The 112,974-nt window shown below is 63.9% G+C and carries 102 protein-coding genes and 1 pseudogene (2 of these 103 cut by a window edge); 56 read left to right on the forward strand and 47 right to left on the reverse strand.

Annotated elements, in window-relative coordinates:
* The 3 genes from ACVDHI_RS01355 to ACVDHI_RS01365 all read left to right on the forward strand — a co-directional run.
* Positions 1 to 128, forward strand: the final stretch of a protein-coding gene (locus ACVDHI_RS01355; RefSeq protein ID WP_081396122.1) for a hypothetical protein. The gene continues 160 nt to the left of window position 1, outside the view; the window shows 128 of its 288 coding nt (coding positions 161-288); its start codon lies beyond the left edge, outside the window; it ends in the stop codon at positions 126 to 128.
* A gap of 178 nt (positions 129 to 306) precedes the next feature.
* Positions 307 to 486 (forward strand): hypothetical protein, encoded by a 180-nt coding sequence (locus tag ACVDHI_RS01360; protein WP_048208021.1) that lies wholly within the window; start codon positions 307 to 309, stop codon positions 484 to 486.
* 102 nt (positions 487 to 588) lie between these two features.
* Positions 589 to 831, forward strand: a complete 243-nt coding sequence (locus tag ACVDHI_RS01365) for a DUF3297 family protein (protein WP_324062228.1) — start codon at positions 589 to 591, stop codon at positions 829 to 831.
* Between the two features lie 267 nt (positions 832 to 1,098).
* Here the strand turns inward: ACVDHI_RS01365 and ACVDHI_RS01370 are convergent, their stop codons facing one another.
* Together ACVDHI_RS01370 and ACVDHI_RS01375 are read right to left on the reverse strand one after the other, a co-directional pair.
* Positions 1,099 to 1,533, reverse strand: coding sequence for a DMT family transporter (locus ACVDHI_RS01370; RefSeq protein WP_045524056.1), 435 nt, complete (start codon positions 1,531 to 1,533; stop codon positions 1,099 to 1,101).
* Between the two features lie 10 nt (positions 1,534 to 1,543).
* On the reverse strand, positions 1,544 to 2,032 hold the full coding sequence (locus ACVDHI_RS01375; RefSeq protein ID WP_324062230.1) for a DMT family transporter: 489 nt from the start codon (positions 2,030 to 2,032) through the stop codon (positions 1,544 to 1,546).
* 100 nt (positions 2,033 to 2,132) lie between these two features.
* On the opposite strand from ACVDHI_RS01375, the gene ACVDHI_RS01380 reads away from it, so the two are divergent.
* From ACVDHI_RS01380 to tauD, 6 genes are all read left to right on the forward strand, one after another.
* Entirely contained in the window at positions 2,133 to 3,026 is an 894-nt protein-coding gene (locus ACVDHI_RS01380; protein ID WP_201888436.1) for a LysR family transcriptional regulator, read from the forward strand.
* 149 nt (positions 3,027 to 3,175) lie between these two features.
* Entirely contained in the window at positions 3,176 to 4,279 is a 1,104-nt protein-coding gene (locus ACVDHI_RS01385) for a YdcF family protein (protein ID WP_316286700.1), read from the forward strand.
* A gap of 287 nt (positions 4,280 to 4,566) precedes the next feature.
* Entirely contained in the window at positions 4,567 to 5,541 is a 975-nt protein-coding gene (gene tauA / locus ACVDHI_RS01390; RefSeq protein WP_042014206.1) for a taurine ABC transporter substrate-binding protein, read from the forward strand.
* Positions 5,542 to 5,557: 16 nt separating this feature from the next.
* Positions 5,558 to 6,325 carry a taurine ABC transporter ATP-binding subunit gene (gene tauB / locus ACVDHI_RS01395; RefSeq protein WP_042014207.1) on the forward strand — a complete coding sequence of 256 codons (768 nt, stop codon included), beginning with the start codon at positions 5,558 to 5,560 and terminating at the stop codon, positions 6,323 to 6,325.
* A complete protein-coding gene (tauC, locus tag ACVDHI_RS01400) occupies positions 6,322 to 7,152 on the forward strand; it encodes a taurine ABC transporter permease TauC (protein WP_447211597.1) in 831 nt (276 codons plus the stop codon). The genes tauB and tauC overlap by 4 nt, the downstream gene beginning before the upstream one ends.
* Positions 7,153 to 7,231: 79 nt before the next feature.
* The gene (tauD, locus tag ACVDHI_RS01405) at positions 7,232 to 8,083 is read left to right on the forward strand and encodes a taurine dioxygenase (RefSeq protein ID WP_043155533.1); all 852 of its coding nucleotides are present in this window, start codon (positions 7,232 to 7,234) and stop codon (positions 8,081 to 8,083) included.
* A gap of 139 nt (positions 8,084 to 8,222) precedes the next feature.
* Here the strand turns inward: tauD and ACVDHI_RS01410 are convergent, their stop codons facing one another.
* The 8 genes and pseudogenes from ACVDHI_RS01410 to ACVDHI_RS01445 all read right to left on the reverse strand — a co-directional run bounded on the left by ACVDHI_RS01410 (position 8,223) and on the right by ACVDHI_RS01445 (position 16,058).
* On the reverse strand, positions 8,223 to 8,591 hold the full coding sequence (locus ACVDHI_RS01410) for a DUF1428 domain-containing protein (RefSeq protein WP_128344457.1): 369 nt from the start codon (positions 8,589 to 8,591) through the stop codon (positions 8,223 to 8,225).
* A gap of 73 nt (positions 8,592 to 8,664) precedes the next feature.
* Positions 8,665 to 10,026 (reverse strand): MFS transporter, encoded by a 1,362-nt coding sequence (locus ACVDHI_RS01415; protein ID WP_447211598.1) that lies wholly within the window; start codon positions 10,024 to 10,026, stop codon positions 8,665 to 8,667.
* Between the two features lie 165 nt (positions 10,027 to 10,191).
* A complete protein-coding gene (gene cyoE, locus ACVDHI_RS01420; protein ID WP_010673685.1) occupies positions 10,192 to 11,085 on the reverse strand; it encodes a heme o synthase in 894 nt (297 codons plus the stop codon).
* 8 nt (positions 11,086 to 11,093) lie between these two features.
* Positions 11,094 to 11,423 (reverse strand): cytochrome o ubiquinol oxidase subunit IV, encoded by a 330-nt coding sequence (locus tag ACVDHI_RS01425; protein WP_010673684.1) that lies wholly within the window; start codon positions 11,421 to 11,423, stop codon positions 11,094 to 11,096.
* A pseudogene (locus ACVDHI_RS01430) lies at positions 11,424 to 12,071 on the reverse strand (cytochrome o ubiquinol oxidase subunit III); the annotation flags it as partial.
* Positions 12,040 to 14,016 (reverse strand): cytochrome o ubiquinol oxidase subunit I, encoded by a 1,977-nt coding sequence (cyoB, locus tag ACVDHI_RS01435; RefSeq protein WP_041211612.1) that lies wholly within the window; start codon positions 14,014 to 14,016, stop codon positions 12,040 to 12,042. The gene cyoB and the pseudogene ACVDHI_RS01430, both read right to left, overlap by 32 nt.
* A gap of 3 nt (positions 14,017 to 14,019) precedes the next feature.
* Positions 14,020 to 15,108 carry a cytochrome o ubiquinol oxidase subunit II gene (cyoA, locus tag ACVDHI_RS01440; RefSeq protein ID WP_080767819.1) on the reverse strand — a complete coding sequence of 363 codons (1,089 nt, stop codon included), beginning with the start codon at positions 15,106 to 15,108 and terminating at the stop codon, positions 14,020 to 14,022.
* A gap of 506 nt (positions 15,109 to 15,614) precedes the next feature.
* Positions 15,615 to 16,058 (reverse strand): carboxymuconolactone decarboxylase family protein, encoded by a 444-nt coding sequence (locus tag ACVDHI_RS01445; protein WP_010673680.1) that lies wholly within the window; start codon positions 16,056 to 16,058, stop codon positions 15,615 to 15,617.
* 119 nt (positions 16,059 to 16,177) lie between these two features.
* Here ACVDHI_RS01445 and ACVDHI_RS01450 point away from each other — a divergent pair, with 119 nt between their 5' ends.
* On the forward strand, positions 16,178 to 17,086 hold the full coding sequence (locus tag ACVDHI_RS01450) for a LysR family transcriptional regulator (RefSeq protein WP_039039206.1): 909 nt from the start codon (positions 16,178 to 16,180) through the stop codon (positions 17,084 to 17,086).
* A gap of 90 nt (positions 17,087 to 17,176) precedes the next feature.
* Here ACVDHI_RS01450 and ACVDHI_RS01455 read toward each other — a convergent pair whose 3' ends face one another.
* The 3 genes from ACVDHI_RS01455 to ACVDHI_RS01465 all read right to left on the reverse strand — a co-directional run bounded on the left by ACVDHI_RS01455 (position 17,177) and on the right by ACVDHI_RS01465 (position 19,006).
* Positions 17,177 to 17,506, reverse strand: coding sequence for a DUF3634 family protein (locus tag ACVDHI_RS01455; protein ID WP_039039207.1), 330 nt, complete (start codon positions 17,504 to 17,506; stop codon positions 17,177 to 17,179).
* A 95-nt stretch (positions 17,507 to 17,601) separates the two neighbouring features.
* Positions 17,602 to 18,573: a nucleoside hydrolase gene (locus tag ACVDHI_RS01460; protein ID WP_039039208.1), complete on the reverse strand. Its 972-nt coding sequence runs from the start codon at positions 18,571 to 18,573 to the stop codon at positions 17,602 to 17,604.
* Positions 18,574 to 18,706: 133 nt separating this feature from the next.
* On the reverse strand, positions 18,707 to 19,006 hold the full coding sequence (locus ACVDHI_RS01465) for a DUF3861 domain-containing protein (RefSeq protein WP_045524039.1): 300 nt from the start codon (positions 19,004 to 19,006) through the stop codon (positions 18,707 to 18,709).
* A gap of 81 nt (positions 19,007 to 19,087) precedes the next feature.
* Here ACVDHI_RS01465 and ACVDHI_RS01470 point away from each other — a divergent pair, with 81 nt between their 5' ends.
* Together ACVDHI_RS01470 and ACVDHI_RS01475 are read left to right on the forward strand one after the other, a co-directional pair.
* Positions 19,088 to 19,510 carry a MarR family winged helix-turn-helix transcriptional regulator gene (locus tag ACVDHI_RS01470; protein ID WP_050498310.1) on the forward strand — a complete coding sequence of 141 codons (423 nt, stop codon included), beginning with the start codon at positions 19,088 to 19,090 and terminating at the stop codon, positions 19,508 to 19,510.
* A 129-nt stretch (positions 19,511 to 19,639) separates the two neighbouring features.
* Positions 19,640 to 20,209: a HutD family protein gene (locus ACVDHI_RS01475; protein ID WP_042865347.1), complete on the forward strand. Its 570-nt coding sequence runs from the start codon at positions 19,640 to 19,642 to the stop codon at positions 20,207 to 20,209.
* On the opposite strand, the gene ACVDHI_RS01480 is transcribed toward ACVDHI_RS01475, so the two are convergent.
* Both ACVDHI_RS01480 and azu read right to left on the reverse strand, forming a co-directional pair.
* The gene (locus ACVDHI_RS01480; RefSeq protein WP_039039209.1) at positions 20,206 to 20,409 is read right to left on the reverse strand and encodes a hypothetical protein; all 204 of its coding nucleotides are present in this window, start codon (positions 20,407 to 20,409) and stop codon (positions 20,206 to 20,208) included. The two genes, ACVDHI_RS01475 and ACVDHI_RS01480, sit on opposite strands and share 4 nt — an antisense overlap.
* A gap of 181 nt (positions 20,410 to 20,590) precedes the next feature.
* Entirely contained in the window at positions 20,591 to 21,031 is a 441-nt protein-coding gene (gene azu, locus ACVDHI_RS01485) for an azurin (RefSeq protein WP_201925766.1), read from the reverse strand.
* A gap of 299 nt (positions 21,032 to 21,330) precedes the next feature.
* Between azu and ACVDHI_RS01490 the strand changes: the two genes are divergently transcribed.
* Positions 21,331 to 22,374 (forward strand): FAD:protein FMN transferase, encoded by a 1,044-nt coding sequence (locus ACVDHI_RS01490; protein WP_323931639.1) that lies wholly within the window; start codon positions 21,331 to 21,333, stop codon positions 22,372 to 22,374.
* Positions 22,375 to 22,415: 41 nt separating this feature from the next.
* On the opposite strand, the gene ACVDHI_RS01495 is transcribed toward ACVDHI_RS01490, so the two are convergent.
* Positions 22,416 to 22,841 carry an Hsp20/alpha crystallin family protein gene (locus ACVDHI_RS01495; RefSeq protein WP_039039212.1) on the reverse strand — a complete coding sequence of 142 codons (426 nt, stop codon included), beginning with the start codon at positions 22,839 to 22,841 and terminating at the stop codon, positions 22,416 to 22,418.
* 270 nt (positions 22,842 to 23,111) lie between these two features.
* Between ACVDHI_RS01495 and ACVDHI_RS01500 the strand changes: the two genes are divergently transcribed.
* The 7 genes from ACVDHI_RS01500 to ACVDHI_RS01530 all read left to right on the forward strand — a co-directional run bounded on the left by ACVDHI_RS01500 (position 23,112) and on the right by ACVDHI_RS01530 (position 32,952).
* Positions 23,112 to 24,758: a tetratricopeptide repeat protein gene (locus ACVDHI_RS01500; RefSeq protein WP_447211599.1), complete on the forward strand. Its 1,647-nt coding sequence runs from the start codon at positions 23,112 to 23,114 to the stop codon at positions 24,756 to 24,758.
* 60 nt (positions 24,759 to 24,818) lie between these two features.
* Positions 24,819 to 25,781 (forward strand): ion channel, encoded by a 963-nt coding sequence (locus ACVDHI_RS01505; protein ID WP_029314056.1) that lies wholly within the window; start codon positions 24,819 to 24,821, stop codon positions 25,779 to 25,781.
* Between the two features lie 252 nt (positions 25,782 to 26,033).
* Positions 26,034 to 26,840, forward strand: a complete 807-nt coding sequence (gene xthA, locus ACVDHI_RS01510; RefSeq protein ID WP_010673667.1) for an exodeoxyribonuclease III — start codon at positions 26,034 to 26,036, stop codon at positions 26,838 to 26,840.
* A gap of 183 nt (positions 26,841 to 27,023) precedes the next feature.
* Entirely contained in the window at positions 27,024 to 27,512 is a 489-nt protein-coding gene (locus tag ACVDHI_RS01515) for a hypothetical protein (RefSeq protein WP_447211600.1), read from the forward strand.
* Between the two features lie 283 nt (positions 27,513 to 27,795).
* Positions 27,796 to 29,328, forward strand: a complete 1,533-nt coding sequence (locus tag ACVDHI_RS01520) for an efflux RND transporter periplasmic adaptor subunit (protein WP_447211601.1) — start codon at positions 27,796 to 27,798, stop codon at positions 29,326 to 29,328.
* 73 nt (positions 29,329 to 29,401) lie between these two features.
* Positions 29,402 to 32,530, forward strand: coding sequence for an efflux RND transporter permease subunit (locus ACVDHI_RS01525; RefSeq protein ID WP_447211602.1), 3,129 nt, complete (start codon positions 29,402 to 29,404; stop codon positions 32,528 to 32,530).
* A 44-nt stretch (positions 32,531 to 32,574) separates the two neighbouring features.
* Positions 32,575 to 32,952 carry a copper-binding protein gene (locus ACVDHI_RS01530; RefSeq protein ID WP_447211603.1) on the forward strand — a complete coding sequence of 126 codons (378 nt, stop codon included), beginning with the start codon at positions 32,575 to 32,577 and terminating at the stop codon, positions 32,950 to 32,952.
* Positions 32,953 to 33,025: 73 nt separating this feature from the next.
* Here the strand turns inward: ACVDHI_RS01530 and ACVDHI_RS01535 are convergent, their stop codons facing one another.
* The gene (locus ACVDHI_RS01535; protein ID WP_301481925.1) at positions 33,026 to 34,720 is read right to left on the reverse strand and encodes a pyridoxal phosphate-dependent decarboxylase family protein; all 1,695 of its coding nucleotides are present in this window, start codon (positions 34,718 to 34,720) and stop codon (positions 33,026 to 33,028) included.
* Between the two features lie 176 nt (positions 34,721 to 34,896).
* Positions 34,897 to 35,910, reverse strand: a complete 1,014-nt coding sequence (locus tag ACVDHI_RS01540) for a lipoate--protein ligase (protein WP_447211604.1) — start codon at positions 35,908 to 35,910, stop codon at positions 34,897 to 34,899.
* 468 nt (positions 35,911 to 36,378) lie between these two features.
* Here ACVDHI_RS01540 and ACVDHI_RS01545 point away from each other — a divergent pair, with 468 nt between their 5' ends.
* The gene (locus ACVDHI_RS01545) at positions 36,379 to 38,766 is read left to right on the forward strand and encodes a diguanylate cyclase domain-containing protein (protein ID WP_447211693.1); all 2,388 of its coding nucleotides are present in this window, start codon (positions 36,379 to 36,381) and stop codon (positions 38,764 to 38,766) included.
* Between the two features lie 33 nt (positions 38,767 to 38,799).
* On the opposite strand, the gene ACVDHI_RS01550 is transcribed toward ACVDHI_RS01545, so the two are convergent.
* Genes ACVDHI_RS01550 through ACVDHI_RS01570 form a run of 5 tightly spaced genes read right to left on the reverse strand, consistent with a single transcriptional unit; the run spans position 38,800 to position 44,194 of the window.
* Positions 38,800 to 41,958 (reverse strand): efflux RND transporter permease subunit, encoded by a 3,159-nt coding sequence (locus ACVDHI_RS01550; protein WP_447211605.1) that lies wholly within the window; start codon positions 41,956 to 41,958, stop codon positions 38,800 to 38,802.
* On the reverse strand, positions 41,951 to 42,970 hold the full coding sequence (locus tag ACVDHI_RS01555) for an efflux RND transporter periplasmic adaptor subunit (protein WP_043154738.1): 1,020 nt from the start codon (positions 42,968 to 42,970) through the stop codon (positions 41,951 to 41,953). The genes ACVDHI_RS01550 and ACVDHI_RS01555 overlap by 8 nt, the downstream gene beginning before the upstream one ends.
* A gap of 39 nt (positions 42,971 to 43,009) precedes the next feature.
* Positions 43,010 to 43,456 (reverse strand): DUF6691 family protein, encoded by a 447-nt coding sequence (locus tag ACVDHI_RS01560; protein WP_447211606.1) that lies wholly within the window; start codon positions 43,454 to 43,456, stop codon positions 43,010 to 43,012.
* A gap of 13 nt (positions 43,457 to 43,469) precedes the next feature.
* On the reverse strand, positions 43,470 to 43,883 hold the full coding sequence (locus ACVDHI_RS01565; protein ID WP_042881673.1) for a YeeE/YedE family protein: 414 nt from the start codon (positions 43,881 to 43,883) through the stop codon (positions 43,470 to 43,472).
* Positions 43,880 to 44,194 carry an ArsR/SmtB family transcription factor gene (locus tag ACVDHI_RS01570; protein ID WP_041214807.1) on the reverse strand — a complete coding sequence of 105 codons (315 nt, stop codon included), beginning with the start codon at positions 44,192 to 44,194 and terminating at the stop codon, positions 43,880 to 43,882. The genes ACVDHI_RS01565 and ACVDHI_RS01570 overlap by 4 nt, the downstream gene beginning before the upstream one ends.
* 87 nt (positions 44,195 to 44,281) lie before the next feature.
* Here ACVDHI_RS01570 and ACVDHI_RS01575 point away from each other — a divergent pair, with 87 nt between their 5' ends.
* The 4 genes from ACVDHI_RS01575 (at position 44,282) to ACVDHI_RS01590 (ending at position 47,451) form a co-directional block, all read left to right on the forward strand.
* Positions 44,282 to 44,467, forward strand: coding sequence for a YgaP family membrane protein (locus ACVDHI_RS01575; RefSeq protein ID WP_039039226.1), 186 nt, complete (start codon positions 44,282 to 44,284; stop codon positions 44,465 to 44,467).
* Between the two features lie 52 nt (positions 44,468 to 44,519).
* Complete coding sequence (locus tag ACVDHI_RS01580) at positions 44,520 to 45,791, forward strand: NAD(P)/FAD-dependent oxidoreductase (protein ID WP_039039227.1); 1,272 nt, start codon at positions 44,520 to 44,522, stop codon at positions 45,789 to 45,791.
* A gap of 371 nt (positions 45,792 to 46,162) precedes the next feature.
* On the forward strand, positions 46,163 to 46,540 hold the full coding sequence (locus tag ACVDHI_RS01585; protein ID WP_039039228.1) for a hypothetical protein: 378 nt from the start codon (positions 46,163 to 46,165) through the stop codon (positions 46,538 to 46,540).
* 182 nt (positions 46,541 to 46,722) lie between these two features.
* A complete protein-coding gene (locus tag ACVDHI_RS01590; protein WP_203764636.1) occupies positions 46,723 to 47,451 on the forward strand; it encodes an MgtC/SapB family protein in 729 nt (242 codons plus the stop codon).
* A 78-nt stretch (positions 47,452 to 47,529) separates the two neighbouring features.
* Here the strand turns inward: ACVDHI_RS01590 and ACVDHI_RS01595 are convergent, their stop codons facing one another.
* The 8 genes from ACVDHI_RS01595 to grpE all read right to left on the reverse strand — a co-directional run bounded on the left by ACVDHI_RS01595 (position 47,530) and on the right by grpE (position 58,433).
* Positions 47,530 to 48,540, reverse strand: a complete 1,011-nt coding sequence (locus ACVDHI_RS01595) for a substrate-binding domain-containing protein (RefSeq protein WP_041213247.1) — start codon at positions 48,538 to 48,540, stop codon at positions 47,530 to 47,532.
* Positions 48,541 to 48,567: 27 nt separating this feature from the next.
* Positions 48,568 to 49,983: a glycoside hydrolase family 32 protein gene (locus ACVDHI_RS01600; RefSeq protein WP_447211607.1), complete on the reverse strand. Its 1,416-nt coding sequence runs from the start codon at positions 49,981 to 49,983 to the stop codon at positions 48,568 to 48,570.
* A complete protein-coding gene (locus ACVDHI_RS01605) occupies positions 49,983 to 51,347 on the reverse strand; it encodes a sucrose-specific PTS transporter subunit IIBC (RefSeq protein ID WP_447211608.1) in 1,365 nt (454 codons plus the stop codon). Before ACVDHI_RS01605 ends, ACVDHI_RS01600 begins: the two co-directional genes overlap by 1 nt.
* 81 nt (positions 51,348 to 51,428) lie before the next feature.
* Entirely contained in the window at positions 51,429 to 52,388 is a 960-nt protein-coding gene (locus tag ACVDHI_RS01610; protein WP_447211694.1) for an aminoimidazole riboside kinase, read from the reverse strand.
* Positions 52,389 to 52,499: 111 nt separating this feature from the next.
* Positions 52,500 to 53,990, reverse strand: coding sequence for a carbohydrate porin (locus ACVDHI_RS01615; RefSeq protein WP_324049860.1), 1,491 nt, complete (start codon positions 53,988 to 53,990; stop codon positions 52,500 to 52,502).
* Positions 53,991 to 54,254: 264 nt separating this feature from the next.
* The gene (gene dnaJ / locus ACVDHI_RS01620) at positions 54,255 to 55,391 is read right to left on the reverse strand and encodes a molecular chaperone DnaJ (protein ID WP_045524008.1); all 1,137 of its coding nucleotides are present in this window, start codon (positions 55,389 to 55,391) and stop codon (positions 54,255 to 54,257) included.
* Positions 55,392 to 55,645: 254 nt separating this feature from the next.
* A complete protein-coding gene (dnaK, locus tag ACVDHI_RS01625; protein WP_010673646.1) occupies positions 55,646 to 57,574 on the reverse strand; it encodes a molecular chaperone DnaK in 1,929 nt (642 codons plus the stop codon).
* Between the two features lie 283 nt (positions 57,575 to 57,857).
* Entirely contained in the window at positions 57,858 to 58,433 is a 576-nt protein-coding gene (gene grpE / locus ACVDHI_RS01630; protein WP_029314044.1) for a nucleotide exchange factor GrpE, read from the reverse strand.
* A gap of 263 nt (positions 58,434 to 58,696) precedes the next feature.
* On the opposite strand from grpE, the gene nadK reads away from it, so the two are divergent.
* Positions 58,697 to 59,581, forward strand: a complete 885-nt coding sequence (nadK, locus tag ACVDHI_RS01635; protein ID WP_010673644.1) for an NAD(+) kinase — start codon at positions 58,697 to 58,699, stop codon at positions 59,579 to 59,581.
* Between the two features lie 24 nt (positions 59,582 to 59,605).
* Here the strand turns inward: nadK and ACVDHI_RS01640 are convergent, their stop codons facing one another.
* Positions 59,606 to 60,763: a GGDEF domain-containing protein gene (locus ACVDHI_RS01640; RefSeq protein ID WP_323879024.1), complete on the reverse strand. Its 1,158-nt coding sequence runs from the start codon at positions 60,761 to 60,763 to the stop codon at positions 59,606 to 59,608.
* Between the two features lie 306 nt (positions 60,764 to 61,069).
* Here ACVDHI_RS01640 and recN point away from each other — a divergent pair, with 306 nt between their 5' ends.
* The 7 genes from recN (at position 61,070) to ACVDHI_RS01675 (ending at position 70,696) form a co-directional block, all read left to right on the forward strand.
* The gene (gene recN / locus ACVDHI_RS01645; protein ID WP_447211609.1) at positions 61,070 to 62,734 is read left to right on the forward strand and encodes a DNA repair protein RecN; all 1,665 of its coding nucleotides are present in this window, start codon (positions 61,070 to 61,072) and stop codon (positions 62,732 to 62,734) included.
* A gap of 476 nt (positions 62,735 to 63,210) precedes the next feature.
* The gene (locus ACVDHI_RS01650; RefSeq protein ID WP_049636816.1) at positions 63,211 to 63,651 is read left to right on the forward strand and encodes a universal stress protein; all 441 of its coding nucleotides are present in this window, start codon (positions 63,211 to 63,213) and stop codon (positions 63,649 to 63,651) included.
* A gap of 194 nt (positions 63,652 to 63,845) precedes the next feature.
* Positions 63,846 to 65,009, forward strand: a complete 1,164-nt coding sequence (gene macA / locus ACVDHI_RS01655) for a macrolide transporter subunit MacA (RefSeq protein WP_183149680.1) — start codon at positions 63,846 to 63,848, stop codon at positions 65,007 to 65,009.
* A complete protein-coding gene (locus tag ACVDHI_RS01660; protein WP_041213255.1) occupies positions 65,006 to 67,030 on the forward strand; it encodes a MacB family efflux pump subunit in 2,025 nt (674 codons plus the stop codon). Before macA ends, ACVDHI_RS01660 begins: the two co-directional genes overlap by 4 nt.
* Complete coding sequence (locus ACVDHI_RS01665; protein WP_201890223.1) at positions 67,027 to 68,400, forward strand: efflux transporter outer membrane subunit; 1,374 nt, start codon at positions 67,027 to 67,029, stop codon at positions 68,398 to 68,400. Before ACVDHI_RS01660 ends, ACVDHI_RS01665 begins: the two co-directional genes overlap by 4 nt.
* Positions 68,401 to 68,532: 132 nt before the next feature.
* A complete protein-coding gene (locus tag ACVDHI_RS01670) occupies positions 68,533 to 69,339 on the forward strand; it encodes a siderophore-interacting protein (RefSeq protein ID WP_042014253.1) in 807 nt (268 codons plus the stop codon).
* Positions 69,340 to 69,589: 250 nt separating this feature from the next.
* Positions 69,590 to 70,696, forward strand: a complete 1,107-nt coding sequence (locus ACVDHI_RS01675; RefSeq protein ID WP_324062266.1) for a 3-deoxy-7-phosphoheptulonate synthase — start codon at positions 69,590 to 69,592, stop codon at positions 70,694 to 70,696.
* 470 nt (positions 70,697 to 71,166) lie between these two features.
* On the opposite strand, the gene ACVDHI_RS01680 is transcribed toward ACVDHI_RS01675, so the two are convergent.
* Positions 71,167 to 71,574 (reverse strand): H-NS family histone-like protein, encoded by a 408-nt coding sequence (locus tag ACVDHI_RS01680; RefSeq protein WP_010673634.1) that lies wholly within the window; start codon positions 71,572 to 71,574, stop codon positions 71,167 to 71,169.
* A gap of 349 nt (positions 71,575 to 71,923) precedes the next feature.
* Complete coding sequence (gene dsdC, locus ACVDHI_RS01685; RefSeq protein ID WP_324062268.1) at positions 71,924 to 72,868, reverse strand: DNA-binding transcriptional regulator DsdC; 945 nt, start codon at positions 72,866 to 72,868, stop codon at positions 71,924 to 71,926.
* 215 nt (positions 72,869 to 73,083) lie between these two features.
* Here dsdC and ACVDHI_RS01690 point away from each other — a divergent pair, with 215 nt between their 5' ends.
* Entirely contained in the window at positions 73,084 to 74,415 is a 1,332-nt protein-coding gene (locus ACVDHI_RS01690; protein WP_324062270.1) for a D-serine ammonia-lyase, read from the forward strand.
* Positions 74,416 to 74,754: 339 nt separating this feature from the next.
* Positions 74,755 to 74,931: a hypothetical protein gene (locus ACVDHI_RS01695; RefSeq protein ID WP_010673631.1), complete on the forward strand. Its 177-nt coding sequence runs from the start codon at positions 74,755 to 74,757 to the stop codon at positions 74,929 to 74,931.
* Between the two features lie 66 nt (positions 74,932 to 74,997).
* On the opposite strand, the gene icd is transcribed toward ACVDHI_RS01695, so the two are convergent.
* The gene (icd, locus tag ACVDHI_RS01700; protein ID WP_010673630.1) at positions 74,998 to 76,251 is read right to left on the reverse strand and encodes an NADP-dependent isocitrate dehydrogenase; all 1,254 of its coding nucleotides are present in this window, start codon (positions 76,249 to 76,251) and stop codon (positions 74,998 to 75,000) included.
* 410 nt (positions 76,252 to 76,661) lie between these two features.
* On the opposite strand from icd, the gene ACVDHI_RS01705 reads away from it, so the two are divergent.
* Positions 76,662 to 77,753 carry an alpha/beta hydrolase gene (locus tag ACVDHI_RS01705; protein WP_039039248.1) on the forward strand — a complete coding sequence of 364 codons (1,092 nt, stop codon included), beginning with the start codon at positions 76,662 to 76,664 and terminating at the stop codon, positions 77,751 to 77,753.
* Between the two features lie 85 nt (positions 77,754 to 77,838).
* Here ACVDHI_RS01705 and ACVDHI_RS01710 read toward each other — a convergent pair whose 3' ends face one another.
* Positions 77,839 to 77,988 carry a hypothetical protein gene (locus tag ACVDHI_RS01710; RefSeq protein WP_010673628.1) on the reverse strand — a complete coding sequence of 50 codons (150 nt, stop codon included), beginning with the start codon at positions 77,986 to 77,988 and terminating at the stop codon, positions 77,839 to 77,841.
* A gap of 558 nt (positions 77,989 to 78,546) precedes the next feature.
* On the opposite strand from ACVDHI_RS01710, the gene ACVDHI_RS01715 reads away from it, so the two are divergent.
* The 15 genes from ACVDHI_RS01715 to pgl all read left to right on the forward strand — a co-directional run bounded on the left by ACVDHI_RS01715 (position 78,547) and on the right by pgl (position 96,136).
* The gene (locus ACVDHI_RS01715; protein ID WP_113069941.1) at positions 78,547 to 78,840 is read left to right on the forward strand and encodes a hypothetical protein; all 294 of its coding nucleotides are present in this window, start codon (positions 78,547 to 78,549) and stop codon (positions 78,838 to 78,840) included.
* Between the two features lie 245 nt (positions 78,841 to 79,085).
* A complete protein-coding gene (locus ACVDHI_RS01720) occupies positions 79,086 to 81,206 on the forward strand; it encodes a hypothetical protein (RefSeq protein ID WP_447211610.1) in 2,121 nt (706 codons plus the stop codon).
* Between the two features lie 3 nt (positions 81,207 to 81,209).
* Positions 81,210 to 81,971: a DUF3142 domain-containing protein gene (locus tag ACVDHI_RS01725; protein ID WP_323582451.1), complete on the forward strand. Its 762-nt coding sequence runs from the start codon at positions 81,210 to 81,212 to the stop codon at positions 81,969 to 81,971.
* Between the two features lie 7 nt (positions 81,972 to 81,978).
* Complete coding sequence (locus ACVDHI_RS01730; RefSeq protein ID WP_447211611.1) at positions 81,979 to 82,167, forward strand: hypothetical protein; 189 nt, start codon at positions 81,979 to 81,981, stop codon at positions 82,165 to 82,167.
* 2 nt (positions 82,168 to 82,169) lie between these two features.
* Positions 82,170 to 82,637, forward strand: coding sequence for a GNAT family N-acetyltransferase (locus tag ACVDHI_RS01735; protein ID WP_447211612.1), 468 nt, complete (start codon positions 82,170 to 82,172; stop codon positions 82,635 to 82,637).
* Between the two features lie 82 nt (positions 82,638 to 82,719).
* Positions 82,720 to 83,628 (forward strand): pseudouridine synthase, encoded by a 909-nt coding sequence (locus ACVDHI_RS01740; RefSeq protein ID WP_447211613.1) that lies wholly within the window; start codon positions 82,720 to 82,722, stop codon positions 83,626 to 83,628.
* Between the two features lie 64 nt (positions 83,629 to 83,692).
* Entirely contained in the window at positions 83,693 to 84,160 is a 468-nt protein-coding gene (locus ACVDHI_RS01745; RefSeq protein ID WP_042014263.1) for an NUDIX hydrolase, read from the forward strand.
* 158 nt (positions 84,161 to 84,318) lie between these two features.
* A complete protein-coding gene (mnmA, locus tag ACVDHI_RS01750) occupies positions 84,319 to 85,425 on the forward strand; it encodes a tRNA 2-thiouridine(34) synthase MnmA (RefSeq protein WP_010673619.1) in 1,107 nt (368 codons plus the stop codon).
* 346 nt (positions 85,426 to 85,771) lie between these two features.
* Entirely contained in the window at positions 85,772 to 86,383 is a 612-nt protein-coding gene (hflD, locus tag ACVDHI_RS01755; RefSeq protein WP_010673618.1) for a high frequency lysogenization protein HflD, read from the forward strand.
* 30 nt (positions 86,384 to 86,413) lie between these two features.
* Complete coding sequence (purB, locus tag ACVDHI_RS01760) at positions 86,414 to 87,784, forward strand: adenylosuccinate lyase (protein ID WP_041214787.1); 1,371 nt, start codon at positions 86,414 to 86,416, stop codon at positions 87,782 to 87,784.
* 152 nt (positions 87,785 to 87,936) lie between these two features.
* Positions 87,937 to 89,067: a ribosomal protein uL16 3-hydroxylase gene (locus tag ACVDHI_RS01765; RefSeq protein ID WP_323893505.1), complete on the forward strand. Its 1,131-nt coding sequence runs from the start codon at positions 87,937 to 87,939 to the stop codon at positions 89,065 to 89,067.
* Positions 89,068 to 89,471: 404 nt separating this feature from the next.
* Positions 89,472 to 90,884, forward strand: coding sequence for a pyruvate kinase PykF (gene pykF, locus ACVDHI_RS01770; RefSeq protein ID WP_010673615.1), 1,413 nt, complete (start codon positions 89,472 to 89,474; stop codon positions 90,882 to 90,884).
* A gap of 149 nt (positions 90,885 to 91,033) precedes the next feature.
* Positions 91,034 to 94,351 (forward strand): mechanosensitive channel MscK, encoded by a 3,318-nt coding sequence (mscK, locus tag ACVDHI_RS01775; protein ID WP_202016665.1) that lies wholly within the window; start codon positions 91,034 to 91,036, stop codon positions 94,349 to 94,351.
* Between the two features lie 120 nt (positions 94,352 to 94,471).
* A complete protein-coding gene (locus ACVDHI_RS01780) occupies positions 94,472 to 95,080 on the forward strand; it encodes a LysE family translocator (RefSeq protein ID WP_128297278.1) in 609 nt (202 codons plus the stop codon).
* A gap of 57 nt (positions 95,081 to 95,137) precedes the next feature.
* Positions 95,138 to 96,136, forward strand: coding sequence for a 6-phosphogluconolactonase (gene pgl / locus ACVDHI_RS01785; RefSeq protein ID WP_447211614.1), 999 nt, complete (start codon positions 95,138 to 95,140; stop codon positions 96,134 to 96,136).
* 63 nt (positions 96,137 to 96,199) lie between these two features.
* On the opposite strand, the gene ACVDHI_RS01790 is transcribed toward pgl, so the two are convergent.
* Both ACVDHI_RS01790 and ACVDHI_RS01795 read right to left on the reverse strand, forming a co-directional pair.
* Positions 96,200 to 96,940: a dienelactone hydrolase family protein gene (locus ACVDHI_RS01790; protein WP_447211615.1), complete on the reverse strand. Its 741-nt coding sequence runs from the start codon at positions 96,938 to 96,940 to the stop codon at positions 96,200 to 96,202.
* A gap of 145 nt (positions 96,941 to 97,085) precedes the next feature.
* Positions 97,086 to 98,324, reverse strand: a complete 1,239-nt coding sequence (locus ACVDHI_RS01795; protein WP_041213272.1) for a uracil-xanthine permease family protein — start codon at positions 98,322 to 98,324, stop codon at positions 97,086 to 97,088.
* Positions 98,325 to 98,641: 317 nt separating this feature from the next.
* On the opposite strand from ACVDHI_RS01795, the gene ACVDHI_RS01800 reads away from it, so the two are divergent.
* Entirely contained in the window at positions 98,642 to 99,958 is a 1,317-nt protein-coding gene (locus ACVDHI_RS01800; RefSeq protein WP_447211616.1) for a Hint domain-containing protein, read from the forward strand.
* A 117-nt stretch (positions 99,959 to 100,075) separates the two neighbouring features.
* Here the strand turns inward: ACVDHI_RS01800 and ACVDHI_RS01805 are convergent, their stop codons facing one another.
* Positions 100,076 to 101,785 (reverse strand): NAD-dependent malic enzyme, encoded by a 1,710-nt coding sequence (locus tag ACVDHI_RS01805; RefSeq protein ID WP_201901368.1) that lies wholly within the window; start codon positions 101,783 to 101,785, stop codon positions 100,076 to 100,078.
* Positions 101,786 to 102,006: 221 nt separating this feature from the next.
* Here ACVDHI_RS01805 and mobA point away from each other — a divergent pair, with 221 nt between their 5' ends.
* From mobA to ACVDHI_RS01820, 3 genes are all read left to right on the forward strand, one after another.
* Positions 102,007 to 102,621: a molybdenum cofactor guanylyltransferase MobA gene (mobA, locus tag ACVDHI_RS01810; protein WP_274799203.1), complete on the forward strand. Its 615-nt coding sequence runs from the start codon at positions 102,007 to 102,009 to the stop codon at positions 102,619 to 102,621.
* Positions 102,618 to 103,367, forward strand: coding sequence for a molybdopterin-guanine dinucleotide biosynthesis protein B (gene mobB / locus ACVDHI_RS01815; RefSeq protein WP_447211617.1), 750 nt, complete (start codon positions 102,618 to 102,620; stop codon positions 103,365 to 103,367). Before mobA ends, mobB begins: the two co-directional genes overlap by 4 nt.
* An 81-nt stretch (positions 103,368 to 103,448) precedes the next feature.
* Positions 103,449 to 104,528, forward strand: a complete 1,080-nt coding sequence (locus ACVDHI_RS01820) for an FUSC family protein (protein ID WP_447211618.1) — start codon at positions 103,449 to 103,451, stop codon at positions 104,526 to 104,528.
* 69 nt (positions 104,529 to 104,597) lie between these two features.
* Here the strand turns inward: ACVDHI_RS01820 and ACVDHI_RS01825 are convergent, their stop codons facing one another.
* The 8 genes from ACVDHI_RS01825 to ACVDHI_RS01860 all read right to left on the reverse strand — a co-directional run bounded on the left by ACVDHI_RS01825 (position 104,598) and on the right by ACVDHI_RS01860 (position 111,204).
* A complete protein-coding gene (locus ACVDHI_RS01825; protein WP_447211619.1) occupies positions 104,598 to 105,971 on the reverse strand; it encodes an HD-GYP domain-containing protein in 1,374 nt (457 codons plus the stop codon).
* An 84-nt stretch (positions 105,972 to 106,055) separates the two neighbouring features.
* Positions 106,056 to 106,613 (reverse strand): DUF3332 domain-containing protein, encoded by a 558-nt coding sequence (locus ACVDHI_RS01830; RefSeq protein WP_301481853.1) that lies wholly within the window; start codon positions 106,611 to 106,613, stop codon positions 106,056 to 106,058.
* 144 nt (positions 106,614 to 106,757) lie between these two features.
* Complete coding sequence (locus ACVDHI_RS01835) at positions 106,758 to 108,053, reverse strand: methyl-accepting chemotaxis protein (protein WP_447211620.1); 1,296 nt, start codon at positions 108,051 to 108,053, stop codon at positions 106,758 to 106,760.
* 202 nt (positions 108,054 to 108,255) lie between these two features.
* Entirely contained in the window at positions 108,256 to 108,720 is a 465-nt protein-coding gene (locus tag ACVDHI_RS01840; protein ID WP_041214775.1) for a GNAT family N-acetyltransferase, read from the reverse strand.
* A 60-nt stretch (positions 108,721 to 108,780) separates the two neighbouring features.
* Positions 108,781 to 109,236 (reverse strand): DoxX family protein, encoded by a 456-nt coding sequence (locus ACVDHI_RS01845; protein WP_319888251.1) that lies wholly within the window; start codon positions 109,234 to 109,236, stop codon positions 108,781 to 108,783.
* Positions 109,233 to 109,985 carry a DNA-binding domain-containing protein gene (locus ACVDHI_RS01850; RefSeq protein ID WP_339581080.1) on the reverse strand — a complete coding sequence of 251 codons (753 nt, stop codon included), beginning with the start codon at positions 109,983 to 109,985 and terminating at the stop codon, positions 109,233 to 109,235. The genes ACVDHI_RS01845 and ACVDHI_RS01850 overlap by 4 nt, the downstream gene beginning before the upstream one ends.
* A 53-nt stretch (positions 109,986 to 110,038) precedes the next feature.
* Complete coding sequence (bufB, locus tag ACVDHI_RS01855; protein WP_324050265.1) at positions 110,039 to 110,881, reverse strand: MNIO family bufferin maturase; 843 nt, start codon at positions 110,879 to 110,881, stop codon at positions 110,039 to 110,041.
* 59 nt (positions 110,882 to 110,940) lie between these two features.
* Complete coding sequence (locus ACVDHI_RS01860) at positions 110,941 to 111,204, reverse strand: BufA1 family periplasmic bufferin-type metallophore (protein ID WP_010673595.1); 264 nt, start codon at positions 111,202 to 111,204, stop codon at positions 110,941 to 110,943.
* Between the two features lie 298 nt (positions 111,205 to 111,502).
* Between ACVDHI_RS01860 and ACVDHI_RS01865 the strand changes: the two genes are divergently transcribed.
* A protein-coding gene (locus ACVDHI_RS01865; RefSeq protein ID WP_201925694.1) for a BCCT family transporter crosses the window boundary here: on the forward strand, positions 111,503 to 112,974 show its 5' portion. 553 nt of this gene lie beyond the right edge of the window; 1,472 of the gene's 2,025 nt are visible here — the first part of the coding sequence; its start codon is at positions 111,503 to 111,505; its stop codon lies beyond the right edge, outside the window.

A 112,974-nucleotide genomic window follows, 5' to 3' on the forward strand; every position in this document is an offset into this window, starting at 1 on the left:
TTGATGCCGTGATGCCCATACTCGCGGAGGTAGAAACGAACTGGGATATCCACGTTGCGTTGAATAAAGAGTCTGCCTCCATGCCTGCTGAATGGTTTGTCGCATGGTTATCTCAACTACCGGAGTGACAAGGCAACTCCCCGTCAGGCCGGAATCGCAAAATAGCACGCACGTGACAAAATAGAGTGCCGGAAGAAGATGACCCATCGTTGAATCACACCAACTGGCATGGCTGATTAACGCAGCGAAAGGCTAGCGACAAGCGCCTGATCCTCCATATTTCGCATCCAATAAGTGAATCGCCCCATGACAAGAACACTTATCCAGCTTCTGTTGACACCGCTTCTGGCGGTTGCCTTCCTCTATCTTTGCAGCCTGCCGGAGGATCTCTATTTCGACCCGCCGCTCTTAAGCTATGTCGTCATGTTTCTTGTCACTCTGGCTGGCACCACCTATGGCAGGATCAAGGCCTGGCGCGCCTCCTGACCGACCTCATCACAGATTCTCAAGGCTGCGCAGACGCTGCCTTGAGCCCGGCGGGGCCATTGTCTACAATGGCGCACTTTGCATCCACAACAGGTAATGACCATGAGCGACAACAAACCTGCCCTGCCCGACCGTCTGGCGGCCAACCCGCGCAGCCCGCACCATGTGGCAGAGTGCTTCGAGCACGAGATCGGCATTCGCGTGAACGGCAAGGAGCGCACCAATGTCGAGGAGTACTGCATCAGCGAAGGTTGGGTGAAGATCCCCTCCCCCAAGGCCAAGGATCGCTACGGCAACCCCATGCAGATCACCGTCAAGGGTACCGTCGAGGCTTTCTACGCCTAAGCGGCCCTGACCGCGCGCCCCGCCGGGCCCGCCGCCATGCTGTTCAGAACACCGGCCTTGCGCCGGTGTTCTGCTTTTGGGCTGGCCTAGGGTTACAGGCAGCCTCTCTTTCTTTGCTCTCTGTTGCCTTCCTGTTTCTTCCTTCCCTTTCTTTCGCCTTTTCCTTTTCATCTGGGCCCTGATCCGGCTGGCAGGCCGCCTTTGGCATCCAGGCAGGGCGATGCTCTTGTCATCCCTGCCGGTTTACCCAGGCCATCACCGCATCACTCACCCTCGGGAGCGCGACTTGCCGCCCTGCCAGCGTTGCAGCGCAGCCCCCGCCAGCACCAGCAGGATGCCGAGCAGATCGCTCGCGGCCAGCCGTCCGGCCAGGGCATCGAGCAGGGCGCCCCCCGCCAGCTGGCCCGTGACGATGAGCAGGGCGCAGGCCAGGGCGCCGATCCGGCCGATGGCCCAACTGCTGATGGCGACGAACAGCGCCCCCAGCACCCCGCCGAGCAGCAGCCAGGGATCGAGCCCGGCGAGCCGCTCCCAGGGTGCCCCTTTGAGGATGAGCAGGGCGCCGAGCAGCCCGAAGCCGAGCAGATGGTTGGCAAGGGACGCCGTCATGGCGCCCCGGGCGCTGGCGAGGCGGCCATTGAGGGTGCGCGACAGGCTCACCGCCACGCCGTTCAGCAGTCCCAGCAGGATCAAGAGGGTCATGGTGTATCTCCTAATGCAGCACGATAAGCAGGGCGCCGGCCAGCACCAGCAGGGCGGCGAGCGCGTCCTTTCCCGAGGGGCGGCGGCGGGCCAGTCCGAGCCAGCCGAGGCCATCGCACAGGGCCCCAAACAGCAGCTGGCCGAGCAGCAGCAGGGCCAGGGTGCCCGCCATGCCGAGGGGCGAGTTGAGGCAGAGGGCCGCCAGCACCACGGTGAGCGCCCCCGGCAGACCGCCGAGCCAGGCCCAGGGCGGGGCCGCCTCCGGCGTCGTGGGCCCTGGGGAGAGCCACCACAGGAGCCCGGCCACCAGGGTGCCGACCCCGTGGGCCAGCCAGCTCGCGAGCCAGGGGTCGGTGGCGCGGGACAGGGCGCCGTTCTGGGCGATCATCAGCGCCAGCAGCAGGCCGGCAGCGAAGGCGGCCAGGGCGCCCAGGGTCTGGCCAAGTGTCTGGCCGAGGGCGGGGCGGCCGGGGCCGCGGTCAACAAGCGGGGGGATCATGGGGTTGCTCCTTGGTTGAACTGACGAGCAGGGTAAATTGTTTTTGATTTGAGGATAATCTACCCTCCTGGAACAACATTGTTTCCATAACGAGAACAACATGAACCAGGAAGCCTTCGCCCTGCTCCCCGCCTTCGTCGCCGTGGTGGAGTCGGGCACCTTCTCCGGCGCCGCCCGTCAGCTCGGCCTCAGCAAGTCGGTGCTGAGCAAGAAGGTGAGCCAGCTCGAGCAGGCCCTCGGCTGCCAGCTCCTCTATCGCACCACCCGTTCCCTCACCCTCACCGAGGCGGGGGAGCGTTACTTCGAGACGGTGCGCCATGCAGTGCGCCTGGCCAGCGACGGGGAAGATGCCATCGGCGCCCTGCAATCGGCCCCCCGCGGCCTGCTGCGGGTGACGGTGCCCATGGTCTATGGCCGGCGCCACATCGCCCCCCTTGTCCCCGAGTTTCTCGCCCTTCACCCCGAGGTGCAGTTGCAGCTGGAGATGAGCGACGCCCGGCAGGATCTGGTGGCCGAGGGGTTCGACGTGGCGGTGCGCATCGGCGAGCTGGAGGATTCGAGCCTGGTCGCCCGCCGCCTCGCCCCCTGTCTCAGCACCCTGTGCGCCGCCCCCGCCTACCTGGCGCAGGCCGGCACGCCCCGCATCCCGGCGGATCTCGAGCGCCACAACTGCCTCTTCTACTCCCTGTTTCGCGGCGGCACCCAGTGGCGGCTGCACGGGCCCGAAGGAGAGGTGGCCATCACCCCCAGGGGCAATTTCGAGGTCAACAACAGCGATGCCATCCACACCGCGCTGCTGGCGGGGCTTGGCATCGGCAACATGCCGGACTTCATCGTGGCGCGGGATCTCGCCATCGGGCGGCTGGTGCCCGTCCTGCCAGACCATGCCCTGCCCGAGCACGGCATCTGGTGCGTCTATCCCAAGCGCCGCCACCTGCCCGCCAAGGTGGAGGCCTGGCTGGCCTTCCTGCAGGAACGTCTGGGGCTGCGCTGAGGGGGGCATCGGGATAACCGGAACGGTTCACGTTTTTTTCATCGGGAAGGGAGTAGAGTAGGCAGCAAACCAAGCATCTGTTTTTATTGGAAAAGCATTCAGGGGACGAGCCACGGCATCGCGCCCCGCACCCCACAGGGAGCCCCATGATGAAGAAAACCGCGATTGCCCTGACCCTCACCAGCCTGCTGACGCTGCCGCTCGTTGTCTCATCCGATGCCTGGGCCGCCCCGGTGCGCTCCCTGCAAAAGGAGCAGAATTACGAGCAGTTCATCAGCAAGCGCCAGGTGGTGGATCAGCTGCTGGCAGACGCCGCCCGCATCTTCCACTCCCCTGCCCGGGTCTCCGATGCGGGCTTTACCGCCAAGATGCCGAGCAACATGGAGCAGGTGACTACCCTGCTGCTGGAGGCCCACCAGCTCGAGCCCTATCGCACCGATCTGCTCATCTCGGCGGCCAACGCCCAGATCTACAACGGCAACGTGGACAGGGCCATCGCCCTGTTCGAGCAGGCCCTCACCGCCGCCCCGGACGATCTGGACATCAACACCTATCTGGCCACCTGGCAGCGCTTCAAGGGCAACCAGGCCAAATCCGATGGCTACCTCAAGCGGGTCGGCGAGCTCAATGCCGGTCGCGCCGCCGACTTGCAGCGGCTGTTTGATACCGTGGATCGGGTAGTCGCCACCCCCCTCAAGGAGCGTCAGGGACGGGGCGAGAAGAAGGGGCGCCGCGCCATCGTCACCCTGGGCTATGCCCTCAATCCCGATGGCTCCATGCACGACATCCTGCTGGGACGCCTCGAGACCACCCGCGCCCTGGCCCAGGCCGATCCGGCGGCCCTCGTCATCCTCACCGGCGGCGTACCCCAGAACCGCCAGACCGAGGGCAAGCTGATGGCGGACTGGCTGGCGAAAAAGGGCATCGACCGCTCCCGTATCATCGAGGAGAACTACGCCACCAGCACGGTGGAGAACGCCCTCTACAGCGGCTATGCCCTCGCCCGCCACGAGATTGAGTTCGCCACCCTGGTGAGCTCGGCGAGCCATGTGCGCCGGGGCCAGACCCTGCTGGAAATCGCCTGCTGGCAGAGCGGCCCGGCGAACATCCGCATCGACAGCGTCGCCTACCCGGACAAGCCCCTCTCGGCCCTGGCCAAGGCGAGCCCGGAGGAGCTGCTTGGCATCTACCGGGACGCCCTGCGCACCTATGGCCTGTGGAGCTACCGCTCGGCCCCGCTGGTGGAGCGCTGATCCCCCGGCCCCGCCACCCTGGCGAGGCCTTTTCCTCTCTTCCCCCTGCCAGTCACTGCCCCCCTGGTGGCTGGCCCCTGCACGCACCTGCTGGCCCCTTGCGCCAGCCACCCGATAGACGGCGGGTGAGCAAGCTATCCACTTTCTGGCATATCTTAATCAGATCATTGATTTACCGTTCTTTTTCTAAGAACCAAACGGCATGAGAACACCCTTCTCGTTCCTTCGCCCCCGGGGATGTTCAGATAAAGATGTGGCTTCCAACACCCCCAACAAGGAAGTGCATCATGACAGCAAAAGGCATCTCTCTGTGGCTCGCGGCCTCCATGCTGCTCGGCCAGTCCGCCCAGGCCCTCGACGTCACCGTGGCCTACCAGACCTCCGCCGAACCCGCCAAGGTGGCCCAGGCCGACAACAGCTTCGCCAGGGAGAGCGGCGCCACCGTGGATTGGCGCAAGTTTGACAGCGGCGCCAGCGTGGTACGGGCGCTCGCCTCCGGCGACGTGCAGATAGGCAACATCGGCTCCAGCCCCCTGGCGGTGGCGGCGAGCCAGAATCTGCCCATCGAGGTGTTCCTGCTCGCCTCCAAGCTCGGGGAGTCCGAGGCCCTGGTGGTGAAGCAGGGGCTCGCAAAACCCGAGGATCTCGCGGGCAAGCGTATCGCCGTGCCCTATACCTCCACCACTCACTACAGCCTGCTGGCGGCCCTCAAGCACTGGAACGTCGACCCCGCGACGCTGCAGATCGTCAACCTGCAACCACCGGCCATCATCGCCGCCTGGCAGCGGGGCGACATCGACGGCGCCTATGTCTGGGCCCCCGCCCTCAACCAGCTCACCAAGGAGGGCAAGGTGCTGACCGACTCCGCCCAGGTGGGTGACTGGGGAGCCCCAACCCTGGACGTCTGGGTAGTGCGCAAGGACTTTGCCAAGGCCCACCCCGAGGTGGTGCAGGCCTTCGTGAACAGCACCCTGGCCGCCCAGCGCGACTACCTGGCCAACCCCGACGGCTGGCTCACCAAGCCGGACAACCTCGCCAAGCTGGCCAAGCTGAGCGGCGTTCCCGAGGCGGACGTTCCCGCGCTGGTGAAGGGCAACACCTACCTCGATGCGAAGGCCCAGAGCGCCGAGCTCGGGCGCCTCGTCAACCAGACCATCATCGACACCGCCCGCTTCCTCGAGAGCCAGGGCAAGGTCGCGAACGCCGCCTCGGACTACCGCCAGTTCGTGACCGATCGCTTCGTGAAAGCCGTGGCCCAGTAAATCCAAGGAGACGACCATGCTGCAGCTCTCTCATGTGTCCGCCGAGTACGCCGGCAGGCGGGTGCTCGACAACATCAACCTCTCCCTGTCCGAGGGGGAGCTGATGGTGGTGCTGGGGCCCTCGGGCTCGGGCAAGACGACCCTCCTCAACCTGGTGGCGGGCTTCGAGCCTTGCCACCACGGCCAGATAAGCCTTGAGGGCAAGCCGGTCACCGGCCCCGGCGCCGAGCGCGGCGTGGTGTTCCAGAGCGAGGGGCTGCTGCCCTGGCGCAACGTGCGAGACAACGTGGCCCTCGGCCTGCAGCTGGCGGGCGTGCCCAGTGCCGAGCGCACCGAACAGGCCCAGGCACTGCTGCGTCAGGTGGGGCTGGAGGGGGCCGGCGATCGCGCCATCTGGCAGCTCTCCGGCGGCCAGCGCCAGCGGGTCGGCATCGCCCGGGCCCTGGCCACCCAGCCCCGCCTGCTCCTGCTGGACGAGCCCTTCGGCGCCCTGGACGCCTTCACCCGGGAGCAGATGCAGACTCTGCTGCTGCGCCTGTGGCACGAGCACCGGCGTCAGGTGCTGCTCATTACCCACGACATCGAGGAGGCCATCTTCATGGCCACCGATCTGGTGCTGCTCTCCCCCTCCCCCGGGCGGGTGACGGAGCGGCTGACCCTGGATTTCGGTCGCCGCTTCGCCGCCGGGGAGCCCTGCCGCAGCATCAAGTCCGATCCGGCCTTCATCGAGCGCCGTGAATACGTGCTGGAACGGGTGTTCGCAGAGCGGGAGGCCTTCGCATGACTCTCGCCCTCACCCGGCAACGGGCTCTCACCCACGCACGGGCAGCGGGCTGGCCCCTGCCCCGCCGTCTGACCCTGAGCCTCGCCACCCTGCTCGTGCTGCTGGCCCTCTGGTGGCTGGTGGCCCATTTCGGCTGGGTCGATCCCCTGTTCCTGCCGCCCCCACAGCGGGTGCTGGCACAGCTCATCACCATCGCAGGCCAAACGGGCTTTATGGATGCCACCCTGTGGCAACACCTGGGGGCCAGCTTGGGGCGCATCCTGGTGGCGCTCGCTGCCGCGGCGTTCTTTGGCATCACGGTGGGCATCGCCATGGGGCTCTCCCCCACGGTGCGCGGCGTGCTCGATCCCCTCATCGAGCTCTACCGCCCGGTGCCGCCGCTCGCCTACCTGCCACTCATGGTGATCTGGTTCGGCATCGGTGAAACATCGAAGATGCTGCTCATCTATCTGGCCATCTTCGCCCCCGTGGCCCTGGCGACCCTGGCGGGGGTGCAGAGCGCCAACGCGGTGCGAGTGCGGGCGGCCCAGGCGCTGGGCGCATCCCGGTCTCAGGTGCTCTGGCACGTGATCCTGCCCGGCGCCCTGCCGGACATCCTGACCGGGCTGCGCATCGGGCTCGGGGTGGGCTGGTCCACCCTGGTGGCGGCCGAGCTTATCGCCGCCACCCGGGGGGTGGGCTTCATGGTGCAATCCGCCGGCGAGTTTCTCGCCACCGACGTGGTGCTGGCGGGCATCCTGGTGATCGCCCTGATCGCCTTCGTACTGGAACTGGGCCTGCGTGCCCTGCAGCGCAGGCTCACCCCCTGGCATGGAGAAGGACAATGAGCCACAGGCTGACCGCGATCCTTCGCCTCCCTTTCCTATTGGCATCGGGCCTTCACGCCCCCAGACATGGAGCAAGACCATGACCGACAAGTTGACCATTACCCCCCTCGGCCCCCACATCGGCGCCGTCATCGCCGGCGTCAATCTGGCCGAGCCCCTGAGCCAGGGGCAGTTCGAGCAGCTCCATCGCGCCCTGCTCAAATACCAGGTGCTGTTCTTTCGCAACCAGCCCATCACCCCGCGAGCCCAGCGGGCGCTGGCGAACCGCTTCGGGGATCTGCACATCCACCCCGTCTACCCCCACACGGAGGAAGCAGAGGAGATCATCGTGCTCGATACCCACGACGACAATCCGCCGGACAACGACAACTGGCACACCGACGTGACCTTTATCGAGACGCCCCCGGCACTGGCCATTCTGGCCGCCAAGCAGTTGCCTCCCACCGGGGGGGACACCCTCTGGGCCAGCGGCATCGCGGCGCTGGCGGCCCTCTCCCCGCCCCTGCAAACCCTGCTGGCAGGGCTGGAAGCCGAGCATGACTTCACCAAGTCCTTCCCCGCCCATCGCCATGATGACAGCGAGGAGGCGCGCCAGCGCTGGCAGGCGGCCGTGGCCCGTCACCCGCCCCTGCGCCACCCGGTGATCCGCACCCATCCGGTGAGCGGCCGTCAGGCCCTGTTCGTCAACGAGGGGTTCACCACCCGGCTGCCCGGGCTGCCCCCCAAAGAGAGCGAGGCCCTGCTCGGCTTTCTGTTCGAGCACATCACCCGCCCCGAGTTTCAGGTGCGCTGGCGCTGGCAGGAGAACGACATCGCCATCTGGGACAACAGGGTGACCCAGCACTATGCCAATGCCGACTACCTGCCGGCCCGCCGGGTGATGCACAGGGCCACCATTCTCGGGGACAAGCCCTTCTGGCGCCCGGGCTGAACGTCCCCCATGGAGAGCGACCATGAGATAACGCCCAGCAAAAAGCCCGCCGGCTGGCGGGCTTTTTCATCATCTGACGGGCCTGGGTGTTGCTATCGGCCCTTGCGCTCCGGCCACCTGGGTGACCCGATGGCAGGTCTCAGCCCTTGAGCTCCAGCACGGTGGTGAAGCCTCCGAAGATCATGCGGGCGCCATCAAACGGCATGGTCTGGTGCAGGGGATTGGCGGGGTCCATCCTGGGGTCCTGCATCATCTTGCCCATGGCGTCGTCCCGCACCGCCTTGCTCGGCCACTCCACCCAGGAGAAGACCACGGTTTCATCCTCCCTGGCCGCCACCGCCCGGTAAAAGTCGGTCTGCTTGCCGTGGGGCACGTCGTCCCCCCAGCACTCCAGCACCCGGGTGGCGCCGTATTCGAGGAAGATGGGGTCAAACTGCTCCGCATGATCGATCAGGGCCTGCTTGTTGGCCGTCGGCACGGCGAGCACGAATCCGTCCACGTATGACATCAGAGGTTCCTCCTGTGAGTGAGGATCTCAGCATAGCAGCCGCCCATCAGCCCGCGCTCTGTGCCGCCAGCCATCACAAAGAGACCAGCCGCTCCAGATCGCTGCGGGTCAGGCGCTTGCTGTCCACCTTCACGTAGAGGGAGTGCTCCTCGCGCACCAGCAGCACGTCGCTCACCCCCTCGCAGGCGCGGATCCGCTGCTCCAGGGCCGGGGTGGCCTCGACCCCTTCCGGCAGCACGATGCGCAGGCTGCTCACATAGGGGGGCTCGGCCATGGTGAGGCTCACCCCGAGCCAGGCAAGGGCCAGGGCGGCACAACCGCCAAACACCAGGGGGCCGCCCCCCAGGCTGTAGAGCAGGCCGCCGAGACTGCCGCCGATGGCGACCCCGAGGAACTGACTGGTGGAGTAGACCCCCATGGCGGTGCCCTTGTAGCCCGGCGGGGACTCCTTGCTGATGAGAGACGGCAGCAGCGCCTCCATCACGTTGAAGCCGATGAAGAAGAGCTGCAACCCGGCGAGCAGACCCCACAACTGCTGGCCGCTCTGCCAGAGCACCAGCTCGGCGGCCAGCATCACCACCACGCACCCGATGAAGACCCGCTTCATCCGGCGGTGCTTCTCGGCATAGATGATGAAGGGCACCACGCTCACGAAGGCGATCAGCATGGTGACCAGATAGGCCTGCCACTGGCTGTCACGGGGCAGGCCCGCACGTTCCAGCAGGGGCGGCAGGGCCACGAAGCTCGACATCAGCAGGGTGTGGACGCAGAGGATGCCGAGGTTGAGTTTGAGCAGGCGAGGGTTGGTGAGCACGGTACGAAAGCTGCCTCGCACCATGGCGGACTCGCGATTTTGCAGGTGGGCCGCCGGGGTCGGCACCACCCAGAGCACCATGGCGATGGCGGCCAGGGCCAGCAGGGCGATGAGCCAGAAGAGGCCGGACAAGCCCAGGGCATGGGTGATGAGGGGGCCGGTCACCATGGCGATGGCGAAGGTGATGCCAAAGCTCACCCCGATGAAGGCCATGGCCTTGGTGCGATTCTGCTCCCGGGTGAGATCCGACAGGAGCGCCATGACGGCGGCGGAGATGGCGCCGCTCCCTTGCAGGGCGCGCCCGACGATGACCCCCCAGATGGCGTCGCTCAGGGCGGCGATGACGCTGCCAAGAGCAAACATCAGCAGGCCGCCGACGATGAGGGGCTTGCGCCCCACCTTGTCGGAGAGCAGGCCGAAGGGGATCTGGAACAGGGCCTGGGTCATGCCGTAGATGCCGATGGCAAGCCCGATGAGCGCCTCGGAGGTGCCCGCCAGGGACATGCCGTAGGTGGTCAGCACCGGCAGCACCATAAACATGCCGAGCATGCGCAGCGAGAAGACGGAGCCGAGCGCCCAGGTCGCGCGTCGCTCGCCCCTCGTCATGGTGAAATCATTCATGAGGGCCTCGATGAGTCAAAAAGAAGAGAGAAAGAAAGGGGTGACAGGCGCCCGGCCGCCCCCGAAAAATCGGCGATGCCCCTCGCAGGGCGGCGCCCATAATAGCAGAGCCGGGAAGATTCCCGGCTCTGGATTTCATGCATTTCAGGGGTGCAGTTCACACTATCAGGGCAGCATGCTCACCAATACAGGCGCTGCGTCCGGCTGGAAGTCCACCGACATCATTACGCTCAGGCAAGTAATGGTGACGATGGAGAACATGAACAGCTTGCGCGCCCAGAGGGAGTCGTCCACCGCCGCCTTGTAGCCCGACAGCGCCATCCCCAGCCACCAGACGCTCACCGCGGTGGCCACCACCAGATACTTGTACCCGGCGTAGCCGCCGAGGAACAGCATCAGGGTCGGCACCATGAACGCCAGGATGTAGAGGGTGATGTGGAGCTTGGCCACCGGGATCCCCTTCACCACCGGCAGCACCGGGATGTTGGCAGCCTGGTAGTCCTTGAAGCGGAAGATGGCGATCGCATAGGAGTGCGGCATCTGCCACAGGCTGAAGATCGCCAGCAGGATCAGGGCCCCCGAGTCGAACTGCCCGCTCACCGCGCAGTAGCCGATGACCGGCGGCGCGGCGCCGGAGAGGCTGCCGACCAGGGTGCCATAGACCGAGTGGCGCTTCATGTAGAGGCTGTAGACCCCCACATAAACCAGGAAGCCCAGCACCGCCAGCAAGGCGGCCAACGGATTGGCCGCAAAGTAGAGCAGTGCAATGCCCGCAACGCCCAGCGCCGTCGCATACCAGAGGGAGACACCGGGGGCGATGAGCCCCCGCACCAGGGCGCGGTTCTTGGTGCGCTCCATGATGCAGTCGATGTCCCGGTCGATGTAGTTGTTGAACACGCAACCGGAGGCCACCACCAGTGACACCCCCACCATGGTCAGGATGAACAGGGGCACATCCAGGCTCCCCTTCGAGGCCAGCAGGAATCCCCCGATAACCGAGATGAGGTTGCCGAAGATGATGCCCGGCTTGGTCACTTGCAGGTATTGCTTCATCATCATCAACCCGCTCAGTGAACCATCATGTTGATGTTGAGGTTGTACATGATCCACAGGGAACCCACGACCACGATGGCGATGATGAGCACGGTAAAGACCAGTGCCACCAGGTTCCAGCGCTCCTCGGAGGAGGTGTTCATGTGCAGGAAGTAGACCAGGTGAACGAAGATCTGCACCACCGCCATGGCCACCACGGTGCCGAGCACCACGGCATGGGAGGCGGAGCCGTCCATCACCATCCAGAACGGCACGGCGGTCAGGATGAGTGACAGCACGAAGCCGATCATGTAGGACTTGACGCTGCCGTGGCTGGCGCCGTGATTGTCAACGGAATGACTCATTTACATGACCCCCATCAGATAGACCACGGTGAAGACGCAGATCCATACCACGTCGAGGAAGTGCCAGAACAGGCTCAGGCACATCAGGCGAGTGCGGTTGCGCTCGGTCAGCCCCTTCTTGGTGATCGACACCATCATCACGATGATCCAGACCAGGCCGCTGGTCACGTGGATACCGTGGGTCCCCACCAGAGTGAAGAAGGCAGAGAGGAAGCCGCTGCGATCCGGGCCCGCCTCGTGCACGATCAGGTGATGGAACTCGTAGATTTCCATCGCGATGAAGCCGGCACCCAGCAGGAAGGTGACGAACAGCCAGGTGTTGACCGCCGCGACCTTGTTCTTGTTCATGGCCAGCATGCCGAACCCGAAGGTGATGGAGCTCAGCAGCAGCAGCATGGTTTCGGCGAACACGAACGGCAGTTCGAAGATGTCCTTGCCGGTGGGGCCACCGGCAGTGCCGTTGACAAGGACCGCATAGGTCGCGAACAGGGTCGCGAACAGGATGCAGTCACTCATCAGGTAGATCCAGAAACCGAATACCTTGGTGGCACCGGCATCGTGGTGCCCATCCTCATGGGCACCGTGAGAGTGATGTAGTACGTCAGTCGCCATGGAATTAAGCCACCTTGTTGATGTTGTCGAAATGCTGACCTTCGATGCGCTCGATCTCGTCAACCTGTACGTAGTAGTCCACATCGTCGTTGAAGCTGTGGATGATCCAGGTGGCGATCATGCCGATGAAGCCGGCGATGGCCATCCACCAGATGTGCCAGATCATGGCAAAGCCGAACACCACGCTGAAGGCGGCGATGATGACACCGGCACCGGAGTTCTTCGGCATGTGGATGGGGGCATACTGGGCAGGCTTCTTGTAAGCGCTGCCGTCAGCCTTGGCTTCCCAGAAGGCGTCCAGACCGGTGACCTTCGGCTCGATTGCGAAGTTGTAGAACGGCGGCGGAGAGGACGTCGCCCACTCCAGGGTACGGCCACCCCAGGGATCGCCGGTCAGGTCGCGGTTCTTCTCGCGGTCGCGGATGCTGACCACGATCTGGATGACCTGGCACAGCACGCCCAGGGCAATCAGACCGGCGCCGCAGGCGGCGACCACCAGCCAGCCGTGGAACTCGGGATCGATGTTCTGGCTGACACGACGGGTCATGCCCATGAAGCCCAGCACGTAGAGCGGCATGAAGGCCACGAAGAAGCCGGTGATCCAGCACCAGAAGGCACGCTTGCCCCAGACGTCATCCAGCTTGAAGCCGAACGCTTTCGGGAACCAGTAGGTGATACCGGCGAAGCAGCCGAACACCACGCCGCCGATGATGACGTTGTGGAAGTGGGCGATGAGGAACAGGCTGTTGTGCAGCACGAAGTTGGCGGCCGGCACGGAGAGCAGTACCCCGGTCATGCCACCCACGGTGAAGGTGATGATGAAGCCGACGGTCCACAGCATGGGGGAGGTGAACTCGATGCGACCGCGGTACATGGTGAACAGCCAGTTGAAGATCTTCACCCCGGTCGGGATGGAGATGATCATGGTGGTGATGCCGAAGAAGGCATTCACGTTGGCGCCGGACCCCATGGTGAAGAAGTGGTGCAGCCAGACGATGAACGACAGCACGGTGATCGCCACGGTCGCCCACACCAGGGAGGTGTAACCGAACAGCTTCTTCTTGCAGAAGGTCGCCACCACTTCGGAGAAGATCCCGAACACCGGCAGCACCAGGATGTACACCTCGGGGTGACCCCAGGCCCAGATCAGGTTGATGTACATCATCATGTTGCCACCCATGTCATTGGTAAAGAAATGGGTACCCAGGTAGCGGTCTGCGGTGAGCAGGGCGATGGTGACGGTCAGGATCGGGAAGGAGGCGATGATCAGGATGTTGGCACACAGGGCGGTCCAGGTGAAGACCGGCAGGCGCATCATGGTCATGCCAGGGGCACGCATGCGGATGATGGTGGCGAAGAAGTTCACGCCGGTCAGCAGGGTCCCCAGACCCGAAATCTGCAGACTCCATATCCAGTAATCGACCCCGACCCCGGGACTGAACTCCAGCCCCGACAAGGGCGGATAGGCCAGCCAGCCGGTCTGGGCGAATTCACCGACCCCGAGGGAGACGTTGATCAGCACCACGGCCGCGGCGGTGAACCAGAAGCTCAGGTTGTTCAGGAAGGGGAAGGCCACGTCACGGGCACCGATTTGCAGCGGCACCACGATGTTCATCAGACCGATCACCAGCGGCATGGCCACGAAGAAGATCATGATGACGCCGTGGGCGGTGAAAATCTGGTCGTAGTGATGGGCATTCAGGTAGCCTTCGCCACCCCCGGAGGCGATGACCTGCTGGCCACGCATCAGCACGGCGTCGGCAAAGCCACGCAGCAGCATGACCATGCCCAGAATGAGATACATGATACCGAGGCGTTTGTGGTCGACCGAGGTCAGCCACTCTTTCCACAGATATTGCCACTTGCCGTAGTAAGTGATGAGACCGGCGATGGCCAGGCCCCCCAGAATGATACCGGCTATCGTGACCATGATGATGGGTTCATGGTACGGAATAGCCTCGAGTGTCAATTTTCCAAACATCGATTATTCCTCGGATCCTGCTTTCACACTCTTGTCGGCCGACATGGCCATGTGTCCGGCATGGGCGTCATGGTTCATGGCCTGGTTCTCCATGGCGTCCTCTTGCGAGGCCTCATGGTTCATCCCTTCGTGGTCCATGGCACCCGCTTTCGGGGCGGCGTCATGGTTCATGGCCTCGTGGTTCATGCCCTCGTGATCCGCGGAGCCCGCAGCCGGGGTGGCGTGACCACCATGGGACATGCCGCCCATGAACTTGTTGATGATGTTGACGAACAGCTTGGGATCGGCGCTGGCGAAGTACTCCACCGGGTGGTTTTCGCTCTTCTTGGCCAGGGCATTGAACTCATCCATGGTGCTCAGGGCCTTGGAAGAGGCCTTCACCTTGGCTACCCAGGCGTCGAAACCGGCTTGGTCCTGGGTCGCGATGGCCTTGAACTTCATGCCGGAGAAACCGGCACCGCTGTAACCGCCGGAGATGCCCTTGTACTCGCCCGCCTCGTTGGCAATCAGGTGCAGCTTGGTCTGCATGCCGGCCATGGCGTAGATCTGGCCGCCCAGTTGCGGGATGAAGAAGGAGTTCATCACGGTGTCGGAGGTCACCCGGAAGTTGACCGGGGTGTTGACCGGGAAGGCCAGCTCGTTGACCGACGCAATGCCCAGCTCTGGATAGACGAACAACCACTTCCAGTCCAGGGAAATGACATCCACCTGAACCGGTTTGACGTCCGATTCCAGCGGTTTGTAGGGGTCGAGGGAGTGGGAAGTTTTCCAGGTGATCACCGCCAGGATGACGATGATGATGACGGGTACAGTCCAGACGACTGCCTCAATCTTGTTGGAGTGGGCCCAGTCCGGCGCATAGGTGGCACTGGTGTTGGACGCCCGGTATTTGTAGGCGAACGCCACCGCCATGACAATCACGGGCACCACCACGATCAGCATCAAGCCGAGTGCGGTGAGTATCAGTGACTTCTGCTCCATACCGACCTGCCCCTTGGGGCTCATCAGTGCCATGTCGCAGCCACTCAGCAAGCTGGCGGTCGCGAGCAGCAGCAAAGCGCCCAAGCCCCTCTTCACATCAAAGAGTCTCATGCAATGTCCTCATCTTTTGAAGGCTTATTGGTATAAAAAAATGCAGCATTTTATTGCATCAGACCGGCATGTGAACAACATGAAAAATTAATCCCAAAAATGTTCAAAAGGTGATGGAAAGCGGCATCAGATGTTAATCCCTTGACAATGACCAATTTATTCAAGTTACACCGCGGCAATTCATCTTCCGTTAATCTCTCGCGCCACCAAAAGTGACCACCAATTAACCAAAAAGATCCATATGGTCTGTTTTTAACCCGCCATTGCGATCAAAAAAGAGCCATACAGCCCCTTTTCGACTCACAGGTCATTTTTCCACACCTTGATCTGGATGGGTATTTTTCGGGGAAGATAAAAAAAATAATTAATCAAACGAATGTATGATTAACTTCCCGCCCCCCGACAACGGTCGCAACCCCTGGCACCAGAGGGCACACTTCGTAACAAAACGGGCCCTTGTGCGGGCCCGTTGATAATCGTTTTCTCTCCCTCCCTCGGAGTCGGAGTCAGGAGTGATCGTGTTCCATCCGGGTCGCCACGGCGATCCGGTTCCAGGCGTTGATGGTGACCACCTGCACCAGACACTGGGCCAGCAGGGTTTCCCCCAGTTGGGCCAGCGCCGCCTCATAGGTCTGCGTCGTGAGCCCCTTGTCGGCGATCAGGGTCACCTCGTCGGTCAGGGCCAGCACCGCCCGCTCCCGGGCGTCGAACAGCGGCGACTCCTGCCAGGCGGCCAGCGCCAGCAGACGCTGGGCGCTCTCCCCGTGCTTCATCGCCACGTCGGCGTGCATCTCGATGCAGTAGGCGCAGCCGTTGATCATGGAGGCGCGCAACTTGATGAGCTCCTTGAGCGACAGGGGAATGTCGGTACCCCCGAGGTAGGACTCGAGGCCCATCATGGCCGAGACGGCGGCGGGCACCTGGTTGGCGAGCTGGATACGGTGTGACATGGCAAGACTCCTGTGATGGACCCCGGATGGGGCGGTGAGCTGATTGTTCACTTTTTCATTGTTGATTAGAATATCGTCATAACCTGCAACAGTTTTGCGTTTATCGCAAAGGTGAATCCATGCTGGATCGCATCCGCATCCTGGCCCAGGTGGTGGAATCGGGCAGTTTCTCCCGTGCCGCCCGCGCCCTCAACCAGGCCCCCTCCTCCGTGACCCGTGCCATCGACGCCCTGGAGCAGCAGCTCGGGATCCCGCTCTTCAAGCGCAGCACCCGCCAACTGGTGCTGACCGAGCAGGGCGCCTATTTTCTCGCCCGCTCCCTGCCCCTGCTGGAGGAGGCGGATCAGCTGGTGCAATCCCTGCAACCCCTCTCGGTGGCGCCAGAGGGGCCGCTGCGGGTCTCGGTGTTCGAGAGCTTCGGCGCATCCTGGCTCTCTCCCCGCCTGCCCGACTTCCTCGCCCGCTACCCCGGGGTGCGCCTGGAGGTTGCGCTGGACAACCGCATGGTGGATCTCGATGCCGAGAACGTGGACGTGGCGGTGCGCATCGGCAAGCCCGCCGACAGCAGCCTGCACACTCGCCATCTGCTCACCAACCGCTCGCTGCTGGTCGCCTCCCCCGCCTATCTGGCCCGCCATGGCGAACCTGCTCATCCCGCCGAGCTGGCCCACCACAACTGCCTCATTCGCGGCCATGGGCGCCAGCGCCAGCACTGGTACTTCCAGCAAGGCACGGAGCGCGAGAAGGTGGCGGTGCAGGGCAACCTCGCCTCGGTCGGGGGCACGCCCCTGCTCTGCGCCGCCCTCGCGGGGTGCGGCGTGCTGCTGCTGTCGAGCTGGATGGTGCAGCAAAGCATCGACGAGGGCACCCTGCTGCCGCTGCTGCCAGAGTGGCTCGCCTCCCCCTACGAGGATCGCCAGGACGAGATCCACGCGGTGTTTCGTGGCGGCCGCTTCCTCAAACCCCAGACCCGCGCCTTCATCGACTTTCTGGTCGAGGCGATCAGGCCCCTGCAAGGGCCGCGCTGACCGCAACAGGGCCTCCTGGCGAAACCCTGAAAACGCAGACGCCGGGCACAGGGCCCGGCGTCTGGAAATGAGGGCCGCCACGGCGACCGCTCAGCGTGATTTTCGCCCGTCAGGGCTCGGGGAGAGCCCCCGGTAATCCCCGTAGGGGAAGATGTTGCGCAGGCGCTGGGCCACGGGCTCGGGGATGGAGCGGGAGAAGACCAGCCTCACCCCGTTGCCGTCCCGCAGACCCAGGATGCGCCCGCGCACCGGCTCATGGTGCAGGATCTGGGTCGCCTGGGTCACAAAGCGCGGCGGCACCGAGCCCCGCTTCACCACCACCTTGCCCGGCGCGAGCCGGACCTCGAACAGGGCACCGCGCCCCAGCGTCATCAACCACCCGATCAGGGCTATCGCCACCAACAGAGACAACCAGGCCATTGCGTCTTCCTCCCGTCAACCCGATGTTCGCCAGTATAACCGGGGGCGCCTCACCATGACCCGGCCGCCATCACGCTTTCACTCACTGCCGGGCCTTATCGGCGCCCCTTGCCCCAGGCCACCAGGGTATCCCGATAGAGGGCGAGCAGGGCCTGATCCCGCACCGCGACCCCGACCTGCTGGGCCGGGCAGTGGGCCCACTCGTCATGGGGATGGCGGGTGTCGTCAAACTTTTGCAGGGTATGGCCGATGGCGGGCCCCTCGGTGATGACCCGCACCGGCCCCTTGCGCAGGGTGAACAGCGCAGGATCGATCACATAGGCGATGGCGGAGGGATCGTGCACATGGCACCCCGCCATGCCGATGCGCTCGGAATAGAAGCGCAGGTAGAAGCGGCTGACATCCCACAGGAAGCGGCCCGGCTCCCCCGCATCGTCCCGCAGGGCATCCAGATAGTCGGCGGTGAAGATGCTCTGCTGGGTGACGTCGAGCCCGATGATCACCAGGGGCCAGGGGGCGGTGAAGACCCGGTCTGCCGCATCGGGATCGTCGTGGATATTGGCCTCGGCATAGGGGGTCACGTTGCCGCGATGGCCGTTGACGCCAAAGGCGCCGCCCATCACGACCACTTCTTTCACCAGGGCGGCTACCTCGGGGGCCGCCTCGAGCGCCAGCGCCAGGTTGGTCAATGGCCCGATGGTCACTAGCGTGATCTCGCCGGGGTGGGCCTTCACCGTCTCGACGATGTATTGCCAGGCCGGGCGGGGATCCGGAATGAGGGTCACCTCCCCCGCCTGGACGTCGCCAAAGCCGCTCGGGCCGTGCACCACCGTCGTCGGCCCCACGGGCTCGCGCAGCAGCGGCGCGGCGGCGCCCCGGGCCACGTCCGCCTTCATGCCATATTTTTGCTTGAGCCAGAGGGCGTTGCGGGTGCCGTTTTCGATGGTGGCATTGCCAAACACAGTGGTGATGGCGAGCAATTCGATGGCGGGGTGCGCCTCGGCAAACAGAATGGCCATGGCATCGTCGATGCCGGGATCGGTATCCAGAATGATCTTGTGGGTCATGGGTCCTCCGTGAAACGAGCTGCCAGTGTAGCGGGCCGTCGCCGCTTTGACAGTACCGGGATCACAACCTCGGGGTTTCCTTTGCATCAGGCATCCTGGCGGGACCACTCGCCCCTGGGGTCAGGGCTGGGGGTCACTCGGAAGGGGCGACCACCGCCTCCTCTCCCCTGGCGGTGCGTTTCAGTTGCCCCATGAATTGCTTGAAATGGGGGAGAAACCCCTTGAACAGCTCCTCTTTGCGATGCTGCATCATGACTTCGCCAAACAGCTTCAACCCGACGATAAACGCCTGATGTTCCTGCTCCGACATGGCCAGCTTCCCCTTGCTGAGCGCCAGGATGGCAAAGATGTCGTCGTGATTCTGGCAGTCGAACTGCAACGGGGGCACCTCGCGGTCCAGCGCCTGGACCTGTACACGATAGCTGTGTGGCATCTTTCATCTCCTCTCGGGCTGGGCTTTTGCCCACATGGTTGATAAAATCAATTAAATCCTTTTAAGTTGACTTTATCAACCATGAAGTTGTCAAACCGCCTCTTCCGGATCCTCGATCAGTACAAAATCGCCATGACCCAGCATTTCCGGGCACAGCAGATCGCCCTTAGCCCCCTCCATTACAAGGTGCTGCAACTGATCCATGCGCTGGATCCCGCCACGCCGCAGCTCATCGCGCAGCGATCGGGCCGCGACAAGGCGCAGGTGACGCGCCTGCTGCAGGAGATGGAGAAACAGGGGCTCATCGAGAAGCGGCCCCATCCCACTGACAGACGCAGCATCTGCCTGGCCTTGACCCCGCTGGCCTGCGAGCGGGTCAACCAGGGGGAGCAGGAGGCCGCACGGCTCGACGAACGGCTGTGTTCCCTGCTGACGCCGGCGGAGATAGCGCAGTTGCAGCAACTGCTGGACAAGATAGAAAAAGGGCTTGAGTCGACCGATTAGGGTCAGCGTCAGGGGGGCCGCTGCCTGATTTGTGGCCAACCAGCGCGGCCTGCGCTGGCGGCGCCTTGTGAGCCACTCCCGGAGATGGTATCACTGGCCCCACTCTCCCCTTCCCGCCGAGGCGCCATCGTGATCACCCTGATTAAAGAGTCCGACCAGTTGAAAATGCCCTGGAAGAACAGGCAGGGCACCACGGCCCAGATCCTGATCTCCCCCCCTGGTTCGACCCTGGACAAGCTCGACTTTGACTACCGGCTGAGCTCGGCCCCCATCAAGGAAGCAGGGAGTTTCTCCCGCTTTCCCGGCTACCAGCGCATCCTGCTGCCCGTCAGCGGTGCCGGTTTCGTGCTCAACGGCCACCCCTACGCCACTTTCGAGGCGGCCCACTTCAGCGGGGATGACGAGACCCGCTGCGAGCTGCTGAAAAAAGAGGTGACGGATCTCGGGCTCATCTACCACCCGGCGCGCATCAGCGCCAACGTGCGGGTGCTGAACCTGCCCTTCCCCCTCAGCCTCACCCTGGAGGCGGACAAGTGCTACCTCTGCCACCTGCTGGAGGGCCAGCTCACCGTGCAGGGGCAACAGGTCGCACCGGGCGAGACCCTGGTGGTGCAGGGGGAGGAGAGCATCCGCTTCGAGTGCGGCAAGAAGACCACCCTCGCCTTCTTTACCCTGCAGCCCAAGCAGTCCGCCGTTTAACGCCGGGGGGCACGCCCCCCGCTGTCGAGGCAGGCCTGCATGGTGTCATAGGGGGTATAGTGCCTGGTGCGGCTGTAGTAGGTGCCGCCCTTGGGGTGACAGATGCCGCTCCGGCTCTTCTTCACCGGGGGCTCGGCGGCCAGCGCGATGGCACACAGCAGCATCAGGCAACAGCCAAGCATCCATTTCACTGCGTTCATGCTCTCTTTTCCGAAGGGGCATAGGCGAGCCACTGGCCCATTTGCGGCCTATTGTACGCCGCTCATCTCCTTGCCACCCCAGACCAGATCATGAAAGCACCGCGACGCAGCGCAAGCGAAGACAAAAAAGCCGGGACCCTCCCGGCTTTTGCTTGTGCTGGCGGCGACACGCCCCTTGGCACTACACCACCTTGAAGCTGCCCTTCATCAGGGCGAAGTGGCCCGGGAAGGAGCAGAAGAAGGTGAGATCCTTGCCCGCCAGGCCGTCGGTCTTGAAGGTGACGCTGGTGCTCTCGCCGCCCCCCACCAGCTTGGTGTGGGCCAGGATCCTGGGGTCATCCTTGGGCAGGTAGTCGTGATCGACCCCGGCGCTCATGCCGGCGGTGGCGATGGCCTGATAGTCGGCGGTGTTGGCCAGCACCCAGTTGTGGCCCATGTTGGCCACCGGCAGCTTGCCCGTGTGATTGAGGGTCACCGTCACCTCCTTGCAGGTGGCCGGCACGCTCATCGCGGTCTGGTTGTACTGCATGGCGTCATTGCCTTCGATCACCAGTGCGCACTCGTCGGCCAGGACCGGGGTGGCGAGGGAGCCAAGAAGCAGCAGGGTTAACACCTTTTTCATCATTTTCTCCTTTGATTGACGAAGGATGACAGCACAGGCATCTCGCCCCCGTGGGCGCGACCCGCAAAGATGCTGTCAGGATCGATCTTCATTGTATTCAAATGTCGCCGAAGGACGACGGCTTTTGGGCCAGCCTGCGGGCCCGGTCACTTCTTTTATCCCGACCCGGGGCCCAAAGCGGGTTGATTACATCCCCGTCTGGCTTAATTATTTGCGGCCTTCCCGCCCACGGCCACTCGCCAACACCGCAGCCGTTGGCTAAGCTGCTCCCCCGTCGATGACTCCCGCGAGAATGAGAGATGAAGTTCCCCTTTGCGCCTGCGCTGGCGCGCCCCCTGCTGCTCTCCCTGATCCTGCTGCTTGGCGCCTGCCAGCCGGCCCCGACCCAGACCCGCATCCAGGGCAACACCATGGGCACCTATTATGCGGTGACCCTGAGCGACCCCTTCCCCGGCGGACAGGGGGCACTGCAACAGGAGGTGGAGGCGCTGCTGGCACGCCTGAACAAGGAGATCTCCACCTATGATCCGGGCTCCCTCATCTCCCGCTTCAATCAGGGAACGGGGCAGCCCCCCCAGGTCATCCCGGCCACCATGGCGAAGATTGTGCAACAGGGCATTGACGCCGGGCACCTCACCAGGGGGGTTCTCGATGTCACCGTGGGCCCCCTGGTCAATCTGTGGGGATTCGGGCCGGACAAGCGCCCGGTCAGGCGGCCCGGCGCAGAGCAGATCGCCAAGGCGCGGGAGCGGGTCGGCATCGACAAGCTCACCCTGACCCCCGAGGGGGATCACTTCCTGCTCGGCAAGGCCATCCCAGACCTCTATCTGGATCTCTCCACCCTGGGCGAGGGGGCGGCCTCCGACGAGATAGCCGGGCTGCTGGAGCAAAAAGGGGTTCACAACTACCTCATCGAGGTGGCGGGGGCGGTGCGCAGCAAGGGGCACAACGACAAGGGCAATCCCTGGCGGGTGGCCATCGTCGAGCCCTCGGACAGACCGGGCGCCATCGAGGACGTGGTGACCCCGAACGGCATGGCGGTGAGCACCGCCGGCAGCTATCGCAACTATTACGAGCTCGACGGCAAGCGCTACTCCCACATCATCGATCCCGCCACCGGCGAGCCCGTGACCCACAAGCTGGTCTCCGCCACCGTCATCACCCCCACGGCCCTGGAGGCCGATGCCCTCGACACCGCCCTCATGGTGATGGGCCCCGAGCGGGCGATGGCCTTTGCCAGGGAGCACAAGCTGGCGGTCTATCTCATCGAGAAGACCGCCACGGGCTTTGCCGCCAGCCACACCCCCGAGTTTGCCCCCTATCTGGTGCGCAAGCAGCCCTGAATGACGAGGCCCCGCAGTGCGGGGCCTCGTTCACTGACCGCCTATTCGATGGGGATGCGGTGGGGCGCGGGGCTGGCCGCCTGCTTGGGCAGGCGCAGGGTGAGGATGCCGTTGTCAAAGCGGGCGCTCACCTGCTCTGGCGACACCTCCACCGGCAGCTCGACGCTGCGCGACACGCTGCCATAATAGCGCTCGCTGCGCAGGGCCCGTTCATCCTTGTTCTGGCTGTCAAACTGGCGGATCTCCGCCTTCAGGGTCACCAGCTTGCCGTGCACGTCCACGTGGATGTCCTCCTTCGCCACCCCGGGCAATTCCGCCTGCAGCAGGTAGTCATCCCCGCTCTCCCGCAGATCCAGCTTGATCTGGCTGGGCAACGGGTCCCCGTGCAGGGGGCGGATGTAGAAGCCGGAGGCCATGTCGTGGAACAGGTCATCAAACAGGCTGGTGCGACTCGGTAGCAAACTCATCTGATCCCTCCTTGTGAGCGGGCAAGGGAGCAGACGGGCACCCTGCCCTCTGTTGCCTCCCGCATGCTGACGCTCTTCAAGTCTAAAAACCGGGGCAGCGCCTGCCAGTGCCAACTCGCCTTCCCTTGACCGGGATCAAAGGCAAGACACCCTTTTTTTCACCCAAGGTCTGCGGGAAAAACCGGGGGGCCTCCCCATGTGCAATTGCCTGCCTGCGGACTTTGGTGGCACACTTCTCCCACCAGCCCGTAGCGCCTTGATGCCAGACAGATGCAGACACCGGACTCCGTACCCGAGAAGAAACCCCAGCCCAAGCCCAAGCGCATCCTGCTGGTCAACGAACAGCGTTCCTTCCAGATGATGATGAAGGCGATGCTGATCAACATCGGCATCAACCGCATCACCTACACCAACTCCGCCGACGAGGCGCGCCGCCGCTGCCAGAAAGAGAGCTTCGACATCTATCTGCTCGACTATGAGCTGGGGGCGGGCGAGAACGGCCGCCAGTTGCTGGAGAGCCTGCGGGATCAGCAACTCATTCCGCCCCAGAGCGTGGTGATCATGGTCAGCAGCGACGGCTCCCGCGCCATGGTGCTGAGCGCGCTGGAAGCCGAGCCCGACGAATACCTGATGAAGCCCTTCTCCCAGGAGCAGTTCTCGTTTCGTCTCAAACGCGCCCTCGCCCGGCGCCAGGCGCTGGAGAGCGTCTTCAGCGCCCTCACCCGGGACGATCTGCCCGCCCTGGTGGAGTCCTGTGCCAAACAGGCGGACGCGGTGCCACGCTTTGCCAACTTCTGCCGCTGCCTGCAGGCCGACACCCAGCTCAAGCTGGGCCAGGCCAAGGAGGCCCGCAGCCTGATGCGCCAGCTGCTGGCGGGGCAGGAGAACAGCTGGGCTCGCCTCACCCTGGGCAAGGCGTGCCATACCCTGGGTCTGCACGAGGAGGCGGTAAGCCACCTGCAAGCCACCCTGAAACACACACCCCTGATGGTGGAGGCTTACCTCTGGCTCGCGGAGTCCCTGCTGGCGCTGGGCAATGACGAGCAGGCCCAGCAGGAGCTGCGCCGGGCGGTGGACATCTCTCCCCAGTCGGTGCAGCTCTCCCGCCGTCTGGCGGAGGTGTGCCTGCAACGGCACGACTACGCCCAGGCCAAGGACGTGCTGCTCGCCCTCATCGACTTGTCGCGCAACTCGATCCACCGCACGCCCCATTATCTCGGGGCCTATATCCAGACCCTTACCCTCTATGCCCTCAACAGCAACGACGGCTACCACATCGCCAACCTGCAGAAGCAGGTCAACTCCGCCCTGTCGCGCATCCGCGACTCCCTGATGATGTCGGAGTTCAACTACCCGGTGTTCGAGCAGATCTGCCAGGCCCGGGTGCGCATCGCCCTGGGAGAGCTGCTAAAGGGCAAGAAGATGCTCTATCGCGCCAACCAGAACTGGCTGGACGAGCCCGCCACCATGCCTCCGGCCCTCCTTGGCGAGACCATACTCGCCCTCTATCAGCTCGGGGAGTTCGAGTACGCCGAGAGCCTGCAACCCCTGCTGGCGGAGGATGAGGATCGGCTGCTCACCACCTGCATCCAGGTGACCCGGGATGACAAGACGGTGCAGGAGCGGCGCCAGCGCTATCAGCAGCTCAACGATCTGGGCATCAAGGCCTATCAGGCCGGGGAGCTGGAGCAGGCCCTCGGCCACTTTCGCGAGGCCCTGCGCCGGGCGCCCGCCAATACCGGCGCCGCCCTCAACAAGATCCAGGTGCTGCTGCAACTCATGCAGAAGAACCGCAAGAGCCCGGAGTTTGGCGCCGAGTGCAAGGAGACCCTGGAGGTGCTGGAGGGCATCCCCCTCAACCCCGCCCAGCAGGAACGTTTTCGCAAGCTGCGCCAGGAATATCATCAGCACAGCTGATATCCCCCCTCCTCCCCTCACCTATGCTGATACTGACTCAGGGAAGGGAGGGGCAACACCATGGCAATGTGCCGATACCTGGTGGCCGATGGCCGCCACTGCACCGAAGAGGCAGGGGATCATGATCTCTGCCGCTGGCACGACCCCGCTGCGGCCCACAACACCCCTGATACCGCCGAGGCGCTGGAGCGCTATGTGCGCCAGGGGGGCCTGTGCCACGGCCTGCAACTGGCCCGCGCCGAGCTGGCGGATCTCAACCTGGTGAACAGGCAGGGTCCGGAGGGATTCTTGCTGGAGCAGTGCAACCTCTATCGCGCCAACCTGCGGGGGGCCCATCTCTACGGCATTCGCATCAAGGGCGGCAGCCTGATGAAGGCCGATCTGAGCGAAGCGAACCTCCACTGCGCCACCCTCGACGACGTCAACCTGCTCGGCATCCGCTGGAAGAACACCCGTCTCGACAACCTGGAGACGGGCAAGCGGCTGATGCAGGACAGAAAGGGGCGCCGCGAGCGGGACCCGGCACAGGCCCGCGTCTGGTTCAAGGAGGCGGAGGAGACCTACCGGGATCTGCGCAAGGCCTCGGAGGCCCAGGGCATCTTCACCATGTCCGGTCGCTACATCCAGCAGGAGCTCACCATGCGCCGCCTGCAGATGCCGTTCTGGTCCTACCGCCGCTTCGCCTCCTGGATAGTGGATCTCTTCTGCGGCTACGGCGAGGCCCCGATGCGGGTGGTGCTCTTCTCCCTGCTGCTCATCGTCATCTGCAGCATTTTTTACTTCTTCTGCGGCCTCAACTTCGCGGGCACCCACCTCATCTATCGCCCGGACGCCCCCTTGGAGCAGAACGCCATCTTCCTGATGGAGTGCCTCTACTACAGCGTGGTGACCTTCACCACGCTGGGGTATGGGGACTTCACCCCGGTGGGGTTGTCGCGGATCTTCGCCGCCTTCGAAGCCTTTACCGGCAGCTTCACGCTGGCACTGTTCGTGGTGGTGTTTGTCAAGAAGATGACCCGCTAGAAACCTGTCCACGATCTTGCTGGGAAGCCGCTTCCAAGGCTCATATGCTGCTCGCTTATGTGTCGCCAGGCGCTCTCATGTATACCTATGCACTCAGGTTCCTCTGCTGCGCGTCACCTTGCTGACAGACTCTCGCGACAGATCGTGAACAGATTCCCGAGCCGCTGCGCCAGTCACAGCCCCCGAACTTGCATCCATCGCGGATTCCTAGTCCAATAAGCGACGAACAAAAACGACATGAGCACCCCGAACATGAAGATCATCTCTTTCAATATCAATGGCCTGCGCGCACGTCTTCATCAGTTGCAAGCCCTTATCGACAAGCACCAGCCGGACGTGATCGGCCTGCAGGAGATCAAGGTGCACGACGAAGCCTTCCCGGTCGCGGACGTGGAGGCCATGGGCTACCACGTGGTCTTCCACGGCCAGAAGGGGCATTACGGGGTCGCCATCATGAGCAAGCAGGCTCCCATCGAGGTGCAAAAGGGCTTCCCCACCGATCCGGAAGATGCCCAGCGCCGCATGATCATGGCCAGCTTCAAGCGGGAAGACGGCTCCGTCATCAAGGTGATGAACGGCTACTTCCCCCAGGGGGAGAGCCAGGATCACGAGACCAAGTTCCCGGCCAAGCAGAAGTTCTATGAAGACCTGCAGCACTACCTCGAGACCCACCACACTCCGGACGACCAGATAGCGCTGATCGGGGATATGAACATCTCCCCCACGGATCTCGACATCGGCATCGGCGAGGCGAACCGCAAGCGCTGGCTGCGGGATGGCAAGTGCTCCTTCCTGCCCATCGAGCGGGAATGGATGGAGCGCCTCAAGGGGTTCGGCCTCACCGACACCTTCCGCGCCGCCAACCCCACCGAGTGCGAGCGCTTCTCCTGGTTCGACTACCGCTCCAGGGGCTTTGACGAGAACCGGGGCCTGCGCATCGACCTCATCATGGCCTCCGACGCCCTCAAGGACAAAGTGACCGAGACCGGCATCGACTACGAGCTGCGCGGCATCGACAAGCCCTCGGATCACGCCCCCATCTGGACCTGCTTCGCCTGATCCCCACGCCAGGCTCGCCCTCGCCAAAAGAACCTGCCCCCGCCCATGCGGGGGCTTTTTTTGTTCACTGCCCCGCCCTTTTTTAATCCATGTCAATTCCCAGGCAGACGGCGCTTGCCAGGCCTTGACCTTCTCCTTTCGGCAAGGTTTAGATTAGGCCCATCCGTCACCGGGAAACCACCCATGCTCTCATCGAGATTGCCCACCACGTTCATCGCCCGGCTGTTGCTGGGGCTGATGCTCGTCTGCAATCTCACCCTGTGCATCGGCTGGCATGGGGCGGCCACCGCCCTGCCAAGCAGTGCATCCGCATCCATCCTGACTCCGGCGCAGTCCCCCCTGTCTCATGGACTGCACCAGAGCGAGCCGGTGCAGCATTCCGCCATGCACCAGGCCGACACAGCTTCCCTCTCCTGCCACGGTGGCCCCCAGAGTGAGGCGGCCCCGCCCGGGGAGGAGTGCCAGATGCAGAGCGGCCTCTTCGGCGCCACCAGTGCGCCGCCCCTGCTCGGCCTGCTGCTGTCACTGCTGCTTCCCCTGCTGTTGCTCCCTTCGTGGCGCCTCGCCCCCCTGCTGGACAACTGGTTGCGGGATCCCTTCCTGCGATCCCGCGGCACCCACCCTCCCTCCTGGCCGCGCCGACACCTGATGCTGTCGGTGCTGCGCCACTAGAAAGCGCTTCTCTCGCGGCAGCGGCAAGCCTCGGCTTGCCCGTTTTCTGCCGCCTTGCCTGACCCTGCGCCCCGGCCAAACCGGCCCGCTCGCAGGGAGCCGTGCGCGCTGACACAGCTGCGCCCCGTTTGCCGCCTCGTGGTGATGTCTGGCCCATGCTCATCACCACACCGGCGGCCCGACAGAAGAGAAGAGATACCATGTCATCCCCCCCCGTTACCCGGTCTGCCTGCGCGCAGCCGTGCCAACCCTCCCTTCACCTCCAGCGCGCCGGAGGCTTGTCATGAACAAGACACTGTTGATGTTCGCCCTGCTGCTGGCCCTCGGCGCCGGTGGCGGCTACTGGGCCGCCAAACAGACGGACGGTGGTGCCACCGCCAGGGAGAAGACGCCCCTCTACTGGGTCAACCCCATGGACCCGCGCGACAAGCGCGACGGCCCGGCCAAGGACAACATGGGGATGGACTTTATCCCCGTCTATGAGGAACAAAAAAACGGCTCGCCGGGCACAGTCACCATCAGCCCGGAGATCCAGCAGAACCTGGGGGTGCGGCTCGCCAAGGTGGAGAAGCTCCCCATCCACCAGCAGATCGATACGGTGGGCTACGTCGGCTATGACGAGGACAGGCTGGAGGCGGTCAACGCCCGCATGGCGGGCTGGATCCGCACCCTCGCCATCAAGAGCGAGGGGCAGCAGGTGAGCAAGGGGAGCCTGATTTACGAGCTCTACGCCCCGGATCTGGTCAACGCCCAGCACGAGTATCTGCTCGCCCTCAACACCGCCAACCCCCTGCTGCTGCGCGCCGCCGAGGGCAAGCTCAAGTCCCTGCAAGTACCGGCAGATCAGATTGCGGCCCTCAAGCGCACACGTCAGGTGCAGGAGACGGTGCGTATCTATGCCCCCAGCAGCGGCTATGTCTCCGAGCTCAAGGTGCGCGAGGGCCAGTATGTGGAGCCCGCCGCGGCGCTCTTTAACATCAGTACCCTCAAACAGGTGTGGGTGAGCGCCGAGGTGTTCGAGCGCCAGGCCGCCCAGCTGAAGGTGGGGGATCCGGTCACCATGACCCTCGACTATGCCCCCGGCCGCCACTGGCAAGGCCGGGTCGATTACCTCTACCCGACCCTGGACGCCGCCACCCGTACCCTCAAGGTGCGGCTGCGCTTTGCCAACCCGGACGAGTTCCTGAAACCCAATATGTTCGCCAAGGTGACCATTCAGGCGGGCAAGGGAGAGCCGCAACTGGTTGTGCCGAGCGAAGCGGTGATCCGCACCGGCAGCCAGGACAGGCTGGTGCTGGCGCTGGGGGATGGCAGCTTCAAGTCGGTGGCCGTCACCCTGGGCCCCCAGTTTGGCGACAAGGTGGCCATCCGGGAGGGCGTTGAAGCGGGGGACAACATCGTCAGCTCGGCCCAGTTCCTGCTCGACTCCGAATCGGCCATCGATTCCGACTTCCAGCGCATGACGGCGGTGCGTCCTGCCCAAATATGGACCCAGGGCGAGGTTGAAAGCATCGATCTGACCAACCGCACCCTGATGGTCTCCCACCAGCCCATCCCCGAGTGGCAGTGGCCCGCCATGGAGATGGAGTTCAGCGTTGCCGAGGGGGTCGACATCAGCCAGCTGGCCGAGGGGCAGACCCTCCATCTGCAAGTGATGCAGGAGGGGGATGAGTACCGCATCACCACCATCCATCAGGAGAAGGCACCCGCTACTGACGGCGACGCCAAGCCAGCAACAGATGAGATGGAGAAGATGGAAGGCATGGACCATAGCCAGCATCAGATGGCGATGCCCGAGATGGAGAAGAAGTCATGATCCCTGCCATCATTCGCTGCCTGACAGGCAACCGCTCTCCGCTCTCTGTACTTGGTGAGAAAGGAGTTCAATCATGATCCCGTCGATTATTCGCTGGTCCATCGGCAACCGCTTTCTGGTGCTGCTGTTGACCCTCATGCTCACCGCCTGGGGGCTCTGGTCGGTCAAACAGACCCCGGTGGACGCCCTGCCGGATCTCTCCGACGTGCAGGTGATCATCAAGACGGCCTACCCGGGCCAGGCACCGCAGGTGGTGGAGGATCAGGTGACCTACCCGCTTACCACCGCCATGCTGGCGGTGCCGGGGGCCACCACGGTGCGCGGCTACTCCTTCTTCGGCGACTCCTTCGTCTATGTACTGTTTGACGACGACACCGACCTCTACTGGGCCCGCGCCCGGGTGCTGGAGTATTTGAGCCAGGTTGCCCCCAACCTGCCCGCCTCTGCCCGCCCCCAGCTCGGCCCCGATGCCACCGGGGTGGGCTGGGTCTACCAGTACGCGCTGGTGGACAGAACCGGCAAGCATGATCTCAGCGAGCTCACCTCCCTGCAGAACTGGTTCCTCAAGTACGAGTTACAGACGGTGGACGGGGTCTCCGAAGTCGCCACCGTGGGCGGCATGGTTCGCCAGTATCAGGTGCGGGTCGACCCGGACAAGCTGCGCGCCTACGGCATCCCGCTCTCCCTTATCGAGACCGCCATCAAGCAGGGCAATCAGGAGACCGGTGCCTCCGTCATCGAGATGGCGGAAGCGGAGTACATGGTGCGCTCCAACGGCTATCTGAAAAGCGTGGAGGACTTAAAACAGATTCCCCTCGGTACCACTGTGCGCGGCGCCCCGCTGCTGTTGGGTGACGTGGCGGATGTAGTCACCGGCCCCCAGAGCCGGCGCGGTCTGGCCGAGCTCAACGGCGAAGGGGAAGTTGTGGGCGGCATTATCGTCATGCGCTATGGCGAGAATGCCCAGCACACCATCGACGGGGTCAAGGCGCGGCTGGCGGAGCTGAAAAGCAGCCTGCCAGAGGGGGTGGAGGTGGTCACCGTCTACGATCGATCCGACCTTATCCAGCGCGCCATCGACAACCTCTCCGGCAAGCTGGTCGAGGAGTTCGCGGTGGTGGTGCTGGTATGCCTCGCCTTCCTGTTCCACCTGCGCTCATCCCTGGTGGTGGTCATCTCCTTGCCCATCGCCATCCTGACCGCCTTTATCGTGATGCACCTGCAGGGGATCAACGCCAACATCATGTCGCTCGGCGGCATCGCCATCGCCATCGGCGCCATGGTGGATGGCGCCATCGTGATGATCGAGAACGTCCACAAACATATGGAGCGCACCGAGCTTAACGAGAAGAACCGCTGGCAAGTGATCGTCGAAGCGAGCATCGAAGTCGGCCCCGCCATCTTCTTCTCCCTGCTGATCATCACCATCAGCTTCCTGCCGGTGTTCGCGCTGGAGGCTCAGGAGGGGCGAATGTTCCACCCCCTCGCCTATACCAAGACCTACGCCATGGCGGCGGCGGCCGGGCTCGCCATCACCCTGGTGCCGGTGATCATGGGCTACTTCATCCGTGGCAAGGTGCTGGCGGAGCAGGCCAACCCGCTCAACCGCTGGCTGAGCCAGGGCTATGTGCCGCTGCTGAAAGCCGTCCTGGCCCGCCCGAAAACCACCCTGGCCATCGCCGCCGTGGTGACGGTGGCGGGCTTCTGGCCGCTCAAGTACCTGGGTTCCGAGTTTATTCCGCCGCTCGATGAGGGGGACATCATGTACATGCCCACCACCGCGGCCAATATCTCGGTGGGCAAGGCGCGAGAGATTTTACAGCAGACCGACAAGCTCATTCGCACCGTGCCCGAGGTGCAGAACGTGTTTGGCAAGGCGGGGCGCGCCGAATCGGCCACCGACCCCGCCGACCTGGTGATGATGGAGACCAGCATCCAGCTCAAGCCACGCGACCAATGGCGCCCCGGCATGACCCCGGAAAAGCTCAAAGAAGAGCTCGACTCCCTCATCCGCTTCCCCGGTCTCACCAACGCCTGGGTGCCCCCCATCAAGACCCGCATCGACATGCTGGCCACCGGCATCAAGACCCCGGTGGGCATCAAGATTGCGGGGCTCGATCTCAAGGTGATCCAGCAGCTCGGCCAGCAGCTGGAACAGATCGTCGGCAAGGTGGAGGGCGCCTCATCGGTCTACGCCGAGCGGGTGGCCGGTGGCCGCTATGTGAAGGTGGACATCGACCGACTGAAAGCGGCCCGCTACGGCCTCAATATCGCCGACGTGCAGGCGGTGCTCGCCACAGCAGTGGGCGGCATGGAGGTGGGCCAGACCATCGAGGGGCGCGAGCGCTACCCCATCAACCTGCGCTACCCCCAGAGCTATCGCGATTCGGTGGCGAGCCTGGAGCTGCTGCCGCTGGTGACCCCGAGCGGTGCGCGCATCGCGCTGGCGGACGTGGCGCGGGTCTACATCAGCGACGAGGCCCCCATGCTGCGCAGTGAAAATGCGCGCCTCAACGGCTGGGTCTACGTGGACATCCGCGGCCGCGACATCGGCTCTTTCGTGGCACAGGCCAAGGCCGAGGTGGACAAGCAGCTGATGCTGCCGGCGGGCTACGCCCTCACCTGGTCCGGTCAGTTCGAATACATGGAGCGGGCCAAGGCGCGCCTCGCCTACGTGGTGCCGCTCACCATCGCCATTATCGTGCTGCTGCTCTATCTGGCATTTCGCCGCTTCCAGGAGGTGCTGCTCATTCTCACCACCTTGCCGCTGGCGGTGGTGGGCGGGATCTGGACCCTCTGGCTGCTCGACTTCAACCTCTCGGTGGCGGTCGGGGTGGGCTTTATCGCCCTGGCGGGGGTGGCGGTGGAGACCGGCGTCCTGATGCTGGTCTACCTCAACCACGCCTGGGATGACCTCGTGGCCAGCGGCAAGCCGGACCAGGCGGGCCTGCACCGGGCGGTGATCCACGGCGCCGCCCTGCGCCTGCGCCCCAAGATGATGACGGTGGTGACCATCATCGCAGGCCTTCTGCCCATCATGTGGAGCCACGGCACCGGCTCCGAGGTGATGCAGCGCATCGCCGCCCCCATGATTGGCGGCATGGTGAGCGCGCTGGTGCTGACCCTGCTGGTGCTGCCCGCCGCCTACTACCTGTGGCGCAGCCGAAGCCTTGGCAAGGCCGACCCCCGGCAAGCCGACTGACCCGACTTCACCACCGACTTTGAATAAACGACGAGGAAAAGATCATGAATTACAAGACGTTGACCCTGACATTGCTGCTCGGCCTTGCCACCCACACCAGCCTGCAGGCCGAGGAGATGATGAACCACCAGGGGCACGACATGGCGCAAATGGAGGGGATGAACCATGAGGGCCACGACATGGCCGCCATGCAAACCGAGCAGACCCTGACCAAGGGGGTCATCACCCGCATCGACGCGGCCAACGGCAAGGTGGGCATCAGGCACGAGGCGATCACCAACCTCAAGATGCCCCCCATGACCATGGTCTTTCGGGTAGCCGATCCGGCCCTGCTCAAGGATCTGAAGGTGGGGGATGCGGTGCGCTTTCACGCCGAGAACCCGGCCGGCAAGCTCACCGTGACCGCCATCCAGAAACGGTAACCACTGCCTTGAGCCATAAAAACGGCGGGATTATCCCGCCGTTTTTATTTATGACATCACAAGATGCGGCTTTTCAGCCACGAATATGCGCGATAAAGGCGTCGATCTGTTCGCGGGTGCAGGCGGGGTTCATAAAGACCGCCTTCTCCCCGGCGATATAGGAGTACTTGCCGCGCTCGTCGTATTCCGAGTGCGCCACCGCCTCCACCCAGTTGGTGTAGAGCCCTACCTTGCCGCGTCCCTTGAACAGGCTGCGGTGGTAGTCGGTGTTGCGCTGCAGGCGCGCCTTGTAGGCGGGATCGCTGGAGCGGGCCAGCTCGAAGGCGAATTCGGCTTCCGGGTCCTGCACCCACTCGGGGTTGTAGATCTTGAAGCCGACACTGGGCCCCTGGTTCTCCTGGGCCACCAGCTTGACGTTGCCGAGCTGGCTTAACCGGAAGCGGAAGTAGTTGGCGTTTTGCAGGCAGTGGGCCAGCACGGTGCGATACCCCTCCACCCCCAGGTAGTTGAGGGCCGCATAGGCACCGAACAGGCCGCTCGCCCCGCGGGAGCACTCGATGGTGGATTGCAGGTGGGTCTGACCCTGGATGTCCCGCTCAAAGTAGGAGAAGTTCTCCGGATCGTTCTCCATCGCCTTGAGATCGCTCTGCTCTTTTATCATCACCAGGCTGGAGGTGTAGGGCACATAGCCCCACTTCTGGAAGTCCACGGTGAAGGAGTCGGCGTATCTGAGCTCGGCGAAGCGGCTCACGTTGCGCTCGATCCCCGCGAGCGTCGCGGCGTTGATGGCGAGCGGGTTGGCAGCAAAGTCGTAATCCAGGAAGAAGATCATCGACCAGCCGATGGCGGCGTCGACGTGGATGTGGGGCCTGACCGCCACCTCGAAGCGCTCGCAGAGGCGATCCCGCAGCTCGACCACGGGTTTGACCCTATCCACCCCGAAGGTGTCGGTGGTGCCCATGGTGAGCATGATGGTGGGCACCACGTGATGAAGGGCGAAGCAGGCGGTCAGGGTACGCTCGAGGTGGTCGAGATCGATGTCGTTGTTCTCGCCGACCTGGATGCGGATGGTCTTGTTCTCGATGTCCACCCCGAGCAGGGAGAGGTTGGTGATGTTGGAGTAGTGGCCGCCCTGGGAGTTGATGATGCGGTAGTCCTGATAATGACCGAGCCCCTTGTGCTTGGCCTCCGGCAGGCTCTTGCGGATGCCGAGCAGGTAGCCGTAGAGGTTACAAAACGTCCCCCCCTGGGTGAAGATGCCGGTGGCGCGAGCTGGGTCATAACCCGCCAGCAGCGCTATCTGGCGCACCACTTTCTTCTCCAGCTCCTCGGCCACCCCGGCGTATTCGGAGTAGACCAGGTTGGGATTGGCCAGAATGCCCATCTGGGCGCCATAGATGGCGGGATCCGCCGACATGGTGATGACGTTCTCGACGCTGGAGGGGTTCTCCCAATCCTTTGACAGGGCGCCGGCAAACAGCAGCTCCGCCATGGGCTCCCCCGGCGTGCGCATGGTGGCTGGCACCGGCATGGTCTCGCAGAGATCCGCGAGACGGGCGCGGCCATCTGGCCAGGCATTGAGGCGCGCGTCCGGCGCCAGTCCGCGGGCGCGAAACTCGTTGAGGGTGGCAAAGCCGGGCTCGCGAAACACCGGCCAGAGGTCGGGGTTGCGTGAGAAAAAGTGGGCTTTGACGGTGGCAAAACGGCGGGCGAATTCGGGGGAGACGGCGTTGACGCCCTCATCTTTCAGATAGACCAAGTGATTCATTTTTATACCATTGATACTGCTGAGGTGCGGTTTTTATACTCCAGTGACACCTCTATCAACAGAGACAATAACTAATGGTCTGCCCTACTTTTTGTCATGTTGGCGCCCTGATGGGCGCCGCGCCCCCTCTCCCCTCTTTTCCCCTGTTCATCTTGTGATCCTGGTCATGGGCAAGGTCAGCGCAGGGCGGTCAGCAGCCATGCCGAAAACCCTTCCAGCTCGGAGTTGGCCGAAAACGTCGCCCGCCACTGACGCAGCAACGCGGCGATGGCCTCGGGACGATAGGCCACCCCGAGCAGGCGTGCGGCCAGGTCATCCAGAGGCGCAGGATCCAGGGTGTCGCTGAAGATCTGTGCCCTTCCTATCACCCCCTTCTCCACGTCGAAATGAAGCTCGACCCCGCCCCAGGGGAAGCGCTCCTCCAGCAGGTGGCTGAAGGCGGGAGCATGGCCGAAGTTCCACTCCCAGCTGCGTTGGCGGGCAAAAGTCTCGGCAAAGCCGGGCAGGTCGGGCATCCGCTCGGGGGAGATGTGCTCGGGCTGCACCACCTCACCGTGATGGGCAAAGAAGGCGTCGCACAGGGCCTGCACCACCTGCTCATGATCCAGACCAGGCAGCAGCTCGCCAAGGTTCGCCACCCGGCTTCTCACCGAGCTGATGCCTTTGGCCGCCAGCTTCTTGGGGTCGGGATTGAGGTAGTGGGCGAGGCGGCCGAGATCGGCATCCAGCAGCAGGGTACCGTGGTGAAAGCCGCGATCATGGGTCTCCCGGTAGGCCGAACCCGACACCTTGCGATCCCCGTCCGAGGTCGCCACCAGCAGGTCGTTGCGCCCGGAGGCAAAAGCGCTCACGCCGAGTCTGGCGAGGGCATCGATGACGATGGTGGTGGAGACGCTCTTGTCATAACCGGGCTTGCCCGCCATGAAGGTGAAACAGCTGTTGCCAAGGTCGTGGAACACGGCGCCGCCCCCGCTGCTGCGCCGGGCCAGGGTCACCCCGTCCTCTTCCATGCGGCGGGTGTTGCACTCCTTCCAGGGGTTCTGGGCCCGGCCTATCACCACCGTATTGTCGTTGCGCCACAGGAACAGCACCCGCTGGGCCGGGTCCATCTGGCGAAAAATGCACTCCTCCACCGCGAGGTTGAACAGGGAATCGTGGGAGTCGGAGAGCAGCAGGCGCAAGGAAGACATGACAGGACCTTCTCGGAAAACAGGAAACGGATGACTACCATACCACCCTGAACGGAGGAAGGCGTCCCCCGACCGCCACAGGTCGACACCCGATCGGGGAAAGAGCATCAACTTCTGATACGACAGGAGAAGACAAGAGGGAGTCGCCGAAAACACGCAGTTTATCATTAACAGGCGAGAAGAGAGGCGGCAGCCACCCCTCCTGGAATAACACCTTATGCCCTTGTCACCGGGCCGGTGACGGGTTGACAAGGTTTCAAAATGAGCCGTGACGCCCATTGACGTGATGAATGACACAAAAATGACTTTTACTGCCTCCCGCGCCCCATCTTATTGGGGCCTGCTCCCCTTGCGAATGGCAGGAAATTGTTTGACTCTAGCCAGAAGAGCACCTCCCGAGAGAACAGCGGTATGACGGAGTCCGATGCATCTCGCCAGCCTGTACGCTGGCTTCTGCCCTTCTGGGTGATGATTGCCACCCTGACCACGGCTCCCCTCAGGGCGGATGAGCGCGTCATCCTGCAACTTCCCTGGCAGCACCAGTTCCAGTTTGCCGGTTACTACGCCGCCATCGCCAAGGGGTTCTACCAGGAGGCCGGCCTGCAGGTCACCCTGCGGGAGGCGGGGCCGGGCACCGACGTCATCAATGAAGTCACCACGGGTCGCGCCCAGTTTGGCATCCGCGGCAGCGATCTGCTGCTGGCCCGGGCAGCAGGCCGCCCAGTGGTGGTGCTCGCCGCCATGTTGCAGCACTCCCCCCTGATGCTCATCACCCTGGAGCGGCCGGATATCCAGACCCCGGGCGATCTGGCCAACAAGCGGCTGATGCTCGAACCCGGCTCCAACGAGCTGCTCACCTACCTGCATCGCTACACCCGCAGCCGGCAGTGGGATACCCTGCCCTACGAGCGGGGGGTACAGGCACTGCTGAGGGGCCAGGCGGACGTCATCAGCGCCTACAGCACAACCGAGCCCTTCACCTTGCAGCAACAGGGCATTCCCTTCCGGGTGTTCAGTCCCCGCGACATCGGGTACGACTTCTACGGAGACAACCTCTTCACCTCGGAAAATGAGGTCTTCAACCAGCAGGAACGGGTCCAGCGCTTCTTGCAGGCCAGCCTCAAGGGGTGGCGCTATGCCATGGATCATCCCGAGGAGATGATCAACCTGATCCTGGAGCACTACCCCAGCGGGGCCGGGCGCGAGGCGCTCGCCTTCGAGGCCCGTGAAACCCGGGCCCTGATGCAGCCCGACATCATCGAGCCCGGCTACATGCAGCAGGATCGCTGGCAGCAGATCGCCCGCACCTACCAGGAGGCCGGGATGATCAAGGCGGTGCCCAACCTCACCCCCTTCCTCTACAACAGTACCCAGGCGAGCCTTCGCCAGCAGCGCCAACTGCTCGACAGGAGCGTGGCCATCGCCATGCTGATCTCCTTCTCCCTGCTGGCCCTGCTCGGCGTCTTCCTGCACCTCTATCTGCGTCTGCGGGAAGAGGCCAGTGACCGACAGCGGCTCACCCGGGAACTGGCCCAGCGCGAGCAGCACTACCGTTTCGTGGCGGAGAACAGCGGCGACGTGATCTGGACCATGGACACCGACAGCCTGCGTTTTCGTTACATCAGCCCCGCCATCGCGTCCCTGAGCGGCTATGAGCCCGCCGAACTCTTTGCCCTCTCCCTGCGCCAGCTGCTCCCCGATGAGTCCTGGAAACAGCTTCGCGACGGCATCACCGCCTCCCTCGAGGCCTGGCAACGGGGGGATCATGGGCAGACCCGGTGCGTCATCCACTCCCAGCTGCGCCACAAGCAGGGTCATCTGGTGGCCATCGAGACGGTCACTACCTTGCATGGCAGCGCCAGCACAAGACCGGACGCCATTTTGGGGGTGACCCGGGATGTCACCGAACGTTCGGCCCGGGAGGAGATGATGCGCCGCCTCGCCTTCTATGACCCCCTCACCGGCCTAGCCAACCGCCGCCTGCTGCAACAGCGGCTAAAGGAGACCCTGGAGCAGGCTCCCCAGCAGCCCCTGGCCCTGGTCTTCATCGATCTCGACCACTTCAAGCCCATCAATGACACCTTCGGCCACGAAACCGGCGACCTGCTGCTCAAGCTGGTGGCCGAGCGCATGGGGGAGTGCGTCAGGGAAGAAGATCTGGTGGCACGCCTTGGGGGGGACGAATTCGTCATCATGCTGCCCGATACGGATGCCTCGGCCCTCGCGGTCGCCGACAAGCTGCACCACTGCCTGCATCACCCCTTCCAGCTTGAGCAGCAGGCGCTGCGCATCTCCGGCAGCATAGGGGTCGCCCTCTATCCGGATCACGGTACCGACCCCAAGACCCTGATGCACCACGCCGATCAGGCCATGTATCAAGCCAAGCACCATGGCCGGGGCAGGGTCTGCCTGTTTTCCACCGGACAGGATCCCCTCCCCGGCACCCTGCAATGGCAGCCCACCCACGCATGCGGCCACCCCCGCATCGATGCGGACCACCGCCAGCTCTACCTGCTGGCCAACCGCTTGCTCGAGCACATGCAGGATCCCGGCATCCATCCGGATGCCTTGCTGGCAGACATGGCGCAGATATTCGAGATGGCGCGCCAGCACTTCCTCCTCGAAGAGCAAGTCCTCGCGCAATATGGCTATGAGGAGCTGGCGGCCCATCGCCAGGAGCACCAGCATCTGCTGAAAAAAGCCGGTCAGCTGATGGCGGCCGCACAGGCGGGCACCCTTGGCAACGATGCCCTGCTCAACTTCATCATTCAGGAGCTGGTCGTGGGTCACATGAGCCAGGCGGATCGCCGTTATTTCCCCCTGATGAAAACCTGCGATGCCCGCGAGGCGGTGTGATGCCAGAAAACAGGGGGCACGTGCCCCCTGTGTTTACCTCTGACTTCGGCGAACAAGCAGGCTGTAGTAGAGCAGCGGGATCACCATCAGGGTGAGCAGGGTGGAAACCAGGATCCCGAAGATCAGGCTGATGGCGAGGCCATTGAAGATGGGGTCATCTAGGATGAAAAGCGCCCCTATCATGGCCGCCAGCGCCGTCAGCATGATGGGTTTGGCTCGCACCTGCGCCGCCTCGATCACCGCCTGCTCGAACGCCATGCCACTCGCTCGCTGCTGCTCGATGAAATCCACCAGCAGGATGCTGTTGCGCACGATGATCCCGGCCAGGGCGATCATCCCGATCATCGAGGTGGCGGTGAACTGGGCCCCCAGCAGGGCGTGACCCGGCATCACCCCGATGAGGGTGAGCGGAATGGGGGCCATGATGATGAGCGGCACCAGATAGGAGCGGAACTGGGCCACCACCAGCAGGTAGATGAGGATCATCCCCACCCCGTAGGCCAGCCCCATGTCGCGGAAGGTCTCGTAGGTGATTTTCCACTCCCCGTCCCACAACAGCGCCACCTCCCCCAGCTTGTCGGGCTGATGCACGTAATACTGTGGCAGCGAGATGTCGGCACCGGCGGCAAACATGCCGTAGAGCGGGCTGTCGGCATGGCCCCCCATGTCAGCCACCACCATCACCATGGGCTGCATGTTCTTGTGCATGAGGTAGCTGGGGGCCACCTCGTCACGACGGCTCACCAGCTCGGAGACCCGCACCAGCTGGCCGCTCTGGCTGCGCACCTTGAGGGCCATGATGCCGGTCAGATCCCGCTTGTCACCGGGGGCGAGCTCGATGCGGATCGGCACCGGATACTTGGCGCCTTGCCCCTGCAGCCAGCTCGCATCCTGATAGCCCACGCCCCCGTTGAGGGTCGCCACCAGATCCCCAAGATCGACCCCGAGCAGGGCCGCCTGGGCGCGATCCACCACCAGCCGCCACTTGGGCTGGGGGTCGGTCAGATAGATGTCCACGTCCACCAGATCCGCCGTGGCCACAAAGCGGGCCTGTACGGCGCGGGCAGCAGCTTCACGGGCGGCCTGCGTCGGGCCATACACTTCCGCGACAATGGGCGACCAGACAGGCGGTCCCGGGGGCACCTCCACCACCTTGAGATTGCCACCTGCCGCACTGGCGATGGCCTGCAAGGGCACACGCACCGACCGGGCAATCTCGTGACTGCTGCGATCCCGTTCATGCTTGTCCACCAGATTGACCTGGATGTCCCCCACGTTGGCGCCGCTGCGGATGAAGTAGTGGCGCACCAGCCCGTTGAAGTTGATGGGGGCGGCGGTGCCGGCGTAGATCTGGTAATCCTTCACCTCGGGCACCCTGGCGAGCTCCCGACCCACCGCCAGCAGGGTGCGCTCGGTCTGCTCCAGGGTCGCCCCCTCCGGCATGTCGAGCACCAGCTGGAATTCCGACTTGTTGTCGAAGGGGAGCATCTTGAGCACTACCCACTGCACCATGGGCATGGCGGCGGCAGCCCCAACCAGCAGCAACACCACCAGCCAGAGCTTGCGTCTGGCGCGCTTGGCGCCATCACCGATCAGGAAAGGAGTCATCAGCCGGTGAAAGAGACCAGCCTTGGCCTCGCCGTGGGCACCGTGCGCCTCCCCCTTGAGCAAATGGCTCGCCAGCCAAGGGGAGAAGATAAAGGCCACCAGCAGGGAGATGAGCATCCCCATACTGGCATTGATGGGGATGGGGCTCATGTAGGGGCCCATCAGGCCGCTGACGAAGGCCATGGGCAGCAGGGCCGCGATGACGGTCAGGGTCGCCAGTATGGTCGGCCCCCCCACCTCGTCCACCGCGCCCGGAATGAGATCCTTGAGCGACCCCTTGCCCAGGCCGCAATGGCGGTGGATGTTCTCCACCACGACGATGGCGTCATCCACCAGGATGCCGATGGAGAAGATAAGGGCAAAGAGGGACACCCGGTTGAGGGTAAAGCCCCATGCCCAGGAGGCGAACAGGGTCAGCGCCAGGGTGATGACGATGGCGACCCCCACCACCAGCGCCTCGCGCCACCCCATGCTCACCAGCACCAGCAATACCACCGCCGTGGTGGCAAAGATGAGCTTGCCGATGAGGGTGTTGGATTTGGTCTCGGCGGTGACGCCGTAGTCACGGGTCACCGTCACCTCGACGCCAGCCGGGATGAGCCGGTTCCTGAGGCTCTCCACCCGTGCCTCCACCCGCTTGGCCACCTCCACCGCGTTCTGCCCCGGCTGCTTGCCGATGGCCAGGGTCACCGCCGGGTAGCTGGCTTGCCCCTGCCCCATCCAGCTGCGCTGGACTGGGGTCTCTTCCCCAAGCGCCACCCGGGCCACCTCACCGAGGTAGACGGGCTTGCCGTCGTGCAACCCCACCACCAGCTCGCGGGCCTCCTGCTCGCTTTGCAGGAACTGCCCCACCTGCACCTTGATTTCCCGGTTATCCTGCACCACGGCCTGCTCGCTGCCCACCCGGTTGGCGGCCGCAAGTCGCTGGCTCAGCTCGCCCCAGCTGATGCCATGGGCGCTGAGGGCCGCCGGATCCGGCATCACCCGCAGCACGGCGCTCTGGCTGCCCAGCGTGTAGATATCGCGGGTACCGGGAATGCGCTTGAGTTCGGTCTCCAGCTCGTGGGCGACCCAGGTCAGATCGGAGGCCCCCAGCTGCTTGCTCCAGAGGGTCAGACTGACGATGGGAACATCATCGATCCCCCGGGGTTTTACCAGTGGCTGACCGACTCCGATCCCCTGTGGCAACCAGTCGCGGTTGGAGTCGAGCTGGTTGTTGAGATCCACGATGGCCTGCTCCCGGCTCACGCCTACCTTGAACACCACCACCAGCAGGGCGCCATCGGGTTGGGAGAAGGAGTAGAGGGTATCTATCCCCTTTATCTGGGAGACCACCTGCTCGGCAGGGGTGGTGACGAGGGACTCCACCTCTGCCGGGCTGGCTCCCGGGAAGGGAATGTAGACGTCGGCGAAGGTGACATCGATCTGGGGCTCCTCCTCCTTGGGGGTCACCAGCACGGCAAAAAAGCCGAGCAAGAGCCCCACCAGCGCCAGCAGCGGGGTGATGGCCGAGCCCTGAAACAGGGCCGCCAGCCGACCCGCCGGCCCCAGGTGGCCATGGTTGCCGTTCAGCTCGCTACTCATGGGACACCTCCTGTTGACGGGTCCAGGCATCGGGGGCCAGGGTGTCACCGCCCTTGAGACCCGCCAAGACCTCGCACAGCCCAGCCTCGCAGTGGCCGACCCGCACCGGGGTCAGGGCCCAGCCCTCCCCCTCTTTGAGGTAGACGCCGTTGAACTCCCCCTGCCGCAGCAGGGCGGGCTCCGGCACTTGCAACACCTGACGCTCACCCTGTTTGAGCTGCACCTTGAGCCACATGCCGGGCAGCACCCCTGCCGTGTTCGGCGGCAGATCGAGGCGCAGCCGGAAACTGTGGCTCTGGCTGTCGGCGTAGTTGAAGCGGGTCAGCTTGACGGGAGTCACTGCCTTGCCACCAGGCAGCAGCACCTGCACATCCGACGGCTGGCCGGCGAGAGCCAGCGCGGACTGGGGCAGCTCCAGCTCCACCCTCAGCTCGCCCAGGGAGAAACCGGATAGCAGCGGCGTACCGGGGGCCACCGTCTCCCCCAGCTCCACCAGCCGCCTGGTCACCACCCCGGCGTAGGGGGCGAGGATACGGGTATAGCCGTAGGCTTCCCGGGCCTGGATGAGGGCGGCCTCGGCGGCATTGACCTCGGCGCGGGCGGCCCGATCCGTTGCCTGGGCGTTGTCGAGCTGGGCCCGGGTGATCACCCCCTTGGCGATGAGGGCCTGATAACGGGTGAGCTGGCGCTCGGCCTCCACCTGCTGGGCCTGGGCCCTGGCCACCCGCGCCTCGGCGCCGGTCACGGCGGCAGACTGCTCCTTGCCGCTTATCTCGAGCAGGGGCTGCCCGGCCTGTACCTCGTCGTTCACATCCACCAGCATGCGGGAGACCCGGCCACTGGTCTGGGCCGCGACCGTCCCCTGATGAATGGCGCTCACGGTACCGCTCAGGGTGAGCCAGTCGGTGACGCGCTGCGGGGTCAGCGTCAGCGACCCCTTGGCCTCCTCGGCCGCCACCAGGGTGGATGTCATGACCAGCAGGGTGGTCACCAGCAACCGGATTGTGTTCATCATGATTCTCCTTCCCTGGCTCATTGGCACCTTGAAAACTCAGGCAATACGGTGCTGGCGAGCCTTCTCCAGCACCCTGTTCCAGACCTTGTCCACCAGCAGGATCCCGGCCGCCATGGCCCCGATGAACAACAATATCATGGGCTGTCCGCTGGAAATGAGACTCAATGCGGACCCTGGACAGATGCCGACCAGGCCCCAACCGATCCCGAACAGTGCGGCCCCGCCAATCAGGCGGCGATCCAGCACAGGAGCGGGAACCCAGGCCATGGGCTCCCCCAGCAGGCTCAGACGACGGGGTTTCACCAGCAGGAAGTAGCCCGGCATGAAGACAGCCAGGGCCCCTCCCATCACGAAGGCCAGGCTGGGATCCCAGGCACCGGCCAGATCGAGAAACCCGGTGACCCGCGCCGGATCCATCATCCCGGAGAGGGCCATCCCCAGCCCGAACAACAGACCCGCAAACAGACTTGTCAGCAATTTCATGGCAATCAACCCGTCAAAACATGTGGTGAGTAAAGAACACGGTCGCCACGCCCATCCCCATAAAGGTGAGCGTCGCCACCACGGAGCGCGTCGACAGCCGCCCCATGCCGCAGATGCCGTGACCGCTGGTGCAGCCATTGCCAAGACGGGTGCCGATGCCCACCAGCAGGCCGGCCAGCAGCACCACGGGCCAGCCGGGCAAGGCATCAAAGGCGGGCATGGTGGCCCAACCCAGGGTCAGCGCCAGCCAGGCCCCCAGTCCCAATCCCAGCAGAAACAGCACCCGCCAGGGGGTTTTGTACTGCATTGCACCGGCCAGAATGCCGCTGATCCCGGCCACCCGGCCGTTGAACAACATCAGGATCAGGGCCGAGAGCCCCGCCAGCATGCCGCCCCCCAACGAGAGCAGCCATTGGCTTTCCATCATCGAATTTCCTCATCTGAGTGACAAAAATGGGTTTGCAGCGCCGCCAGCACATCGGCCGCCGCCTCGCTCACCAGGGAGTAGTAGATCTGCTGGGAGACTTTGCGCGAGCGGACAAGGCCCTGGCGCTTCAATACCGACAGTTGCTGGGAGAAGGCCGACTGCCCGAGCTGGCTGTGGGCCAGCAGCTCCCCGACCCCCTTCTCCCCTTCCACCAGCTGGCAGAGCACCATCAGGCGTTCGGGATGAGCCAGCGCCTTGAGCAGGCCGGCGGCGGCAGTCGCATGTCGGTTCATCTCGTCGAAGTGGCTCATAAGATTAAATTAGCAATTGCTGATATTTGTTCTATTGTATAAAACAACGCTAAATTAGCAACAGCTAAACAAAAAAGGAGACGAGAAATGACCGTCGATAACGGAGTCAGAGTGGTCGCGGGTGGCATGTTGCTGCTGTCGCTGCTGCTCACGGCCTGGGTCCACCCGGGCTTTGTCTGGTTGAGCGTCTTTGTCGGGGTCAACCTGATCCAGAGCGCGTTCACCGGGTTCTGTCCCGCCGCCGCCGTGCTCAGGCGAATGGGGCTCAAATAGGCAGGCGGACATATTGGCTCACAGGAGCCGTGTAATAGAGCGGAGGCTCATTATGGCAACCATCATCATCATCGGGGCAGGGTTGGGGGGCATGTCGGCCGCCTACGAGCTCAAGGCCGAACTCGGCAAGCAGCACGACGTCATCCTGGTGAACGACAAACCCGACTTTGAATTCAACCCTTCGAACCCGTGGATTGCGGTCCGGTGGCGAGAGCGCAAAGATATCTCCCTCCCCATAGAGCCTCATGTGAAGAAGAAGGGGATCCGCTTCATCCACGCCGCCCTGACCGGGTTGCAACCCCTCGAACAGCAGATCCGCCTCTCCGATGGCCAGCACCTGCACTACGACTTTCTGGTGCTCTGCACCGGCCCCGCACTCGCCTTTGAAGAGGTGCAGGGAGCAGGCCCGACGGCGGGCGGCACCGCCAGCGTCTGCACCCTCTCCCACGCAGAGGAGTGCCTGCACAGTGTCAACGGGCTGCTCGACGAACCGGGTCCGGTGATCGTCGGTGCCATGCCCGGCGCCTCCTGCTTTGGCCCGGCCTACGAATACGCCTTCATCCTCGATCGCCACCTGCGCGACAAGAAGGTGAGAAAGGACGTGCCCATGACCTTCGTCACCAGCGAACCCTACATCGGTCACCTCGGCCTCAACGGCGTGGGGGATTCCAAGGGCATGCTGGAGAGCGAGCTGCGCATGCGCGACATGCAATGGATCTGCAATGCCCGCACCGTGGCGGCCAGGGATGGGGTGATGACGGTGGAGGAGCTGGATGAAGATGGCAACGTCAAGCGCACCCACAGCCTCCCCTACAAGCATGCCATGATGCTGCCCGCCTTCGCCGGCATCAGCCCCCTGCGGGGCCTCGAGGGGCTGGTCAATCCCCGCGGGTTCGTCATCGTCGACGAACACCAGCGCAACCCTGTCTTCCCGCAGATTTACGCCGCCGGGGTCTGCATCGCCATCCCGCCCCAGCACAAGACGCCGGTCCCGACCGGGGTGCCCAAGACCGGCTACATGATCGAGGCCATGGTGCGCACCTTAAGCCACAACATCAAGGCAGAGCTGGACGGCCAGCCCCCGGTCACCCGGGCGGTGTGGAATGCCATCTGTCTGGCGGACATGGGGGACACAGGGGCCGCCTTCGTGGCCATGCCGCAGATCCCGCCGCGCAACGTCGCCTGGTTCAAGAAAGGGAAGTGGGTCCACCTGGCCAAGATAGCGTTCGAGAAGTATTTCCTGCACAAGATGCAGGTGGGCGACACCGAACCCATCTATGAAAAACTGATGCTCAAATACCTGGGCATCGACAAGACCCGGTAACCCCCCAAGGGCCCGCCGGTGAAGGGAAGAGGGCTCCCTTCACCGGCGCTTTCATCTCTTTTTTATTATGTTTCAATATGTTGCTATCAAGGGCTCGGGGTTTACCCAGGCCGCCGTATCGGCTACCATGTCGCCTCTTTATCACTAGCGGAGACCATCGGTGGGCAACTCATCAAGTGACAGACGCACGCCGGCCCTTGTCGTCGGCACCCTGGTCGCGAGCTAGCCGCAGGTTATTCTCTGCCGCGACTCGCCACCCTGCGAGAAGTGGATCCCTCTTTTCCCCGCTTTTCACACTTGACGTCAGGTGACGCGGACTCATCCCCCGACACCTTGCCTGCATAGTTTCTGCTTCCCAAAAGGAGGCTGCTATGCGCTTGATTTCAAACAACCCTGTCGCTGACAAATCCCCTTCCCTGCTGAGCAGACTGGGACGGGGCCTGCGACCACTCTGGCAACGTGGCAGACGGCGTCAGCACCTCTATCGGCTGCACATCCGCTGCGAAGACAGAGCCGACATGGAGCAGGTGCTGGCGGCGGTGAGCCACACCCTGCAACCGGCCGGACTCAGTCCCCTGCAGTCCATGCAGCCCGGGCGCGGTGAAGGCCGCGTGCTGGTGTTGAGCCTCTACTGCACGCCGCCCCAGCGCCGCTATCTGGTGCAGTTCATCCACCAGGTCGGGGCTGTTCACCCGGTACGCTGGGAACTGCGCCCCCGCGCCGGGGACGACGCCACCACCAGCCATTGACCCTCGAACGAGGCGAGGTCCTTCCCGGGCAACCGTGAAGGGCCTGTACCCTGTTCTGCGCCATCCCGCCCCGTCAGGAGGCGGGTCGCGCCCTTGCATTCACCACGATGTCGACCTTGCCCCCCGTCTCTCACGCAACCCGGGGGCGAAAGCTGGTCGGCATCCCCAGAAGGAGACCCTTCATGAGAATGTGGCAACAACTCGATTTTCTCGCCCTGCTCGACACCCTGGCCAGCCTGCTGCTCGCCTTCGTGCTGGGCAGCCTGGTCGGCCTGGAGCGCCAGTACCGCCAGCGCACCGCCGGCCTTCGCACCAACGTGCTGGTCGCCGTGGGGGCGGCCCTGTTCGTCAACCTGGCCCAGCGCATCTATGACCTGCATGGCGGCAGTTACGGGGTCGTCCACGTGGTGGCCTACATCGTCTCCGGCATCGGTTTTCTCGGCGCTGGCGTCATCATGCGCGAGTCCGGCAACATCCGGGGCATCAACACAGCGGCCACCCTGTGGGGCGTGGCCGCGGTCGGGGCCGCCTGCGGCGCCGGGTTCGCCCTGGAGGCCATCCTCGGCGCCCTCTTCGTGCTGGCCGCCAACACCCTGCTGCGCCCCCTGGTCAACCAGATAAACCGTGACCCGGTGGACAACATGGACACCGAAGTGACCTATCACGTGACCGCTCTCATCGGCCGCGCTCACCAGAAGGAGGTACTGCCCTGGCTCGAGCAGATGCTGGAGCAGGCCCACTACCCCCTGAGCGAGCTCGACATCACCCCCTTCGGCGATCAGGATCTCGAGATCTCGGCGGCGCTGCTCGCCACTGCCATCGATGGCACCAGGCTCGATGCCCTGATGAACACGCTCGGGGAGCACCCTCACATCAAGCAGATCTTCTGGCGAGCCAGCATTACCGATTGACGCCCTCATACCAGCCGCAGCACAAAAAGCCCCGCCGGAATCGGCGGGGCTTTTTCACAGGAAAGGGAAGCCGTGTGCCTAGCGGCGGCTGCGCCAGCGCACCCTGGGGTTGATGACCTGGGCGGTCTGGGCAGGGGGATTGCCCGCGATGAGTTGCTGCATCATCTCGAAGGCGGCCCGGGCCAGAGCCGGGCAATCCTGGGCCACAGAATCGATGCGCATGGGGATGCAGTCGAGCAGATCGTGATCGTCGAAGGTACACAGGCGCATGCCGGTCTCCATCAGTTCCGCCTCGTTGAGGTAGCGCAGCACCCCCTCCAGCAGGGTGAAAGAGGCGGTAAAAAGCCCCTTCGGCGGTGCCCCGAGTTCGTCCACCAGCTCAGACATCAGCTGATAACCCGAGCTCGGCTGGTAGTCACGGTGGCGGACCCGGTCTGAAGTGGCCTCCAGCCCGGCCCGGTGCAATCCGAGCTCGTAACCCGCCAGCCGGTGGCGGCTGGGGGAGAGATCCAGCAGACCGCCGAAGTAGTAGATCTCCTCCCCGCAATCCTCGGCCATATCCTGCACCAGCTCGGCGGTAGCCTTGCAGGCGTCCGAGATCACCATGGGCAGGCGCGACTCACCGATGTGGCGGTCGAGCTGCACCACCGGCAAGCGGTCGTGGATGCGGGCATAGATGTCGTCACTGTGGCCGCTGGAGGCGACGATGAGGCCATCCACCTGGCGGCTGATGAGGTTGTCCACCACCCGCTGCTCCAGGGTGGGGTCATCCTCGGAGCAGGCGATGAGCAGCTGGATCCCCGCCTCCCGACAGCGGGCCTCCAGGGCACGGGCAATGCTGGCGAAGCCGAAGTTGGTGAGGTCGGGGATCACCAGCCCCCAGGTGTAGCTGCGCACCTCCCGCAGGGAGCGGGCGTGGATGCTCGGCTGATAGTGGCACTCGTCCGCCACCGCCTGGATCCGCTTGCGGGTATCGTCGGCGATGCGGTATTCCGCACTCTTGCCGTTGAGCACCAGGCTGGCGGTGGCCTTGGAGACCCCCGCAAGCGTGGCTATCTGGGCAATCGTGATCCGTTTCTTCTTCTCCACCTGACCTCCCGGCACACTGAGACCGGGCTATTGTACTAGGCAGGCCGCCAGCGGCCAGTGATCGAGGCAAATTTTGCTGCCATCACCACCACAACGTGCGGAAAGTACTGGGTTTTCGCCGGGGAAGTAACGGGTCGACAAGCTCTGGCGACCGCCATCCACGAAGCACTCCAGGCTGGAGCGGTCACACAAGACGGTGATCTTGCCCCCAAGCCAGGGGGCGCTTCGCTCCTCCCACTCCCCGCTCTGCCAGTTCTGGCGCCGCAGGACAAGACGCCCCGGCTGCCACACCAGCTCGACCACGGCGCCAAACCAAAGGCTCCCCTCGCCGGTCAGGGCCAGATCCAGCCAGGCCGAGTCGATGGCCAGGCGCGGCAGCTCGCCCGGCGCCCCCTCGAAGCGGGTCTGCTCCCCTTTCAGGGCGCCCAGCTCTGCCACCGGCCGCTGGCAGAGCCACTCATCCTGCCAGAACAGCTCCCGCGGGCAGCTCATCTGGTGGATCCAGCCGTGATCGAGAGTGGGCTGGCTCATCTCGTTCTCCTCCGGCAAGCCCAGCCAGCCGAACAGCAGGCGCCGCCCCTGGCTGTCCTGGGTAGTCTGGGGGGCATAGAACTCGAATCCCCGGTCCAGTTCATGGAAAGCCCCGTGGGCGAAATGCTCGCCGTCGAAGTCACCCGCCAGCCAGCCGCACTGGTAGAGATTGCGATAATCCTCTCCCTGCGGGGCAATCCCCTGCGGGCAGCTGATCAGCACATGGCGATCTCCCAGGGGGAAGAGGTCCGGACACTCCCACATATAGCCAAACTCCCCGAGACCGCCGCGCCCGCTGCCGGCGATGGGGCCCACCAGCGTCCAGGCATCCAGGGTGTCACCGCGATAGAGCAGCACCTCACCCCGATCGTCCAGGGTGCGGGCCCCCAGCACCATCAGCCACTGCCGACCGTCGTGCCACACCTTGGGGTCGCGCACATGGCCGCTGTAGCCTGCGGGCAGGTCCAGCACGGGTCCCAGCTTCTCGAAGCCCCCCGCACCGTCGGCGCGGGCCAGACACTGGTAGGCGGTGCGGTTGCCGTCCGGGTATTTGACGTTGCCGGTGTAGATGAGGGTCAGACGCCCCTGCTCATCGCTCACCGCCGAGCCCGAATAGCAGCCGTGGCTCTCATAGGCCTCGGTAGGCAGCAGCGCCACCGGCTCGTGCTGCCAGTGCAGCAGATCGGTGGAGGTGACGTGCCCCCAGCCCTTGTTGCGGTGCTCGCAACCGAGCGGGTTCCACTGGTAGAAGAGGTGATAGCGCCCGTCGTGCTCGATGAAACCGTTGGGATCGTTGAGCAGCCCCACCGGGGCTGCCAGGTGCCAGCGGGGCCGATGGGGATCGGCCGCCGCCTTGAGCTGTCCGGCCAGCAGGGACCGGACAATCTGGTTGAGGAATTGGGTTTCCTTCATCACTCCACCTTGTACTTGAGCAGGTAGGAGGCGGCGAAAGCGGCGCCAAAGGCGATCACCAGACCGATGACGTAGTGGATGAGGCTCATGGGCTGGACGATGGCCATGCCCGGGATCCCGGTCAGGCCCACCGCCGTCATGCCGACCTTGGCCGCCACCACGTAGGCGCCGCCGCAGGCCCCGCCGAACAGACCGGCCAGGAAGGGCTTGATGTAGCGCAGGTTGACCCCGAAGATCGCCGCCTCGGTGATACCGAGCAGGCAGGACATGGCCGCCGGCACCGTGATGGCCTTGATCTTCACATCCCGGGTCTTGAAGTAGACCGCGAGGCAAGCCCCACCCTGGGCCACGTTGGCCATGGCCCAGATGGGCAGCAGGAAGTTGACGCCGATGGCAGGGTTGGCCAGCAGCCCCGCCTCGATGGCGTGGAAGCTGTGGTGGATACCGGTGATGACGATGAGCGAATAGGTGCCGCCAAACACCAGACCCGCCAGCCAGCCCGCCTGCTCATAGAGGGCGCTCAGACCGAACGAGATGCCATCTCCCAGCACCCGCCCGGCGGGGCCGATGAAGAGCAGCGCCACGAAGCCGGTGATGATGACGGTCAAAAACGGGGTGAGGATGAGATCCAGGGCGTCAGGGATGCGCTTGCGCAGTTGCTTCTCCAGGTGGGACATGAACCAGACTGCCAGGAGCACCGGGAAGACAGTGCCCTGGTAGCCGATCATGGCGACATCCAGGCCGAAGAAGTCCATGGTCTTGAAGCCCCCGGCCACGCCCCAGGCGTTGGTCAGGGCCGGGTGGGTGAGAATGCCGCCGAGCGTCGCCCCCAGATAGGGGTTGCCGCCGAATTCGCGCGCCGCCGTAAAACCGATGAGGATCGGCAGGATGATGAAGGCTGCCGAGCTGAACATGTCGAGCATGACGAACAGGGCGCTGTCGGCGTTGACCCAGCCGTAGGTGCGCACCATGCCGAGCAGCCCCATCAGCAGGCCAGAGGCGACGATGGCCGGAATAATGGGTACGAAGATGTTGGAGAGGGTCCGCGCCAGACGCTGGGCCACGTTGAGCTTGGCCGTCGCCATGTCGGTCAGCTCCGCCTTGCTGGCGGTGCCGGTCCCGGTCAGGGTGACGAACTCCGCATAGACCTTGTTGACCAGGCCGGTGCCGAAAATGACCTGGATCTGGCCGGCGTTGCTGAAGCACCCCTTGACCCCCTCCAGCTTGTCGATGGCGGCCTTGTTCACCTTGCTGTCGTCCGCCAGCACCAACCGCAGCCGGGTGGCGCAGTGGGCGGCGCTGACGATGTTCTCCTTGCCCCCGAGCAGGGGCACCAGACCCTGGGCTATCGCACTGATATTCATATTCTTCCTCTTATGGCCCGCCGTCGGCGGGCCCATGTCACATGAGAGTAGGGTCTGTCGACCCGCGGTTCTAGCCGCGGATCAACAGCCGTCTGCGCCTGATCGCAAAAATTCATCCAGCCGGGTGCGGGTGGGCAGTGCCGTCATCGCCCCCTTGGCGGTGGTGGCGAGCGCCCCGCAGCCGTGGGCCTGAGCCAGGATGGCGGGCAGCTCGGCCTGCGTCGGCAGCGAGGTCCGTTCGGCCAAGGCCGCCAGCAGTCCGGCGACGAAGGCGTCCCCCGCCCCCGTGGTATCGAGTGGCGTCACTTTGGGCCCCACCCACTCCAGCAACTCGCCACCCAGACGGGCCACCACGCCCCCCGCCCCCCGGGTCACCAGCACCAGGGCCGGGCCTGAAAGAGTGGCAAGCCCCACGGCCAGATCGTCCAGACCGCTCAGCAGTTGCAGCTCCTCCACCGAGAGCTTGACCACGTCTGCAAGGGCCATGGCCTCGCGCACCACGGGCAGCATCTCGGCAGGGTTGCCCCACACCTCTGGCCTCAGGTTGGGGTCGAAGCAGACCCGCCCCCCGACGGCCCGGATGGTCGCCATGGCTTGCAGGCAACTGCTGCGCACCGGCTCGTTGGCGAGCGCAATGGAGCAGGTCAGCAGCCACTGCCCGGCCTGGAAGACCGGCAGATCGGCGTGGCTCAGGAACTGATCGGCGCTCGGGCGCACCATGAAGGTGAAGCTGCGCTCCCCCGCCTCATCGAGATCCACCAGCACCGTGCTGGTGCGATGGGCCGGATCCTGGATCAGGTGGCGAATGTCGACCCCCTCCCTGGCCAGGGTCTCCCCCATGAAGCGGCCGAAGGGATCCGCGCCGACCCGGCCGATGAAGGCCGACTCCCCGCCGAGCCGGGCAACGCCCACCGCCACGTTGGCCGGTGCGCCACCCGGACACTTGAGGTAGTGCTGCTCCCCTTCCGGGATCAAGTCCACTACCGCATCCCCCATTACCCACACACGATTCGTCACCTTGTTGCTACTCCACTGCTGCACAGGATTTGCCGGGGTCAGCCCCGGGTTCTGGGTCCGCATTATCAGCTAAACCGTTTTAGCTAACCAACAGATCCCGGGGCCGCCTGCCATTTTTGTGATCGGGATAACGAACTAGAACCAGGTTTCCATCTGCACGCCAAAGTTCCACTCGCCCCCGGCGGTGAAGTTGCTCTGGCCCATGGCATCGGAGCTGGCGTAGTTGTCGAGCTCGGAGGACCAGTCCATCCAGGTGGCGAACACCCGAAGCTCGGGCCGCTCGAAGAAGCCGGCGGTCTGCGCCTTGAAGGTCGGCGCGAAGGTGAGCTTGGTGAAATCGCCGCTCACCGCCTGACGACCCTTGTAGCCCTTGGGATCGAGGTCCATGTACTGCCAGGTCGCCTCGTAAACCAGCTCGACGTTCTGGCTCAGCACCTGGGCCAGGCGGCCATTGAGGGTCACCCAGCGGTACTCGTCCCCTTTCACGTAACGATCCTGGCTGTGCTCGGCCAGCAGGGCCGGGGCCACACGCCAGCGCGGGGCAAGATCGGTGGCGCCAAACACGGCGACCCGCACCGCATCGGCATCCGGCAGCAGCTCGCTGTCGGAGCCCAGCCCCTTGAGCTCGGCACCCAGACCGTGGCCATACAGCACCGCCGCCTTGGAGAAACCGGGGTTGATGCCAAAGAAGCTGTCGGCGTGGTAGGCCACCAGGGTGTGGGCCCCCTTGTTCGCCGCTTCGCTGCCCGCGCCGCCGTCATTGATGCGCGCCTCGTTGTCCTTGGCGGAGAGGCCGTTCAGCATCCACTGCCAGTTGCCAACGCGGTTGTTCATGGTGAGGATGTAGCTCTCGATGTCGGAGAGACCGCTCGCGCTGATGTCGCCGTAGTCGCGCCCGTAGAGGGAGAAGTTTGCCTTCCAGCTGTCGGCCAGCTGCACGTCGTAGACGCCGCCGCCGGTGCCGGCCAGGAAGACCACGTCCGAGTCGAGCCAGTGGATGTCGAAGTTGTCCCGGTCAAAGCGCTTGCCCGCCCAGAGCACCGAGTGCTGGAAAGGACCGCTGAAGCTCGCCAGATCGCCGATTTCGGCAAACACCTGGCGGGTGTTGAGGCTGGAATCGCTGGCGGTCCAGTCGTTGCTGGTCTCCACCCCGTCCGCCAGCATCAGCTTGTAGCGGGCCCAGCTGCCATCGTCGAAGGTCTGGGTCTTCAGCAGGTTGGCCTCCATGTAGGTGTCATCCTCGTTGCCAAGGCGACCCACGGCGCCGCCCACCGAGCCGGCCGGGGTGATGTAGGGGCCGCCGCGGCCACCGTTGCCGTTGCCGTTCACCAGCAGGCCCGAGCGGGCATAGCCGTGGAACTCGAAGCCCTGGGCACCGGCAGTCTGCTTGTCCACCTTCTCGCTCTGGGCCTTGGCCACGGCGGCGGTCTCGCGGGCTTCGCTCGCCTTGCTCTGGGCCTCATCGGCCCGCGCTTCGGCAGCGGTGGCGCGCGCCTCGGCCGCCAGCACCCGCGCCTCCAGCGCCGCCAGCCTGGCTTCGATACCGTCATCCGCCGCCCACAACGGGTTGCTCATTCCCAATCCCAGCGCCACGGCCAGCGCCAACTTGCTCTTGAACATCGTCATCGTCCTCACCTGTCTTCTGTCGCCCGTCCGGGCTCTGTTGTTGTTGACGAGCCGAGCATAGCTAAACCGCTTTAGCTGACTCAATACGCCAGCTAAACCGTTTCAGCAGGAGTGTGAGCGGGATAACATTTGTACAGGGGGAATTGGCGCAAGTTGTGAGGAGGATCCCTCATCGGGATCCACTCAATAAGGGGGGATCCAGGCCAGATGGCGGGCAAAAAAAAGCCGGCACATTCGTGCCGGCTTGGGTAACGCGGGTCGCGTTTATTTGGTCAGGTCGTCGAAGAAGCGTTTCACCCCTTCGAAGAAGCCTTCGGATTTCGGTTTGTGAGTCTTGGCAGCGGCGCCGCTGAAGGAGTCGTCCAGCTGGCGCAGCAGATCTTTCTGGGTCTCGGTCAGCTTGACCGGAGTCTCGATCACCACCTTGCACATCAGATCCCCCACCTGGCCGGAGCGCACGGACTTGACGCCCTTGCCCCGCAGGCGGAACAGCTTGCCGGTCTGGGTCTCCGGGGTCACCTTGAGCTTGACCCGGCCATCCAGGGTCGGCACTTCAATCTCCCCGCCCAGCGCCGCCGTGGTGAAGCTGATGGGCACTTCGCAGTAGAGGTCGTTGCCGTCACGGACGAAGATCTCGTGCTCGCGCACATGAACCTGTACGTAGAGATCCCCCGCCGATGCGCCGGTTTCCCCCGCTTCCCCTTCGCCGGAGAGACGGATGCGATCCCCGGTATCGACCCCGGCCGGGATCTTGACCGACAGGGTCTTGGTCTTCTGATAGCGCCCTTCCCCATGGCACTTGCGGCACGGATCCTTGATGATCTTGCCGCGACCGTGACAGTGGGGGCAGGGCTGCTGCACCGCGAAGAAGCCCTGGCGCATCTGCACCTGGCCGGAGCCGTGGCAGGTGGGGCAGGTCTGGGCAGAGCTGCCGGTATGGGCACCGGAGCCGTTGCACACTTCGCAGTGGACCTGGGTCGGGATCTTGATCTCCTTGGAGACCCCGCGCACCGCCTCTTCCAGCGTCAGCTCCATGTTGTAGCGCAGATCGGCGCCACGGGCCGGGCCGCGACGACCGCCCCCGCGACCACCGAAGATGTCGCCAAACACGTCGCCGAAGATGTCGCCGAAATCGGCGCCACCGCCAAAGCCGCCGTGGCCGCCACCCTGGCTCGGATCCACCCCGGCATGACCGTACTGGTCATAACGGGCACGCAGGTTCTCGTCGGTCAGGACCTCGTAGGCTTCCTTGACCTCTTTGAACTTCTCTTCAGCCCCGGCATCACCCTGGTTGCGATCCGGGTGATACTTCATGGCCAGACGCTTGTACGCCTTCTTGATCTCGCGCTCGTCGGCACCTTTCGACACCCCGAGCACTTCGTAGAAATCGCGCTTCGACATACTCATCCTGTTGCTATATCAGCAGTTACGCAGACGGGCGTTGGTTACCCAACGCCCGTAAATTCATTGACGAATCTGCTCACACTCTTACTACGAAGCCGTGATCAAGGCTCATGTGCTGCTCAGAATCCTCATGTATTCACATACACTCCGGTTCTTGCGCTGCTCTTTACCTTGCTGACGGCCTCTCGCGACAGACCGTGAACAGATTCTGAGCCGATGGGCGAAGCGGACTTCGCCCATCCGGGTCGGGCTTACTTCTTGTCGTCTTTCACTTCTTCGAACTCGGCGTCGACCACGTCGTCGTCAGCCTTGGCAGAAGAGGAGGACTGACCGGCGTCAGCACCGGCGGCGCCTTGCGCCTGAGCCTGCTGCTGGGCAATCTCCATCAGCTTCTGGGACGCTTCCAGCAGCGCTTGCTGCTTGGCTTCGATGGCAGCCTTGTCGTCACCCTTGATGGCGGATTCCAGCTCGCTCAGGGCAGTCTCGATCTTGGTCTTCTCGTCGGCAGGCAGGGCTTCACCGGCTTCGGTGACCTGCTTGCGCACGGAGTGGACCAGACCGTCAGCCTGGTTGCGGGCCTGCACCAGCTCTTCGAACTTCTTGTCCTCGGCCGCGTTGGCTTCGGCTTCGCGTACCATGCGTTCGATCTCGTCATCAGACAGACCGGAAGAGGCCTGGATGGTGATCTTCTGCTCCTTGTTGGTCTCCTTGTCTTTGGCGGAGACGTGCAGGATGCCGTTGGCGTCGATGTCGAAGGTCACTTCGATCTGCGGCAGACCGCGCGGTGCCGGGCGGATGCCTTCCAGGTTGAACTGGCCCAGGGACTTGTTGTCGCTGGCGCGCTTGCGCTCACCCTGCAGCACGTGAATGGTCACGGCAGACTGGTTGTCTTCGGCGGTGGAGAACACCTGGGACTTCTTGGTCGGAATGGTGGTGTTCTTCTCGATGAGCGCGGTCATCACGCTGCCCATGGTCTCGATCCCCAGGGAGAGCGGAGTCACGTCCAGCAGCAGTACGTCGGTCTTGTCACCGGACAATACGGCACCCTGGATGGCAGCACCCATGGCCACGGCTTCGTCCGGGTTGACGTCTTTGCGCGGCTCTTTGCCGAAGAAGTCGGCCACGGTCTTCTGAACCAGCGGCATACGGGTCTGACCGCCCACCAGGATGACGTCGTCGATCTCGCCAACGGCCAGACCGGAGTCTTTCAGGGCGACACGAACCGGCTCCAGGGAGTCTTTCACCATGTCTTCCACCAGGGATTCCAGCTTGGCGCGGGTCACCTTGATGTTCATGTGCTTCGGACCGGTGGCATCTGCTGTGATGTACGGCAGGTTCACGTCGGTCTGCTGGGCAGAAGAGAGCTCGATCTTGGCTTTTTCGGCGGCGTCTTTCAGACGCTGCAGAGCCAGCTGGTCATTGCGCAGATCGATGCCCTGCTCGCGCTTGAACTCGTCAACCAGGTAGTTGATGACGCGGTTGTCGAAGTCTTCACCACCCAGGTGGGTGTTACCGTTGGTCGCCAGTACTTCGAAGGTGGTTTCCCCTTCGACTTCGTCGATCTCGATGATGGAGATATCGAAGGTACCGCCACCCAAGTCATATACAGCAACCTTGCGCTCACCCTTGACCTTGTTGACGCCGTAGGCAAACGCAGCCGCAGTCGGCTCGTTGATGATGCGCTTGACGTCCAGACCGGCGATGCGACCGGCATCCTTGGTGGCCTGACGCTGGGCGTCGTTGAAGTAGGCCGGTACGGTGATGACGGCTTCGGTCACCGGCTCGCCCAAGTAGTCCTCGGCGGTCTTCTTCATCTTTTTCAGCACTTCGGCAGAGATCTGCGGCGGTGCCATTTTCTTGCCTTTCACTTCAACCCAGGCGTCACCGTTGTCGGCCTTGGCGATGGCGTACGGCATGATTTTCAGGTCACGTTGTACTTCGTCATCTTCGAAACGACGGCCGATCAGACGCTTGATGGCGAACAGCGTGTTCTTCGGGTTGGTGATGGCTTGGCGCTTGGCCGGCTGACCAACCAGGATTTCGCCGTCATCGGCATAGGCAATGATGGACGGAGTAGTACGGTCGCCTTCCGCGTTCTCGATCACGCGAGCATGGTCGCCATCCAGAATAGCGACGCAGGAGTTGGTAGTACCCAGGTCAATACCGATGATTTTACCCATTTGACGAATCTCCAAATACTTTGAATAAACTGGCGAGGGGCTCGCCTTGATACGTTAACGGCTAGGTGGGGCCTGCCACTGTGGCTTTCAAGCTCCCGGCATCAAATTTTTTGTGCCGCCGTGGCCTTGCAACCTATATGGGGTCTCAAGTCGGCGCTTCAAGTCCGGCCCTGAAAAAACCTGCATACAGGCCACCTGACAGCCAAATGACGCCAGACACGTTTTCTGGCGCCACATCCAACAAAAAGCCCGCCAAGCGGCGGGCTTGGTGAGAACAGCGCGATCAGTCAGCGGACTTGGAGACCATCACCATGGCCGGGCGGATGACGCGGCCGTTGAGCTCGTAGCCCTTCTGCATCACGGCGATCACGGTGTTCGGCGCCACGTCGGCACTGGGCACCATGCTCATGGCCTGGTGGGCATTGGGGTCGAACGGCTGGTTGGTCGGGTCCAGCGCCACCAGGCCAAACTTGGCCACGCCGCTCTGCATGGATTTCAGGGTCAGCTCGACCCCTTCAATCATCGGCTTGAGGGTGTCGTTCTCCTTGTCCGCCAGCTCGATGGCGCGCTCCAGGTTGTCCAGCACCGGCAAGAGCTCTGCGGCGAACTTCTCCAGTGCAAACTTGTGGGCTTTCTCCACGTCCTGAGCGGCACGGCGACGCAGGTTCTCCATCTCGGCGACGGCGCGAATGGCGCGCTCGCGCTCTTCCAGGGAAGCCTGCTGGGCCGCCTCCAGCTGGGCCTCCAGCTCGGCGATGCGGGCCTGCTCGGCTGTCACTTCACTGTCTACATCGGTCGGCTCGACTGGCTGGGCTTCCACTTGCTCCATCGCTTCAACCTTTTGTTCTTCGTGGCTCATGACATCTCCAATATTCAGGGGTTGCGTGTGAGGGTGGCTGGCGTTCAGACAAGCGACACGCGCCAGCAGACCCTGTGTTGGCGCTATTATGGGGACACAGCCCCGGCTTTCAAGGGGAAAAGGGCAGATCGGGCACAATGGCGCCCATCCGCGTGCCAGGCAGCCCCTTTTCGGGGCCGATTGCACCAACCGCCACGGAGGCAGACAAATCCCCGGCAAAGCGCGGTATACTCCCCCCAAGACTCTCCCAGACCCGATAACCTATGGATTCTCCGTTCAAAACCGTTGCCCTCATCGGCAAGCCCCATCACGAGGGGGCCAACCAGACCCTGACCGGCCTGTATCAGTACCTGACCAGCCGCGGCTTTCGTGTGCTGCTGGAGAGCCGGGTGGCCCATACTCTGGGGCTGCTGGGGGAGAACGTGATGGATCTGGTGCAGCTCGGCGAGCAGGCGGATCTCGCCATCGTCGTCGGCGGTGACGGCAACATGCTGGGGGCCGCCCGGGTGCTGTCACGGTTCGATGTGGCGGTGATCGGGGTGAACCGGGGCAACCTCGGCTTCCTGACCGATCTCTCGCCCCAGGATTATCTGCTGCCCCTGGAGCAGGTGCTCTCGGGTCACTTCAAGAGCGAGCATCGCTTCCTGCTGGAGGCCGCCGTCTATCGCCACGGGGAGCGCAAGTCGAGCAACCTCGCGGTCAACGAGGCGGTGCTTCACCCGGGCAAGATCGCCCACATGATCGAGTTCGAGGTCTACATCGACGGCAGCTTCATGTACAGCCAGCGCTCGGACGGCATCATAGTGGCGACACCCACCGGCTCCACCGCCTACTCCCTGTCGGCAGGGGGCGCCATTCTCACCCCCAAACTCAACGCCATCACGCTGGTGCCCATGTTCCCGCACACCCTGAGCAGCCGCCCCATCGTGCTGGATGCGGACAGCGAAGTGCGGCTGCTGGTCTCGCCGGACAACCAGGACGACGCCATGCAGGTGAGCTGCGACGGCCAGGTCACCCTGGCGGTCCACCCGGGGGACGAGATCCTCATCAAGAAGAGCAGCCACAAGCTGCATCTGGTGCATCCCCTGGATTACAGCTACTTCCACGTGCTGCGCAACAAGCTCGGTTGGGGCAGCAAGCTCTTCTAGCCAGGCAACACCGGTGGCGAGGGTCTACCCCTCGCTGCTTTCGACCAGCCGAGGCAGTGCCGGCTCGAATGCCAGATGCACCCCGTTTCTCCCCGCTTCCTTCACCCGGTACATGGCAGCATCGGCTTTGGTCAGCATCAGTGCCAGGTCAGCCTCGGCACTGGCGCACACGACCCCCATGCTCACCGTGACCCCCTCGCACGGCAGGCAGGCCCCCTGCCGGGAGCCCGTCTCTATCTGGCGGCGGATCCGGTCACAGATGTCGCGGGCCATCTGGCCGCTCACGCCCCCCATGATGATGGCGAACTCCTCGCCACCGATGCGCCCCACCAGATCATCCTTGCGTACCTCGGCCACCAGCACCCCGGCCACATAGCGAATGACCTCATCCCCGCAGCCGTGACCAAACTGGTCGTTGACCCGCTTGAAGTGATCGATGTCCAGGACCACCACGCAGCGCGTCTGGCCAGGCATAGCCCCCTCTCCCTGCCTGAAGAGGCCGCGCCGATTGAGCACCCCGGTGAGGGGATCCCGCTCCGAGAGCGCCAGCAATGCCTCCTCCGTCTCCACATAGGCCACCAGAGGCAGCAGCAACACCGAGCCGATGGTCAGCACCATGTGCATGAAGAAGATGAGATCGAGCCAGCCTCCGTCTCCCATCCGCCCTTCGGCTCCCAGCAAGAGCAGCCCCCCCTGACTCAGCAGGATGGTGAAATGCAGCAGGTAAATGAGCGCCACCACATGGAGCACCCGCTTCTGTTGCCGGCCGAGAGAGACGATGAGGCAGGCGCACCACAGGTACAACATCGACTCCATCAGAGCCAGCACAATGCGCACGGGGGCGAGGCTGGACAATCCCAGATAGAGCAGCAGCAACACCGCCACGCCTCCCCTCACGGCACGGGGATGCCATGCGCGCTCGTAAAGCGCACAAAAACCGGCGAGCAACAGCAGGATGCTCATGAGCGAGACCAGGCCGCCGACCCGGATGCCCAGCGCCGGATACCCTCCCAATACCCCCAGACTGAGCAGCAGGATGGAGAGGGAGAAGAGAAAAGCGGAGAGGGACCAGTACAGAAAGTTGCCTCGACCCGGCTTCAGGGAGTGGATGAACAGCATGATCAGCCCCGACATCAGGTTGATTGCCAGGGAGATCAGCAGCAGGGTTGGGGTATGGATCATCTTGACGCATCCTTGCGAAGAGGTCTGTACACAGCCCAGGCTCAACCAGGACTGTTTCGAGTGTGTCTCAGCCAGCCACTCACCACAAGAGAGCCCCTCAAGGTGGCTTCTCGCATCGCCTCAGCCCATGCCAGGTACGCAGGTTGATTTTGCAGGCCATCTGATCGGCGTCACACTCATGCCGCGGCCTTGACATCCTTGCCCTCCCCCTGTTTCGCAAAAATCCTCCCTGCCCACTTTACTGTATATAAGACCAGTATATACTGGATGCATACACAGTAATGTTGACCCATACAGGATGAGACCATGCTGACCCAGCTGACCGTCAACAACTTCGCCATCGTCAAGTTTCTCGAGCTCGATCTGCAACCGGGGATGACCTGCATCACCGGGGAGACCGGGGCGGGCAAATCCATCGCCATCGATGCTCTGGGGCTGTGCCTGGGGGAGCGCGCCGAAGCCAGCATGGTGCGCCCGGGCAGCGACAAGACCGAGGTGAGTGCCCGCTTCCTGCTGGAGGGTAATCCTGCCGCCCGGGCCTGGCTCGCCACCAACGAGCTTGAAAATGACGGTGAGTGCATCGTCCGGCGGGTACTGTCCGCCGAGGGGCGCTCTCGCAGCTATATCAACGGGGTTCCCGTCCCCCTCGCCCAGCTCAGGAACCTGGGTCAACTGCTGGTCAACGTCCACGGTCAGCACGCTCACCAGATGCTGCTCAAACCCGATTACCAGCTCGCCCTGCTGGACGGCTACGCCGGTCATCATCTGCTCCTCGACGATGTGCGCCGCCACTACCAACAGTGGCGCCAGTTGCAAAACGAGCTCAACCGGCTCAAGGCCGAGCAGCAGCAGCGGGAAGCCCGCCGTCAACTCATCGAATACCAGGTGCAGGAGCTGGACGAATTTGCCCTTCAGCCGGGAGAGTTTGAAGAGATTGAAGAGGAGCATCAGCGGCTCGCCAATGGCACCGAGCTGATGCAGGAGTGCGGGTATTGCCTCGATCTGCTCTATGACAATGAAGAGACCACCATCGCCGGTCTGCTGCAGACGGCGGTGGACAGGGCCGAGACCCTGGTCGGCATGGACAGCCGGCTTGGCAACGTGCTCGGCATGCTCAACGAAGCCCTGATCGGCGTACAGGAGAGTCACAGCGAGCTGCGCAGCTATCTCGACCGGCTGGAACTGGATCCAGAGCGCTTCAACGAGCTGGAGAACCGCCTCTCCAAGGCCATCAACCTGGCACGCAAGCACCATGTCAAACCGGCGGAGCTGGCCCTGCACCATCAGGAGCTAGCCGCCGATCTGGCCCGCCTGCACTCCGACGAGGAGCGCCTGGAGGGGATGGAGGACGAGCTGGCCTCGGCCCACCAGGCCTTCGTGCAGGCTGCCGAGGCCCTGAGCCAGAGCCGCCAGCGCTATGCCGAGGAGCTGGGCGCGAAGGTAAGCGCCAGCATGCACGAACTGGCGATGCCAGATGGCCGCTTCGCCATCGAGGTGCGACCCGATGCCCAGAGCAGCCTCTCGCCCCTTGGCATCGATCGGGTGGAGTTCATGGTCACCACCAACCCGGGTCAGCCCATCCAACCCCTTGGCAAGGTGGCTTCCGGCGGCGAGCTGTCGCGTATCAGCCTCGCCATCGTGGTGATCAGTGCACGCAAGATCTCCACCCCGACCCTTATCTTCGACGAAGTGGATGTGGGGATCAGCGGCCCGACCGCCGCCGTGGTGGGCCGCCTGTTGCGCCAGCTCGGCGAATCCACCCAGGTGATGGTGGTCACCCACCTGCCCCAGGTGGCAGGCAAGGGTCACCAGCACATGGTGGTGAGCAAACACACCGACGGCAAGACAACGGAAACCCAGATGCAGGCGCTCACCCCGGGCGCCCGGCTCAACGAACTGGCCCGCCTGTTGGGGGGCGATCAGATCACCGACAACACCCTGGCCAATGCCCGTGAGTTGCTCGCAAGCTGACCACGGGGCCGGCGGGACATCCTCCCGTCCATGTCGGCCCTTTCAGATTGACCGTGCCATCATCGCGCTGGCCAGTTGAAACCTCTTGCCGACGGCGCCTGCCTGGTTGGCCGATACCGTGAGCCGCAAGAAAGAGGGGCTGCCCTGGCTAATCGGCTAATCCGCGGCACGTGTCTTGATGCTCAATCTGAGCCTGTCAGTCTGGTCATCACCCAGTCGGGTTTCCATCGCCATGGTCAGAACGCCCACTCATCTTCGTTGCACTCATTCACATATTGAACGGACCCACTCCTTCATTTTCCATTCAACTCAGTCTGTTATGATGATGTAAACGGGCTCGGTACCTTCAGTTGCTATCGACAGAAGGTGACGCTTGATGCAAACACACCGGGTTCGTTTGAGCTGACATTTCGCGGGAAGGGAGGATGGGAGCGCGCTTCCGCTGTCTGACCCGCACCTGCCAAGGAGAACTGCTTATGAGCCCGACCAATATTGTGCTGTTGCTGGAAGGCAAGGATTACGAGCAGGAGACACTGGCCAAGGCGAGCCGTCTGGCACAAGGGCTGGGCGCCAACCTGACCTTGTTGCACCTGACCCACAGCAGCAAGACCCGTCGCAATAGTCTGTCCCTGTCACAAGAGGAGCGCAGCGCCCAGGGCACCCTGGATGCCAAGGCGATCATCAGTGAACTCATCACCCAGCTGTCTCATCCGGTGGATTACCAGTGTCTGGTGGTGGATGACGTGGTGCCGGATCTCCAGCGCTGGCTGACCGCTCACCCCGCCGACCTCTTGCTGGTCGGCAGCCGTCATCACTGGATGGAGGGCTCGCTGGCCCGTCTGCTCCTCTACAAACTGCCCCTCGATATCCAGATCTGCCACGAGCCTCACGCCGCCTTGCTCAAAGCCGTCGGTTGACACCACAAGACCCGCTCCCTGAGCGGGTCTTCTTGTTTCTGACGCCCCGCCGTCATCCTCCCCCAGCTTGACCTCCTCCACTGCGTCACCGCCAGAACCACACGATTTCTTACACATTGCTCGCTTCTTTTTGAGGGCCATTTGCTGCACGATATGGCCCTTGCACGCCTTCGCTCGTTTCGTTCAGGTGATAAATGAAAGCTCTTCGAAAACCCGGCAAGCTCGCCCTGCTCGCCCTTGTGCTGATCCCTCTCGTCACCTGGCTGGCCTGGCCAGGCAACACACCGGACCCGGTACTGACCGCAACGGTTACCCGACAGGATGTGGAGCAGACGGTGCTCGCAAGTGGCGTACTGCAGGCCATCGAGCAGGTGGATGTGGGGGCCCAGGTCTCGGGTCAGGTCACCTATCTCGCGGTGGAAGCGGGTCAACAGGTCAAACAAGGAGAGCTGCTGGCGGAGATCGATCCCCTGATCGCCCAGAACAACCTCAAGACCGCCGAAGCTGAGCTGGCCAGCCGCCGCGCCCAGCTCAAGATCAAGCAGGCACAGCTCAAACAGAACGAGCTTGCCTGGCGCCGCCAGCAGCAGATGTTTCGGCAGGAAGCGAGCTCTCGTGCGGATCTGGAGAGCGCCGAAGCCCAGCTTGCCGTCACCCGGGCCGAGCTGCAAAGCGCCCAGGCCGACATCGACAACGCCATCATCAAGGTGGAACGCGCCAAGACGGAGCTCGGCTACAACCGCATTCAGGCCCCCATGGATGGTACCGTCGTCTCCATCGTCACCCGGCAGGGGCAGACCCTGGCCGCCAGCCAGACGGTACCGACCCTGCTCAAGCTCGCCAATCTCGACACCATGACGGTCAAGGCCCAGATCTCCGAAGCGGACGTCACCCGTGTCAAGGCGGGCATGCCGGTCTATTTCACCCTGATAGGGGATCCGGATACTCGCTACCACGGTACCCTTCGCACGGTCGAGCTGGCCCCCACCAACATCAATGAGCAGACGGCCAGCACCACGGCCACCAGCAATGCGGCCATCTACTACTATGCCCTGTTCGATGTGCCCAACCCCGGCCATCAGTTGAGGGTCGCCATGACGACCCAGGTCACCATCGTACTCGGCGAGCGCAAGCAGGTACTGGCCATTCCCCAGACCGCCCTCGGCAAGAAGATTGGCGACAACGAGTACGAGGTCAGCCTGCTCAAGGCGGGGGACCAGAGAGAGACCCGCCGCATCAAGACCGGCATGAAGGATGACATCAAGATTGAGGTGGTGAGCGGCCTGACCGAGCATGAGAAGGTGATCCTGGAGCAGGGCAAGCCGGCCCTGCACGATGAAGGGGAGATGGAGCCGTGAGCGAGCCCCTGATCCGTCTCAAGGGCATCGAGCGGCGCTACCAGAGCGGAGAGCACGAAGTGACCGTGCTGCACCCGCTGGATCTCGCCATCGATGCCGGGGAGATGGTGGCCATCGTCGGCGCCTCCGGCTCCGGCAAATCGACCCTGATGAACCTGCTGGGCTGCCTAGATCGCCCGAGCGGCGGCCAGTATCTGTTTCGCGGCCAAGACACCGCGACCCTGGATGCCCTCTCCCTGGCACGGCTGCGCTGCCACCACTTCGGCTTCATCTTCCAGCGCTATCACCTGCTGCCCCATCTGGATGCGGCCGCCAACGTGGAGATCCCCGCCATCTATGCCGGCACTGCCCGCCTTGATCGCCAGGCCCGTGCCCGCACCTTGCTGACCCGCCTGGGACTGCAGGATCGCAGCCACCACAGACCCGGCCAGCTCTCCGGCGGTCAGCAGCAGCGGGTCAGTATTGCCCGGGCGCTCGCCAACGGCGGCGAGGTGATCCTGGCGGACGAACCCACCGGCGCTCTCGACAGCCAGAGCGGCAAGGAGGTGATGACCATCCTCAAGGAGCTGCACGCCCAGGGCCACACCATCATTCTGGTGACCCACGACATGGCGGTGGCAAGCCATGCGGATCGCATCATCACCCTGCGTGACGGGCGGGTAGTGGAGGACAGCGGCCATCGGGCGACCGATGACAACGCAGCCTCACCCTCCCTATCCGGGACGCCGGCCCACCCGCAGCCAGGTGACGGCAGCCAGCTGGCCCCTCCCTCTGTCGGGCAAGATGCACAGAGCACAGGCGCCGCCGTCCGCACCGCAAGCCGGGGCTGGGATCGCTACCGGGAGGCGGGGCGCATGGCCCTGCACGCCATGCTGGCCCATCGCATGCGCACCTTCCTCACCATGCTCGGCATCATCATCGGCATCGCCGCCGTGGTCAGCGTGGTGGCGCTGGGTCAGGGGGCGCGCGCCAAGGTGATCGACGACATCAACGCCATGGGCACCAACACCATCGACATCTTCCCCGGCAAGGACTGGGGAGACGAGAAGGCCGCCAGCATCCAGACCCTGAACGAGCGGGATCTCGACGCGCTGCTCGGCCAGCCCTATCTGGAGGGGGCCAGCCCCCAGATAGCGACGTCGGGCCAGCTTCGCTATCGCAACAAGACCAGCAGCGGCAGCGTGATCGGGGTCGGCAACGACTTTTTCCGGGTCAAGGGGATGACGCTCACCCAGGGGCGCCTGCTCGATGAGCGGGACATTCGAAACCGGACGGCAGTCGCCGTGGTGGATGGCAAGACCATAGAGAGCCTGCTCGGCAAGGTGGACCCGGTCGGCCAGGTGGTGCTGGTCGGCACCCTGCCGGTGCGCATCGTGGGGGTGGTCACCCAGGAGACCGGCTTTGGCCGCAGCAGCCAGTCGGTCAATGTCTGGCTCCCCTACAGCGCCGTAATGAGCCGTCTCCTCTCCCAGCAGCACTTCACCCAGATCACCATCCGGGTCAAAGACGGCGTCCAGCCCGCCCTGGCCGAGCAGGCGGCAGTCGCCCTGCTGACCCAGCGCCACGGCGTGAAGGACTTCTTCACCTTCAGCAGCGACAGCATCGTCAAATCGGTGGAGAAGACCACCGCCACCCTGACACTGCTGGTCTCCGCCATCGCGGTGATCTCCCTCATCGTCGGCGGCGTCGGAGTGATGAACATCATGCTGGTCTCGGTGGTGGAGCGCACCCGGGAGATAGGGATCCGCATCGCCGTCGGCGCCCGCCAGTCCGACATACTGCAACAGTTCCTCATCGAGGCGGTGATGGTCAGCCTGCTGGGGGGGCTGCTCGGTATCGGCCTCGCCCTGCTCATCGGCGCTCTCTTCTCCCTGCTCGTGGAAAGCTTCCAGATGCGCTTCTCGCTCTTCTCCATCCTGATGGCCTTCGGGTGCTCCTCCCTCATCGGGATCCTGTTTGGTTACCTGCCCGCCCGCAATGCGGCCAGGCTCGATCCGGTGGAGGCACTGGCGAGGGAATGACGATGCACAACCTATCAAGGCTCGGGCTAAGCCTGATGCTCACCGCCAGCCTCGGTGCCTGCAGCCAGCAGAGCACCTATCACAGACCCGATCTCGACGTGGCGCCAGCATGGCAGCAGGAGAGCCGGGGTCTCACCGCGCAGCAGGCTGGCCCCTGGTGGCAGGGATTCCAGGATCCCGCGCTCGATCGCCTGGTCGAGGCGGTGCTGGCCGCCAACCCGGACATGCGGGTGGCCGGGCTCAAGCTCAAGAACGCCCTGCTCGGCGCCGATCTGGCTGACACCAACCTCACCCCCTCGGTCAGCGCCAATCTCGGGGCCAGCGGCACCAAGAACATGAAAGATGGCAGCGCCAGCAGCAACCTGGGCCCCTCCCTCAACCTCAGCTACGAGGTGGATCTCTGGGGCAGACTGGCCGCGGCAAGGGATCAGGCGAGCTGGGAGGCACAAGCCAGCGAACAGGATCTGGCCGCCACCCGGTTGCTGCTCATCGGCAAGACCCTGGAGCAATACTGGCAACTGGCCTACCTCGGCTCGGCCATTACCCTTAGCACCCAGCAACTGGCGAATCTGGAGCGCATTGAACGCCTGACCCGCGCCAAATACGAGGCGGGCGCCGTGACCCGACTCGATCTGGTACAGGCCAGCCAGCAGAAGGCAGGCAAGCAGGCGGAGCTCGCCACCCTCACCCAGCAGCGGGCACAGGCGGGCAATGCTCTTCGCCTGCTGCTGGGCCGCAGCAGCGGGCCGCTCGCTGACGCTCCCGACGCCCTGATCATGGGCCCGATCCCGTCCGTGGCGGCCGGCATCCCAGCCGATGTGCTGGCCCGGCGGCCCGATGTGCGCGCCGCCGAACTCAGGCTGCGCAAGACCCTTGCGAGGGGAGACGAGATCCGCACCGGCTTTTATCCCACCCTGAGCCTGACCGGCGGTGCCAGCACCACCTCGGATACCCTGACCCAGGTGCTGCAAAATCCGGTCGGCACCCTGGGCGCCACGCTGGCGCTCCCTTTCCTCGAGTACAACAAGACCCGGCTCTCCATCGCCAGCGCCGACATCGACTACCAGATTGCCGAAACCGAGTTTCGCAAGCAGCTCTATACCGCGCTGCTGGAAGTGGAGGATGGCCTGGCAGCCCGTCAGCAAGGGGATCAGCGGCTGCGCTATCTGGAGCAGCAGAGGGCCTATGCCCGGGAGGCCGAGAGGCTGGCAGGCGCCCGTTTCCTGGCCGGTGCCACCGGGGTGCAACCCTGGCTGGATGAGCAGAACCGCCTGTGGGATGCCGAGCTCGCCCTGCTGGCACAGCAGCAGACCCAGCTCAACAACATGGCAGGCATCTATCGGGCGCTGGGGGGAAGCGATCGAACCTGACCCAGGCAGAGAGTGTGGTATCGCGATGGACATCCAGAGGAAGTCAATCGCGACCCATTCTGCCCACAAACCAATTGATAATAATTTTCATTTCATCAAGAATGGGCGCCATCATCAGCCAGGAGTATGCCCATGTCTCAACCCGCCCCGGCCAATCGCCCCCGCCTGCTCACCGTCAAGCATGTTCAGGATGTGAGCCCGCACCTGCGCCGAATCTGCCTGACCAGCCCCGAGCTTGTGGACTACCCCTTCAGCTGTGGCGGTGCTCATGTCAAGATCATGCTGCCCCGACCGGATCAGCGCGAGATAGTGTTGCCCACCCCCACCGACAAGGGGCCTCGCTGGCTCGATCCCGCCCAGAAACCCGTCATTCGCACCTTCACCATACGTGCGTTTCGCCGGGAGGCGCTGGAGCTCGACATCGACTTCGCCCTGCACGGCGAGGCCGGCCCCGCCAGTCGTTTCGCCCTGCACGCCAAACCGGGTGACAGGCTCGCCATCTCGGGCCCGGGCGGCCCCGACCCCATGCTGCAAATGGCCGAGCACTATTACATGGCGGGGGATCTCACCGCCCTGCCCGCCATCAGCGCCATGGTGGAAGTGATGCCGGCCCATGCCCTCGGCCATATCGCCCTGCTGGTCCCCCATCAGGACGACGTGCAGGATCTGTCGCTGCCGGCCGGCGTCGACCTGCGCTGGTTCGTGGGCAATCCGGAACAGGCCGCGACCCTGGTGGCGCATTTCACCGCCCAGCCCATGGTCGCCGAGGGGAGCTATTTCTGGTTTGGCGGGGAAGAGAGCCTGGTCGTGCCGCTGCGCCGCCACGTCAGACGCACCCTGGATGCCGAGCGCCAGCGGGTCTACGCAGTCCCCTACTGGCGCAGCGGCAAGGATGAAGACGCCTACCACCAGGACAGGCACGCCGTGATGGACAGCTGACCCCCTCTTTATCTTGTGACTGGCGGGCTTCTTCCCTCGGGGAGCGGCCTGCTTTTGCTGCGGTTCCCCCGCCATCGTTCTCTCTCCCCCCATCTTCGCCTGGCGATTTCATTGCACTTGCATTTGAGACAAACACCAAGATAATGACAATCATTCTCAACAACTGCGATGAGCCGTGAATCTGTCTGCTCCCAACAGGATGCCGCATACGGGTTCCCCATCGCACACATGCACAGCAAGGTAACTCCAGATGGCAGTTTTGAATTCGGTCATGCGCGCCTTCGCCATAGAGGCGCTACCCACCCCTGCCGAGCTGCTGGCGCAGCACCCCTGTCCGGCCGACATGGCCCGGCACATCGACAACCAGCGCCATCAGGCACGCCGGATCCTGGCAGGTGAAGACGATCGCCTCCTGGTCGTGATTGGCCCCTGCTCCATCCATGATCCCGTCGCGGCCCTGGACTATGCCGGGCGGCTGGCACGACTCGCCACCGCCTATGAAGACAGCCTTCAGATAGTCATGCGCTCCTATTTTGAAAAGCCGCGCACCACGGTGGGCTGGAAGGGGCTGGTCTTCGATCCGCACCTGGACGGCAGCAACGACATCAATCGGGGATTGCATCTGGCACGCCAGGTGCTGCTCGACATCAATGGGCTGGGGCTCGCCACCGCCACCGAATTCCTCGACACCACCAGCTTTCTCTATCTCGCCGATCTCGTCAGCTGGGGCGCCATCGGGGCACGCACCACGGAGTCTCAGGTCCACCGGCAATTGGCCTCCGCACTGCCCTGCCCCGTGGGATTCAAGAACGGTACGGACGGCAATATCCGGGTCGCCATCGATGCCATCCAGGCCAGTACCGCCTCCCATCTCTTCACCGCCCCCGGCAGCCAGGGCGGCATGGTGGTGATCAAGAGCGAAGGTAATCCCGACGGCCATATCATTCTGCGTGGCGGCATCCTGCCCAACTACCACCAGAGCGATGTGGCGGAGGCAGCAGACCGCCTCACCCGTCAGGGACTCCCCCCTCGCCTGATGGTGGATTGCAGCCATGGCAACAGCCAGAAGCTGCACACGAACCAGCTGAAGGTCGCCAAAGAGCTCTGTCGCCAGCTGAGCGAAGGGAGCCAAGCCATCGCCGCCGTCATGGTCGAGAGCTTCTTGCTGGGGGGAAACCAGAAACCGGCTCCTCTGGGTGAGCTGCAATACGGTCTGTCAGTGACCGATGCCTGCCTCTGCTGGGAAGAGAGTGAACACCTGCTTGCCATGCTGGCAGAGGCGGTCCAGGCCCGTCGCCGCACCCGGAGAAAATACGCACACACCGTTCAGTCTGAACTCGGACAACCTGTCATCTAGCATTCGGTTTATTTGTTTGCCACCAATCGGTGTCTGCCTCATCCGCACGTTGTCCGGCATCGTGCGGATATATCGCAGAAGAGCGGTGTCAAACAGACCATAAATAGAGGGGATAAATTAATAGGCGGTGGGCGTCATGCATCAGCATGAAAAAGAGACGGGCCGCTCAGGCGTACTGATGAGGATCCACCGCCGCTATTTCATTCTGTCACAGCAGGTATCCATGTTCGTTTCTCACAAGGGACGAAGAAACACGGGCTGTATGAGTCCTCAGTGCGTATAAGTGGCGAGGTGGCGTGGAAGATGATGCTCCACCTTTATTGGGCACATGATGGTTATGGCTATTCCAGACGAGGCTCTCCAATTAACCGGAGTAACCTGTGCAATTGGGTTTTACTGCGACATCATCTGAACCCTGAAAATAATAATGCCGCCCTGTAGGCGGCATTATCGAGAATCGGATCCGGCGATCAGATCAGGAAATCGTTCAGATCCTTGCCCAGCGCAACTTGCTCGGCGATGGCCTTGGGCATACGACCCTGACCGGTCCAGGTCTTCTCCTGACCGTCTTCCTGGTACTTGTACTTCGCAGGACGGGGAGCACGCTTGCTCTTGGTGGTGCCCGCCGCAGCCGGAGCCGCCACGCTGCCGATCAGCTCACGGGGATCGATACCAGCCTGTTGCAGCATTTCGGTGAATTCATTCAGTTTGCGCTGACGCTCTTCCTGTTCGGCGCGTTCCTGTTCAACGGACTCGGCACGCTCGTTATATACCAGGTCAAACTTTTCTTTCGCTTCTTGCAGTTGCTCAAACGGCAGTTCACGAATGGCAGCGCGCAAGCTGCGAATGTTCAGCAGAACCTTCAGAAACTCGTTCATTACTTCCTCACAGAATTATTTTTGTATGTCACAGGGATAACACGATTTGAGAATAGCATGCCCATTGGATAACAACATAATGTTTTTATACCATCCGGCAAAGCGCTGACACCATATGGACATTATTCACCGTGGTTAATTCCCTGCCTGATACTTATTGGGAATACTCTCACAGACTTTATTTCCTATTTTCCCCGGTTAATCTCAGGCTCACCTCATCCGTTGCACACGCTGTTATCTCTTACCCGCGTCGCTCTGCGCCAGGTCATTTAGCAGCAGTGCTGGCCCTTATTGTACAAATAGTGCGCTCATGGCCATCACCTTCGCGGACAATAAACCAGGTCCCGTTTCAGGATGCCCCTTGCGCCTGATCCTGTATCCAGCGGATGAATGCCTGGATCTTGGGACACTGGCGATGAGGGAGGGTCGCCAGGTAATAACGCGGCTCGCAGCGCACCGCCATATCCGGGAAGGGCATCACCAGCGCTCCGCTCGCCAGCGCCTGGCTTGCCAGTTGCCTGCGCCCCATGGCGACACCGGCGTGGTGGGTGGCGGCAAGGATCGCCAGATCCGCCCGATCAAATCCCATGTGCGACGCGCAAGCCTCCAGGGAGAGATGCCAGTGACTCCCCCAGGTGCGCCACTCGTCGCTGTCGGTGTCCTGGCCCCAGGCCTGCCTGTCATGGAGCAGGCGGCACTGCTGCAGATTCCCCACCGCCCCCATCAGACCGTGGTCGCTGGCGTATTGCGGGCTGCACACCGGCACCATGAATTCATCCATCAGGGGGTGGATGGCTAGGCCCGTCGGGGTTCTGGCATCGAAGTTGAGGGTCAGGTCGATGCCGTAGCCGTGCAGGTTGATGTGCTCGTTGCCCGTCAGCAGGTTGAGCTCGATGTGAGGATACAGACGGGAAAAATCGGCGAGCCTTGGCACCAGCCAGCACTGGGCGATGGAGGGGCGCGAGTGCAGTGTCAGGGATCCCGACAGCGCCTGCTCCCTGATCTCCAGCACCTCCTGATTGATGAACTCCAGGGAAGAGGTGAGCGCCCAGAAGATGCGCTGCCCCTCCGTGGTCAAGGCCACCTTGCGGTGAAAGCGCTGGAACAGCAAAAACCCGAGCGCCTCTTCCAGGGCCGAGATGCGGTGGCTCACCGCGCTTGGGCTCAAGGAGAGCTCCTCGGCGGCGAGCGCAAAGGAGCCGTGGCGGGCCGCCGCCTCGAAGGTGTGGAGCCTGGCGAGCTGATGGCTGCTGAGCAGCTTGCTCCTCACCCCCGGGTGCTCATCGCGTTGCATGGTTGGGCCTCCCTCTCTTTTATCTGGCAGATGATACCAGAAGGGCGAGGTTTGCATTCACCAGGAAGACTCAACTCACCCGTATGCGAAGACACAGCAGGGTAGATGACCATTTGCATCAACTGGGCTCATCCAAGCCACCCGTTTTATCATTTGTCACGGCAACGCTGGCGCCGTTCAATGGGATGATTCCGTCACCACCCCGAGAGGCTTTCATGATACACACCAACATTGCCGGGCTCATCACCCGCTTCCCCCTGCTCGAACCGCTGATCGCCCTCACCCCTGTGACCTGGTTCAATCCGGGGGCCACCTCCCTCGCGGAAGGATTGCCCCATGTGGGGCTCACCCGGCACGATGTGGCCGCCGCCTCCGCCCGGCTCGCCCGCTTCGCCCCCTACCTGTGCGAGGCCTTCCCCGAAACCCGCGCCAGCCACGGCATCATCGAGTCCGGGATCGCCGCCATCCCGACCCTGCTGGGGACCCTCAATGGGCGCTACGGCGTCAAACTCACCGGCAGCTTGCTGCTCAAACAAGACAGCCACCTGCCCATCTCCGGCTCCATCAAGGCGCGCGGCGGCATCCACGAGGTGCTGGCCCATGCCGAACACCTGGCCATCCAGGCTGGGCTGCTGCGCGAGACGGATGACTATCGCACGCTGTTCTCGGACGAGTTCCGCCACTTCTTCAGCCAGTACAGCATCGCGGTGGGGTCGACCGGCAACCTCGGCCTCTCCATCGGCATCATGAGCGCCCGCCTCGGCTTTCGCGTCACCGTCCACATGTCCGCCGATGCGCGGGAGTGGAAGAAGCAAAAGTTGCGCGAACATGGCGCCATCGTCGTGGAATATGCCGACGATTACGGGGTGGCGGTGGAGCAGGGGCGCAAGGAGGCCGAGCGCGATCCCGCCTGCTTCTTCATCGATGACGAGCACTCTCGCACCCTGTTCCTCGGCTATGCGGTGGCGGGCGAGCGGGTGAAAAAGCAGTTCGACGAGATGGGCATCAGGGTGGACGCCGACCATCCGCTCTTCGTCTACCTGCCTTGCGGTGTCGGCGGCGGCCCGGGCGGGGTGGCCTTTGGTCTAAAGCTGGCGTTCGGGGACAACGTGCACTGCTTCTTCGCCGAACCTACCCACTCCCCCTGCATGCTGCTTGGGGTCCACACCGGGTTGCACGATGCCATTGCGGTGCAGGATCTGGGCATCGACAACCTCACCGCCGCCGACGGCCTCGCGGTGGGACGCGCCTCCGGTTTTGTCGGCCGCGCCATGGAACGCCTGCTTGCGGGCTTCTACACCCTGAGCGATCAGGAGATGTACGACCTGCTGGGGCTCCTGGCCCGGGATGAAGAGATCCGGCTCGAGCCCTCGGCACTGGCGGGCATGGCAGGCCCCTGGCGAGTGGCCGCCAACCTTGAGTGGCAGAGTGGGCAGGGACTGGATGCAGCCAAGATGGCCGGGGCCACCCACCTGGTGTGGGCCACCGGCGGCGGCATGGTGCCCGCCGAGGAGATGGAAAAATACCTGGCCTGCGCCCGGATCTGATCTTTTTTTCGCCCCCGTGACCCGCCGACCTGGCGGGTTTTTCTGCTGCGAGATCAGCAAGATGGCACCTCAGCCCTCGCCCCCATGACACAGACGGCCAGACTGCTGGACAGCCTGATTTGTCATCCAGCCCCACCGACTGGTTATTTTGTGATACGATAGAGACCGTTTTTTGACATCTGCGCCCCGTTGTCCCCTTTTTCCGGTGAGATAACCACCGGATCCGGCGACCAACACCTGCCGGGCGCAGCACAACATGTGCCCAGTTCGAATCGCTCCTGCGCGACCTTGACGCCAGGAGCACTCCCCTCTGGGCACCTTAGATAAGGAGATCGGGCGATGAAACAATATCAAAGCTGGTTGGGACAATATCTGATGAGCCGCCGTGACGGAGACCACGCCATGGCATCCGAGCTCGCCAGCTCCATCTGCGAATTCTGGCAGGCCCGTGGAGATGAGGCCGAGACCAGCAAATGGCAGCAGATCTACGAGCAGCACGTGGAAAAAACCACCTGACGACCTGCTCTCCTCCATAAAAAAACCGGCGCTCATGGCGCCGGTTTTGCATTTCAACGACCCGGATCACATCTGGTCGATCATGTCCTGGGCGAACTGGGAGCAGGAACGCAGGGTGGCCCCTTCCATCAGACGCTCGAAGTCATAGGTGACGGTCTTGTTGGCGATGGCCGCTTCCATCCCCTTGACGATGAGGTCAGCCGCCTCGGTCCAGCCCAGGTGGCGCAGCATCATCTCGGCAGAGAGGATGAGGGAGCCCGGGTTGACCTTGTCCTGGCCAGCGTATTTCGGCGCGGTGCCGTGGGTGGCTTCGAACAGGGCAACGCCGTCGCCGATGTTGGCGCCCGGCGCGATGCCGATGCCGCCGACCTGGGCCGCCAGCGCGTCGGAGATGTAGTCGCCGTTGAGGTTCATACAGGCAATGACGTCATACTCGGCCGGACGCAGCAGGATCTGTTGCAGGAAGGCATCGGCGATGACGTCCTTGACCACGATGGTCTTGCCGGTTTTCGGGTTCTTGAAGGAGCACCAGGGGCCGCCGTCGATGAGCTGGGCATCGTACTCTTTCTGGGCCAGGGCATAACCCCAATCCTTGAAGGCACCCTCGGTGAACTTCATGATGTTGCCCTTGTGCACCAGGGTCACGGAGTCGCGATCGTTGTCGATGGCGTACTCGATGGCGGCACGGACCAGACGCTCGGTACCGGCCTTGGACATGGGCTTGATGCCGATGCCGCAGGACTCGGGGAAGCGAATTTTCTTCACGCCCATCTCGTTTTGCAGGAAAGCGATCACCTTCTTGGCTTCATCGCTGTCCGCCTTCCACTCGATGCCGGCGTAGATGTCTTCGGCGTTCTCGCGGAAGATCACCATGTCGGTCAGCTCGGGGTGCTTGACCGGGCTCGGGGTCCCTTCGTAGTAACGGACCGGGCGCAGGCAGACGTAGAGATCCAGCTCCTGGCGCAGGGCCACGTTGAGGGAGCGAATACCACCGCCGACCGGGGTGGTCAGCGGGCCCTTGATGGCCACGCAGTATTCACGAATGAAATCCAGGGTTTCGGCCGGCAGCCAGGCACCTTCGCCATAGACATGAGTCGATTTCTCGCCGGTATAGATCTCCATCCAGGCGATCTTGCGCTCGCCTTTGTAGGCTTTCTCGACCGCAGCATTCACCACATTCAACATGGCCGGGGTCACGTCCACACCGATACCATCCCCTTCGATAAACGGAATGATGGGGTTGTGGGGAACCTGCAGCTTGCCGCTGGCATCGACTGTGATTTTCTGGCCCTGGGTCGGGATAACTACTTTGCTTTCCATCGGCATCTCCTAACTTCCGTTTGTTATCAATCTGATCGTTGCGCGCGGCCATCTTAAGCCCATCCATTTGCATAATCAAATAGCGGGCGTGCATGTCAGACCATAGTCGGGGAGTGGATCACAGTGCGCCTGAGGATCCCCTCCTCCCTTGCCGCCCTCTGGTCCTGACGAGGCGCAGGCCCCGTCCATCCGGGCCTCTTCCTCTCTTGATGACAGCCTCTCCCTGCCCTCGCCGCCCCGAAGGCGCCACTCCCCCAAATCCCGTTCGCCTTTACATCGTCGTAACCCCTTTGGCGAGGCAAGGCGCGCCGGGGGACAGGCAGCCGGATCCGGACTAGGCTCTTTGCCAGTGATCGGGGCGCCCGGGGCGTGGCCGGTCATGAAGAGAGCACGACAACAAGGAGAACACCATGTTTATCGTCACCAACCGGATGGTCAACGAGCAGGGCAAGACCCCCAGCGAGATCTTTGGCGAAAAACCCGCAGAGGGCCCCAACGAACTGCGCCTCGCCGAGGCCCGGCGTCAGGGCAAGCAGTGGCAGCTGGACCTGCTGCCGGATCAGATCACCGCCGAGATGGCCGCCAGCGTCGGCCTTGACCCCGACCTCCCCCACCCGGCCAGCGCCTATGTGGCGCGCAAGCTGCTGGAGCGCTGCGCCGGGACCGGCAGCACGGCCAAGCAGAAGCTCAAGACCGGCAAACACCTGCTGCTGTTCGTACACGGCTTCAACAACGATCTTGACGATGTGCTGGAGCGAGCCGCGGGGCTCGAGGCCCGTTACGGCGTCGAGGTGCTCTGCTTCAGCTGGCCCGCCAATGGCGGCGGCGCCCGGGGCGTGCTGAGCTACAAGAGCGACAAGCGCGATGCCCTGGCCTCGGCCGGGGCCCTTGACCGGGTGCTGGAGAAGATGAAGGGGCTGCTCGACGAGTTCAACGGCCAGTATGTGACGCAACTGGAAGAGAAAGCCCAGAAGAAGTTCGCCGACAACGGCGAGGCCTGGGATCGCTACTTCGCCAAGGAGGTGAACAAGCGCTGCCCCTTCACCATCAACCTGCTGCTGCACAGCATGGGCAACTACCTGTTCAAGCACCTGCTGGGCAGCACCACCTACCACGCCAACCAGCTGCTGTTCGACAACATCATCATGGCCGCGGCCGACACCAACAACGAGCTTCACGCCCAGTGGGTCGATCGCATCCAGTGTCGCAACCGCCTCTACATCACCATCAATGAGCGCGATGGTGCCCTGATGGCATCGCGCATGAAGATGGGGGAGCAGCAAAAGGCGAGGCTCGGCCACTACACCCGGCGGCTGGACGCCAGAACGGCCACCTACGTGGACGTGACCAATCAGCCCCATGTGGGGGACTCTCACGCCTACTTCGAAGGGGATGCCCTCGCCAACGAGAAGGTGCTGCGCTTCTTCCACACCGTCTTCAACGGCGGCACCGGCGAGAGCGCGGAGCTGTTCGATGCGGCCCAGAACCTCTATCGCCTCTAGCCACTGCGCAAAAAAAACCACCGCCCCGAACAGGGCGGTGGTTTTTCATTATGCGCTCACTTGGTGGTCACAAGGCCGCCAGGGGCTAGTGTTCTGCCGCTTCCGGCTGGGGCGCTTCGCTGCGCTCCCGTTGCAGTTCATCGACCCTGGCCTGCCATCTGTCCTGGGCCTGTTTTTGCCCCTGGGACTCGAATTCCTGGCGCATGGTGTCGATTTTTTGGTCAAGTTTTTCCATCAGGATGTCTCCTTACATCTCGGGTTACACACTGGCTGACGGCACTGTTTGGCCAACCTGCTCACCCGATTGGACACCAGGTTTTCCCCAATTGTCCAACAAAATAAACGATTGATTATGCAAAAACCAATCTAGAAAATGGGTTGAAGATCCTTATGAAACCCCATCATTCACCCTGAAAACGCCTGATAAAAACACTATTTTTACCATTCATATCAATATCTTGATATTTATCACTCGCTCAATGACGCCCTTGAGATCGGCATGACGAGTGTATGCACATTTTTTTTCACAAAAACTCCCCGATCTCCAGGTTTTGCGACCGGAAAGTCCCCTTTTTCCATCCAAAAATGCGATGGGTTATGACACAACCCATCTCTTTAATGGATAGATAATCCCCAACCCCGGCCCTGCGGCTTGCCAGCCCGACCACCAGCAGGTTCGCTTGTTACCCATCCGGGCATATCCCGCCCCACTCCCGCCCCGATAAAATGGGGCCGCACCGCGCCTGCTGAGCGGGTTGTTGCCGCCCTCATCCCCTCTCGTCGGAGTCATGACATGGATCTCTTCTGGTGGTTTGCCCTGCCCGTCGCCGCAGGCACCTTCTATGGGTGCTATTTCTGGAACCAGCGCCATGCCCAGCCCGACTGGCTGCGCCTGCCTACCCGCGCCGACTACCTGCACCAGCATCCCGAATGCGCCATCGACCATGAACTGGGGGCGCGCTGCTGCGCCTGCGGCTCCGACAAGGTGCTGGGCCACCCCCAGACCGGCTGGCCTGATCATCGCTTTCGCCACACCTGCCTCGCCTGCGGCAAGGCGCTCTTTCGCACCGAAGAGCCCCCGATATAAGTATCCACATTCGCCCTTTTTGTATGGCGATGTATGGCGATGGCAGATGCTGACACCCGCGAAGCAGCAAAGAGCACGCGCTCGGGACAGGGAGACGGCGCAGGCGTCCTGACAGGGAGAGCGCCGACCAGGTCAGAATGGGTTGTCGTTTGTGACCCTCTTTCGTACTATTGCCCGCCACTGCAAAACCCTTTTCCGGCCCGGGCATCACGCACGGCGCGGGCCCACAAACGGATAGCGATCCCATGACATCTCTGACCCACTGCTCGGTGCTGGCGATGACGCTGGTTGCACTGCCCGCCCTCGCCTCCGGTGACGGTGACGGGTGCGGCTTCTGGCTCACCGACTGCCCTCTCCCCACCTATCCGCTCTATCTCAACGAGAACGACACCCGGGGCAACCTGCTGATGCTGCTGGGGGATGCCCAGCATCACCCCCTCCCCTTCACCCTGCCGGCGGATCCGCTGAACGAGCGCAGCCAGCCGCTGTTCTACCTCACCCGCCTCCCCCAGCCGGAGGAGGTGGAGGACCCGGCGCTGCGCGAGCAGCTCGGCAGCCGGCTGGCCGCCTACGACCCGTCCCTCCCCCCGCAGCTCGAGCACTACGCGGGCCATGACTCCCTCTACGGCCACGCCATCTCCAACTCCCTCTCCTCGGTCAGCGCGTTTCTGGACGCCCTCGAGCAGAGCGAGGTGCCCGCCCCGGAGCGCACGTCGCTGCTGCGAAGCCGTCTGCTGATCCTGGGGCAGCAGGAGAGCCCGGCCCCCGCGACCGAAATGAGCGGTGCTGCCCTGGAGTGGCAGGGGTATCTGCAGGCCGCCCGGCACTTCTACGAGAGCCGCTTCGAGGAGGCCCGCGCAGGCTTTGCCGCCTTGCAGCAGGCCAAGGCCCCCTGGGTGGCCGAGAGCGCGACCTACATGGTGATGCGCACGGAGATCAACCTCGCGATGAAGGAGGCGAAGGACGAATACGGCGATCAGGACGTGATCAGGAGTGACAAGGAGGCCCTTCGCCGCGCCATGGCCCAGGGTCAGGCCTATCTGGCGGCCTACCCGCAAGGGCGCTACGCCAGCTCGACCAGAGGACTGTTCAGACGCATCCAGTGGATGTCCGGTGATCTCGGCGCCCTGCGGGATGCCTATGACGAGGCCATGGCAACCCGCCAGCCCTTGCCGGTGCTGGAGGCCCTGGTCAACGAGATCGATCTCACCCTGCTCAGTGGCGATGCCTATCGCCATCAGGCGGCCTATCAGGACTCGGCCCAGCCGGCGCTGCTGTTCGTCAATGCCCTGCGGGGTCTCAGACCGACCTATGAGCGGCCGCGGGACTGGCAAGATGCCCAGCTGGACGACGCCATCGCGCACCTGCAAAAAACCGGTCACCAGGCGCAGGCGGCCTATCTCAAGGCCTACGCCCTCTTTTTGGACAAGCAGTTCGAGCAGGTGCTGGCCCTGCCCTCCCCGGGGCAGGAGGACGCCACCCTGGCATTCAGCCACCAGATGCTGCGCATCTGGGCCTGGCAGGGCATGAAGGCCTTCGACAAGGCCGAGCAGGCCCTGATGGCGCTGGTGGCCTCCCCCCTGGGTCAGGCCCAGCAGGCGTTCGTGGAGAACGTGCTGGCGGATCACTGGGTGCGCACCGGCAACACGGCCGCCATCTTCCAGCCGGGTAGCCCCATCACCCAGCTGCGCATCCGCGCGGCCGTGCTCAAGCAGGAGGCCGACCCCGCCCTGTTGCGCCAGCAAGCCAGCCAGGGCCCGAGCGCGGCAGAGCGGCAGATTGCGCTCCATACCCTGCTGGTGCGGGATCTCATCGCCAGCGACCCGGCCACCTTCTTGCAGGATGTGGCCCTCATCCCCGCCGATTACAAGGAGGCGACCCCTCCCGCCGACGCGCCCTGGGAGCCTGTGCCCAACGGGGATGTGCGCCTCTCGGCGTTCCAGTGGCGCGGAGAGGGGACGCCCCAGGGTTACCACTGCCGGGATCTGGCCCAGACCCTTGGCACCCTGGTGCAGCGCCCCGACGATGGTCATGCCCTCAACTGCTTCGGGGAGTATCTGCGCAGCCGGGATCCCCATATCGACCTGTGGCAGGATCGCGAGATGATCTGGGGGCTGGCGCAAGACGAGCGCCCCACGTTCCCGAGTCGCCTCGCCCTCTATCAGGCCGTGATGGCCAACCCCAAGGCAGAGCCCGAAGACAAGAGCTATGCCCTCTATCGCGCCATCCAGTGCTATGCCCCCTCCGGCTACAACAGCTGCGACAGCCAGGAGATCCCCAAACGCACCCGGCAGGCCTGGTTCAACACCCTCAAGCAGCGCTATGGCAACTCGGTGTGGGCCAGATCCCTCAAATACTACTGGTGAGCCATGAGCAGACCCCCTGAACGCGCCCTGCTGGCACTGCTGCTGACGGCCCTGGCCACCCCCCTTGAGGCCAGTGTCGATGCCAGCGCCTATCACGGGTTCTGGCTCTGGTCCGCCACCCGCCACCAGCCGGTACTGGAACAGGCCAGCACCCTCTATCTGCATCAGGGGGAGATCCTGGACAGGCCCGGCGGCCCCCGCTTCGTCAAGCTGGGGCGGGTTCCCTCCCCCCTCAAGGCCGGGCAGGTCTGGCTGGTGGTGCGTGTCAACGCCCTCCCCCTCTCCCCCGCCCACGAGCAGGTGCTGGTGCGCCTCTACGAGGGGTGGCGCGCGGCCGGGGCCAGGGTGGCGGGCATCCAGATCGACTTCGATGCGGCGACCCGCCAGCTCGATCGCTATGGCAACGCCCTGCAACAACTGCGGCGCGCCCTGCCTCCCGGGTGCAAGCTCAGCGTGACGGGGCTGCTCGACTGGGCGAAAACGGGGGACGTGGCAGAGCTCAATCGCCTGCCCGTGGACGAGCTGGTGATCCAGACCTATCAGGGCACGCGCACGGTGCCGGGCTATCAGGCCTATCTGCCCGCCATGGCGCACCTGACCATCCCGTTCAAGGTAGGGCTGGTGCAGGATGGGGAGTGGGATCCCGCCTGGCAGACAACACTGGCCGCCTCCCCCCACTACCGGGGCGAGGTGGTCTTCCTGCTCAACCGCCCGGTGCCGATCCCGGGGACCAGCGCCCCTGTTCCCCGGCATGACGCCCACTGAGACGCGGGTGAACCCTATCGGGGCACAGGGGCAAGGGCGTGCCCACGGCAAGCAGCCGTGGCAGACCCAGATCCAGCTGTTGGCATCCACACCGGGCGAGATGCCGTGCGAGAGGAACGCCGCCAAGGCCACCACATCGGTCAAGCCCGCCATCGTTTCGCGCGGCGCTCACCGTCACAAACAGGGAGAGAGATAAGGATGACGTTTGTCGAGATGAACCCCGCTCACCTGCCGCTTGCCCTGCTGCTGGAGGCCGATCCCGCCGCGTCGCGCATCGCCGCCTACCTGCCCGGGGCCTGGGGCTTTGCCGCCCTGGCGGACAACGAGGTCGTGGGGGCCTGCGTGGCAGGCCTGGTGGGGGAGCAAACCGCCGAGATCTTCAACATCGCCGTTACCCCCAACCGCCAGCAGCAGGGCATCGGCTCCGGCCTGCTGCGCTTCGTGCTGGAGAACCTGGCCGGGAAGGGGATAGGCCGCGTCGAACTCGGTACCGGCAGCTTCGGCCACCAGCTCACCTATTACCAGCGCCACGGCTTTCGCGTCCATGCCGTCGTGAAGGATCACTTCCTCATCCACTATCCCGAGCCCCTGATGGAGCACGGCATCCAGCACAAAGACATGCTGCGCCTCTCCCTCGCACTGGCGCCGGGCACCGCCTCCCCCTGACCCGAGAGGGAAGCCCCGCTCTCCCCCTGATGGCCGCCCCCTGTGGTACACTCCGCCATCCCCTGTTTTTGGTAGGCATGCGATGAAATCAGCCCGTCCCCGTCTCTCCCTCTCCGCCCGCCCTGACGCAGGCCGCACGGCCAGCGGGCCTACCACTGTGCCCCCATCCCAACGCCGGGAGGCCCGGCACCCAGGGAGGGTCAACGAGCGCAAACCGGCCCCCGCCCCGGCGGATCGCAAGCTGCTGCTCCTGAACAAGCCCTACATGGTGCTCTGCCAGTTCACCGACGAAGGGGGCCGCGAGACCCTCAAGGATTACATCAAAGAGCCCGGCATCTATGCCGCGGGCAGGCTGGATCGAGACAGCGAAGGGCTCTTGCTGCTCACCAACGACGGCAAGTTGCAGGCACGCCTCACCCAGCCGGGAGAGAAGACCCCCAAAACCTACTGGGTGCAGGTGGAAGGAGTGCCGAGTGAGGAGAAACTGGCCGCCCTGCGCGCCGGTGTGGAACTCAACGACGGCATGACCCTGCCCGCCGGGGCGCGCATCATGGATGACCCTGCGGTGTGGCCACGCAACCCGCCCATTCGCGAGCGCAGGGAGATCCCCACCTGCTGGCTCGAGATAACAATCGTGGAGGGGCGCAACCGTCAGGTGCGGCGCATGACCGCCCACATCGGCCACCCCACCTTGCGCCTCATCCGCTACGCCATCGGGGAGTGGACCCTCGATGGGCTGGCGCCGGGAGAGAGCCGCGCCCTGCCCGCCCCCGAGCTGGCACCCGCGCCACGACCAGCCGCCACGCAAGGCAAAGCGCGGGCATCCGCCGCAGCCGGGGGCGCTGGCCGCAGCGCTCCCCGCACCGCCCGGCCAACAGATCAGGATCCACCCCAGGGGCGGGAGCGCCGCGGGGCAGACCCGCGCCCCGGCAATCGCAGCGGCGGGCGCACCACCGCCCGCCGTCCGGCTCGCACCAAGCCCTCTGAATGAAGGCGACAACGGATCTGCATCGAGCGCCCCTGCCGGGGCACAGCCAACAAGACAAGGAGTCCTTATGAGCGATCACCCACCGCTGCCCACCCGCCTCACCGTGGCCGCCCTGGTGCACTGGCAAGGGCGTTTCTTGCTGGTGGAAGAGGAGATTGCGGGCAAGCGCCGCTTCAACCAGCCCGCCGGCCACGTGGAGCCGGGAGAAGATCTCATCCAGGCGGCCTGCCGCGAGCTGAAGGAGGAGACGGGGCTGACCGCCACGCCCACCGGCTGGCTCGGGGTCTACCTCTTCAAACCGGCGGACAGCGAGGCCACCTTTGTGCGCACCGCCGTCATCTTCGACCTTGAAAAGTCGCCCGGTCAGCACCATCCAGAGGATCCCGACGGTGACGTACTGGCCTGTCACTGGCTCAGCCTGGAGGAGATTGCCGAGTGCAAGCCCGCCCTGCGAAGCCCCCTGGTGTGGCAGTGTATCCAGGACTATCTGGCAGGCACCCGCCTGCCGCTGTCGGCCCTCAAGGCCTTTATCTAAGCGCCATTGGACGCTCTTTTTGACGCTATGGGGCCGAGACAAGAAAAACGATTTCCCGCCACCGGGCTTCCAAGGGGAACGGCGGCAGGGAGATGTGACCGGGGGCGCAAAACTCTGGTAGAATACGCCCCGTTTAAACGAACTGGTAACTTCGACTAATGACAGACAACAGCCAAATCAAGGTGATCGTCGGCATGTCCGGCGGCGTGGATTCTTCCGTCTCGGCCTACCTGCTCCAGCAGCAGGGCTATCAGGTCGAAGGCTTGTTCATGAAGAACTGGGAAGAAGACGACACGGACGAGTACTGCTCTGCCGCCCAGGATTTGGCTGATGCCAAGGCCGTCTGCGACAAGCTGGGGATGAAACTCCACACCATCAACTTCGCCGCCGAATACTGGGACAACGTCTTCGAGCACTTCCTGGAAGAGTACAAGGCGGGTCGCACTCCGAACCCGGACATCCTGTGCAACAAGGAGATCAAGTTCAAGGCGTTCCTGGAATTTGCCGCCGAAGAGCTGGGTGCCACCTACATCGCCACCGGCCACTATGTGCGCCGTGACGACAGCACCGGCCGCCCGCGCCTGCTGCGCGGCCTCGATACCAACAAGGATCAGAGCTACTTCCTCTATACCCTGAGCGAAGCCCAGGTGGGTCAGAGCCTGTTCCCGGTCGGGGATCTGGAAAAACCCGAGGTGCGCCGCATCGCCGAGCAGCTGGATCTCATCACCGCCAAGAAGAAAGACTCCACCGGCATCTGCTTCATCGGTGAGCGCAAGTTCAAGGACTTCCTGGCCAAATTCCTGCCCGCCCAGCCCGGTCCCATCGAAACCGTGGACGGCAAGATCATCGGCGAGCATCAGGGGCTGATGTACCACACCCTGGGCCAGCGCAAGGGGCTCGGCATCGGCGGTCGCAAAGATGCCACCGAAGAGGCCTGGTACGTGGTGGACAAAGAGGTGGAGCGCAACACGCTCGTGGTGGCGCAAGGGGAACACCCCCGCCTCTACTCCGACGGCCTGGTCGCGAGCCAGCTGCACTGGGTGGATCGCACCCCCATTCGCGCGCCGCGCCGCTGCACCGTCAAGACCCGTTATCGTCAGGAAGACATCCCCTGCCTGATCCAGCCCATCGACGATGAGACCATCCGGGTCATCTTCGACGAGAAACAGGCTGCGGTGACCCCGGGCCAGTCCGCCGTCTTCTACGACGGGGAAGTGTGTCTGGGCGGTGGCATCATCGAACAACGTTTCAGCCATCCGGTCTAAGGGCTGGGCGCTCACGAGCGTCCGCGCTGTACTCACTTCTCCCCTCGCGGGAGAAGGGTTGGGGATGAGGGGTAACCACCCTCACCCTGACCCTCTCCCTGAGGGAGAGGGGACAAAGAAAAACAGTACCAGGCAGCGATACATGATTGGCAACGTCCAGGCCGGATCATGGCATCGGCCGGTGAATGAACAGAACAGGGCTGTGAAGACATGGCCGACACATTCCAGGTCGGATCATGGCATCGGCCGGTGAAAGAACAGAACAGGGCTGTGAAGACATGGCCGACACATTCCAGGCCGGATAATGGCATCGGCCGGTGAAAGAACAGAACAGGGCTGTGAAGATATGAGCGACAAATTCCAAGACAGAACCATGGCCTTCGCAGGCATCTGCCAGGCCGCCTATCTGGTGCAGAAAGTGGCCCGTGACGGCTCCTGCGACGAAGCCTCCCTGCGCGAGAGCCTGCAAAGCATTCTGGTCACCAACCCCACGCAGCCGCTGGAAGTGTTCGGCAGCCACCTGGCCATTCGCGACGGCTATCGCGCCCTGGTGGAACAGCTGGGGGCCGACGGCAGCCAGAAGAATGCCGAGCTGACCCGCTACGTGGTGAGCCTGATCGCGCTGGAGCGCAAGCTCGCCAAGCGCAAGGACATCCTCAACATGCTGGGGGAGCGGATCAGCCAGATCGGCCGCCAGCAACAGCATTTCGATCTGCTCGACGAGCAGATCCTGGCCAACATGGCGAGCATCTACAGCGACCTTATCAGCCCCATCGGGCCGCGCATCCAGGTGGCGGGCACCCCGCTCTTCCTGCAGCAGCCCCTGGTGCAGCACAAGGTGCGCGCCCTGCTGCTCGCAGGCATCCGCGCCGTGGTGCTGTGGCGCCAGCTCGGCGGCAGCCGTACCCAGATCATCTTCGCCCGCAAGAAGATGGTGGAACTGGCCAAACGATTTTAACCCCCACACCAATCATCAGGAGTTCACCCCATGGAGCTGTCCGCGCTGACTGCCGTTTCCCCGATTGACGGTCGTTATGGCGACAAGGCCGATGCCCTGCGCCCTATCTTCTCCGAATTCGGTCTGCTGCGTTTTCGCGTCGAAGTCGAGGTGCGCTGGTTGCAAAAACTGGCCAGCCACGCCGGGATCCCGGAAGTCCCTGCCCTGAGCGAGGCAGCCAATGCCGTGCTTGACGGCATCGTCAGCAACTTCAACGAGCAGGATGCCGCCCGCATCAAACAGATCGAGCGCACCACCAACCATGATGTGAAAGCGGTGGAGTACTTCCTGAAAGAGAAGGTGGAAGTGAACCCGGAGCTGGCCGCCGTCAGCGAATTCATTCACTTCGCCTGCACCTCGGAAGACATCAACAACAACTCCCACGGCCTGATGCTGAAAACCGCCCGGGAAGAGGTGATCAAGCCTTATTGCGAAAAGCTCATCGGCGAGATCAAGCGCCTGGCCGTCGAGTACCGCGACATGCCGCTGCTGTCACGCACCCACGGTCAGCCGGCGACCCCGAGCACCATGGGCAAGGAGATGGCCAACGTCGCCTACCGTCTGGAGCGCCAGCTCAAGCAGATCATGGCGGTGGAGCTGCTGGGCAAGATCAACGGTGCCGTGGGCAACTACAACGCCCACATCAGCGCCTACCCGGATGTGGACTGGCACCAGTTCTCCGAGGAGTTCGTCACTTCCCTGGGCCTGACCTGGAACCCCTACACCACCCAGATCGAGCCCCACGACTACATCGCCGAGCTGTTCGACGCCCTGGCCCGCTTCAACACCATCCTGATCGACTTTGACCGTGACGTCTGGGGTTACATCTCCCTGGGTCACTTCAAGCAGCGCACCATCGCCGGCGAAATCGGCTCCTCCACCATGCCCCACAAGGTCAACCCCATCGACTTCGAGAACTCCGAAGGCAACCTGGGTCTGGCCAACGCCGTGTTCCAGCACCTGGCGAGCAAACTGCCCATCTCCCGCTGGCAGCGTGATCTCACCGACTCGACCGTGCTGCGCAACCTGGGTGTGGCGGTGGGTTACTCCCTGATTGCCTATCAGGCGACCCTGAAGGGCATCTCCAAGCTGGAAGCCAACGCGGACGCCATGGCCGCCGATCTGGACGCCAACTGGGAAGTGCTGGCGGAACCCATCCAGACCGTGATGCGCCGCTACGGCATCGAGAAGCCCTACGAGAAGCTCAAAGAGCTGACCCGTGGTCGCCGCGTCGACGCCGAAGGGATGCGCACCTTCATCGACACCCTGGAGTTGCCGGAAGCGGTCAAGGTCGAGCTCAAGAAGCTGACCCCGGCTAACTACATCGGCGACGCCCAGCGTCTGGTCGATCTGCTGAAATAAGTGATGTAACCGAACCGGCGGGGGCTCTGTCATGACGGCAGGGCCCCCGTTGATTTTGGCCCATTTGATATGATCACCCTCTATCGGGCCATTTCAGAGCCCTTGCCCAAGCCCGCCTTGGGCAAGCCCTCTCACAAGATACGAGAAGCACCATGTACCAACTCAATCTGGATATCGCTCACTTCCTCGAGCACTACTGGCAGAAGCGCCCGCTCCTCATCAAGGGCGGTTTCACCGACTTTCAGGATCCCATCAGCCCGGACGAGCTGGCGGGTCTGGCCATGGAAGAGGTGATTGAATCGCGCCTGGTCACCCGCTTCAACAACAAGTGGGAGGCGGCCCACGGCCCCTTCGAATCCTACGATCACCTGGGGGAAGAGAACTGGACCGTGCTGGTGCAGGCGTGCAACCACTGGGTACCCGAGGTGCACGAGCTGGCGGTGCCCTTCCAGTTCATCCCGGGCTGGCGCTTTGACGATGTGATGGTGAGCTTCTCCACCCCTCACGGCGGTGTCGGCCCCCACATCGACAACTACGATGTCTTCATCACCCAGGGTCAGGGCAAGCGCCACTGGCGGGTCGGCGATGCCAAGCCCTTGAACGAGTTCGCCGCCCACGCGGCCCTGCTGCACTGCGAGCCGTTCGAGGCGATCATCGACGTCATCATGGAGCCGGGCGATATCCTCTACATCCCGCCTGGATTCCCCCACGAGGGCTACGCCATCGAGCCCTCCCTGAACTTCTCGGTGGGCTTCCGCGCACCGGACGCCAAGGCCCTTGTCTCCTCCTTTGCCGATCACCTGATCGACAACGAGATCCGCACCGAACGTTACGGCGACCCGGACCTCAAGCCCCGCGCCCGCCATGGGGAGATCCAGCCCCATGAGCTGCACCGCCTGCGGGAGCTGATGCAGCAGGCCCTCGACGACGAGACCCTGTTCAAGGAGTGGTTCGGCACCATGATCTCCGAGGCCAAGCACGATCTGGACGTCAATCCGGTGGAGCCGGACTACAGCGCCGACGAGGTGGCCGACCTGCTGAGTCAGGGGGAGCCCGCCATCAAGGTGCCGGGGTTGCGCAGCGTCTGGTTCAGCGGCGAGAGCCGCACCTGCTACATCGACGGCGAAGCCTGGACCCTGCCAAGCGAGGATCCGGCCGCCATCGCACTCCTGTGCGACAAGGACATCATCACACAGGACGCGCTGGTGGAACTGGCCGATCAGGCGGGCTTCCTGCAACTGCTGACCCGGCTGGTCAACCGCGGCTACTGGTTCTTCGGCTGATCCAGAGGGCTGCCGCCCCTCCCGACGTGCCGGGAGGGGCGGCGTTTTTTTCCGCTGTAGGCCAACCGGCTCCTGCCTTGCGCTGCTTCGCCCTGACGCCGCGGGAGGGAGTGACTACACTGGATGACGGCCAACGGCATCGGGCCGGATCGCCCCCGCAATGGGGCCCTGTTGTTTGTCATTTAACAACATGGGATCGGGCAGGATGCGGGGCCAGAAATGGGAACCAAATGGCCTCAGTTGCGGAAAATCAATTATTTTAGCCCCTAAAATGAGCTGTGAGCGAAAACGTTATCTTTCAAATTGAGGCCGTTTTCGCTCAAAACGTTGTTTCTGGATCATAAAAAGTATCCAAAAACTGGTGTATATTGCACGGCGGAAATTCCTTAACCATGAAGACTGACATGAAAAAGACCAAAATCGTCTGCACCATCGGTCCCAAGACCGAATCCAAAGAAATGCTGGGCAAGATGCTGGATGCCGGCATGAACGTCATGCGCCTGAACTTCTCCCACGGCGACTACGCCGAACACGGTGGTCGCATCAGCAACCTGCGCGCTGTCATGGCCGAAACCGGCAAGCACGCAGCCATCCTGTTGGACACCAAGGGTCCGGAAATCCGCACCATCAAGCTCGAAGGCGGCAACGACGTCTCCCTGGTCGCCGGCCAGACCTTCACCTTCACCACCGACCAGACCGTGGTGGGCAACAAAGACAAAGTCGCCGTCACCTATGCCGGTTTTGCCAGCGACCTGCGCGTCGGCAACCGCATTCTGGTTGACGACGGCCTGATTGGCCTGGACGTCATCGAAATCACCGAGCGCGAAGTGATCTGTAAAGTGCTCAACAACGGTGACCTGGGCGAGAACAAGGGCATCAACCTGCCGGGCGTCTCCATCAAGCTGCCGGCCCTGGCCGAGAAAGACAAGCGCGACCTCATCTTCGGTTGCGAGCAAGGCGTTGATTTCGTTGCCGCTTCCTTCATTCGCAAGAAAGAAGACGTGCTGGAAATCCGTGAGCACCTGAAAGCCCACGGCGGCGAGAACATCCAGATCATCTCCAAGATCGAAAACCAGGAAGGCCTGGACAACTTCGACGAGATCCTGGCTGTCTCCGACGGCATCATGGTTGCCCGTGGCGACATGGGTGTCGAGATCCCGGTAGAAGAAGTGATCTTCGCCCAGAAGATGATCATCGAGAAGTGCAACAAAGCCCGCAAAGTGGTCATCACCGCCACCCAGATGCTGGACTCCATGATCAAGAACCCGCGTCCGACCCGCGCCGAAGCTGGCGACGTGGCCAACGCCATCCTGGACGGTACCGACGCAGTCATGCTGTCCGGTGAGTCCGCCAAGGGCAAGTACCCGCTGGAAGCCGTGACCATCATGGCCACCATCTGCGAGCGTACCGATGCCGTGATGCCCTCCAACCTGTCTGCTGCCAACGACAGCAACAAGCTGCGCATCACCGAAGCGGTTTGCAAAGGCGCGGTAGAGACCTCCGAGAAGCTGGACGCCCCGCTGATCGTGGTTGCCACCGAAGGCGGCAAGTCTGCCAAGGCCATCCGCAAGTACTTCCCGAAAGCCTGGATCCTGGCCATCACCACCAACAAGAAGACCGCTGCCCAGCTGGTGCTGACCAAGGGTGTGGTTGCTCACGTGGTTGACTCCATCGCCTCCACCGACGACTTCTATCGCATCGGCAAAGAAGCCGCGCTGGAAATCGGCATGGGCGTGAAGGGTGACGTGGTTGTCATGGTCTCCGGTGCCCTGGTACCGAGCGGTACCACCAACACCGCTTCCGTTCACGTACTGTAATCAGTCCTGAACCGATGAAAGCGGCGCCTGCGGGCGCCGTTTTTTTTTATCTCTCCCCCTGCTGCCCCTCTTGCGCCGGTGCTAGAATCCACGCGGATTTTACCCTGGTGGAAAATCCCCCGAACATCGCATAATCACCCGGACGCTTTATGCTCTCAACACGCTTCAAAAGAGCCTCGGCCACCCTGCTGCCGCTGCTCTGTTTACTCATTACCTTCTGGACCCCGAGCACCCTGGCGCAGGATCTGCCCCAGCGCGCCACCGTGCAGCGGGCGCTCGACGCCCTCGGCAAATCGGACACCCCCACGGCCAGCCAGCAGGCGGACCAGAAGTTCCTGACTGACACCCTCTCCCTCCTCGACAGCATCGACAAGGAGAAGAGCAAGGCCAAAACCCAGAGCGAACGCCTGCGCACCCTGCCGACAGAGCTCAAGGAGATCGGCGCCAAGCTCGACGCCCTGACCCAGGGCAAGAGCCCGGAGCAGCTCAAGAGCGAATACGCCACCATGAGCCTGGCGGAGCTCGATGCCCGCCAACCCGAGATCATGGCCAACATGCAGGCGGCCCAGGAGGCCCTTGGCACCATCGGCAGCCAGATCACCAACCTGCAGACCTTGCCGGAGCGGGCCCAGGCCAGCATGAGCCGCGCCTATCAGCGCAGCCAGGAGATCCGCACCCGCCTCAACGCCGGGGACGGGGTGAGCAGCGCCGAGAAAATGAAGCTTAATGCCGAACTGGCCCTGCTGGATCTGCAACTGGCCAACCTGCAAAAGGAGCTGGACAACCGCACCAGCATGCAGGATCTGGTGGTCAAGCAACGGGACTACCAGAGTGCCCGTCTCGCCAGTGAAGAGCAGAAACTGCAGGCATTGCAGGAGCAGAGCAGCGCCAAGCGCCTGGGGGATACCGAGAAGACCGCCGAAGAGACCGGCGAACTGGTGGCCGCCGAAGACAACCCCCTGGTGCAAAAAGAGCAGGAGCTCAACTACCAGCTCAGCCAGCAACTCATCAGCTCCACCAACAGCCTCAACACCCTGGCCCAGAAGAACCTGCAGGCGAAGAGCATGCTGGAGCGCGGCACCCAGACCGAGCGCAACCTCAACGAACAGGTGCAGATGCTCAAGGGCAACCTGCTGCTCTCGCGCATCCTCTATCAGCTCTACCAGCAGCTGGAAGCGGCCCCCTCCACCCTGGTGAAGAACCTGGAGGAGCAGATCGCCGACCTGCACCTGGCCCAGTTCGAACTGAGCCAGCAGCGTGACCAGCTGTTCCAGAAGAACCAGTATCTGGACAACCTCATCGCCAGCAGCGGCGAGACGGTGAGCGACGAAGACAGGGCCAGCCTTGCCAAGCTCATCGACACCCGCATCGGCCTGCTGGATCAGCTCAACCGCCAGATGGATGCCCAGCTCACCAACGCCATCAGCCTGCAACTGACCCAGCAGCAGCTGACCCGGGTCTATGCCTCCATCGAGTTCACCCTGCAGCAGCACATCTTCTGGGTGAGCAGCAACAAGCCCATCGATGCCAAGTGGTTCATCACCTGGCCGGCCCAGGCCTTCAAGCAGGCCTCCGACTGGGTGCTGAAACCGGACTGGAGCGGCTGGGGCGACATGCTGCTGGCGGTCTCCCTGCTCTCCCTGCCACTGCTGCTGGTGGGGGGCCTGCTGCTGTGGAAGCGCGGCACCCTGCTCGAGCGCCAGAAGAAGATCGTCAAGGATCTGGGACGTTTTCGTCAGGACAGCCAGTGGCACACCCCCCGTGCCCTGCTGTTCACCGTGCTGCAACGCCTGCCGGGCACCCTCTTCATCCTGGCCGCCGGCCTGCTGCTCGCCTATTGCGGTCTGCTGAGCCCGAAACTCATCTTCCAGATCACCCTGAACCTGGCCCTCGGCTACCTGGTGTTCAGCGTCTACCTGTCGGTGATGCGACCGGGGGGCATCGGCGAGACCCACTTCCGCATGCCGCGGGACGAGCTGCAGGCCAAGCGCAACAGCATGCGCTACCTCTGGCTGCCCCTGCTGCCCCTCATCATGCTGTCGACCAAGGCGGTGGTGGAACCCTCCTCCCTTGGCAACGACGTCATCGGCCAGGGCATGACCATGCTGCTGCTGGGGCTGACCGCCTACCTGGTGCTGCCCATCTCCCGCGCCCGCATCAAGGGCGAGGCGAGCATGTTGCAGACCCTGACCGCCGTCGCCCTGGCGCTGGCGCCGGTGGCCCTGATGGTGCTGGCAGCCCTTGGCTACTACTACACGGCCCTGAAACTCACCGGCAGGCTCATCGAGTCCTTCTACCTCATCATCATCTGGGGTCTGGTCTATCGCACCGCCCTGCGCGGTCTTGAGCTGGCGGCCCGTCGTCTGGCCTATCGCCGCGCGGTCGCCAAGCGGGAACACAAGACCCAGGAGGATGCGGAAGGGGGCGAAGCCATCGAAGAGCAGCCCATGGATCTGGAAGAGGTCAGCCAGCAGTCCCTGCGTCTGACCCGCATCATGCTGCTGCTGGTGTTCGGCGTCGCCTTCTACTGGCTCTGGTCTGATCTGGTGGCGGTCTTCACCTACCTCGACAGCGTGGTGCTGTGGCACAAGAGCGAGGGGACCGGGGCCAACGCCGTGCTCTATCCCATCAGCCTGAGCGACGTGCTGACCGGCCTCTTCGTGTTTGGTGCGGCTCTGTCGCTGGCCCGCAACCTGCCGGGCCTGCTGGAGGTGCTGGTGCTCTCCAAGCTGCGCCTTGCCCAGGGCACAGCCTATGCCTTCACCACCATGCTCAACTACGCCCTGATCGGGGTGGGCAGCCTGACGGCGCTGGCCATGCTCGGGGTCCAGTGGGAGAAGCTGCAGTGGCTGGCCGCCGGTCTCTCGGTCGGTATCGGTTTCGGCATGCAGCAGATCGTCTCCAACTTCATCTCAGGCATCATCATTCTGTTCGAGCGCCCAGTGCGGATCGGCGACACCGTCACCATCGGCACCATCTCGGGCACGGTCAACAAGATCAGGATCCGCTCCACCACCCTCACCGACTTCGACCGCAAGGAGGTGATCATCCCGAACCAGCAGTTGATGATAGAGCGGCTCATCAACTGGTCCCTGTCCGACACCGTCACCCGGGTCATCGCCCGGGTCGGGGTGGCCTATGGCTCGGATCTGGATCTGACCCGCAAGCTGTTGATGCAGGCCGCCATGGAGAACAGCCGGGTGCTGAAAGACCCGGCCCCCATCGTCTACTTCCTCACCTTCGGACCCAGCACACTGGATCACGAGCTGCGCTTCTTCGTGAGCGAGCTGGGGGATCGCAACCCGGCCATCGACGAGCTGAACCGCCGCATCGACGTGCTGTTCCGCGAGCATGGCATCGAGATCGCGTTCAACCAGATGGACGTCTACATCAAGAACATGCAGGGAGACGAACAGAAGGTGGAATCCCGCCCGGCGCTGCCGCCGGCGGGGAACCAGCCCGTCTGATCCCGCCCGCTTCACAGGCCCCGTCACGGGGCCTGTTTTTTTCTGCCCGCCCCCCGCCTTGGAAAGCGCAGATCGCCCCCAATATAGGGAAGACAACGGACTGTCTGCACGAGGAACCCAATGGACTCGCTCTACGCCGTGGTGCTCTTTGCCATCTCGGCATCGGTCACCCCCGGCCCCAACAACATCATGGTGATGAGCGCCGGCGCCAGCGTCGGGATACGCAAGAGCCTGCCCCTGCTCATGGGGATCTGCGTCGGCTTCACCCTGATGCTGTTGCTGGTGGGGCTGGGCTTTGGCCAGCTCTTTACCCGCTTCCCCGAACTCCACATGTTCATCAAGTGCGCGGGCACCCTCTATCTGCTCTATCTTGCCTGGCTCATCGCCCGCCCGACGGACGGGATGACTGACAGCAACGGGGCCCGCCCGTTCGGCTTTTTCAAGGGAGCCCTATTCCAGTGGGTCAATGCCAAGGCCTGGGTGGTCGCCACCGGCGCCATCGCCGCCTTCACCAGCGCGGGGAGCGACCCCTTTGAGCAGCACCTCGTCATCGCCCTGACCTTCTTCATCGTCTCTTTCCCCTGCGTCGGACTCTGGCTCCTGTGCGGTTCCCTGCTCAAGCGCTGGCTGGCAAACGATCTTGCCCGTCGCCGCTTCAACCAGGTGATGGCAGCCCTGCTGGTACTGTCAGTGGTGCCCGTCATTCGCGAGATCCTGATCCCCGCCTGAGACGCCGGGACTCCCCTTTCCCTTGACCCGACGGGTGGCCGTCGCAAAGGAGATGCAATGCAACAAGTGGTCTATGTGGCCAACCCGGTGAGCGGGTTGATCCATGTGTTTCGCCTCGAGGCAGGCACCCTCGCCCCGCTGCAGGAAGTGCAGACCGGCGGCGAGGTGCAGCCCCTGGTCATCAGCCCGGACCGGCGCTGGCTCCATGCGGGGGTGCGCCCCGATTTTCGGGTGCTGAGCTTCCCCATCTCCGCCGATGGGCGGCTCGGGGCCCCGACCTCGGCGCCGCTGCTCGGCAGCGCCTCCCACACCTGCACGGACGACAGCGGCCGCCTCTTCTTTGCCGCCTCCTACGCCTTCAACCACGTCACCGTCTCCCGCCAGGATCAGGCGGGCCGGATGCAGCCCCCTCACCAGCGTCTCGACGACCTGATGGCGGCCCACTCGGTCACCTGGCTTGCGGGGCAAAACGGGGAGCAGGATCTGCTGGTGGCCTGCCTGAAAGAGGACAGGGTGCGCCGCTTTGCCCTGGTGGACGAGAGGCTGGTTCCCCATCCCTTGGGGGACATTCACACCGCCCCCGGCGCCGGGCCCCGCCATCTGGCACTGCACCCGGACAACGGCGATCTCTATTGCCTCAACGAACTCGATGCCACCCTCAATCGCTACCACAGGGAGGCGGACGGACAGATAGTGGCGCGCGAGAGCCTGGACATGCTGCCCCCAGGCTATGAGGGGGAGCGCTGGGGCGCCGACCTGCACCTGACCCCGGACGGGCGTTTTCTCTACACCAGCGAACGGGCCAGCAGCCTGCTCACCCTGTTCGGCGTCTCCCCCCAAGATGGCGCCCTCACCCCCCTCGGCCACTTCCCGACCGAGGCCTGTCCCCGGGGCTTTGCCATCGACCACAGCGGCCACTGGCTCATCGCGACCGGGCAGCAATCCCACGAGGTGGCGCTGCATGCCATCGACCCCGAAAGCGGCCAGCTCACCCCGGGCCCACAGAGCGAGGTGGGCAAGGGGGCCATGTGGGTGAGGGTGCTCGCCCTCCCCTGAGATGGCGAAAAACGGGCATAAAAAAAGCCATGGCACTGCCATGGCCTGCGTGAGCCGGCCCCCTCAGGAACCGGTCACCTCCTTCAGGAAACCGGTGAAACGCTGCCAGGACCTGGCATCGGCATCGGCGCGGTAGTTGTCCGAGCCAAAGACGCTGAACGCGTGGGGAGCACCGCTGTAGCTGGTCGCCTCGTGCTTCACCCCGGCGCTCTCCAGCTCGGCCACCAGCGCCGCAAACTGACCCAGAGAGACCGCCTCGTCGGCGCTGCCGTGCTGGACAAGCAACTCTCCCTTCACCTCTTTGTAGTCCTGCCCGGCCGGGGTCTCCAGCCCGCCGTGCACGCTCACCACCCCCTTGAGATCCGCCCCGCTGCGGGCCAGCTCCAGCACGGCGGCGCCGCCGAAGCAGTAACCGAGGGCCACCGCATTGTCGAGCCGCCCCCCCTGCCTGCCCGCCTCCGCCAATCCCCCTTGCAGCAGGGTGCGCATCCTGGTCCTGTCCTGATAAAGGGCCCCGGTGAGGCGCTTCTTGTCTTCCACCGTGCTCGGCCTGACCCCGGCACCGAACAAATCTACGGCAAAGACACTGTAGCCCAGGGCCACCAGCATCTCGGCCCGCTTGATCTCGTAGCCGTTGAGCCCGTCCCAGTCGTGCACCAGCACCACCAGAGGGGCCTCCTTGTCGGCACCCGCCAGGTAATAGCCCTCGAACGGCTTGCCTTCGACCTCGTAGCGCACCGCACCGGCCTCGGCCGCGCCGCTCCCCATCAGCCCCAGCAGGGCCAGGATCCATGCCCTCTTCATCCTTTCGTCCTCTCCCGTCAATGGTGCTCCTGAGTGTAGCCGCTTCACATGGGGAGCCCGGGTTCAGTGGTAGGCAGGCAAAAAAAGAGAGGCCACCCGAAGGTGGCCTCTTTTTCATCAACTCAACGTACAGCAAGCCAGGCGCTTAATCCTTGGCGCTCTCCATGGCACCCGTTTCGGAGTGCTGGGGCAGGATGAGGTTCAGCAGGATGGCCGCCACCGAGGCCAGCCCCACGCCCGCCAGGGCGAAGTCACCGATCTTCATCTCCAGGGCGCCGACACCCACGGTCAGGGTCACCGCCACGATGGCGATGTTGCGGGACAGCCCCAGATCCACCTTGGACTCCACCAGGGTCTTGAGACCGATGGCGGCGATGGATCCGAACAGCAGCAGCATGATGCCGCCCATCACCGGCATGGGGATGGAGGTGAGCAGGGCGTTGAACTTGCCGAAGAAGGCCAGAATGATGGCGAACACCGCCGCCCAGGTCATGGTGACCGGGTTGAAGTTGCGGGTGATCATCACGGCACCGGTCACTTCCGCATAGGTGGTGACGGGGGGGCCACCGATGAAACCGGCGAAGCAGACGCCGATGCCGTCACCGGCCAGGGTGCGGTGCAGGCCCGGATCCTTGGTGTAGTCCTTGCCGGTCACGCCGCCGATGGCGAGCACGCCGCCGATGTGCTCGATGCAGGGGGCGATGGCCACCGGCAGCATGAAGAGGGCCGCGGCCCAGTTGATCTCCGGGGTCTCGAAGTGGGGCAGCGCCAGCCAGGGGGCGTTGACCATGCCGTCGAAACTCACCTGGCCCATCAGCACGGCAGAGACATAACCGGCGATGACACCGCACAGGATGGGGATGAGCTTGATCCAGCCCTTGCAGAACACGGCGGCAATCAGGGTGACCGCCAGGGAGATGCCCGCCAGGGTCAGCGCCGTGGTGGCAGGCACCACCTGCTCACCGCCGGCACGGCCCATGGCCATGTTGCAGGCTACCTGGGCCACCGACAGGCCGATCACCATGATGACGGGACCGATGACCACGGGGGGCAGCAGCTTGTGCACGAAGCCCATGCCACGAGCGCGGATGATGGCCGCCAGGATGAAATACATGAAGCCCGCGGCAAACAGACCGAACATGGTGGAGGGCAGGCCCCAGGTCTGGGTGGCATAGATGATGGGGGCGATGAAGGCGAAGCTGGAGCCGAGGAAGATCGGCACCTGACGACGGGTGCAGAGCTGGAACAGCAGGGTGCCTACACCGGCGCCAAGCAGGGCCATGGAGGGGTTCAGACCGGTGAGCAGGGGCACCAGCACCATGGCACCGAAGGCGACAAACAGAATTTGCAGCCCGGCGACGCTTTGCTTGACCAAGGAAAACATGGGTATCCTTAATTTTTTGATAACTGACAGGGATATTTGACACTTTTCAGTCATCACAAGACGTTTTCAAGGCAGCCAACGGACCAAACGGCGTCATTTGTTGCCTTTTACTGCTTGGGGAGGGCATGAAACTGGCTTTTTAGGCGGGATTCGCTGCTACAAGCATCGAGGAAGCGATTTTACGCACTTTTATGGCCAACGCCAATCGTTTTTCCGGCGAGTTGACATGACAAGGCTTTCAACTGGTCGACGCAGATATCGCCCCAACCCCCTCTCTATACTCGAAGGCGTGACCCCACACCGACAAGGAGTTCCCCATGTCACTGCCCTCATTCAAACCCAGCCAGCGCCGGCTGCTGCTGGGTTCGGCCATCGCCCTGGCCCTGTTCGCCACCCCGCTGAGCTATGACTTCGACCACCACCAGTGGCAGGCAAACCAGGCCCATGCCAAATCCTGCTTCATTGCCGGTACCCGCATCCTGATGGCCGATGGCTGCGAACGCCCCATCGAGACCCTGCGGGTCGGCGATCGGGTGCGGGACAGGCACGGGCAGAGCAACCGCATCCAGGCCATCGAGCGGGTGGCGCTGGGGGCGCGCAGGCTCTACGGGCTCAATCATCTGCCCCCCTTCTTTACCGCCGAGCACCCCTTCCTCACCACCCGGGGCTGGGCAGCCATCGCACCGGCCATGACCCGCACCGAAAACCCGGCCCTCGCCGTGCTGCCGCTCTTTACCGGCATGCACCTGCTGGGTTGGTCAGAGGGGGGCAGCGCGGGCAACCTGGCGCTGGCACCGCACCCTGTCGACCTGCCGGTGGCCTCCCTCTCCTGGGTTGATGCCCCGCCCGCCACGGCGCTGTTCAACCTGATCCTCGATGGCAGCCACAGCTATGTGGCCAATGGGCTGATCGTGCACAACAAAGGGGGGGATGGCGGCGGCAACAGTGGTAGCGGAGGCGGCAACAGCGGCGGCGGAGGCAGCAACAGCGGCGGCGGAGGCAGCAACAGCAGCGGCGGAGGCAGCAACAGCAGCGGCGGAGGCGGCAACAGCGGCGGCGGAGGCAGCAACAGCAGCGGTGGGGGCAATAGTAGCCACAGTGGAAACAATAGCGGAAATGGAGGCGATAGTAGCCATAACGGAAACAATGGCGGGGACGACAGCGGCCACGGCGGCGATGACCGTGGTCAGGGCGAACATGCCGGTGGCGACCAGCACGCTGGCGGCGATCGCCACGGCGGTGGCGACAAGCATGCAGGCGGGGAGCGTCATGCCGGTGGCCGGGTGGACGACAACGGTGTGGACGCCGTCGACGCCAATGGCAACAAGCTTCGAGGGGACGGCAGCATAGATGACAACGGCGTAGACGCCGTCGATGCCAACGGCAACAAGCTCAGGGGCGACGGCAGCGTGGACGACAACGGTGTGGACGCCGTCGACGCCAATGGCAACAAGCTTCGAGGCGATGGCAGCGTGGACGACAACGGCGTGGACGCCGTCGATGCCAATGGCAACAAGCTTCGAGGCGATGGCAGCGTGGACGACAACGGTGTGGACGCCGTCGATGCCAATGGCAACAAGCGTCGAGGCGATGGCAGCGTCGATGACCGCCTGGTGCCCCCGCCCGCTCAATAAGTGGCAGCGTCCTGCCCCGCACACACAGCAGGGCGGAAAACAGAGAGGGTGGCCTGGGCCACCCTCTCTGTTTCTATGGCATCGTCATGCCCGCGACACGTGCGGGCAGGTCGCACCTCAGACCCGGCGGTACGGCAGGTAGACCGGCTCCCACATATGGCTCAGGATGTGCTCTTGCAGATCCTGACCGATGAGCGGGTGGGAGGGGTCGCGGCGCACGATATCCTTGAGCACCGCGGTCGCCACGTGCACCGAGATGTTGCGCAGCTCGCTGATCCTCGGGTAGACGGTGCCCCGGGCGAGATCCGCCTCGCTCACGCACTCCGCGAGCGCAAAGGCGGCGGTGGTGAAGATGTCCGGGCTTATCTCGCGGATCTGGCTGACGATGGCCGCCAGCCCCACGCCGGGGAAGATGAAGACGTTGTTGCCCTGACCGATGCGATAATCCTGCCCCTCATGATGCACGTCCTTGAACGGGCTGCCGGTGGCGACGATGGCGCGCCCCTGGCTCCAGCGGAAGATGTCTTCCGGCAGGGCCTCGCAGTTGGCGGTGGGGTTGGAGAGGGGGAACACCATGGGGCGCTCGCAGTGGGTCAGCATCAGCTGGATGTGCTCCTCCTGGAAGGCGCCACCGGCGCCGCTGGTGCCGAGCAGCACTGTGATGGGCACGTGGCGCAGCACCTCGGTCAGCCCCGCCTTGCCCTGCAGATCCCACTGGGCCAGCAAGAGGCCCGGCTTGGCGTAGCGGCGCTTGTACTCATCCAGCCCCTCGCGGTTGTCACACACCAGCCCCTGGGTATCCAGGATGTAGATGCGATCCCGCGCCGCCTGCGGGTCAAGCCCCTCGCGGATCATCCCCGCGCAGATCTGATCCGCCACCCCGACCCCGCCAGCACCGGCCCCGTAGACCAGGTAGTGCTGCTGGCCCAGGGTTTCCCCCTTGGATTTGACGGCCCCTATGATGCCCGCCAGCACCACGGCCCCGGTGCCCTGGATGTCGTCGTTGAACGACGGCAGCGCCTGCTGGTAGCGGGCCAGGTTGTTGAAGGCGTTGGACTTGCTGAAGTCCTCCCACTGCAACACGGCGTTGGGGAAGTGGCGCTTGACCCCGGCCACGAACTTGTCGATGAAGTCGTCGTACTCCTTGCCGCGAATGCGCCTGTGGGGCTGACCCAGGTACATGGGGTCATCCAGCAGCGCCTGGTTGTCGGTGCCCACGTCCAGCGCGATGGGCAGGCAGCAGGCGGGGTGGATGCCCGCCCCCAGGGTATAGAGGGCGAGCTTGCCGATGGGAATGCCCATGCCCCCCACCCCCTGATCGCCGATGCCGAGGATCCCCTGGCTGTCGGTCACGACGATGATGCGCACCGCCTTGGCATCCATGTGGCGGGCGAGAGAGCCCATGTCCTCGACGTTCTTCGGGGTGATGTAGAGGCCGCGCGGCTTCTGGAAGCGGTGGCTGAACTCCTGGCACGCCTTGCCCACGGTCGGGGTGTAGATGTAGGGGGTCATCTCCTCCACGTGGCGGGACAGGAGGGCGTAGAACAGGGTTTCGTTGCGATCCTGCAAGGCTCGCAGGTTCTGGTACTTCTCGATGTCGCTGCAGGCGCTCAGGAAGGCCTCATAGACCCGCTCCAGCTGGGCTTCGAAGGTCTGCACCTGGGGCGGCAAGAGGCCGTCGAGCTCAAAATCGGCCCGCTCCTGTTCGGTGAAGGCGGTACCCTTGTTGAGGTTGCGATCGTTGAGCAGATTGGTGCCCGTCAGCGCAACGGGGCGAAAATCGTGACCCTGTGCATCTTTCCACAGCAGATATTGTCCGGTAGCCATAGTCATTCTCTTTGATTTACATGAAGTTGCCATCAGGCAGGAGAGCAAGACTCAGAATGCTGGGGATCATATGACGTTTGCCGATCCGGTTTTGTGAGCTTGGACAAACCCTGCGGCCAAAGGCGCCTTTGCCGGGGCAGCCGAAGGTTGCTCCCGCGCCCGCCTTGGCGCAAGATCCCGACACGCCCCTGTGGGCATCCCTTTGCGAGCAACGGAGCACCATGACCCCTTCCTCTTCCCCCGCTTTTCTCGTCAGCGGCGTCATCCTCGCGGGCGGTCGCGCCATCCGCATGGGGGGCGATGACAAGGGCTGGGTGCCCCTCGCGGGCACTCCCCTGATCGAACACGTGCTGACCCGCCTGCGCCCCCAAGTCGACGAGGTGCTGATCAACGCCAACCGCAGCCAGGCTCGCTACCGGCAACTTGCTCCCGTCATCGGGGACGCGCAGGCCGACTTCCAGGGGCCGCTGGCCGGCATGCTGGCGGGGCTGACGGCGGCCCGTCACGACTGGGTGCTGTTCGTCCCCTGTGACGGCCCCGCCCTGCCCCTTGATCTGATGACCCGCTTTCGCGCCGCCATCACCCCGGACACCGATCTGGTGGTGGCCCACGACGGGGAGCACCTCCAGCCCGTGGTCGCCCTGTTGCGCCGCGCCCTGCGCCCCTCTCTGCAACAGGCGCTGGCGGACGGGGAGCGCAAGACCGGGGCCTGGTTTGCCCGCCACCGGATGGCGGTAGTGCCCTTTGCCGATCTGCCCGACGCCTTCGTCAACCTCAACAGCCCGGCCGAACTCGCCGCCTGGGAGGCGAGGCTGCGGGAAGGGGGTGCGCCATGAGCCCCCTGCCCCTGCTCGGCTTCGTCGCCTGGAGCGGCACCGGCAAGACCACCCTGCTGGAGCGCCTCATCCCGCGCCTGGTGGCACGCGGTCTGCGCCTCGGGGTGCTCAAGCACACCCATCACGCCTTTGACATGGACCAGCCCGGCAAGGACAGCCACCGCCTGCGCCAGGCGGGCGCCACCCAGGTGATGGCGGCCTCCGACCGGCGCCACGCCCTGATCCGGGAGACCCCGGAGGGGGAGCCCCCCTTCGAGGTGCTGCTGGCCCGCTTCGATGCGAGCGCCCTGGATCTGCTGTTGGTCGAGGGGTTCAAGCACAGGCGCTTTCCCAAGGTGGAGCTGTATCGCGCCGCCATCGGCCGGCCCCTGCTCTTCCCCGATGATCCTGACATCGTCGCCCTCGTGAGCGACGCCCCCCAGGCCACGACCCTGCCCCGGTTCCCCTTCGAGGATCTGGAGGCCATCGCCGACTTCATCTGCGCCCGGTTGCCCCCGCACGAACCCCGTCAGGCCCCGCCGCCCCTTCGCCTCTGCGCCAGGCTGCTGGCGGCCCTGCCCCCATCGGCAGAGCAGGGCGTTGTGCCCGGCTTGCTCAGTCAGGACGAGGCGGGCACCCTGCTGGTGCGCCCGGTGGATGGGGGCCACGACAGTGCCAACTGCCGCATCGAACGGGCGCCGGGTAGCGCGGCCCTTCCCCCCGGCGAGCGGGTCATGGTGCGCCTGCCGACAGGTGCGCCCGTATGAACCGGGGAAACGACGCAGGTCAAGGCGAATGCCGTCCCCCTTGCTATCCTCACAACCCTGACCCGAGATAAGAGAACGCCCTTGCGCCTCAATGCCCCCCTCTCCCGCTTCGATCTGCTCATCTATGGCCGCTACCGCCTGGTCCACGGCCTGCGCATCGCCCTGGCCTTCACCCTCACCTTCCTGCTGACCCGGGAGCTCAAGCTGCCGGAGAGCACCTGGCCCCTCATCACCCTGGTGGTGGTGATGGGCCCCATCTCGTTCTGGGGCAACGTGCTGTCGCGCGCCCTGCAACGGGTGGTGGGCACCGTCTTTGGCGCCGCCTGCGGGGTGGTGGCCCTCTATCTGGAGCTCTACTCCCTGCCCCTGATGCTGGCCTGGTGCTGCGCCATCATGTTCCTGTGCGGCTACCTGGCGCTCGGCAAGCGCCCCTATGTGGGGCTGCTCATCGGCATCACCCTGGGGGTCATCGTCGGCGGGGTGCCCGGGGACATCGAGACCGCGCTCTGGCGCAGCGGCGACGTCATCCTGGGGTCGGTGCTGGCACTGCTGTTTTGCAGCATCTACCCCCAGCGGGCCTATACCCACTGGCGTCTGCAGATGCACGACACCCTGCAGCAGGCCGGGCGGCTCTACCACACCCACCTCTCCCCCAACGTGCTGGAGCGCCCCAAGCTCACCCGAAGCCATGCCCGCCTGCTCGCCAAGATAGTCAGCCTGCGCCCCCTGCTGGCCCCGGCGGTCAAGGAGACCCGCCTTGGCAGCCCGCTGTTCGAGGCGACCCAGACCACCCTTCGCAACAGCGTCTGCACCCTGGAGATGCTGGCCAACACCTATTGGCGGGATCGCCAGAGCCACTTCCTGATGCAGAGCCACCCCGGGCTTCGCGCCTGCCAGCAGGCGACGGAGTCAGTGCTCACCGAACTCGCCCTCATGCTCAAGAGCGGCGATACCACGGCAGCCGACCAGGCCATCGGCCGCCTGCAAGCCGCCGCCGCCCGGCTCGATGGGGACGCAAGCCAGGCGCCAGGCCAGGGACACGACCCCACCCTTGGCGGCTACCTCTGGCTCAATCTCCATCTCATCGAGCAGCTCACCCACCTCCATCGCCTGCTGGGGCTGGTGCTGCAACCCTATGCCAAGCCCTCGGCCCTCCCCTGATCGCGCCTCCTGCAACCGCCCACAAAAAAGCCCCGCCGATGCGGGGCTTGCTTGTCTCGGGCTCGCGCCTTAGCTTGCACGAGCCAGGGGCTGCTCCGGAGTGAGGTAGAGGGAGAAGTCCTCTATCCCCGCCTTCAGGGCGGAAAAGCAGTCGGGGTCGATGGCCGTGCCCAGGTTTTCCGCCATCATCTCCAGGGCCCGCGGCACCGGGATGGCATCCCGATAGGGGCGCTTGGCGGTGATGGCATCGAAGATGTCGGCGGTGGTGATGATGCGCGTCTCCAGGGTGATCGCCTCCCCCTTGAGCCCCTTGGGGTAGCCCTTGCCGTCGAGTCGCTCATGGTGGGCGCCAGCCACCAGGGCCAGCTCCTCGAAGGCGCCGATGCGGCCCAGGATCTCCTCGGTGTAGGCGGCATGCATCTGCACCGCCGCCCACTCCTGCTCGTCAAGCTTGCCCGGCTTGTCGAGGATGGCGTTGCTCACCCCGAGCTTGCCCACGTCGTGAAGCAGGGCACCCCGCTTGAGCCAGCGTCGCCGCGCCTCGGACAGCCCCATCTGGGCGGCGAGGATGTCGGTATAGAGCGCCACCCTGCCGCTGTGCCCCGCGGTATAGGGGCTCTTGGAGTCCACCACCTGGCCGAAGGCCGCAGCAATCTCATCCAGATAATCCTCATCCAGCGCCACCTCCCCCTGCCCCGCCGGGTGGGCGAAGACCCGCTCCGCCAACGCGGGATCCGCCAGCCCTTGCCAGAAGGCCTCGTCTGCCAGCGCCTCGAAGGCATTGACCAGGGCGGGATCAAACCAGTTGCCGCTGCGCTCGCGCAGCTCCCTCATCGCCGCGTCCGGCCCGGCGGCGGCGTGAAACACGTCCACCACCTGACAGAGCAGGGCGATGCGGGAGAAGAGCGGGATGGCCTCCCCCGCCAGTTGTTGCGGCCGCCCTTTGCCGCTCCAGTGCTCATCCAGGGAGAGGATCCCCTGGGCCACCTCGTCGCTGAAACGCAACTGGCGGGCGATGTCCGCCCCCCGGTGGCAGCGGGTCAGGATCAGCTCGTTGGCTATCTGATCCCCGTTGCGAAAGATGTGGAACAGGCTGCGAAAACGGCCCAGCAGATCCGCCTGCAAGCCGGTGTGGCCCAGCACGAAGTTGACCACCTCGGAGAGGGAGCCATCCACCAGCTTGAAGTCGCGCTTGAAGTGAAGATCGTCGGTGAGATAGAGCTCGCAGATGCGGGCGGCATTGCTGCTGCACCCCAGATCCTTGAGCAACAGGGTGTAGTAGAGGTCGTGGCGCTGCCGGGCATCCAGTCCCAGTTGCTCCCCCAGACGAGAGCCTATCCAGCAGCAGCGGATGCAGTGGCCTCTCGGCTGCCCTTCCGTCATGTCCAGGGCATGACTGAGAGAACCAATCAGCTCTGCCAAACGCAACCCGTTTACCGTCATAGCCCACTCCCTCTACATCGGGGCGTACTTGCCCGCAGGCATGTATAGCATTTGTCGGGAGTAAAGGATCAGGGGCGCGACAAATTATACCTGCCCCGCTCCCCGACTTGCCGCCGCATCGCGCTGCTCGCGGCTCAGGGTCGAGACCAGTTTGTCATCCAGATAGAGATCCAGTCGCTCCCCGCGCATCTCTCCCCGCATCAGGCTGCGCTGACCATCGATGTAGTGGATCTCCATCTGGGCGGTGCGCTCGTCCGGGTAGCTTACCTGTACCTCGCGCACCCCTTGGGGCAGCAGGGCCAGCGGCACCTGGTTGAGGGCAGGATCCAGGTGCTGGTTCACCTTGATGATCGCATCGCTCTTCTGATCCACCAGGGCGGGCGACTTGCCGGTAATGGGGTTCTTGCCGGACCAGAATTCGATGGTGTTGAACACGAAGAGATCCGCCGTGGCCGCCAAGCCATAGACGGGGGAAAGGAGCACGAAGACGCCGGCACGGCCGTAGCGATTGTCCACCACGCTGAGGTTGCCCTTGGTCACCATGGAAGAGAGGCCCATCTGGCCCATGCAACCACCGAGCCCCAGGCTCGCCCCCATTCCCAGCAGCAGGGCCAGTGCCCTGCCTCTCTGTCGTACTGCCATTGTTGTCTACCTGCTCAATAAAAAGGAGGCGGCAGCCTAAACAAGGGGGCCGGGCGGCACAATGACGAAGGGGGGCGTCATACAGCCAGGGTTCAGCCTGGCCGTCCGATCGCTCACTCTGTTGGCAATCTTGCGGTCAGCCCCTCAGATGGAGAGGGCCGACACCGTCTGGGAGACCCTGTCCGCCTCCTGGTGGATCTCGCTCATCAGCTTGTCCACGCCGGCGATCTGCTGCTTGCCGAGTTCGGCGCTGCCCGCCACCCCGGCCATGTCGTCGGTCACCCTGGCGGTCAGCTCGCGGTTCTTCTGCACCACCCTGGCGATCTCGTCGGTAGAGAGCGACGTGCGGGCGGCCAGCTGGCGCACCTCGTCCGCCACCACCGCAAACCCGCGCCCCTGCTCCCCCGCCCGCGCCGCCTCGATGGCAGCGTTCAGGGCCAGCAGATTGGTCTGATCGGCGATGGCGCTGATGGTCGAGACGATGGCCTCGATGCTTCTGGACTGCTCGTTGAGCTGGCCGATGAGGGCGATGGCCTCATCCACCTGGGAGGCGATGAGGGAAGAGGTCTGCACCACGGCGCGCAGCAAGCCCGCCCCCTCCTCTGCGCTGTGCAGGGTCTCCTGGGCGGTGCTGTGGGCCAGGCGGGCCGCCTCCCGGGTGGCGTGGTTCTGCTCGATGCGCGCGGTGATGTCGCTGGCGAACTTCACCACCCGCACCACCTTGCCACTGCCATCCCGGATGGGGTTGTAGGTCGCCTCCAGCCAGACGGCCTGCCCCCGGCTGTTGTGGCGCATGAAGAGGCCGGATTTGAACTGGCCCCGGGCCAGCTCCTCCCAGAAACGGGGCTGCTCGCGCAGGAAGGTTTCGTCACAGAAGATCCTGTGGTGCCTGCCCGCGATCTCCCCCAGGGTGTAACCCATGACGCTCAGGAAGTTGGCATTGGCATGGAGGATGTCGCCGTTCGGGGTGAACTCGATCATGGCCCGGGAGCGGTCCAGTGCCTCGGTCAGCGCTTCGAGTCGCTCCAGCCGCTGGTGCTGTTCGGTGACGTCGCTGGCCATCTTGAATACCCGGGTCACCCGGCCCTGGTGCTTCACCGGGAAATAGGTCGCCTCCAGCCAGCGCGTCTCCCCCTGCCGGTTCACGCGCTCGAAGGTGCCTGACTGCACCTCCCCCTGGGCCAGGCGGCGCCAGAACTGGCGATAGTCACCGGACTCCCCCCAGGCCCTTGGACAGAGCTGGCTGTGGGGCTGCCCAATCAGTTCGGCGGCACCATATCCCATCAGGGCCAGGAAAGGGGTGCTCGCCTCCTGGATGATCCCCTCCGGGCTGAAGATGACGGTGGCGGCGCCCGCCTTGATCGCCTCTATGATGCCCTGCTCCTCGTCGAGCCGGGTCTGGCATGCCTGCAACTGCGCTTTGAGCTTCTGATTGAACATGACACTTCTTCCTCGTTGACCATCCCCATGGGCACCACGGCCTCACCCACAGAGGGTATCGGCACCGCCAGCGCCGACATAAGTGGTCGGACGACTGAAACGAATGGGGCGCGCAGTGTATAGAAAAGCGGCGATGCCGCCAAGGGCTCCCAGTACGCAGCCCTTGTGAAAGAGGATCAACTCGGTGCAGAAAAAGAGGAGGCTAACGGGCAGGTACGCACTCGAGACAGGCGGGATTGCCGGCAAAGCCGAACCGTTCGTAGATAGCGCGCCCATCACTGCTGGCATGGAGCCACAGCTTGCCCAGTTGCTGCTCGCGGGCATACGCCACCATGGCCACCAGCAGGGCATTCGCCATTCCCCGTCTGCGCCAGGCCGGCCGGGTGTAGATGTTGAGCAGGTACCCTTCCCGCCCCGCCAGATTGCCCGGGTAGGGCGGGCGCACGAAGAGTGCCAGGGTGGCGCACGCCACCACCTCGCCCTCCTCTTCCACCACCCAGCTACGGGCGCTGCCCTCTTCCTGCGCCTGCATGAAGTAGGCCTGCGTCGCCTCCCTGAGGACCGGATCCTCATCGGGCCGGGCAAGTTCCCCCACCTCGCAAAAGAGCGCCATGCGCAGTGTCGTCAGGGCAGGAATATCGGCCGCCAGGGCCTCGCGTACCTTCATCTCTTCTCCTTTGCATTCCTTTCCCACCCGTCAGTCAGGCAGGGCTCGTGTGCGGCCACCTTACGCCGGAGGCGAGCGACGGGCAAGGCGCCAGCTGTCGAGCCCCAGGGGGCCCGCCCCCCACACGGCCAGGGTCAGCAGCATCCAGCCCCACAACTGGTGATCGTGAAAGCCCCCCGCCCAGAGGGCCGGGTAGGAGATGACCGCCATGACGTTGAAGCCAAACAGCAGCAAGGCGACCGGACGGGTGAAGAGGCCCGCCAGCAGGAAGAGGGGCAGCAACAGCTCGGTCGCCGTGCCCGCATAGGCCGCCCACTGCCAGGGCAGCAGGGGCACCTGATATTCAAACTCGAACAGATAGAGGGTGCTGTCCCAGGCCGTTAACTTGAGCCAGCCGGATCGCAGAAAAATGGTGGCAACCCAGAGCCTGGCAAGCAGCAACAGGCCACCGCTGCACCAGGGCAAGATGCGTTCAACAAGGGGGCCAAGGGGCCTGGCAAGGGTTTGCGTTGTCATGGGGCAAGCTCCAGATCGACCAGCAGGTCGAGGGTGATGAGGGGGGCCAGGTGTTCGGCCATGGCGGGATCCTGAGCCAGCAGGCTGGCCAGCGGCCTGCCCTGCAGGCAGCCTTGCAGCAGACGCCAGGCGGCGGCATCCAGGGGAATGGGGTCGACCCGGTGTCCGGGGCGTTTCTTGAGTGCCAGGGAGCAGACAGCATCCAGTTCCCTGACCGTCTCACCGCCGTGCAGGGCCATCTGCCAGAGCGCCAGCACCGGATGGGGGCTCTCCAGGAGTTGCAGATCGCAGGCAGGATGCAGCACCAGCCGCTCCCAGTGCTCAGGGGTCATGGCGGCAAGCCGCTCGGCGGGCCAGCGCCGCGTCTCTGGTGCAAGCAGCGAGACCCGCTCCAGCCCCCACTCGAAGCGGGCCAGATCCCCGAGCCAGGGCAACGCGGCCGTGGTGGGCAAGCGTGCCAGCCAGTCGCCAAAGCCCTCCCCGTAGTCCATGACGCTCCCCTCCTCCAGAGGTGCCGCCAGCACGAACCCTCGTGCCGCCGCCTCAAAGAAGGTCTCGCCAACCATGGCGCGTACCGCGGGGTAGCTGCTGGCGAGCACCTCGGTGAGGCCGAGGATGAAGTTGTTGCGATAGATCTGCAACAGGGCGTCGGGGGCAAAGCGCCCCGGCTGGACGTGCCCGAGGATGGCATCATCCTGGCCGAGCAGACCGCTCGCAAAAGCGCGTTGCAGGGAAGCAAGCTCAGACATGGGCGGCCTCCCCGAGCAGCCCGCTCGCAAAAGTACCTTGCGGGAAAACAAGCTCAGACATGGGCGGCCTCCCTGGATGGTTGCTGCGCCGCGCTCAGGATCTCGCTGGCACGCTGCGCCTCTCCCAGCAGCACCGGCAGCGGGGGGATCGCCAGATCCCATTCAATCAGGGTGGGGATGGCGCGCTGCTGGCAAACCTGCTCGTAGAGCGCCCAGACGGGCTCGGCCACGGGGGTGCTGTGGGTATCGATATAGAGGGGCCCCTGAGGCAGGTGCTTCTCGGTAAAACCGGCCAGGTGAATTTCGCCGACCGTGTCGAGGTCGATAGTCGCCAGATAGTCGTCCACCTCCAGGCCGTGATTGACCGCGCTCACATGGAGGTTGTTGAGATCGAGCAGGACGCCGCAGCCGCTGCGCCCAGCCAGCTCGGCCAGAAACTCGGCCTCCCCCATCTCCCCCGCCAGTTGCAGGTAGGAGGAGGGATTCTCGATGAGCAGTTGTCTGCCCAGTGTCTGCTGCACCCGATCTATCTTGTCGCTCATGTGCAAAAGAGCGGCCCGTGTGTAGGGCATGGGCAGCAGATCGTTGAAATAGCGCCCGCCGATGCTGCCCCAGCTCAGGTGCTCCGACACCCGCACCGGCGAGATGGCCGCCACCAGGGCCGCCAGCTGGCGCAGGTGCCCGGCATCGAGAGGATCGGCGGAGCCCAGCGACATGCCGACTCCGTGAAGGCTCACGGGGTAGTGCCTCGCAAGCTCCCCCAGCACCTCGAAGCCCTGGCTGTGGCGCTCGAAGTAGTTTTCGCTGTGTACCTCAAGCCAGCCCACTCGGGGCAGGGTGTGGCGGATCTCGTCGTAGTGCGGGGGGCGTAAACCGATACCGATCAAGGGGTTCATGGCTGGGCTCTCAATAGATAGGGCCATGATGTGGCGGGCGCCACACCATGGCATGCGGCTTACTTGGGTTGCAGGGACCCGCCAGCGAGCTTCTCGCACAGCCCCTTGGGCACCACCACGAAGGCATCCCCCTGGGCATCCATCTTGGCGGTGCCGGCGCAGGATCCGCCCTTGGTGGCGCAGTCGTTCTTGCCCGCCTTGACCACGCCGTAGCACTTCTCCTTGTCATCCGCAGCCATGGCCGGCGCGGCGATGAACTGGGCACCCAGGGCCAGCAGACCCGTCATGGCAGAGGCGATGGCAGTACTCTTTTTCACGTTCATGTCTCTATTCCTTGTTGTCGAGAGTGATGTCTCCGGCGCATCTCATCCGGCTACGTTCAATAGAACCGGACGAGGGGGGAAAAGATTTCCCAAAAAACGGCATCAACTCGCTATTAACAAACAAGAAAGCGGTAACCATCTGATTTAAAGGCATAAAATACGATGAAAAAAACAGGACGACGAGTTCCTCCCCCACGGTGTTCATGGCCGTTGACCCTGTCACTCGCCGTCCACCCCTTGTCTGCTTTGCACCCGAGGGGCCTATAGTGTCTTGAGTCCTTCCACCCAAAGGTGTCCCATGAACGCTCCCCGTCCCCCCAGATGCACCCTGTCGCTGCCCATCTTCATCCCGGGTCTGCTCTTCATCCTGGCGCTGCTGGCCATCTGCTCCCTGGCCCCGGAGGCCGCCGCCCGCTTCTTCGGCAGCGGCCAGAGCTGGATAGCCCAGCACTTCAGCTGGTTCTATGTGCTGGTGGTCGGCATGTTCCTGATCCTGCTGCTGGTGATCGCCTTCAGCCACTTTGGCAACATTCGCCTCGGGCCGGACGATGCCCGCCCGGAGTTCAGCTTCACCTCCTGGCTCGCCATGCTGTTCGCCGCCGGCATGGGGATAGGGCTCATGTATTTCGGGGTGGGCGAGCCCATGAGTCACTTCGTCTCCCCGCCCCAGGCGACGCCCCTGACCCAGGTGGCCGCCCGCGAGGCCATGGTCACCACCTTCTTCCACTGGGGCTTTCACGCCTGGGCCATCTACGCCATCGTCGGCCTGGTGCTGGCCTACTTCGGCTTTCGCTACAACCTGCCCCTGACCATCCGCTCCGGCCTCTATCCCATCTTCAAGGAGAAGATCCACGGGCCGCTCGGCCACGCGGTGGACGTCTTCGCCCTGGTGGGCACCATCTTCGGCATCGCCACCACCCTGGGCTATGGCGTGATGCAACTCTCGGCGGGGATCACCCGCCTCACCGGCATGGACACCTCGGGGGAGCTGTTTCGCTTCGGCCTCATCGGGGTAGTCATCGCCCTCGCCGGCATCTCGGCGGTCACCGGTCTCGACAAGGGGGTGAAGCGCCTCTCCGAGCTCAACCTCTTTCTCGCCATCGTGCTCCTGCTGTTCGTGCTGGTGGCCGGCCCCACCCAGTACCTGCTGGGAGCCCTCTCGGAGAACATTGGCAACTATGTCTCCTCTTTAAGCCAGCTCACCTTCCGCACCTTCACCTACAGCGAGACCCGCCAGGCGGGCTGGTTCGGCAACTGGACCCTGCTCTACTGGGCCTGGTGGATCTCCTGGTCCCCCTTCGTCGGCCTCTTCATCGCCCGCATCTCCCGCGGACGCACCCTGCGCGAATTCATCCTCGGCGTCCTGTTCGTGCCCACCGCCTTCAACCTGCTCTGGATGACGGTGTTCGGCAACGCCGCCATCTGGGCCAGCCAGCATGAGGGGGGCACAAGCCTCATCGACTCGGTCGGCAACATCGACACCCTGCTGTTCAACTTCTTTGACCTCTTGCCGGGAGCAGACATCACCTCGGCCCTCGCAGTGATCCTCATCAGCGTCTTCTTCGTCACCTCCGCCGACTCGGGAGCCTTCGTCATCGACAACATCGCCACCCAGGGCAAAGAGGGCTCACCGATCTGGCAGCGCCTGTTCTGGGCTCTACTGCTCGGGGTCACCGCGGGTACCCTGATGAGCACAGGGGGGCTGGCGGCACTCCAGTCCATGACCCTCATCGCCGCCCTGCCGTTTGCCTTCATCATGGTGCTGCTCTG

Source organism: Aeromonas sp. 25-248 (assembly GCF_053005425.1).

Bases quoted from the DNA above. Each gene is read 5' to 3' on its own strand.
- mobA (WP_274799203.1), top strand. From the start codon at position 102,007: ATGACCCCTTCCTCTTCCCCCGCTTTTCTCGTCAGCGGCGTCATCCTC.
- icd (WP_010673630.1), bottom strand. From the start codon at position 76,251: ATGGAAAGCAAAGTAGTTATCCCGACCCAGGGCCAGAAAATCACAGTC.
- ACVDHI_RS01745 (WP_042014263.1), top strand. From the start codon at position 83,693: ATGAGCGATCACCCACCGCTGCCCACCCGCCTCACCGTGGCCGCCCTG.
- ACVDHI_RS01540 (WP_447211604.1), bottom strand. From the start codon at position 35,910: ATGTCTTCCTTGCGCCTGCTGCTCTCCGACTCCCACGATTCCCTGTTC.
- purB (WP_041214787.1), top strand. From the start codon at position 86,414: ATGGAGCTGTCCGCGCTGACTGCCGTTTCCCCGATTGACGGTCGTTAT.
- ACVDHI_RS01765 (WP_323893505.1), top strand. From the start codon at position 87,937: ATGTACCAACTCAATCTGGATATCGCTCACTTCCTCGAGCACTACTGG.
- mobB (WP_447211617.1), top strand. From the start codon at position 102,618: ATGAGCCCCCTGCCCCTGCTCGGCTTCGTCGCCTGGAGCGGCACCGGC.
- ACVDHI_RS01795 (WP_041213272.1), bottom strand. From the start codon at position 98,324: ATGTTTTCCTTGGTCAAGCAAAGCGTCGCCGGGCTGCAAATTCTGTTT.
- cyoE (WP_010673685.1), bottom strand. From the start codon at position 11,085: ATGATGATGAAGCAATACCTGCAAGTGACCAAGCCGGGCATCATCTTC.
- ACVDHI_RS01615 (WP_324049860.1), bottom strand. From the start codon at position 53,990: ATGACGATGTTCAAGAGCAAGTTGGCGCTGGCCGTGGCGCTGGGATTG.
- ACVDHI_RS01640 (WP_323879024.1), bottom strand. From the start codon at position 60,763: ATGATCCATACCCCAACCCTGCTGCTGATCTCCCTGGCAATCAACCTG.
- ACVDHI_RS01675 (WP_324062266.1), top strand. From the start codon at position 69,590: ATGGCAGTTTTGAATTCGGTCATGCGCGCCTTCGCCATAGAGGCGCTA.
- tauA (WP_042014206.1), top strand. From the start codon at position 4,567: ATGACAGCAAAAGGCATCTCTCTGTGGCTCGCGGCCTCCATGCTGCTC.
- ACVDHI_RS01725 (WP_323582451.1), top strand. From the start codon at position 81,210: ATGAGCAGACCCCCTGAACGCGCCCTGCTGGCACTGCTGCTGACGGCC.
- ACVDHI_RS01825 (WP_447211619.1), bottom strand. From the start codon at position 105,971: ATGACGGTAAACGGGTTGCGTTTGGCAGAGCTGATTGGTTCTCTCAGT.
- ACVDHI_RS01535 (WP_301481925.1), bottom strand. From the start codon at position 34,720: ATGAATCACTTGGTCTATCTGAAAGATGAGGGCGTCAACGCCGTCTCC.
- ACVDHI_RS01465 (WP_045524039.1), bottom strand. From the start codon at position 19,006: ATGCCACACAGCTATCGTGTACAGGTCCAGGCGCTGGACCGCGAGGTG.
- ACVDHI_RS01840 (WP_041214775.1), bottom strand. From the start codon at position 108,720: ATGAAGGTACGCGAGGCCCTGGCGGCCGATATTCCTGCCCTGACGACA.
- ACVDHI_RS01605 (WP_447211608.1), bottom strand. From the start codon at position 51,347: ATGAATATCAGTGCGATAGCCCAGGGTCTGGTGCCCCTGCTCGGGGGC.
- ACVDHI_RS01845 (WP_319888251.1), bottom strand. From the start codon at position 109,236: ATGACAACGCAAACCCTTGCCAGGCCCCTTGGCCCCCTTGTTGAACGC.
- ACVDHI_RS01575 (WP_039039226.1), top strand. From the start codon at position 44,282: ATGACCGTCGATAACGGAGTCAGAGTGGTCGCGGGTGGCATGTTGCTG.
- ACVDHI_RS01590 (WP_203764636.1), top strand. From the start codon at position 46,723: ATGAGAATGTGGCAACAACTCGATTTTCTCGCCCTGCTCGACACCCTG.
- ACVDHI_RS01375 (WP_324062230.1), bottom strand. From the start codon at position 2,032: ATGATCCCCCCGCTTGTTGACCGCGGCCCCGGCCGCCCCGCCCTCGGC.
- ACVDHI_RS01445 (WP_010673680.1), bottom strand. From the start codon at position 16,058: ATGTCACACCGTATCCAGCTCGCCAACCAGGTGCCCGCCGCCGTCTCG.
- ACVDHI_RS01550 (WP_447211605.1), bottom strand. From the start codon at position 41,958: ATGAGTAGCGAGCTGAACGGCAACCATGGCCACCTGGGGCCGGCGGGT.
- macA (WP_183149680.1), top strand. From the start codon at position 63,846: ATGAAAGCTCTTCGAAAACCCGGCAAGCTCGCCCTGCTCGCCCTTGTG.
- ACVDHI_RS01365 (WP_324062228.1), top strand. From the start codon at position 589: ATGAGCGACAACAAACCTGCCCTGCCCGACCGTCTGGCGGCCAACCCG.
- ACVDHI_RS01670 (WP_042014253.1), top strand. From the start codon at position 68,533: ATGTCTCAACCCGCCCCGGCCAATCGCCCCCGCCTGCTCACCGTCAAG.
- ACVDHI_RS01715 (WP_113069941.1), top strand. From the start codon at position 78,547: ATGGATCTCTTCTGGTGGTTTGCCCTGCCCGTCGCCGCAGGCACCTTC.
- cyoB (WP_041211612.1), bottom strand. From the start codon at position 14,016: ATGTTTGGAAAATTGACACTCGAGGCTATTCCGTACCATGAACCCATC.
- ACVDHI_RS01410 (WP_128344457.1), bottom strand. From the start codon at position 8,591: ATGTCATACGTGGACGGATTCGTGCTCGCCGTGCCGACGGCCAACAAG.
- dsdC (WP_324062268.1), bottom strand. From the start codon at position 72,868: ATGCAACGCGATGAGCACCCGGGGGTGAGGAGCAAGCTGCTCAGCAGC.
- ACVDHI_RS01695 (WP_010673631.1), top strand. From the start codon at position 74,755: ATGAAACAATATCAAAGCTGGTTGGGACAATATCTGATGAGCCGCCGT.
- ACVDHI_RS01580 (WP_039039227.1), top strand. From the start codon at position 44,520: ATGGCAACCATCATCATCATCGGGGCAGGGTTGGGGGGCATGTCGGCC.
- mnmA (WP_010673619.1), top strand. From the start codon at position 84,319: ATGACAGACAACAGCCAAATCAAGGTGATCGTCGGCATGTCCGGCGGC.
- ACVDHI_RS01740 (WP_447211613.1), top strand. From the start codon at position 82,720: ATGAAATCAGCCCGTCCCCGTCTCTCCCTCTCCGCCCGCCCTGACGCA.
- ACVDHI_RS01480 (WP_039039209.1), bottom strand. From the start codon at position 20,409: ATGAACGCAGTGAAATGGATGCTTGGCTGTTGCCTGATGCTGCTGTGT.
- ACVDHI_RS01600 (WP_447211607.1), bottom strand. From the start codon at position 49,983: ATGAAGGAAACCCAATTCCTCAACCAGATTGTCCGGTCCCTGCTGGCC.
- pgl (WP_447211614.1), top strand. From the start codon at position 95,138: ATGCAACAAGTGGTCTATGTGGCCAACCCGGTGAGCGGGTTGATCCAT.
- ACVDHI_RS01360 (WP_048208021.1), top strand. From the start codon at position 307: ATGACAAGAACACTTATCCAGCTTCTGTTGACACCGCTTCTGGCGGTT.
- ACVDHI_RS01490 (WP_323931639.1), top strand. From the start codon at position 21,331: ATGAAGTTCCCCTTTGCGCCTGCGCTGGCGCGCCCCCTGCTGCTCTCC.
- ACVDHI_RS01570 (WP_041214807.1), bottom strand. From the start codon at position 44,194: ATGAGCCACTTCGACGAGATGAACCGACATGCGACTGCCGCCGCCGGC.
- xthA (WP_010673667.1), top strand. From the start codon at position 26,034: ATGAAGATCATCTCTTTCAATATCAATGGCCTGCGCGCACGTCTTCAT.
- ACVDHI_RS01565 (WP_042881673.1), bottom strand. From the start codon at position 43,883: ATGATGGAAAGCCAATGGCTGCTCTCGTTGGGGGGCGGCATGCTGGCG.
- ACVDHI_RS01555 (WP_043154738.1), bottom strand. From the start codon at position 42,970: ATGAACACAATCCGGTTGCTGGTGACCACCCTGCTGGTCATGACATCC.
- ACVDHI_RS01525 (WP_447211602.1), top strand. From the start codon at position 29,402: ATGATCCCGTCGATTATTCGCTGGTCCATCGGCAACCGCTTTCTGGTG.
- ACVDHI_RS01780 (WP_128297278.1), top strand. From the start codon at position 94,472: ATGGACTCGCTCTACGCCGTGGTGCTCTTTGCCATCTCGGCATCGGTC.
- ACVDHI_RS01520 (WP_447211601.1), top strand. From the start codon at position 27,796: ATGAACAAGACACTGTTGATGTTCGCCCTGCTGCTGGCCCTCGGCGCC.
- ACVDHI_RS01425 (WP_010673684.1), bottom strand. From the start codon at position 11,423: ATGAGTCATTCCGTTGACAATCACGGCGCCAGCCACGGCAGCGTCAAG.
- hflD (WP_010673618.1), top strand. From the start codon at position 85,772: ATGAGCGACAAATTCCAAGACAGAACCATGGCCTTCGCAGGCATCTGC.
- ACVDHI_RS01690 (WP_324062270.1), top strand. From the start codon at position 73,084: ATGATACACACCAACATTGCCGGGCTCATCACCCGCTTCCCCCTGCTC.
- bufB (WP_324050265.1), bottom strand. From the start codon at position 110,881: ATGAACCCCTTGATCGGTATCGGTTTACGCCCCCCGCACTACGACGAG.
- pykF (WP_010673615.1), top strand. From the start codon at position 89,472: ATGAAAAAGACCAAAATCGTCTGCACCATCGGTCCCAAGACCGAATCC.
- ACVDHI_RS01455 (WP_039039207.1), bottom strand. From the start codon at position 17,506: ATGGCCTGGTTGTCTCTGTTGGTGGCGATAGCCCTGATCGGGTGGTTG.
- ACVDHI_RS01370 (WP_045524056.1), bottom strand. From the start codon at position 1,533: ATGACCCTCTTGATCCTGCTGGGACTGCTGAACGGCGTGGCGGTGAGC.
- ACVDHI_RS01505 (WP_029314056.1), top strand. From the start codon at position 24,819: ATGGCAATGTGCCGATACCTGGTGGCCGATGGCCGCCACTGCACCGAA.
- ACVDHI_RS01830 (WP_301481853.1), bottom strand. From the start codon at position 106,613: ATGGCAGTACGACAGAGAGGCAGGGCACTGGCCCTGCTGCTGGGAATG.
- ACVDHI_RS01585 (WP_039039228.1), top strand. From the start codon at position 46,163: ATGCGCTTGATTTCAAACAACCCTGTCGCTGACAAATCCCCTTCCCTG.
- ACVDHI_RS01460 (WP_039039208.1), bottom strand. From the start codon at position 18,573: ATGACCCACAAGATCATTCTGGATACCGATCCCGGCATCGACGATGCC.
- ACVDHI_RS01790 (WP_447211615.1), bottom strand. From the start codon at position 96,940: ATGAAGAGGGCATGGATCCTGGCCCTGCTGGGGCTGATGGGGAGCGGC.
- ACVDHI_RS01835 (WP_447211620.1), bottom strand. From the start codon at position 108,053: ATGTTCAATCAGAAGCTCAAAGCGCAGTTGCAGGCATGCCAGACCCGG.
- ACVDHI_RS01650 (WP_049636816.1), top strand. From the start codon at position 63,211: ATGAGCCCGACCAATATTGTGCTGTTGCTGGAAGGCAAGGATTACGAG.
- ACVDHI_RS01850 (WP_339581080.1), bottom strand. From the start codon at position 109,985: ATGTCTGAGCTTGCTTCCCTGCAACGCGCTTTTGCGAGCGGTCTGCTC.
- azu (WP_201925766.1), bottom strand. From the start codon at position 21,031: ATGAAAAAGGTGTTAACCCTGCTGCTTCTTGGCTCCCTCGCCACCCCG.
- ACVDHI_RS01415 (WP_447211598.1), bottom strand. From the start codon at position 10,026: ATGAATGATTTCACCATGACGAGGGGCGAGCGACGCGCGACCTGGGCG.
- ACVDHI_RS01680 (WP_010673634.1), bottom strand. From the start codon at position 71,574: ATGAACGAGTTTCTGAAGGTTCTGCTGAACATTCGCAGCTTGCGCGCT.
- ACVDHI_RS01495 (WP_039039212.1), bottom strand. From the start codon at position 22,841: ATGAGTTTGCTACCGAGTCGCACCAGCCTGTTTGATGACCTGTTCCAC.
- dnaJ (WP_045524008.1), bottom strand. From the start codon at position 55,391: ATGTCGAAGCGCGATTTCTACGAAGTGCTCGGGGTGTCGAAAGGTGCC.
- tauC (WP_447211597.1), top strand. From the start codon at position 6,322: ATGACTCTCGCCCTCACCCGGCAACGGGCTCTCACCCACGCACGGGCA.
- nadK (WP_010673644.1), top strand. From the start codon at position 58,697: ATGGATTCTCCGTTCAAAACCGTTGCCCTCATCGGCAAGCCCCATCAC.
- ACVDHI_RS01705 (WP_039039248.1), top strand. From the start codon at position 76,662: ATGTTTATCGTCACCAACCGGATGGTCAACGAGCAGGGCAAGACCCCC.
- ACVDHI_RS01515 (WP_447211600.1), top strand. From the start codon at position 27,024: ATGCTCTCATCGAGATTGCCCACCACGTTCATCGCCCGGCTGTTGCTG.
- ACVDHI_RS01385 (WP_316286700.1), top strand. From the start codon at position 3,176: ATGAAGAAAACCGCGATTGCCCTGACCCTCACCAGCCTGCTGACGCTG.
- tauD (WP_043155533.1), top strand. From the start codon at position 7,232: ATGACCGACAAGTTGACCATTACCCCCCTCGGCCCCCACATCGGCGCC.
- ACVDHI_RS01450 (WP_039039206.1), top strand. From the start codon at position 16,178: ATGCTGGATCGCATCCGCATCCTGGCCCAGGTGGTGGAATCGGGCAGT.
- tauB (WP_042014207.1), top strand. From the start codon at position 5,558: ATGCTGCAGCTCTCTCATGTGTCCGCCGAGTACGCCGGCAGGCGGGTG.
- ACVDHI_RS01860 (WP_010673595.1), bottom strand. From the start codon at position 111,204: ATGAACGTGAAAAAGAGTACTGCCATCGCCTCTGCCATGACGGGTCTG.
- recN (WP_447211609.1), top strand. From the start codon at position 61,070: ATGCTGACCCAGCTGACCGTCAACAACTTCGCCATCGTCAAGTTTCTC.
- dnaK (WP_010673646.1), bottom strand. From the start codon at position 57,574: ATGGGTAAAATCATCGGTATTGACCTGGGTACTACCAACTCCTGCGTC.
- ACVDHI_RS01805 (WP_201901368.1), bottom strand. From the start codon at position 101,785: ATGGCTACCGGACAATATCTGCTGTGGAAAGATGCACAGGGTCACGAT.
- ACVDHI_RS01470 (WP_050498310.1), top strand. From the start codon at position 19,088: ATGAAGTTGTCAAACCGCCTCTTCCGGATCCTCGATCAGTACAAAATC.
- ACVDHI_RS01380 (WP_201888436.1), top strand. From the start codon at position 2,133: ATGAACCAGGAAGCCTTCGCCCTGCTCCCCGCCTTCGTCGCCGTGGTG.
- ACVDHI_RS01710 (WP_010673628.1), bottom strand. From the start codon at position 77,988: ATGGAAAAACTTGACCAAAAAATCGACACCATGCGCCAGGAATTCGAG.
- ACVDHI_RS01560 (WP_447211606.1), bottom strand. From the start codon at position 43,456: ATGAAATTGCTGACAAGTCTGTTTGCGGGTCTGTTGTTCGGGCTGGGG.
- ACVDHI_RS01720 (WP_447211610.1), top strand. From the start codon at position 79,086: ATGACATCTCTGACCCACTGCTCGGTGCTGGCGATGACGCTGGTTGCA.
- ACVDHI_RS01665 (WP_201890223.1), top strand. From the start codon at position 67,027: ATGACGATGCACAACCTATCAAGGCTCGGGCTAAGCCTGATGCTCACC.
- ACVDHI_RS01735 (WP_447211612.1), top strand. From the start codon at position 82,170: ATGACGTTTGTCGAGATGAACCCCGCTCACCTGCCGCTTGCCCTGCTG.
- ACVDHI_RS01800 (WP_447211616.1), top strand. From the start codon at position 98,642: ATGTCACTGCCCTCATTCAAACCCAGCCAGCGCCGGCTGCTGCTGGGT.
- ACVDHI_RS01530 (WP_447211603.1), top strand. From the start codon at position 32,575: ATGAATTACAAGACGTTGACCCTGACATTGCTGCTCGGCCTTGCCACC.
- mscK (WP_202016665.1), top strand. From the start codon at position 91,034: ATGCTCTCAACACGCTTCAAAAGAGCCTCGGCCACCCTGCTGCCGCTG.
- cyoA (WP_080767819.1), bottom strand. From the start codon at position 15,108: ATGAGACTCTTTGATGTGAAGAGGGGCTTGGGCGCTTTGCTGCTGCTC.
- ACVDHI_RS01500 (WP_447211599.1), top strand. From the start codon at position 23,112: ATGCAGACACCGGACTCCGTACCCGAGAAGAAACCCCAGCCCAAGCCC.
- grpE (WP_029314044.1), bottom strand. From the start codon at position 58,433: ATGAGCCACGAAGAACAAAAGGTTGAAGCGATGGAGCAAGTGGAAGCC.
- ACVDHI_RS01545 (WP_447211693.1), top strand. From the start codon at position 36,379: ATGATTGCCACCCTGACCACGGCTCCCCTCAGGGCGGATGAGCGCGTC.